Raw genomic sequence first — 115,343 nt, forward strand, 5'->3', positions numbered from 1 at the left:
CTTGGGATCTGGGCGAACGAAGGTCTTGTAGAAATAGGCTGGCGGCTTCTCGCCATCCGCCGCGGGGATCCCCGGGGATTTGGCCAGCCACGGCACATCCACCGGCACCCACTCGCCCTCGCCTGGCTTGGTCTCTTTCCACAAGGAGGGAACACTCGGAGGCGGCCAGCTGCTCTTGTCTCCATCGAGCTTCGAGTCATCCAGCATGGTGGCGACAGGCTGCTCGTCTGGGCTGTCGTTCTCGACCTTGAGTTCCGACTGGCCCCCCTGCTTGTCGAACAGGTTGTAAGTCGTCCGCTTGAGCGTGTCCTTCGCGCCGAAGACCTTGTCCTCGAGCCAAGCGATGGGGCCCGGGCCGACCTCGGCACGCACGGTATCCACCGCCCACAGGATGAAAGGCTTCTCGAAGTGGCGCTGGGTCACGGCCTTGGCGGCGTACGCCTGACCGCCTTCGGCCCCGACCAGCTTGTGCTGGTTCAGATCGTAGGTGAGGTTCCTGCCCCCAACGCCGAGATCGATCGACAAGAGCGAGGAGTCCATGCTCAAGCGCGCGCGCTGTGCGGGGATCTCGAACAAGATGTCGCTGCGCCCGATACCGGCGAAGCTGCCGGTGTCCTGATACGACGTCAGGCTCAGTAGAAAACGGTTGAGGGCTTTGGGCGGCTTATCTTCCGCGCGGATACCCTTCGTATCCAACACGGACACTCCCTGGATCTGCCCGAACGCCACGGTGGCGAACACCGCCTTGTCACCGCGAAGCTCCAACCCGACGTCGTCACCAACTTCGGTGTCGGTGATGTTGCGTACTCGGGTGACGCGAATGGGTTGCCCTTCACGAGTCACTCGAACGAAGGCGCGATACACGTCGTGCGGCGCGCCCGCTTCCTTGGATCCGAGGAAGAGCAGTGGGCGACCAAAAAGCAAATCCCCCAGCATGCCGCGGCTGGGTTCCCAGTGGATATCGCTCGGTTCCACGACGGCCCCCGCGCTCTTCCCGAGCATGTCGGCCACACCTGGAAGCGTCCGCGGCGGAGGCGCGCTACCGCGTGCCGAACTCACGAGCGCCCCAAGCACGATCAGCCCAGCGATGGGGCCGCGGGAAATCGCCCACCGCTTGAGCTTCAGCGCGGGGCCAGCGACCGGCTGCTTGGCGCTAGAAAATGGGACGGCGGGCGAGGAAACCACCGCCGGGGTCTACCCATCCGCAGGCGGGCGGGCAAGTCCGTGAAGCTTGTACACACTGCCCCGCGCTGGTACGTCCGGCGCTCCGGGCCGCGCCGAGGCGCGCCAAGTCGGAGAAACATTGAGTGTTTGCGCCTTTGAGGGCGCGAAGTCCCAGGAGTCAGTGTGGGCGATAGCGCAGCCAACAAGAACCTACTGGTCCGCATTCTGACCTCGGTCGTGGTGGTTCCCCTGCTGCTGGCGGCAATGTTCATCGCTCCAACTTGGGTCTGGTACTGCGTCGTCGGTTTCGCCTGCGCGGTGGGCGGGCAAGAGCTGTTCGGGATGACCCATCCGGGCGACAAGGTCGCTCAGGCGATCGGGATCATCGCCACCGCCGCCGTCAGCGTGACCCTCTACTTCTGGGGTAGCGACGCGCGAGTGCTGGTGACCCTGATGTTCGTCATCGTGCTGCAGGGTGCGTTGGTCCCACTCTGGCGCCTCGGCGAGATCCCCAGCGCGGGCCTGCGCATCATGGCCGGCATGGGAGGACCGCTCTACGTCGGCGGCTTGCTCACCACCATTGCGATGATCCAACGCGACTATCACGCTCAGGGCGGACCGGGTCTGGTCGTCATCATCCTCGCGATCGCTTGGCTGGGTGACACGGGGGGCTACTTCGCGGGACGCTTCCTCGGGAAGACGAAGCTCTACCCAGCCGTCAGCCCAAAGAAGACGCGCGAAGGTTTCGTGGGCTCGCTCTGTGGCTCGGTGCTCGGTGGCGTCGTGTTTCAGCTGCTCTTGGTGCCTGGCCTTCCCACTTGGCAGATCGCGGTCGTCGCCTTGGTTGCTGGGGCGCTGGGTCAGATGGGCGATCTGGTCGAGTCGCTGCTGAAGCGCTCGACAGGGATCAAGGACAGCGGGTGGATCGTTCCAGGTCATGGCGGAATTCTGGATCGCCTGGACGCGGTGCTCGTGGTCAGCCCGCTGATGTACCTCTACCTGCTGTGGGCCCAGCCGTTTCCGTCGCCTTGAGATCCACGCCTTCGACCGAGCGTTCGTTGAGCGACGGAACAGGAAGTCGAGGCAATGCGACGGAAGCTTCACCGCGCCGGTGTGAGGTTTGACCAGCGCGTGCGCGCACGGAAGCGGCACTACCCTGCATGCCGCAGCGCGCTGTTGCTGCTTCACGCAAACACGAGATGAAGTGCGCACGAAACAACGCAGATCCCGTTGAGCGCGGAAAAGCAGCCGTCGCGTTGAACAGCCCAACTACGCAACTCGAGCTAACGCATCGCGTTGCCTAAAAATCGACTTCACACCGAGCGAAACTCATCGAAAAGTCTGGTTACGCGCGCTATTCGCCGCGCGAAACATTGCGGACACATTCACTCCTCACCGGGATGAATGATCACATCAACGCACGCCGCACAAGGCGACCAGCAAACACCGCAATGCGCTCAGGAGTAATCCAACATGACCCAAAGTGCAGTGACGGAAGCCCCTTCTTCCACGCAATCGTCCTCCACCAAACGCGCCTCTCGCCGTCCCAGCGCACCGCCCGGTGAAAAGCACCAGTTCTTCCGCGTGATCCAGGGCTACCTGGACGAAGCGGCGAAGCTGATCAACATGCCGGATTACATCCGCACGATCCTGCGCCAGCCGAAGAACGAGATCATCGTCAATTTCCCTGTGCAAATGGACAACGGTGAGTACCGACTCTTCAAGGGGTACCGCATCCAGCACTCGAACATCCTCGGCCCCTATAAGGGCGGTATGCGCTACCACGAGGACGCATCCCTCGACGACTTCAAGGCGCTGGGCGCGATGATGACCTGGAAGTGCGCGCTCATGGATCTACCCCTCGGCGGCGCTAAGGGCGGGATCAAGTTCAACCCCTACCAGGTCAGCCGTGCGGAACTACAGCGCATCACGCGTCGCTTCTTCCACTCACTGGGCGGCAACATCGGCCCCGATTACGACATCCCCGCCCCCGACATGGGCACCAACGGTCAAACCATGGCCTGGGCGATGGACACGTACATGAACACCGTGGGCATGGTCAGCAAGCAGGCCGTGATGGGCGTCGTCACCGGCAAGCCGGTCACCAGCGGTGGCACCCACGGCCGCGTCAAGGCCACCGGCCAAGGCGTGGTGCATTGCATCCGCTTCTGGGCGGATCGCAACCGCTTCGACCTGCACGGCAAGAAGCTCCTGGTCCAAGGCTTCGGCAACGTCGGTTCTCACACCGCGGTGCTGCTGAGCCACATGGGCGTGTCCACCGTCGGCGTCGGCGATCACACGGGTTATCTCTACAACCCCGAAGGCTTCAACGTTTACCGCCTGCAAGAGTACGTCGCGGAGCACGGGTCCATCGCCGGCTACCCCAACGGACACGCCGTGACTCGTGAAGAGTTCTTCAATATCCAGGCGGATATTTTCGTACCTGCCGCGTTGGAGAACCAGGTCGACGTCGCGGAGGCCAACGCGCTGAACGGCGTGCGCCTGGTAGCGGAAGGCGCCAACGGCCCGTGCACCGTGGCTGGCGAGCAAGTGCTGCGCGAGCGCGGCATCGAGGTGCTGCCCGACGTGCTGGCGAACGCCGGCGGCGTCACGGTGAGCTACTACGAGTGGGTACAGAACCGGCGCAGCGAACAGTGGACGCTCGAAGAAGTGGACACCCGTCTCGAGGGCGCCATGCGTGACGCCTACCGCCGAGTGGAGGAGTTCGAGCGAGTCCACAACTGCGGCATGCGACTGGCGTGCTACGGCGTGGCCCTTCAGCGACTGCAGAAGGTCTATGAGGAGCGCGAAATCTTCCCGTAGCCAGTCGGCTCCCAAGGAGCACCGTGACGAGGCAGGGCGAACAGCCCTGCCTCGCGGCGTTTTGTGGTGCGGAGCCGCGCTTTGCTAATCAGCTTGTCACCGCCGCCCCGCTCTGTTCCCCTCCCCCCCATGATCCCCCTAGTGATCGTTGGTGGTCTCGAAGTTCCCGAAAGTAACCAGGCAGCGTGGCTCGCGGAGTCTCTCGATCCGGCGCAGTATCAGGACTGGCCGGAGGACACGCCTTTGATCCGCGGGGAAAGCGAAGGAGCCTTCGAGAACGTCGGCGAGTTGTTCTCCGCGCTGGAGAGCGAGCTCGAGGCGCCCTCGTTCTTCGAGCTTACGCAGGACGGTCTTCAGGCCTTCTTCACCCCGGACATGGCCGAAGACTTGAGCCAGGACCTCGCGACGGCTTTGCGGCTCGCGGAGCGCCACGGCGGCAAGGGACTCGTGGCGTTCATCGCCATCTCGGAGGAGGTCGCTTGCGCTTTGCCCATCGGAGAAGGCACGGGGCTCGCCTCACCAACGTGGATGCCCGCTGGTGAGGCGCTAGGCCCGGAGGTGATCGCGTTGCCGTTCATCTCGGTAATGGACTACGTGAAGGCGCTCGACTCGGATCCCGATCTCACCCGTGCGGAGTTCCTCGCGGAACGGCGCGGTCTAGGTTTGTTGCCGCTCGAGGAGCAACCGCTGCACCAGGAGCTATTGAAGCGCCTGGCCGCCTTGGACGCCAAGGCACTGCACGCGGCCATGCATGAGCATGAGGTCAGCGACATCGAAGGTAAGCCGCTCAGCAAGACCCACGACGACGCAGAAGCGTTGCGCCAGGCCATCGCCGCCGCGACGCCTGAGGTGCGAGCTGCCGCCATCGAGCTCTTGAGCCTGGTCGATCCGGAGTCAACGGCGAAGCACGCCCTTGAGCTCCTGAAAGACCCGTCTCGCCAAGTGCGGCGCCACGCGGTGCTGGCGCTCGGCCGCTCGCCTTCGGACAGCGACTTCCAGGTGCTCCTGGATCTCGACCACGGGTCGCTAGACGCTGACCCACTGCTCCAGGGGATCCTCCGGGAAGCGGTGGAGCACAGTGAAGCCCCGAACGCAGATGAACACGTGCTGGAGCGCATGCGCAGTCACGCCAAAGAAGAGGACTGGGGCAAGGCGCTGCGCGGCAGCCCAGAGCGCCAAGCGCTCTTGCGGCGCGCGGCTCTCGCCCTGGAGCACGCAGCCGCTCGCCTGGGTTACAAGGTGGCGCCGGCGCTGGAGAACTGGTTCGACAAGCACCCCCACGAGGATTTCCGCAGGGCCGTTGCTCAGGCGTTGCTCGAGGCCAATCCGGACCTCACACCCAAGAAGGAAGAAGCCATCCAGCTCGCCCTGATGGGCATGGGCAAGGGAGCCAATCAAGACGAGGCCAGGCGCCTCGAGATCCTCGAGCTTCCGCGCGGAGATTACTCGAACGGCCTGATGCGCTTCGAAGAGATCGACGCAGGGCAACTCGCCCAGCTAGTGAACGAGGGCTTTGCGCATCCCGATATCGCCCAGAACGAGGCGCCGCCAATCGGTCTGTTCCTCGACTGGATGCAGCGGCACCCCGAGCTCAAGGCGAGCGGCTACCTGATCCCGCCCACACGGCCCGACTACCGAGTCAGCCTCGACACGCTCACCCTCGGGGACTTGAAGGGCATCCCAAAGGAGCGCCGACAGGAGCTGGAGGAACTCTTCGAAGCGCTGGCAGAGACCGCGACCAATGTCGAGCCCGAAGGCTACGCCCTGCGGCGCTGGTGGACTTGAGGCGACAGACTGACGCTGCAGGGGCGCGCCGTCGTTGACAAGGCGCGTCGCTTTCCGGGATTCTCCCCCGAGGTGGGTGCGTCACATGGGTTCAAGCGTCACCGCTTCGCGAAGCGGCTGCTAGCCGCTGCCGTTGCCGTGGAAGGTTTCGGCTGTGTGGCGCTGTCACCCGGCGTGGCCCAAGCCATGGACGCGGAGGTCACGGCGCGCGTCGACGCTCAGTTCTATACGCTGCAGTCGCCCTATGGGGATCCGCTAGTCCGCCGGAGACGCTACACGCAGACACTGGGGCTCGCGGTCTACAACCTCCAAGGCGACTACGTCCCGGGCGAGCCTCAGCTATTCGCCCGAGCCTTGATGCGCCTTGACGCGGATTTCGGGCAGGAGTCTCCGGAGCGCGATCCCAACCGCGGGGACCGCTACATCCCCGGCCTAGAGCAGGCGCCGATCGACCTGATGTACGCCTACATCGAAGGCCGGAACTACGCGGGCGGAATGCTCGGCTTCAAGCTCGGGAGGCAATACGTCACCGACGCCCTGGGCTGGTGGTCCTTCGATGGGGGCTCCGTAAGGCTGACCACGCCAGCTTATTTCCACGTGGATGTCTACGGCGGCTTCGAGCAACGGGGAGGGCTGCCCATGCTTAGCACTAGCCGCTTCGAGAGCCAGGGCGTCTATCGCGGAACCCGAAACGACCTCCAGCAGACCGACTACCCGAGTTTCCTTGAGGAGACGAAGCCAGCGCCTGCGTATGGCATCGCGATCGAGAGCGAAGGCGTTCACTGGTTGCACGGCAGGTTGAGCTATCGCAAGGTGATCAACCGAGACGAGGTCCTGCTTACTCCGTTTGGGGACCAGACTGGCGGCTACCACTTCGTCAAAGGCGATCGCGTCTCCAGCGAACGCGTCGGCTACGCCCTGCGCGTAAACCCCGGTGAGCTCGGGAGCGTGCAGGGTGAAGTCGTCTACGACTTGTACAACCAGGTCTTCAGCGAATACGGCGGCGGAGTGGACGCCTACGTCACTCCCCAGTTCACCGTCGGCGCAGACTACGACTACTACCTGCCTACCTTCGATGGCGACTCGATCTGGAACTGGTTCACCCACAACGGGCAGACCACGCTCACCGGGCGCACGGAGCTCGAGCTCAGCCGCGATATCGACGTCGCGCTGAGCGGTGGCGCTCGCCTGTACAAGACGGACGGGGACCCGGTCACCTACGGCGCCTATCAAGAGTCCACGCTGGAACCGGACCGCGACAGCATCAAGACGTTGGTCGATCACTTCGGTGATCTCTCCGGGACCTACCGCTGGCCCGCTGGCTCCGTCAACCTGCGCTCCATGCTGGAGACCGGAGAGCGCGGCCATCGCTACGGCGGCGACGTCACCACGCGGCAAGCCTTCGACAACCAGCGCTACGACGCGATGCTGAACTTGAGCCTCTACGACTGGAGTGACGCGCTTCGTCCCCAGCGCGACGCGACCAGCTTTGGCTACGTACTCGGCCTAGGTCACCAACTCGTGGAAGACGCCCGCGTCGGCGTCGAGTGGGAACACTTCACCAATCGCCTCGTTGGGCAGCGTTACCGTGTGGTAGCGACTCTGGACTTCAGTCTCCTGCGATGACTCCCCGAAGCCAAGCTCCGTCCCCTTCGGCCACGCAGCGCGTGTCCTGGTTACTCATGCTAGCGCTGTGCGTGCTCGCGTGCGTCGCCGGCTGGGCGAACGCCAAGCCGGGCCCCACCGCGAAGGCCAAGCCGGCAAACGCGAAATCTGCAGAGGCGAAGACGGATCGCCTACAAGCGGAGCACGTTCACGGCTTGGCTCCTTTGCCCGGCGACGCCGAGGTGCCGCTGAAGGATCGCCCGCCCGGTGCCACCAAGGACGACGGCGGCCCCAGCCCCGTGATTTTCCCTGCGCAAAAGCTCACAGTGCGCTTCAACCACAAGAAGCACGTGGATGAGCTAGGCATGACCTGCACCACGTGTCACGACGCAGCCAAGCGCAGCATCCAGAGCAGCGACTCCCTCTTGCCCTCCCCCGTGCGCTGCGACGGCTGCCACAGCACAGACCATCGCGACTTGAACGCGGTGAAGGGCGACCCCGACGACATGATGAGCCAGTGCGGCTTCTGCCACGTCGGCTACAAGGTGGGCGACGGCAACAAGGTCGCGCGCATGGACATCCCCACGCCGAACCTGCGCTTCAACCATAAGGCGCATCTCGATCGCAACATCGACTGCGCTCAGTGTCACGGCATGGTGAAGAACATCGAGCTTGCCACGCGCGATCAGCTACCACGCATGAAGGGTTGCTTCCGCTGCCACCAGAACCCCGGCACGGCGCACGGCGAAGCGAAAGGCGAGTGCACCACCTGCCACCTCACGAAGGGCGGCGACCAGGTGATGCGCACCGAATTCGCGAGCGGCACGTTGAAGCCACCGCGTTGGCTCCACAACGCCGGGCACGGGCCGGACTGGATCGAGCGTCACAAGCGCATCGCCGGCGCGGACTCGCAGATGTGCTCGAGCTGCCATACCGAGCAGTACTGCACGGACTGTCATGACGGCCGCGTACGTCCCCGCAAGGTGCACCCAAACGACTTCATCAGTATGCACCCCATTGCCGCACGGCAAAACTCACCGCGTTGCACCAGCTGCCATCAGCAGCAGACGTTCTGCATCGGTTGCCATCAGCGCTCCGGGGTCACCCTGAGCGGCCCCTACGCCAACTTCGCGGGTCGAGGTCGCTTCCATCCGCCCAAGGCCGAGTGGACAGACCCGCCACGCTCAGCGAACCACCACGCCTGGGAGGCCCAGCGGAACATCAACGCCTGCGTGAGCTGTCACCAGGAGCGCGACTGCCTGATCTGTCACTCCAGCGCCAGCGTTGGCGGGCGAGGAGTCGATGGCAGCGGCACCGCCGGGCAAGGCGTGAACCCGCATCCAAGTAACTTCAAGAGCCGCTGCGGACGCGCCCTGCGCAAGAACGCGCGCTCCTGCCTCACGTGTCACGATCCAGCGGATCCCCAGCTCCGGGAGTGTCGCTAGTCATGCTGAAGCGCTTCGGTCAGCTGTCCGGGATGTCCCGCTCACGCGCGGGTTCGGGGGTGAGGAGCGCTGCTCAACCGGTTGGAACCAATTGGGAATCGGAGAAAGGTCCGCAGCTCTCTGCGGTGCTTGGGAAGCGTTCGACAGCGCACCCTCTCCCCCCGAAAATCCGCGGAAAGCTTCAAGTTCCGTCGATTCCTCCGGCAAACCCCTTGCCGGGCTCATTGGCGCACGGCTATAGCCAAGGGCCCGCGAATTGGCGGTTTTCCGTCAATCACCCGTGGGAAGAGGAGGCCGTCCGTGAAGGAGCTCGTCCGCTACTTGCTCGACAACTTGCAATTGGATTTTCAGGGAGACATCACCATCGAGAAGATCCGGGAGTTTCTGCGGGAGGACGACAGCCGCGAAGCGCGCAAGCTGCTGAGTCGCCTGATCGAGGAAAAGGGCGCGGACGATCTGCTGCTCGCGCTGGCGGACGTCCTGCGCGAGAGCATCGAGAGCGGTGTGACCGAGGACAAGGTCCGCGAGCAGCTGAACCTCTTCGCAGAGGCCTGAGCCCCTCGACTTCCGCTGCGAGCGCGCGATTGCCTCTCCTCTGGGTGGCAATCAGCCTGACCGCGCTGGGCCTCGGAGGCTGTGACCAGGGCGAACCTGCTCTGGACACCAGCCGCGGCCCGGCGCTCCACGTCGTAGCGACATTCCCGGCTCCAGGAACCGGAACGGACTGCCAGAGCGCACCGAATTGCGAGGGCGTTCCACTGAACACCGATATCGAGCTGCGCTTCGATCGCTACCTCGATCCGGCGTCAGCGATCCGTCAGAGCGTTCTGCTCTACAGCACCACGCCCGACGGCGCGATCTTCTTGCAGCCGGAGTACGACGTCATCGAACGCGTGGTGCGCTTCCGCTTGTTTGAGAACGACCGCCTCCAACCGAGCACGCTGTACACCTTTGAGTTCGTCACGCCCACGGACGACTCGTCGGGCGGATTCCGTGCGTTCGACGGTGCACCCATCGAGGCAGGAGACGTCCCACTGAAGTTCAACTTCTTCACGGGGACCGCCGACGAGACCAAACCTGCGGAACCGGCAGTTCCGGACTGCAGGCAGATCTTGAATCTGTTCCGTGGGGATCGCGCTGGCTGCAGCGGCTGCCACGTGAGCACTCCCGAAGGCCGTGGTGGTTGCGACCCAGGCCAGGCTCCGGATCCCAGCACGGGGGAGTGCATCGCGGTCCCACGCCAGGGGTTGGACTTGAGTACCCTAACCGGCGTGGAGCGCACGGCCCTGAACCAGGTCGCACACCAAACGCAGATCGGGCCCAACGCGGACACGCCGCTGGAGAACCCGGGGCGAGTCGGCGTGCAGATGCCGATCATCGACCAGCAGCGCCCGGAGAATAGCTACATGATGTACAAGTTGCTCCGCAACGAGAGCAACTTCATCGACGGAGCAGCCCCCGGCACCAGCAACTACCGGGTAGCATTGCCTGGCGGAAACTTAGCACCCGACGCCGCTGAGCGTGACCGACTGCGCGAGTGGTTCGTGCGCCTCGACCCAATGCCGGCCCAGGGCTTCTCCTTGGAGCTGAGCGAGCTGCGAGCTCTACAAGCCTGGATCCGCGCAGGGGCCGATCTGGACGCTTGCAAGCCTTGATGCCTGCGCCTAGTTCGTTTTGCTGGGCACCGCCGCAGCGAGCAGGCGACCGCTCGGGAGCGGCAACAGATCAGTGATCGCAGTCTCGGAGGGCAACCCGTCGCGCAGCGGAAGCCACTCTTGCGTTCCCTCCTCCAGGGCGTATACCCCGTCCCACTGGGCGGCTAGCGCCCCGTGAGGCGTTCCAAGGATCTGAAAAGTGTAGAGTGCGGGGAGACCATGACTCACGTCGCTCCACGTCTCACCGCGGTCGCTCGAGCGCTTCACTCCGCCGGCGTACAACAGCGCGTAAACGTCGCCCCCGATGCCGGCGAGGTTGTGGGGCGTCTCTGTCAGCACTTGCTTCCAGTGCGCGCCGCCATCGCTCGAGCGTTGCACTCCGTGAACGTCTCCCATGTAGAGTTCCTTTCCCAGCGCCACGATGCCCTTCACTTGAGCGTCGCCGGTGAGGTGGCTCCAGCGCTGGCCAGCGTCCTCGTAGCGGTAGAGCCCTGAGTTGGTTCCAAGCAACACGCTCTCAGCGGTCGCCAGTAGTCTTCGCGTCTTGAGGTTCTTGAGGCCCTGGTTGGCGCTCACCCATGTTTCCCCGCGGTCTTGGGAGAGCACGACACCCTGGCTCAAGGTCCCTACCAGGACCATCCCATCCCGAGCGGCAACGGCGTTGAGCTGTGTCACCTTGCAGCTCTCCGCGCGGCGCCAAGTCTGACCAGCGTCGTCAGATTGCCAGAGTCCATGGGAACCGGTCGCAGCAAAAACGCGGCCGCCTTGTTCCGCGAACTCGGTTACGACCACCGCCTCGGGCAAGCCACCTGATGATCGCCGCCACGACCGAGTGTCCCGGTCGAGGGTGAACACCCCGCTGCGCGCGGCCGATGGAGCGGAAGGGCGCGCCGCGGAGGAGGCGGAGACCAACTGATGACCTTGGGGCTCGGCGCGTTCATCGCACGCGGACACCAGCAGTACCAAGACGCAAGTAACTCCGAGGCGCACGCCCCCCAGCTTGGCCTGATTCTCCTGGCCTTTGCCAGATGCACATCCGTAGCACGCGCCCAGGCGTCGAAAGCGGCAACGACGCAGGACACCGGCAAACGCCAATGCCGTACGCGAGCGCCAACTTGATTGACATCTCACGTTGCTCCCATAGACCATGAAACATGGGCCGTTCGCGACTACCGCCAACTTCGTTGGCGCCCGCTGACAGCGTCGATAGTCCGGCGGCGGGGCAGCTTGGGCAGCTCATCGGGGAAGGCGGCAGCGCCTGGGTGTATCGAACCAGCGACGGTATCGCCGTGGTCAAACTCGCAAAGCCTGACCACGCGGAAACACTCGTCAGTGAGGCACAGCGTGCGCTGTTCCTACGCAGTGCCGCCCTGCCTGAACTCCTCGAGGTGGGCGAGCTCACTCGTTCAGCTCTGCCGAAGGAGGCGCAGTCATCGCCTGGGCTCTATTCCGTGTGGCACTACCTGCCAGGCGCGGACGCTGATGGGCTGGCGCTTGATGAACACAGCCTGCTGTACCTGTTGCGCGACGTCGCACGCGGCCTGACGGAGTTGCACCGTTTGGGCCTCGCACACGGCGACATCAAGCCCGCCAACGTACGCTACGACTCAGCACAGCGTCGTGGGTGGTTGCTCGATCTCGGCATGGTCGCGCCCCTGAGCACGCACGTCCCGATTGGTGCGACCCCGCGCTACCTCGATCCGAGCTTGAGCGAGGGGCGCCCGAGCGATGCCCGAGCGCGTGATCTCTACGCGCTCGGCCTGACTTTGCTCGAGCTCTTGGTACCCGATGCGCGCGGCTGGACGACGCCATCCGACCACCTGGAGCAGCTCCCCGACACGCCCCTCGGGGTGCTGATTGAGAACCTTCTGGCACCGGAGAGCCAACGTCGCCCGCCAGCCTGCTGGTTGTGGAGTGAAGCGAGCCGCTTGCTCGGGGAAAGCGATCCTGCACTTGCCCCGTATCCAATCCTCGCGGAATCGAGTTACATCTGGGTGAGGCGAAAAGAGCTCCTGTGGGCCGCGCAGGGCACACCACGCTTGGAACTCGAGGGCCCACCGCGGCGCTGGGTGGAGCGCAGCCTCTCACTGCTGGGGCCCCTCGCCAGGTTGGGCTCCCACGAAAAGGCCAAGTCGGAACGTTGTATCAAGCCGCTCTCACCCACTGAGTTGCGCGCGTGGATGGTCCAGCTAATCGGCGCGGAGGCTGCCAGCTTCGCTCCGCTCCGCCTGAGCGAAGCGGAGCTCGCTCAACGGGTAGCCACCCACTGCGAGCGTTTTCCGGCCACGCTGCTCACGGAACGCGAGCTCGCCGACTCCCTCTCCCCGACGCCGCTACCGCGTTCCCTGCAGGTGCTGGCGCTCGGCCTCGGCCAGGAACCGAGTCTCGGCTATTTGCTAGCAGGAGTCGACCTGGTGCGCCGTGGCGACGCGGATGTGGAGCTGCGCTGCGCCCTCGCCAGAGCGCTGCGTCGCCGATCCGAGTTCGCGAGCGCGCTGGACCTGTTGAATCAACGCAGCGAATTAAGTTGCCGCGCGGAATATAGCGAAACGCTGCGACGGATGGGTGCGAGGCAGGCAGCCATCACCTCAGCGCAAGCGGCTCTGGAGAGCCTCTCCTCGCTCGAAGCCCTCCCCAACGAAGAAGCCTGGGTTGGGGACCGGCTTCGCGGCACCCTGGCCCGCGCGCTCATGGAGACGGGAGATCTGAAAACCGCCGCCGAAGCTCTCCGCGGAGACTCGCCAGCGATCTCCACCTTGGAAGCGAGGGTGTTGCTCGGCATGGCACAGGACTCACCGGTAAGCGCCATCGAAACGGATCTCGAGCTTGTCGAGAGTCACGCAAGAGGAGACGAAGAGCGAGCGCGCGCTCTGGGTTTGAGAGGCTACTTCGAACATCGACGGGGGCGAGTCGGCGAAGCCCGAGTCGCCTTCGAAGGCGCCGTTCAGCATGCGAGCCGCGCCGGGGCACGAGCCGAAGAAGCGACCTACCTCACCGGCCTAGCCGCAACGGCGAGCGACGCCGGACACTTGGGCCAAGCGATCTCCGCGGCGGAGCGGGCGAGTCTGATCTTCGGTCATCTACAGGAGCTGAGCCGTGCAGCGCGAGCCCAGCTGAATCTCGGCTCGGCGTTGCTCGCGGCCGGAGCATACGCGCCCGCTGGCGCCGCATTCGCCAAGGCGGCGGACCTGGCTGGTCGCAGCGCGGACGAGCCTTGTCAACACGCGGCAGCGCTCAGCGAGCTAGAGCTCGCGGTTTACCGCGCGGATTTTTCTGAGGCAAACTTGGCGCTACTTGGCGTCACACTCGAGCAAACTGTCGAGCTCTTCAAAGCGCCCTCCCCCGCGGAGCGCTTATCCCTGGGCGCGCTTCGGCTGCGCGCAGAGCGCGTCCGACGGGAACACGCCGCGGCGCCATTTTCCGGAGAGCTTTCCCCTGCCGAGCTACCTGAACTCGAACAGCTCGGCTTGGATTCCACGCTGCCCTCAACTTGTCGCTTCGAGTGGTGGAGAGCCCGCGGACTGGCCTTGCTCAGCCCCAAAGCGGCGCCGTCGGCACCGGGCCGTCCCGACTCCGTACTGCGCCAGCTCGTCGCGCTGGCAGCGGAGCAAGCTCCACTTGTCAGCAAGGGTCCCGCGCTGGCAGTGGGCGCTGCCCTCGCCGCCACGCTACGGGACGGCGACACCGCGAGGCGCTTGGGTCGTGCAGCCGAGCTCGCGGGGAGCCAGATCCTAGAAGGTATCCCCGCGGAATATCGATCCACTGGGGAGCGCCTGCCATGGCTCAAGCTCCTAGACGGTTTCTTCGATCTGGAGTCAGGTGGCCACGAGCTGCTCGCTGGCGCGCAGCTGCTGAAGCTAGAGCAGCTAGTAAGAGGGTTGGGGGTGAGGGGCAATTTGGGCGCGCTGTTGAACCAAGTTCTCGACGCCCTGGTGCTGTGGACCGGAGTGGAGCGTGGCTTGCTGCTCTTGAAGGCTCCCGGAGACCGCTTGCACGTGCGCGCGGCGCGCAACCTATCGCGCGAGGATCTATCACAAGATCAGCGGCAACTGTCCATGACGCTTGCGCGACGCGCTCTATCCGCGCGGCAACCGGTGGTCGCCGTGGACGCACTAGGAGAGCTGCCCGAGTTGACCGAGAGTGTGCATGCACTGAACCTGCGCAGTGTCCTCGCGGTGCCCCTGCTTGCGCGTGGTGAGGCGCTCGGCGTCGTTTACCTCGACGACCGAGATCGCCGCGGCGCCTTCGGCGAGGCTGAGCTCGCGTGGGTGCGCCTCCTTGGCAGCATCGCCTCGATCGCGATCGCAGAAGCGCGGGACCAACTCATGTTGCGGCGCGCGGCTCGCCAAGCTGAGCGCGCCAAACGCCGGCTCGAGCTAGCGCTACAGGCGGAACATCAAGAGTTGGTGTTGGCCAAACGACAACTCGGATCGCGTTCGCATCCGGAGATCGTCGGGGATAGCCCGGTCATGCTCGAGCTGCTTCGGCTCGTGGATCGCGTTGCTGAAACGGCGCTCCCAGTGCTGATTCTTGGAGAGAGCGGTACGGGCAAGGAGTTGATCGCGCGCGCGGTGCACCAGGGAAGCGATCGCCGCAAGCGCACGTTCGTGGCGGAGAACTGCGCTGCGGTGCCGGAGAGCTTGCTCGAGTCCACGCTCTTTGGCCACGTGAAGGGCGCTTTTACTGGCGCCGACAAGAGCCGCGTTGGGCTCTTCGAGTTGGCCGACGGCGGCAGTTTGTTCCTCGACGAGATCGGCGAGATGAGCCTCTCGATGCAGGCCAAGCTCCTGCGAGTGCTCGAACGCGGAGAGATCCGCCCAGTGGGTGCCGCTTCAACGCGGCGCGTGGATGTGCGCATCATCGCAGCCACACATCGCGACCTGAATGACCTCGTGAAGCGACAGATTTTCCGTGAGGATTTATACTACCGACTTGACGGTTTCTCCCTTCACCTGCCTCCCCTGCGCGAGCGACCAGGTGACATTCGTCTGCTCTGCCAGCACTTCCTTGGGCAACTCACGTCCCCCGCACCCAAGCTCAGCGCTTCAGCACTGCGTCTCCTCGAGGAATACGCTTGGCCCGGCAACGTGCGACAGCTCCAGAACGAGCTGATGCGCGCTGCGGTGTTGTGTGACGGCGTGCTCCGCCCGGAACACCTGAGCCCTGCAGTCCATGGAGAAGCTCGAGAAGCCGAAGTCGGCCTCGACTTGAAGCGCGCCCTCGAACTCTTGGAGCGGAAGCTAGTGGGCGCTGCGCTGACTCGCACCAGCGGAAATCAGACGCGCGCGGCGAAGCTCCTGGGAGTCTCGCGCTTCGGTCTGCAAAAGATGCTCAAGCGTCTCGAGATCGACGCCGCAGGCAACTAGAGCAGCCTAGCCCGCCTCGGTGCCGCGCGCTTCACGCAAGAAGTCGCTCACGACCTGCGCAAGGTTCGGGTCAATGGTTGGCCAGGCCAGCGCCGCGTGAAGCTCCAAATACAGCTCCCGCGCGGCGTCCAAAGCCGCGAAGCAGCGCTCGGGATCTGGTGCCCCGACGGTCTTTGCTAGCGCCTCACGATAGCGAGGCGCGCGCAGCTCGAACCGGCGCAGGCCTTGGGCGGCGAGGCCGGTCTGGCCGCTAGCCAACTGCGCCATCGGCCCGAGTACCCGCGCGCGCAAGAAACCCAGGAGGTCGAGACACTCGAACACCTCGCCCCGTGCGGCCTTCGTGCCTGCATAGTGCAACCAGGTCCAAACTCGAGGCATCACCCAGGCGGGCTCCACGCAAGGCAGCTCGATTAGTTCGCTCTCGATCGAGGGGCGAAGTTCGGGGTCCTTGCAGAACAACAGACCTCGTTCCTCGACGCGTTCCCCCGCCTCGCTGGGGGTCACGAGCTTCAAGTCGACATGCAGGAGCGGCGGGTTGAACAAACAAATCAGCAGCCGCGGTTCACGCAAGTGGTCACCGCGAAACGCGCTGAGGCAACCGAGCTCATGGGCGAGCCGCTCGCCCTCGAGCAGCGAGTCGCGCTCGGCGTCCCTGCAGACGAGGGTCAAGTCGAGGTCCGAGTAGGCATCGCTCTTCCCGTTGTGCAGCGAGCCCCCAAGCAAACAGGCCCTTACCTCGCTTCGACGCTCAAGGGCGGACACCAACCGCTCGAGAAGTGCTGCGTGGGGCGCCGGCCAACACGCATCCAGCCAACTCCGGTTTGCGCGGGCCGCGTCCAGAGCGCCGTTGCCGTCTTCCGACCGCTCAACCATCCGGAAGACTCTGCCAGAATCTTTACGCACGATCGATAGCCCGCTAATCGAGGTCAATGCTGAGTTTTTGGGGCTTTGGAACCATCAGGCGAAACGGGGCGCGTTGCTCGTCCTGCGCAGTCCGCACCGCTCTCTGCGACGAGTCGTGATGGTCCGAGAGACTCCCAAGCGGCAGAAGCGCACGGCGCCTGTAGTCGAAGAAGAAGAATGGACCGGTGGCTTGCCTCCCCCCAAACCCGTCTTGAAATGGGCGGGCGGCAAGAGCCGATTGATCCCAGACGTACTCGCGCGCCTGCCGCAGCGCATCGCGACCTACTACGAGCCGTTCCTCGGCGGCGCGGCCATCTTCTTTGCGCTCGCGCGGGAGAAGCGCTTCGAGCACGCGATCCTGACCGACAAGAACCCTGAGCTGGTCGACGTCTACCGCGCAGTTCAACAGGACGTGGAGAGCGTAATCGAGGAGCTCTCGCGCATGCCCCATAGCGAGCAGGCCTACTATCATATCCGTGCGCAAAAACCGCGAGGGCTAAGCAAACGGGCCGCCCGCACCATCTACTTGAACCGCACGGGTTACAACGGCCTCTACCGCGTGAACCGCTCAGGCGAGTTCAACGTGCCGTATGGGCGCTACAAGAACCCGAAGTACTGCGACCCACCGCGCCTGCGCGCCGCGTCCCTCGCGCTACAAGGCGCCGAGATCTTCGTGTCCGACTTCGAGCAAGCGACCCGTGACGCGAACAAGGGGGATGCGATCTACTTCGACCCCCCCTACGTTCCGCTCTCCCCGACGTCCAACTTCACGGCCTACCACCGCGAGCCCTTCGGCTTAGGGGAGCAGGAGCGTCTGGCGATCCATTTCGACGAGCTCGGGCGGCGACACGTACAGATCGTACTGTCCAACTCCGACACGCCAATCACTCGCGAACTCTACAAACCTTTCCACGTGGATAATGTCTCAATGCCACGTGCGATCAACTCGCGCGGTTCAGGCCGCGGAAAAGTTGGCGAACTGCTGGTCGTCCACCGACGCCAGAAGCTCAAGTAGCGCGTCGTTGCGCCGACTCAGGCCGCGTCGGCTTCCAGCTCTTGGAAAAGCGGGCGCAGCTCGGGGTTAGCCCGCAGCGGGGCACAGAAGGCGGAGGCGAGCTCCAAGAGTTCGCTCTCCAAGTCGTCTGCACGCTTTCCCGCGGTACTGATCGCCGACTCGCACTGGGCACGCTCTTGTTCGATGGTCTCCTCGTGACGAGCCATGCTCTCACGCAGGCTCTTCACCTGGAACTCCAGATCGTCGACCTCGGTACGCTTATCCGCGAGGAACCTCTCGGCTTGGCGCACCTGCTCGCGGATCGCCACCCACTGATCCATGAGGTCCGCCACGTCGCGGTACGCCTTGGAGAGCTCGGCGTACGGCTCCTGGAAGCCACTCCGCCCCTCCCAAAGGATCACCTGACGATGGGTCGCGACCACCTGTTCGCGTTGTGCGTCGAAGTGCCGCCTGAGCTCGGTGACGCGCTGATCGGCTTCCTTGGCCTTGTCTCGGCCACGACTCGCGTCGATGCCCAGGGCATCCATCGCGTTACCGAAGCGCTGCCGGCCTTCTTTCCCGCGCTTTTCGATCGCCTCGAGTTTGCGCTGGTCCTGCATCCCTCGGTTGCGCAGCTCACTCACTTCCTGCACCAAGCGTTTCACCCCGGAAAGCTTGTCCAGCAGATCGCGTGGCGGGTTTGCTGGGTAGACCTTGGTGAGCATCTGCTCGAACACGATGGTGCGACGCACCCAGCGGTCGAGCGCCACGGGGGGTAGCGTTGGAGCGGGACCGGCATCGCTGAAGCGCTCGTGAGGCTCCTCGGGGACGCGAATGCCGATGGCGCCCGCGATGGCGACTAGATCATTGTGCAAACGATGTGCGTCGACGGGACGATCCTTTGGATCTTTCGCCATCAGCTGCACGACGAGTTGATCAATCGCCTCGGGGATCGAGTCGTCTACCGCACGTGGATGCGGCGGCGCTTCCTTCATGTGTTTGAGGAAGAACGTCGCAACGTCCGGTGCATCGAAAGGCAAGAGGCCCGTGAGCATCTCGTACATGATCACGCCCACGGCATACAGATCCGCTGCCGGGCCCGCCTCCGTCGAGGTGATGCGCTCGGGGGCCATGTACTGCGGCGTTCCGAAGACCTCACCAGCACCCGTAAGCCGGGTGTCCTGCATCGACCGCGCGATACCGAAGTCGAGCAGCTTGATCACTTCGCTGCCGTCATCGGCGCGAGCGACGAAGATGTTCTCCGGCTTCAGGTCCCGATGGATCACCTCGAAGTCGTGGGCGCGCGCGAGGGCGCGGGCGATCTGGATCCACTGAGGGAGCGCGCGCTCCAGCGGAACCTTTCCGCGCGAAACCAGCTCGGCGAGCGACTCACCGACCAGTAGCTCCATCACCAAATAGAGCGTGCCGTCCTCCAGCTCACCCTGGTCGAAGATCTCGATGATGTTGGGATGAGCGAGCTTCTGGGCGCTCTTCGCTTCCCGACGGAAGCGCTCCCGCACAACCTTGTTGCCGGCGAGCGCCGCACTCATGATCTTCACGGCGCAGGGTCGGTCCACAAGGCGATGACGGGCGCGGTAGACCGTGGCCATGCCACCTTCGCCGAGCACGTCCTCGATCAAGTAGCGACCGCCGATCGTGCTGCCGATCAACGGATCCTGGATTTCGATCAGCTGGTTCCCGTCGACAAAGCAGGTCGTGCTCTCACTGGGATACTTCAGATTGCAGACGGGGCACTGCTTCATGACTGAGAGCCAACGGGCGTTCCGGGGACGCGTTCAGACGAGAGGGAGAGTACACCAGGCAGCTCTGGAAGCGGACGCGTCCGAGCCAACAAACCGCTCCGGTTCACAGCCGAGAAGCGCCCTCAGCATCAAAAGGTGCTCTGGTCGGCCGCGACTCGAAACCCGCTCAGTTCCACTCTGTTCGGCGTAAACTTCATTCATTTCAACAACTTAGAGACAAACTCAGGGTTCGAAGGGCTGCTGTGTGGCGATCACGACCCCAGACTGCTCCGCCTCGGCTGCCTCGCTGGCAGCTTGATCGCGAGCCTCTACCGAACCCTCAGCGGGCGGTGGCAACAAGTCGCTCAGCTCCGCGCCCGGGGGGACAATGAAGTGCTCGTCGGTTGGCGGATACACGTCGACGGTTTCCTCCACACGCGACGTGCCATCAGCCAACGCGAACTCGCGCACGCGGCGCAGTCGATAGCCACGGATCCCCTTCTGCTTCTTGATCACGGTGCCTTCGCTGAGCCAGCTGCTCTCGGTGACTTTCCGCTTGAAGGGCAGAATCGCGAGCGTTTCCGTGTGCCAACGCACGCTTGCAGGCTGCTCCGCACCTAGGAGCTGCACGATCAGCTCGTTGCCCTTGACCACGGTGTGGACGACCAGCGGCTCTGACCAGGGATTCTTCACCTTCAAATCGACGCTCGGCCAAGCCACGGTGGAGTCCAACCCGAGGGGCATATAGGCGGAGGGGCGCGAATGTGGCGCGCGCTCAACGATGTCCAGACCGCCGTAGACGGCTGCGGCGTGCAGCGTGCTCGACACTTGACACGTGCCACCGCCAATCCCTCGCACCATTTCTCCTCGGAAAATCTCCCAACCGGGACGGAAGCCATTATCCAGGGTGCGCGCACCAACGAGCGCGTTGAAGCTCACGAGCTCTCCCGGGGGCAAGACGACGCCGTCCAGCCGCTTCGCAGCCGTCTCGATGTTGGTGGCGCGATTGTCAGCATCGCCGCCGCGAGAGAAGCGTGAGCTGTACTGCGCGACGACGCGCTGCATGCCGATCTTTGACAGCGCTTGAACGCTCAGCTGCGGCGAAATCTGAACGTCGACCAGCGCGACCTTCCGCTCGCCTCGGCGTAGAGCAACCAGCAACGCGTCGACGCTAACGTCGACATCCAAGTACACGCCGGGCCTATCGGGGACGACTTCTGGAGACTCAGGCAGTGGATGCTTGGGGTCCAACACACCAAGCCCCGTCAGCTCGAAGCGCGCATCCACACCGGGCCGGTCCTGCGCCTCCTTCAGCCCATCGAGCACACTGGCGAACACCACGCGGTCGAAGTGGTACGGCAACGGCAGATCGATCAGCCCAAAGCGAGCCGCTCGCATTTCCTCCCAGCGCTCGAGCCAGCTCCCATGGCGCCCCACGCGCTCGGCGCGCCGCACAAGCTCCGGGATGTCCACTTGGAGGCCGAGCTCCTCCAGGCTCGCCTCGACTGCGCTCTCTCCCTGACCGAGCAACGTCACGCGCGTAGCCTTCAACGCAGCAACTCGACGCTCGATTTGTGGAGCGATCGGCTGGCCAGGAGCCAGTGAAGCGCCACCGAGCTTCACCCCCGGAGCCACTCCAAGCTTCGGTGCGCGGGGAAACTGCCAGGCCCCTCCCGCGCACGCCGCGAGAGCAACCAGTAGTGTCAACCAGCCGAACGCTCGTCGGATTCGACTCACGCGCTTGCTCCGAGTTGGTGCGCCTCGCCCATACGTCCCCGTGGCCGAAGCAGTGTGCCAGAAGGCGGAGTTTGTGCAACTAGCGGCGCTGGAGGTCGCGGCGTGCCTCTCGAGTCGCGTTACCTCGCGGCAACATCTTGTCTCCCGCTCTCGCGCAGGAAGGCCCACCCGGTCGGTCGCCACGCACCGCGAAAAACCCCACGCTTTACTGCGCAAAACACTTCGCACCCTGGCCATGGGTGCAGCTCCAAGTCAGCAACCCATCACGATTCAGTCTGTACGTCGACCCGCCGCTGATCCATGCACGTGCCCGAGGGGGCCTCTCCCCCAAACCTTCACACGCCGACCCTTTCAATCGACCGTTATTCGTGCTCGGGTGCGGCCTCCACAGCCAAGGTTCAAGGTGCAGAGAATGAGCAGTCTGACTGACTACATCGTATTCAACGACAAGAAGCTTGCCGCGCGTTACGCGACCAAGCGCATCCCGATGGCGACGCTTTACGAGGCGTACTTCGACGGTGACATCGACATCCCCGGCGATATCTACGCCTTCTTGCGCAATCGCAACCTCTTCGTGAACTACTCGCTCACGTCGCAGCACCTGAAGTGGGCTGTCACGAACTTCGTTCCTGAGGTCGTGATCCACTCGAAGCTCCAGGACCAGCGCATCGTTCGCGAGCACTACGATCGCGGAAACGACTTCTTCGAGTGGTTCCTGGGTGACCGCATGGTCTACACCAGCGCCTTCTTCGAGGATCCCGCAGAGGAGAGCTTGGAGCAGGGCCAGGACAACAAGATGAACCTGGTGGCGAAGAAGCTGCAGCTGAAGCCCGGCGAGCGCCTGCTCGACATCGGCTGCGGTTGGGGCACCCTCGCTCGCCACACCGCCAAGTACTTCGGCACGGACTCCACCGGCGTGACCATCGCCGAGCGTCAGACCGAGTTTGGCAACAAGCGCATCAAGGACTGGGGTCTGGAGAAGCAGGCGCGCATCCTGTGCAAGGACTACCGCGACATCCCGAACCAGAAGTTCGACAAGATCGTCAGCCTGGAAATGGTCGAGCACGTCGGCGTGAAGAACCTCGTGTCCTTCTACGAGCAGGTGCGTGACCTCCTCACCGACGAAGGTCTGTTCCTTCTGCAGTGGACCGGCCTACGCCGCGGCCTGCGTCCCGAGGATCTGATCTGGGGCTTGTTCATGAACAAGTACATCTTCCCCGGTGCCGACGCGAGCCTGCCCCCGGCGGCGATGCTCAAGGCGATGGAGAAGGCTGGTTGGGAGACCCACAGCGTCGAGAACGTCTCCATCCACTACTCGTGGACGATCAAGAAGTGGCACGACAACTGGCTGAGCAACAAGGACAAGGTCCTGGCTGCCTACGGCGAGCGCTGGTTCCGCATCTGGCACATGTTCCTGGCTTGGTCGGTGATCATCGCCGAGCAGGGCAACGCTTCCTGCTTCCAGGTCGTGTTGAACAAGAACCTCGACCACTACGATCGTACCCGCTGGGTGCGCGAGAAGGCCGCCATCCTGGGCGACCGTCTGCGCATGAACGGAACCGCGCAGAACGAGATCCGCGCGGCGGAGTAATCACTCGCTAGGTCACGAATCAAAGCGCGTTCGGGCGATGCCCGAACGCGCTTTTTTCATGTGGGAATAATCGGGTTAGGGCTTCTCGTCGCCGTTCTCCCAGTACTGCCGCTTGCGCTGCAGTCGCAAGAACGGCCGCGGGTCGAGCAGCGCCCCTTGATCACGGATCTCGAACCGGAAGCGAGGTTCGCTGGTGCCGACGTCAGCCGCGGACCCGACGACATCGCCCTGTCCGAGTGCATCGCCAACCTTGACCGCGATGGATCCCAGGAGGCTGTACTCGGTCGTGAGGCCCGAGCGATGCTTGAGCTTGACGCTCTTGCTGGAACCGTCAGTGGCGTCGTCCACCTCGATCACGATGCCGGCCAGCACCGCCTTCACGACGGATCCGTGCGGCAAGCTCAACTCCAAGGCGGTGCGCCTTTCCCGTCCCTCTCCTATCCTAGACCGCTCTTCGATGGCCGGCGCGGGCGCCTCGGACTCCTTGAGTCGCTGCGTGACCACGCGCTTGCGCCAAGCGTCGTAGTGCGGAGACGTCTCCAGGTCCTTATCCCCGTAGAGATCGCCGAGGAAGGCGACGTAGCGCTCGGTCTCGTCTGGCAACCCGACACCAACTCGCGCCAAGTGTCTCTCCACCGCTTCCGAGCCCGCGTTGTAAGCGGACCACACGAGCTGGCGGCGTTCTGCCGGCGCTTTGTCGGCGAAGTGTGCAGACAACTCCTTCACCAGCTCTGCGCCGAGCCTAAGGTTCAACGCGGGCTCATAGAGCTCATCGTCGTTTCCGAACGGAATTCCTGCGCGTGCACTCACCGCCCTCGCTGTTGCGGGCATGAGCTGCATCAGGCCACGTGCACCCGCGGGGCTCTTGGCTTTCGGGTCCCCGCCTGACTCCGCCAACACCATCAGCGCCAGCAGATCTGCGTCTACCCCTGTGCGCTTCGCTTCAACGTTGAACAGGCCCTGATAGCGGTTCACGTCTGGGGGCAACCACTCGATGCTCAGCACTGAGGCTTGCGCCGCTTCAACTCCATCGTCGCTCCCCTGCGAATCAAGCGCCCCAGTGCACGCCGCGATCCCCGTTGCGCAGAGCCCGGCGACGAGCAAACTCGCCGCCCAGCCAAGCGCGGCTCGGCGCCTCGCTCGCGCGGCACCTCGGGGAAGCGCCTTGTCTTCTTCTGGTTGTCTCTTCATACTCACAATCCTCTCGATACGCGGCCTCAGGCCGCTCCCTAGCGCGCCCAACCCCGGCACGGGTTGGGCGTGCTGCTTTGACAGGCCAGCGATCGACCTGCGCAGCTCCTCAAGGCTCAGCAACGCCCTGGCGTAGCCAACCGGGCTCTCACCCCCGGCCAGCGCGTCCAGATCGCAGCAGAGCTCACGCTCCTCGCGCACGGCTCTTCCTAGCCACCAAACGGCAGGGTGGAAGAAAAAGATAATTTCCGTGCAGCTTTGCAATAGGTTGAGCAGAAAGTGGCGACGTACCACGTGGCCAATCTCGTGGCGCAAGATGGCCTCGACGCACTCGGGACTCAGATTGGTGAGCATGGAGAGCGGAAGCACCACCACCGGGCGCAGCACCCCCAAGGTATAGGGCACCACGCTCTCGCCAGCTATGCTGACGAAACGTAGGCGCGCTGGCGCGCCAACCTCCCGCGCCAGCGCCTCACAGATGCTCTGCCAGTGCGCCTCGAGGGGTTGAGCGCTCCGCAAGATGCGCCTGTCCCGCATGAGCAACCACAAGCCGCGCGCGCACAGGAAGGCGACAACCACGCTCCAAACACCCGCAACCAAGAGCTCACCGTGAAGGGCAAAGCCGTCAGCACTGGCTGGAGCGGCCTCGCCAACCAGTGGAGCGGTGGCAAGCGCGGGAGGCCGCGCGCCAGCTGCAACGAATGGGATCGGCGAAGAGTCGGGTGACGCGGCGTACTTCAAGATGGTGAGCAACAACGCAACTGGAAGCAGCAAGAGGCCGAGTGTCCCCAAGCGATGGCGCCCCACGGGGCCCAGATCGAACGCCCTCGAGCTGAACCAGTAGGCCAACGCCACCACCGTTGCCTGCCAGAGACTATGGGCCAGGCCGTAGCAGAGCAGCCCGGCAAAGCGCTCGAGCTCGGGAGCGCTCATTCGCCCTGCTCCTCGATGCGATCGAGTAGCTCTCGGATCTCGGCGATCTCCTCTGCGGATGTCTGCTTCATAGACAGCGCTCGCATGACCATGCCGCTCGTAGAACCCCCGAACGCCTTGCCAAGCAAATCTTTCAACAAGGTCCGCTGAACCTGGTCTCGCTTGATTGCCGCGCGGTAAATATGGCTACGGGCGCTGTCGTCCCGCAGCACCAGACCCTTTTCGAACATGATCTGCAGCTGCTTCAGGGTCGTGGTGTACGCCCCTGGCTGCCCCAGCGACTCGTGAATGGCGCGCACGGTTCCGGGCCCGTGGTCCCACAGCACCTGGAGGATGGTCAGCTCAGCGTCCGTCGGTTTGCTCATGACTACGATACGTTTAATACGACAGGCTTCGTAGTTTGGTCAAGCTTCGTACGAAACCTTTCGTACATAGCCAAAAACGAAGCGTTTTGTTGCTCTTGGGCGTTGGACCCGTCAGCGCCTACGAGCTTGGGACGCTCAAGCGGGGCACCCCTTGCCTCACCAGCGCCGTCGGCCTGGGCTGCCCAAACGAGTGACCGCGCGGATGCGTACGGCGATTGCCTGGTAGAAAGGGGGTTCAACCCGCCGTGCGGTCGAACTCGATGATCGGCCGAGGGTTGCCGTTGGGCCAGCTGACGGTCAGCTTCCGGGAGCCCCACTCGGACCAGTTGAAGGTCCACACCGCGTAACCGTTCTTGCGCACCTGCATGACGATGCTCGCGACGCCCTTCTTCACGAAGGCGGGGATCCCCCCGGCGTTTCTACCTTCCGTCAGCGCAGCGCTCAGCACTTGGTTCGAGCCGTTGCCCAAGGTGCGACAGCTAACCCGCAACCACTCGCGGATCAGCTTGGTCTCGCAGCCGAGGGGCGTGGAGTGGCGCACGGTGATTTCCCCAACGGCGTTCCACTCAGCGATCGTGGGGGGCTTGCTCGTTCCTTCCGTGGGGATACCGGTACGCGACTGCGGCTGCGCCGCGGCCGGCGCTGCGACCGGAGCTTCTTCTGGTGCAGCGGCGGCCGGAGTGGGTTCCGCGGGATTGGCGGGCAGCTCTGGCTGAGCAGCGGCGGGCGTGGGGGCCTGTTCGTCGTTCTGCTTGCAGGCAAGTAGAGCGACTAGCACCAGGGCCAGTGCACCTAACCCCCAAAACCCACCCTGCTTGCTTGAAGGGCCAACTTGCGATGATTGACTGCAGAACGTCATGAGACCTCCCCGGATTGATCAACTCAGGGTCGCTCCAGCTCGCCGGCAGCTCAAGCACGAACAACGCGGATTTCACGCACTTCGGTTGGGGGGGGAGGAGCGTACTGAGTGGACTACTGGAAGCTCTGCGGGTGAGTCACTGCGGACAGGTGTTGTCGCGTCGGTGCGGTTTCTCGGATGCGATGGCCTCACACAAAGAGTGACAGCTCGCCGACGGATTGGGACCGCACTCACGATAGTCCGCGCCGACCACGACTCCGGAACAGCTGCTTGGGATGACCCAGCAAGTACCGCCAGCGTCAGTGATATTGCAGCTGTCGCCTAGCTGAGCGCACTTGGCGCCGTTCGGACACTGAAGGCCCGCGATGCCCAAGCAAGTCTTGGTGCCGCTACCAGAGCACTCCCCCTTGCCGGCCACGTTCACGCCGTTGCGCGCAGCCAAGCAGGCGTTCCAATAGGTCACGCCATCGCAGCCGCACACGATGTCCTGGGTTTGACCGCAGCCTTCCCCACGCTTCACACACTGACCCGTTTGGTCCGAACAGTGCTGCTTCTGGCAGTACTGACCGGTGTCGCCGCAGTCGGCGTTGGTCTTGCAACCACCCGTGCCGCCCGTGCCACCTGTGGCGCCGCCGGTCCCGGTGCCTGCCGTTCCAGTTCCGGCTGCACCGGCGTTTCCGGTACCACCGCTGCTCATCCCCGCGGCGCCTGCGTTCCCCGCGGATCCAGCATTCCCCGCGGATCCACCGGTTGCGCCCGCGCTTCCTCCGACTGCGCCGCTGCCAGCGGCCGCACCGCTGCCGCCAGCTGCACTGCCCCCATTTGCGCTGCCGCCGCTCGCTTGGCCTCCGCTCGAGCTACCCCCTGAAGCCGAGCCACCGCTCGTCGATCCGCCCTGAGCCGCGGCGCCCGTGCCTGCGTCGCCGCCGCTGCCGCCAGTTTGGCCGTTGAAGAGCGAGCTATCATCGCTGCTCCCACAGCCGGCCACTGCCACCCCGAACACGACGCCAGTCACGGCGAACGGTCGAATCCAAGCCATAAGCCACCTCCCTGGTGCGCAAGCTTAGCACACGGGGGTTTTTCCCCACTTCGGCCTGGGAAGGGCCCAAGAATGCCGGGCGTTTTCCCACTCGAGCCGAGTCGTGCTAAGGCCCCGGGCAAGGAGTGACGATGGCGAAGAGCCGGGAAAAACTGCAGATCGACGTACCCGACGCCAAGCGAGATCGCCCGCATTTCGGGCGGATCGGTGGGATAGCCGCGGCTGGTTTCGCGGTGGGTCTGTTGCTTCCCGCCCTGACCGGTAAGCGCTTCGTGCCCGAGCCGCCCCCGGAAGACCGCATGCCTACCGCGGCCGAGGCCGAGAGCGCGGAAGAGGAAGAAGCGCCGCCCCCCGCCGCCAACGCCGCTCCCGCCGAGGCGCCCAAGCCGGAAGAACCCGAGGAGCAGGTGCAGACTGCCCGTGTCCAGCCCGGCAAGCCGCTGGTGCTCAGCTGCAAGGACAAGGCGGGCAACAAGGTGGCGAAGTGCGACGAGCTCGACTTGAGCGCGACGGTGGAAGCACGGCTGCTGAACCTCGCCAACTGTGAGGGCACTGAGGACGCATCAGGCACGCTGTCCATCGGCTTCGAGATCGACTTCGGCAAGAAGAAGATCGAGCGCATCCTGCGAGGCAAGAGCACGACCATCGCCGAGGCTCCCGCGCTGAAGCTCTACGCCTGCGCCGACAAGGAGTTCGAGACGGCCTCCGTCGATGGCGTCGATCACGAGCACACCGGCTACACCGTGTTCTACAAGGCGCAGCTTTTTCCGCCCGGCAACAAACCCGCGGCAGAGAAGCCTGAGGACACCGCGAACGAAGCCAGCGGCCTGGCCACGGTCGTGTGGAACTCCGCTGTCATCCGCTCCAAGCCGGACAAGGACAGCGATCGCCTGGCCAGCATCCTGCGCGGCACCCGCGTGACGGTGACGGGCAAGAGCGACAACTGGTACAAGATCAAATACGATGCCTCGGGTAGCGAAGGCTGGGTCTACAAAGACGCGATTGGCATGTAGACCGATGGTACGCGGACTCGCTTGCTCTGCAGTCCTATTCGGGTCGCTCGCGTGGTCACCTCAGGTCTTTGCTCAGGGGGGTGAGGAAGCCCCCGCAGCCGCTGGCGCCGAAGACGCTGCAACCGAGGACGCTGCAGCCAAACCAGCAGCCGCTGGCGCTGCCTCCGCAGCGGACCAGGCGGCGGCGCCTCTCGTCGTGGCGGAACCGGGAGCAGAAGCCCCGTCGCCCGAAGGCGGCAAAGGACAGGCCGGTCAGCAACTCCACGACGCACATTACCGCGTGAAAAAGGAGACGACGGTAGTCACCGTCAAGCGGACGCGGAAATCCCGTCTCAAGCCGCCGGAGGACGTGCGCGCTGGCCTGTCCCTCGCCGCCGGCAGCATCGCGACTCCAGGCATCGATCAGGGCTGGTATGGTCGCCTGGAGATGTCCGCTCTCGCGGGCAAGCGCGAAGGGCTCTTCGGAGGTGTGGTAGGCGCGGACGCTGGGTTCGAGTACTGGACTTCGAGCGATGGCTCCGGCGGAGGGATCCCGATGGCGGTCACGCTGGGTGCTCTCGGCCCGCTGACGCACTTTGGTCTCGATCTCGGGTTCGAGTTCTTGGTCGACGACCGGAACGACGACACCGGCTTCGGGATCTACTCACCGTTCGCGCGCGGCAAGCTTGGCTTCGACTTTGGACCGGTGATGATCTTGGCCGAGTCACAGATCCAGTACCGCTGGCAGTGGGGCGCGGAGGACTACACGGACTACCGCTTGGGAGTGAGCATCAAGCTCCTGGGTGAGCCCGAGCTACCAGCGCGTGTAGTGGAAGAGGGCCCCGAGCGCCCCTTCTACTAGCGCATGGCGCTCACTCGAAACGCCGCGGTGTGCTAGGGAATACCGAATATGACTGCTCGTCGCAGTGGCCGCATCCCTCGGGCCCAATCGCCGGCTCGTACCCAGAGCGCTAAGACCGCCAAGCCCCAGGAGGCCGATGCGGTGAGCGTCTCGCGTGTCGAGGCGGCAGCAAAGCCCAAGGCGAAAGAGCAAGACGTCGTCCTCGTGACTGGCCCAACCGACGATGGGAAGGGCATGAACGTGCTCCGCGCGAAGAACGACACCCTGCAGGTTGGCGCCGTGCGGCCGCTCGAAGAGGGAAAGCCGATCCTCGGGGAACTGGTCAAGCTGAAGCCGCGCGCGGATTCACCGGCTCTGTTCGACGTGGAGAGTCAGCTCCCAAGCCCTGCCCCCGCAAAGGACACGGCGGCAAAGCGCCAGCACCCCGGAGCTCGCGCGACCAGCGCTGGCCCCGCGCAAGTTGCGACGGACACCTACCGTTCAGGTTGGGATCGCATCTACAAGCGCAACGCAAAAAAGAGCCTGCCAAACTAGGCGCTCCCTCCGGTGTGCTTGCCCAGGGCGCGTGCTCCCCTGGGGCGCTTACCTTCTCCGGGGACTCAGAGCGAATCGAGGATGGGCTGCACACGGCCACGAGCGATCGCGAAGGTGCAGTCGAAGCCCTTGCGGCGCGCGTAGAAGACGCTCGTCCCTCGCCACGCGTCTCCAGCACCGAACTCCAAGTGAATTGGGGTGGAGCGATCGCCCCGCGCGGGTAGCCGCTCGGCATCGACGATCAAGCTCGGTTCGCGGAAGCCTTCCTGGGGGCGCGGCGCGCCGAGGTGCAGCGCGGCCTCTGCGCGCGCCACCGAGAGCAACTCGATGATTTGCGCGATCTTCTCTGCAGAGAGTTCTCCGGATTCGAGCACGAAGCGCTCGCCGTCCTTCTTGAGTACCCAGGTCTGTCCGCCGCGCTTCAGAGTGACCCGAACCAGCTCGTTTGGTTCGAGCATCAAGAGTGAGCGGTCAATCAGCCAGGTGGCGATCGCCTCCTGAGTGCTCCGAGGCAAAATGAACACCGCCGGATCGCCTCCCACACTCGCGTAGGCGCCCCCGGCTGTCTCCGCGCCGACGACTAGCTCGAAGCTGAATGCTTTCTTGTCTCCATGGGGATACGTCTCGAGCTTGAGCTTCGCGCTGGGCTTGTCCAGGCCGAAGCTGCCGTCGTCCTCATCGGCGACCCAACGCTCGGCGTTCAGGGTCAAGAGCCCGTCGACCAGGTCGCTGGTCAGCCCCGCGTCGTGGCCCAACTTCGCGGGCTTCACCAGTTCGTAGGTGCCATCCTCCGCACGATTGAGCGTCTGAGAGATGTGCCCGAAGGCGCTCTCGGCCTCGATGTGAACGCTCTTGAGCTGCTGGCGGTCGAGGTTCAGGACTTCCCGTTTGCGGACCAGCGTGGAGTCCGCCTTGAACAGCCGCGCTACCTCTGCCCCCAGCTTGAGCACGCCGCCATCCGCCTCGCGCAGCGCGTACACAGCACCGTCTGCATCCGGCTTGCTCAGGGAGATGCGGTGCTCCACCAGTCCCGTCGCATCCTTGCCAACGACCCGTAGCACGACCTTGCCTGCGGGCGGCTTGAGCCCAAGCTTCTCCAGGTCTGGCTCGGGCACGATCTCTCCCAAGGCGTCGGTGATTTGCTTCAGGCGCTCGTTACCCAGCGCTCCGTCGATGTCACCACTCTGGGGAGAGCGCATGACGAAACCGTTGTCCTTGCGCAGGATCTCGAGCTTTTGCTTGCCGTGTTCAACGACGAAGCTCTCGACTTCGTCGGCTCGCACGGCGAACGCATGGCGATCGACGAGGTCTTTTGCTGGCGTCTCCAGGCCCTCCATCAAGCTCTGAGGTACGCAACCTGCGAGTGGATCGGGGTCGCGCCGCAACGCCACCACACCCTTTCCGTTGGGACACACGCCGCCGACCTCCAAGGTAGCGATGGCGCTGCCGTCCTTCTTTGGGACCATGCGGATACGCACGCTCTCCGCATCCTTCAGCGCTGCCTCGGCCTGCTTCACTTCCAGGAAGCTGTCCGCGTTGAGATCCGCGAACTGGCTGAGCACGTGGTCGAGGTTTGCTTTGTCCACACGCAGGTTGCCCTGCATGCCGTCGAACCGCCAGCCGTCCCAGGCGTGCTCCCCCGTGGGACGCACCAGGCGCCGCTCTCCTCCGGCGCCTTGGAGCTCGAGCGTCTTGAGCGCGACGCTCAGGTACGGCACCAGATCGCGGGTGCGAAAGTGAGCGGCGTCTTGATCTAGCTGTGCGATGAGCCCTTTGCCGATGATCACGACGCCGGGGTCCGGAGCACCTTTGCCTCGAACCTCGAGGTAGGCGCTGTCAGCTGGGCTAACGGCGTTTTTCCCGAGCAGCAGCTCGTAGTCGATCTCGCCCATTTGGAGCCGGATGGTTAGGCGCGGCGCGTCCAAGCCGAAGGCAGCGCGATCCACCTCCTCCGGCTTGATGCGGCGGGAGAACTCAGCGAACTGCAGCGTGCTCACGTAGTCGTCGACTTCACCGTCGTCCGCGCGCTCCTGAAATGGCTGCTCGAAGTCCCAGTGGTCGACCCCCGAGTCCTTGGGTTGGCTGCGCTTGAGCACCACCGTTTCTTTTCCACGCAGCAATTCCAGTCGACTGACTTCAGGCTCCCGAAATGCCTTCAGCACGTTGCGCTCGCGCGCGGTCTTCTCATTCGTGGTCACGCTGCCCTGGGTGACGATCAGCGTCACCACGAGGCCAATCGCGATCACCGCGAGCACGATGTTCGACAGATGGCGCCGCACGAAGCTCACGCGTCATCCTCCTCACGGCGACGCGATTTACGTTCGGTGCTGCGGCGCCGGTACATGACGAAGCCGCCGATGAGCAGGCTGGCGAGGGGCATGTACAGGAGGACGTATTGCGCGACGTCACTCTGAGACTCTTCCGTGAGGTTCAAGCCGACGTCGTGGCTCTGCTTTTCCGGGACATCGACGATCGGCGGCCGTGCTGCGAGCCAAGACAGCGAGCTCGTGACGAACGCGGCGTTGGGAGCCAACGCGGGGGTGCGCCAGTTGTCGTTGAGCGCGATGCTCGAGGTGCCCACAACGACCATACGTGGACCGTGCCCCGCATCGCTTCCGTTCGGCTTGGGTAGCTCCGCAGCCAGCGCCACCGGGAACGGACCGCTCTTCGAGCTGTCATCCTTGGTCGGTGGCTGGCGCGCCTGAAGGAAGCTCTTCACGTCCTTGATCGTGAACGCGGTGCCGCTCGATGTAGCGAGCACGTCGGCAGTGCTCGACGCGGTCTTGCCGAGCGACTGCGCGATCTTGAAGATCAGCGGCGTCGTGGTGTCGTCTTTGCTGGAGAACAGGCCACGGGTGATGTCGTGGCGGGATGCTTCCACCAGGAACACCTCACCGGTGCTGGTGAGCTTCAGCTTTGGAGAGTCCTCGATCACGAGATCGTTGCCGAGACTGACGCCAGCGCGCTCGGTCAAAGACTCCAAGCCGCTCGGAAGGATCCGAGGTTCGTCATCCGAGAGGATTGGATTGAGTAGCAAGAGCAGATTGCCGCCAGCGACAAACCAACGCTCGAGGTGATCCACCTTGTCGCGCTCGATAGCCACCTGCGGCGCCGCGACCACCACTTGGCAGTCAACCAGCTGCTTGTTCCAGTCAGCGTGGGTGAGGTCCAGGGTCTCGACCTCGTAGTTATCGTGCTGGATGCGGAACTTCAGCTCCGCCATGCCATCGCCCGCGCCGGAGTCGATGCTCGGTTCCCCGTTGCCGCTGGTAAAACACACACGCGTCGTCTGGCTACCAATGACATTCCGCAGGGCAACGGTCAGGGCCTGCTCGAGCTTGGGCTTGACCGCGCCAGATTCGTCGTACGCGATGATGTCGTCGGAGGTGACGTACCAGTGCTTCTTGCCACGCGCGACGACGATGGCCGTCTCGGACACCAAGCGACCCTCGTCAGTGGTCATCTCGTTGATGTCGTACTCTCTTTGCAGCGCCAGGAACTCCGCGGGGTTCTGGTCGGGATCGACGTAGCGAATGCGAAGCTCGCGGGTCTCGGCGCCGTAGGCGGTCAGCATGTGTTCGACGCTGACTCGCATGTTGTCGCTTCGAGACAGGAACACGATGACGTCGATGGGCTGATCGAGGCCGTGCAGCGTGTCGAGGGTTGGCTGGCTCAACGTGTAGAGCCCTGAGCTCGTCCAGTCCCAGCGCTTGTAGAAGCGGCTGACGAGCAAGTTGAGGCTCACCGCGATCAAGGCTGCGCTAAGCACACCCACCGCTGTAAACACCCGCGCACCGCGCCGTGGAGATGCGATGCGTGGCTGAGCCGACTTCTCCGACTTCGGCTCTTTGGAGTCCTCGCTGGCTTCGTCTGAGGCCAGCTTCGTAGCGCTCGATTTCTTGTTTGGCGTCCCCTTGCTCGATTTCGACTTGCTCGATTTCGCTTCGGCGTTCTCGGACTTGTCGCTCTTCGGCGGGTTCTTCGCCGACGCTTGCTCCGCGGCCTTGGCGGGCTGGGCTGACTTCTTCTTTTTGGTGGCCATCAGTCCCACCTCCACGAGTCCACGACCCGCGCCGTGAGGAAGAGCGGCAATCCCATCAACGTCAGATCGAACACCACGCGACGTAGGTCGACGATGCCCTTCGAGAAGTCGACGAGCTGGCTAAACACGGAGACGTGACCGCAGAAGTCTCTGAAGGGACCGGGCGCGAACACGTATTCGCCAATGCCCAGGATGAAGAGCCCAAAGATGAAGAGCAGCGAGAGGATGAGCGAAATCAACTGGCTCTTCGAGAGCGCGCTCATCAGCATGCCCAACGACAGATAGGCCGCGCCGATCCCAAACACACCAAGATAGCTTGCGCCAACGACAGGCCAGTCGATGGTGCCGGTCTTGCGCAGGATGATCACGTAGAGCAGCGTCGGCGCCCAAATCAGCACGTACGTCGTGAGCGTCGCCAGGTACTTACCAAGGACCACTCCCCAAGCTGACACCGGCGCCGTAAGCAGCGTCTCGATGGTGCCGGAGCGGCGCTCCTCCGCGAATAGGCGCATGGTCAACGCCGGGCAGAGGATGATCAGCGAAATCGGGATGAAGATTGACTGGCCAAAGTACGCAGCGACCGGGCCGTAGTCGATGGTGGCTCCGCTGAAGTTCGCGAAGTGCTCCACCATGAGGTAGAAGCTCACGCCCTGAATCATCAGGAACACGAACAGCAGGATCCACGCCAGGGGTGACACCCACAGGCTCAACATTTCCCTGCGGTATATTGCGAGGAAGCCGCTCATTCGTCCTCCACTCCGGTGAGCTGAGCAAAGACGTCTTCCAAGCTCGCCTTGCGGGGCGCGGCCTCCCTCACCCCCACTCCCAAACCGACCAGCTCGGCCACGATGGACTCGAGCACCTCACCACCGCGCTCCGGCTGCTTGAAGTCGAAGGTGATGCGCAGCATGCCCGCGTCGCGTCCGGCGTCTGCCTGCTGCTTCACGCGCTCGATGTCGCCACGCTGCTTGAGCAATGGGAGCGCTTGCTTGTCAGCGTCCCTCACCACCAAGACAGCGGCGTCGGCTGCCCGCAGCGCCCGTAGCTCCTCGATCGTGCCCTGGGCAACCAGCTTGCCGCGGTCGATCACCAGCGCGCGATCGCATGTCGACTCCACTTCCGGGAGGATATGCGTGGAGAGCAGGATCGTGTGTTCTTCGCCCAGGCCCTTGATCACCCGCCTCACTTCACGGATCTGGTTTGGGTCCAGACCGGCAGTGGGTTCGTCCAGAATCAAGAGCGGGGGATTGCTGACCAGCGCGTCGGCTAGCCCGACACGCTGACGGTAGCCTTTGGACAGATGCTGAATCAGCGTGTCCCGCATCTCGGTGACCACTGCCAGCTCCATCGCGCGCTCGACTGCGGCCTTGCGCTCCTTGCGCGCCACACGCTTCAAGTGCGCGCGGAAAGCCAGGTACTCACCGACGCGCATCTCCGGGTAGAGCGGTGATGACTCCGGCATGTAGCCAATCTGTGCGCGCGCTTGCTCAGATGCGGACTGGATATCGAAGCCCCCGATTTCGACGCGGCCCTCGGTCGGTCCCAGAAAGCCCGCCAGCATGCGCAACGTCGTGCTCTTGCCGGCTCCGTTGGGCCCAAGGAACCCTACGACTTCGCCCTTGCCGACGTCGAACGACAGGCGCTTTACAGCAACCACCGTGCCGTAGTCTTTCGTCAGGTTTTCGGCGTGGATCATCCGACGCGGCCATAGCACGAAGAGCGCAATCCGGGGACCTTCCGGCTAGGGTTTGGGGGAGAGCAACGCCGATCGGGCGCTGACTTGTCCCCGAGCGCCCCGCAATGCGAGAACAGCGCCATGCGAGGTCTCTCGACTGATGCCGGCATGCTGGGCGAAACCGCCAACCCTGGGCGTTTCGTCCCTGCCTTGGTCCTGCTGCTAGGCTTAGGTTGCTCGTGCTCTCACGACCGACCAGAGCCCGTTGCAGCGCCCCCCGGGACCGCACCCACGACCGCGGCCAACGGAACGCCCCACACAGCAGACACAGTAGAGCCTGCTCCGTCAGCGTCCACCACGAGCGACGCAAGCGAGGCGACCGCGGCCGCTGCCGAGCCACCCCCGCCGCCGGAACCGCCGCCAGATATGGCGCGCATTCCCGCGGGGCCGTTCACCATGGGTGCGGACAGCGGCGGTGAGCAAGACGAACATCCCGCACATGTGGTGACGCTCGCAGCCTACTGGCTCGACAAGACCGAGGTCACCAATGCGGCCTATCGGGCCTGCATGGACGAGAAGGTGTGTCGCCCCTACAAGGCCGGCCCATGGGCGACCTATGGCGCCGACCGTCAGTTCCGCGGGGACCAACAACCAGTGGTCGGCGTCAGCTGGGACGACGCGAAGAGCTTCTGCGAATGGAAGGGCAAGCGCCTGCCCAGCGAGGCCGAATGGGAAAAGGCAGCCCGCGGGCCAGGGCCCGGTGGTGGCGCCGAGGACCGCACGTTTCCCTGGGGGAATGATGCGCCCGACGGAAAGCAGCACGGCGTGTGGGGTCGACAGGTGACCGAAGCCGTGGGCTCCTACCCCCAAGGCGCTGGGCCATACGGCAACCTCGACATGGCCGGGAACGTCTGGGAGTGGATGGAGGACTACTACGACCCTTACGCTTACCGCAGGGATACAGCTGACAAGGGCGTCCCTGGCAGCTGCGAGCAGATCAAGGCGACTCAGGACATGCTGCGACGCGAGGGGATGCAAGGCTTCACAGGGACGAACCCAATCCCCGAGGGCTGTGATCGCGTGCTGCGCGGCGGCGCGTTCAACTACCACACGCGGGGCTTGAGGGTGACGAACCGGGTACACCATCCCGGCAGCTGGCGCCTGGTGATGGCGGGATTCCGCTGCGCAAAGACCGAGCCTGCTAGTGTGCGTCAAGCGGAAAAGCCTGCGCAAAAAACCAGCCCTGAGTAGCTCAAGTTTGGGCAGTGGTGGCCGTCCATCTGATTCGTTCCGGGATGTCTTCTGCCGCCGCCAACTCCGCACCGCCCGCGCCACCCGAGCCGGCAGCCGATCAGTCGGCTGGGTACCTCGAGATGGAGCCTCACAGCCGCATCGTGAGTCTACCAGCGGCAACGCCGCGCATGACCTACGGCGAGTCTGCGATGGGCTTCGTGCAGATCTTCCTCGCGTCGCCCATGCCCATGAGCATCGTGCGGCTCGCCGACGGTCGCTTCGTCGACGCAAACGACGCCTTCCTCGATCTCTTTGGGTTTCGCCGAGCCGACCTCATCGGGCACCGCCCGAGTGACGTGGGAGTGTGCGGCAAACAGTGTTTCAGTCCGGAACATGAAGCGCAGCTCAGGAGCCGAGGGTTTCTACGCAACGTCCAGGTCGCGTGGTTCACCAAGCAGCGCCACCTACGCCAATTGAGCACCACCTGCCAGATCATCGAGGTGGGCGGCGACCCCTGCGTCCTGATCGTGCAAGACGACGTCACGGAACAGCGCGCCGCCCAGAGCGCGCTCGCCGCCTCAGAAGCTCGTTTCCGTGCGGTATTCAACGAGGCACGCCTAGGCATCGTCGTCATCGATTCTGCCGGCAGCATACTCCGCTACAACCTGGCCCTCGCGCGCGTCCTCGACGTGAGCCAAACCGAGCTCAACGGGGAGCCCTTCAACGAGCAAATCCACCCGGACCATCAGGCGGAACTCGAGGCGCTGCTTCGCGCGGTGTTTGACGATCGCAGCCAGGGCAGCGTGCCCATTTGCGTACGCGCGAGTACGAACGGCGAGCGCAAGGTGTGGCTCGAGCTGCAAGGGTCTCGCGTCGAAGAGCAAGGCAGGCCGCGCGGCGTGTTGCTGATCGAGGACGTCACTGAGCGCAAGCAGATGCAGATGCAGCTCGAGGTCGCCGACCGCCTGGCGTCCCTCGGCACGCTCGCCGCCGGTGTGGCGCATGAGATCAACAACCCCCTCGCGTACATCACGGCGAACCTCGACTACGTACTGGAGGAGCTCGCGCGCATCTCCTCTGGCGTTGACCCCGAAGTACTCCACGAGCTGATCGAGGCGACAGAAGAAGCGAAGGCTGGCGCAGAACGCGTGCGCGGCATCGTCCAAGACCTGAAGACATTCTCCAGGGAGAAGCAAGACCACACCGGCTCGGTGGCCTTGGCGAGCGTGCTCAAGAGCGCCCTCAATATGACCCACAACGAGGTCAAACACCGTGCAACGCTCGTAGTCGACGTGCCCCAAGGTCTGTTCGTCGAAGGCAATGAGTCGCGGCTGGCGCAGGTGTTCATCAACCTGCTGGTCAACGCAGCCCAGGCGCTCCCGGCGCGCCCCCTCGCGGAGAACCGCATCTTGATCACCGCAGAGGAACGCGGGAGCGAAGTGGAGCTCCTGATCGAAGACAACGGCTGTGGCATCCCTGCGGAAGCGATAGGTCGCGTCTTCGATCCGTTCTTCACCACGAAGCCTGTAGGCGTTGGCACTGGGCTCGGCCTGTCCATCTGCCACAACATCATCAAAGGCGCGGGTGGGGATATCTCCGTGGAGAGCGAGCCCGAGCAGTACACGCGCTTTCGCTTGCGGCTGCGGAAGGCTTGAAGCTCAAGCAGCCTGAAACCTGGACGACAAACGCGCGAAGGCGGCCAGTGCCTCTCGGCAACAGACCGCCCTCGTGGTTCGAGTTGTGAGTCAGCTCAGGGCTTGATCACCTTGGTGCCCGCCGGGGGCTTGAACTCGAACTCGCCCTTCGGGGTCTCCTTGTTCACCGTGGGAGACAGGAAGTCGAAGGTGTTGCGGTTACCTTCCGCATCGATCAGCATCACGCGACGCACCTGGCTGGTCTTGCCGTCGATGTAGAACAGCACCTTGGTGTACGCGGGCGTGGGCTTGCGCGGCTTGCCCAGCAGCACATAACCGCCTTCGAACTTCATGCGCTTGGCGTCTAGCTTGCGCAGACGAAACGCCTTGCGCAGGCTGCCGCTGCCGGTGAGGAACGCGAGGGCTGCGGGATACTGACTCTTGTCGATATCCTGCTCGTACATTTGCTTCTCCTCGGCTTCGTAGACCTTGATCTTCTTGCCGTCGGAGACCACTCGGTTGCCGTTGTTCTTGTAGCGCCAGCTCATCTTGCCGGGCTTCTCGAACACCACCTGACCGTTGCTGTTCTTGTACTTGTTGTACTTCTTGATCCAGTAGCGCTGCTTGAAGCCCGCTTGGAAGGTCTTCGTCTTGTCGTAGAAATCCTGAACGCGCTTGGCGATCTCCTTGGAGCGCGGGCCCTTCTTCGCCTTGGAATCCGCCGGCTTGGCAGCGGTTTGGGCCTCAGCAACGTTGGGGGCGCCGGAGACAGTCAACCCGCCGAGGGCGACGCACAGCGCGTAGGCGATCCAGTGCTTCTTCGTCTGCATGCTCTCTTCGATTCCTTCTCGGCCCCGTACTTGGGAGCCAGCAACCTGGCAAGCCAGGTCGCGCTTTCAGGGGGACAGACGGGCTGTCCCCGCCTCGCATTCGCCTAAAAACACCACTGTCGTCGAATACTTACACCTCGAGGAGTTGGCTTAACACGTTTCCCAGGGGCGGCATTCCAAGGCTCAGCAAGCGCTCCGAGATCCACGCGCCTAGACGCTCGCGCGGGGCAAGCTGGCTCACCGCGCGGCACAGCCCACGCAGCATCGCCTCACGGCTCGACTCGGCAGGCTTGTCAGCGAGCAGCGCGTTGCTTCAGGGCGAGCTTGGCCAACGCAGCGCGACTCTGGCGGCTCCGCCCACGTGCGCTACCGAGGGCAGCCAAAACCTTCGCGGCGTTCGAGTCATCGCGTGCGAGCGGCCCGAGCCTCAGGTGCGTGATGGCAATGGCCAACGCATCTGCGGCATCCGCCGGGGGCAAATCGCCGAGCGCCAACATGGCTTTCACCATCTGCGCCACCTGGCGCTTCTCGGCTTGGCCATTGCCAGTGACCGTGCGCTTCACGCGGGCGGGCGGGTACTCGAAGACATCGAGCCCAGCGCGCGCCAACCCGAGCAGAATCACTCCGCGCGCGTGTCCTAGCTTGGCTGCAGCCTGCGCGTCTTTGTTGAAGAAGATGCTCTCCACGGAGCCGACATCCGGTCCATGGGTCGACAACAGCTGCGCGATGCCTTGGTCAATCACACACAAGCGGTTCGCCAGCGATGCCTGCGGATCGAGGCGCAACACGCCATGGGCGACGTGACTGATGCGATTGCCCTCACGCCGGACGAGCCCCCAGCCGAGGTTCCGCGTGCCTGGGTCGAAGCCAATCGCGAGCACCTCCAACCGATACCAGTCCGCGCCCCAAAGCGAAAGTTTGAAGCCCCCGTTTTGCGCCTTTCCCCTTTCGACGGACGAGCCTTGCCTCATACAGTCCCCCGAGAGGCGAACTGAGTGAGCACGCGAGATCCTGAAGCAATCGTGATCGGGTCGGGACCAAACGGTCTGGTCGCTGCCTGCATCCTCGCAGAAAACGGCTATCGCGTACTGCTCCTGGAGGCGAACCCGAAGCGCCCCGGCGGCGCGCTCGGTTCGGAGATCGCCACCCGACCGGGCTACATCCACGACGTCGGCGCCGCGTTTTTTCCCTTCGGCAAGACTAGCCCCGCCTTCAAGCACCTCGACCTCGTGGGCAATGGCCTGACGTGGTGCCATGCGGAATTGGAGAGCTGCCATCCAGCCCCCGACGGAACCGTCGCTGCGATCTCGCGCAACGATGACATCACGGCGGAACACTTCGGTAGCCCGGAGGACGGAGCTGCGTGGCGCAAGCTCGCTCGCTGGCATCGCGGCGCTGAGCGCCACATCTTGGGGTTTCTGCTCGGGCCTTTCCCGACGCTCGGTCCGTTGTTCAAACTTGGCCTGTTCAACCTGCTCAAGTTGACGCGCATCCTGGCGTCGAGCGGTCGCGGGTTGTCTTCCCGGCTCTTCAAGAGCGAGGCCGCCCGCCGCGTGTTGCCCGGACTCGCCCTACACGTGGACGTGGGCCCAGACGACGTCTTCGGCGCGGGCCTTGGCTACATGCTCGGCCTCACGGCAGTGACCGGTGGTTATCCGGTTCCGCGCGGAGGAGCTCAAGCCATAACGGACACACTGGTGCGCATCCTCGAGTCTCACGGTGGCAAGCTACGCCTGGGCGCACAGGTAGAAGAGGTCATCGTCAGAGGCGGCCGTGCTGCAGCAGTTCGCCTGGTTGGGGGTGAGGAGATCCGGGCTTCCCACATGATCCTGGCCAACACCGCGGCGCCGTCGCTCTACCTGGACCTCCTGAAAGACGACCAGGTATCGGCCCGAGTCATCAAGCGCATGAAGTCGTTTCCCCACGGATGGGGAACGTTCAAGCTGGACTGGGCACTGGACGCGCCGGTGCCTTGGACAGAGCCCCTGGCCCACAAGAGCGCGGTGGTGCACGCCGGGGACAGCCTGACCGACTTGAGCCGCTTCACGAAGGTAGTCCGGGACGGGAACATTCCTGAAAACCCCTACCTGGTGATCGGCCAACAGAGCCTCGCCGATCCAAGCCGCGCGCCCGACGGCAAGCAAACGCTTTGGGCGTACTCCCGAGTCCCGCCGAGTGTCGAAGGCGGCTGGGAGAGCCAAAAGGAGCGCTTCGCCGACCAAGTCGAGGAACGCATCGAAGGTCTAGCTCCCGGGTTCAAGAAGCAGGTGCTCGGGCGGCGCGCCGTGGCGCCACCCGACTTGCAGGCGATGGACGCGAACCTCGTCGGCGGGGATCTGGGCGGCGGTTCAAACGCCTGGCATCGCCAGTTCATCTGGCGGCCGGTGTTTCCGTATTTCCGTTACCGTACGCCAGTCAAGGGGCTCTACCTGTGTTCGAGCTATGCGCACCCCGGCGCAGGTGTGCACGGAATGTGCGGCTTCAACGCTGCACACATGGCGATGAAAGACATCGCCTGAGAGGCGAAGACATCACTCGTCGTAGGCGCCCATGGACGCGGAGTCCAAGCGCACGGGGCGGCTCTCTCCGCGGGCGCGTCGCTCAATTAGCTCGTCCACGAGGCGAAACAGCATGTTGTTGTTTTGGCGCGGATAGCTCTCCAGCGCCTTGGCGTAGGTTGCGCTGTTCTCTATGAAGTGACGGATCTTGTCGACCTCGAGCGTTGGACTCCAGGTGCCGTAGCCAAGGTGCGCCAACCAGCGGGCGTTGAGCTCCTGCTCGAACTGTTGCTCCACGGGAACGGAGTGCACCGGAACCCCCAAGTGAACTGCCTCACTCATCAAGGTGTAGCCGCCGCCGGTGATCACCGCGCGCGCCGTGCGCAAGTCCTCGACGAAGCCGCTCTCCGAGAAGCTTCGCAAGCTCACGTTCCCCTCCGTAGCCTCACGTCCCATCCCGTAGAGTCGGAACTCGTAGGGTAGCTGCTGCAGCGCCGGGACCAACTTCTCGTTAGCGCTCGCCGTTTGGTAGACGAGGACGTGGGAGCCGGGCTCGCGCTTCGCTTCGAGGATCTCGTTTCTCAAGATCGGCGGCACCAGCGTCGTGCGCTTCTTGCGAACCTTGGGGAAGAAGAAGCTCGACACCAGATAGTGATAGGCGCCGGGGATCTTCGTCTTCACCGCGAACTTGGTGATGCGATAGTTCTGAGACTTCTTGCCGATCACCTCGGCCGGGTGCTTGCAGCGGTTGATCACCTGCATGTTGTCGATGCTGATTACCGGGAGGAAATGGTTCAGAGCATAGAACGCCGCCCACGACTCGAAGTCGCTGATCACCAGCTCTGGCTCGAAGCCGGCTTCGGCGACCTTGCGGTAGACGTCGAGGTTCTTTCGGATGCCCTTCGCAGCGGCCTTGATGTTCTTCTTGACGCTCTCGCTCTTGTCCACGCGGTTGCCCACGTAGGTGAGACTCAATCCGTGGATTTCCTCGATGCTCACCGACTCGTGATGCGCCAGGCGCTCCGTCAGGAAACGATGCGCGCGACCGCTTACCACGACCTTGATCTGGTGCCCCCGCCGAACCAGGTGCTCGAGGATCACGCGACTGCGCGTCGCGTGTCCCATCCCCTCACCCACAACCCCGTAAAGGATCCGCATGGGCAGATGCTACAAGAACTTCTGCGCCACGCGCAGCCGCCGCGCGATCGCTAGCGCGGAAGCTTGATTGTCGGCTCTTTGGCGCGGGGACGGTAGAGCACGAGGATGCGCCCGATACGCTGCGCAACGTTGGCTGTGAGCTGCTTCTCCAGCGGCTCCCCTGCCTCCGCCGGCTCGAGCGGGGCTTCCTTGGCGAGCTTCACCTTGATCAACTCGTGGGTCTCGAGCGCTTCGTCGATCTGACGCACGACGCCTTCGGTCAGCCCCGCATGCCCGATTTGCACCACAGGCTTCAGCTCGTGGGAGAGCCCGCGCAGGTAGCTCTTCTGCGCGCCGGTGAGTTCGATCTTGCGGCGCGGAGCAGGCTTGCCCCCAGCCTTCTTGGTCGGCTTGGAGGGGGCCTTGGTCTTGGACGCTGCTGCGCGGGTCGGCTTCTTGGCGATGGCCATGGGGCGCGCACGCTAGCGCCTGGCACCTGTAGGCGCCAGGTAGATCCTCTATGCTCCACCCATGAGACGTCTGAAAGCTCGGCGCGCAGGTGGAGTCGGTCCGTCGGTCACCGCTGCGCTTGGACTCGCAAGCGCATTGCTCTGGTGCAGCAGCGCTCGCGCTGCGGAACTGCGTGGCGTCATCATGACCCCGAGCTACGAGACCTTCGGATTGCTGATCACGCTGGACGGGGCGAACGGCAACGAGAGCTTCAGCGTCGAATACCAGGACGCCTCGGGCAGCCGAACGCTGCACCCGCCGGTGCGCTATGACGGCCGAAATTGGGCGACCAGCGCCTTTGGGTTGAACCCTGGCAGCAGCGGAGAGGTCACGGTGACGCTGCAGGACCCCGACGGCGTCACGGGTATGCCGAGCATGGCGATCACCGCCACGACTCGCGCATGGCCTAGTGCCCTCACCCCCAACCGAACCTTCTATGTTGCCGTTGGAGGCAGTGACCAAGCCAGCGGGAGCCAGTCCGAACCCTTCGCGACCATCCAACACGCCATCGACCTCGCTGCGCCGGGGGACGAGATCCGCGTTGGCGCCGGGACCTACGCGCCGATTCAGATCCAGGGCGTTACTGGCAGCGAGGGCTCACCCTTTATTATCCGCGCGGATAATCCAGACGAGAGACCCATCCTTGAAGGCGCGGGCAGTGGCTCAGGTTCAGTCGTGGACATCAGCGCTTCCAGCCACGTCTGGCTGTCGGGGCTCGAAGTGCGGAACGGCGGCGACGACACCGACGGCAAGGGCGTGCGCATCCACTCTTCAGCCCACGTGATCGTCGAGGACTGCGACATCCACGACAACGGCCACTACAACGTGCTCGTCACCAAGAGCGCGGAGTACCCTGGCGGCGCAGCGCTTGGTGGACGACACCTGATCCGCAACAATGACATCTACGACTCCGACGACGGCAGTTGCGCCGGGGCGAGCAACCAGGCTTGCCCCGGCCAGACCTACTACGGGGTGCAGTTCGACAACAATCCTGGTGCGGCGTCAGTGGTCGTCGGCAATCGTATCCACGGCAACGTCGACAACGTGGTTCTTTGCGGCAATGAGGCTGAGGGGCGGGCGCTCGCTGCGCTGGGAGACGATGTGTTGCTTGCCACCGGTGGCACGAACCTCGGCTTCACGAATCACGATGCCGAGCTGGTGAACAACGAGCTGTATGACGCTCGCGACGATGATGTCGAGCTGGACGGGATCTGCGTGAACGCGCGCGTCTATGGCAACGTGTTCCGCGATGCGGAAAACCCCATCTCGATGGCTCCGGCTCTGCCAGGACCCTATTTCGTGATGCGGAACGTGATCCGCGGAGCTTGGGGGCAAGGCGCTGTCAAAATGAACACCAACGGGGACCCCGAGAGCCTCACGCGGAACGTGTACTTCTACCACAACACCATTTTCCGCGAGGCAACTGGTCCGCTACTCAACCTTTGGTACGACTTCCCCGGTGAGCACTCGGTGCCCATCGACAACATCGTATTCAGGAACAACCTGTTGGTGGCGAACGCTGGCGGGCGCCTGCTCGACTCTTACAACCAGGGCAGCCAGCACCCGAGCTTCGACTACGACCTCTGGTACACCACGGATACGCAATCACTCTTCACCTGGTACAACGGGGCGGCGAACGACCGCTACGACGACCTGATGAGCTTCAGCCAGGGCACGGGACAAGAAGCGAACGGGCTCCTTGCGCCCCCGGACGTGGATAGCGATCTCCGCCCGAATCCCAGCAGCCCCGCTGTCGACTCCGCGTTGGTGATCCCGGGGATCAACGACGGCTACGTCGGCGACGCGCCGGATCGGGGCGCGTATGAACTCGGTTCGATGGGCGGTTCCCCAGCAGGTGGCAGCGGCGGCAATGGCGCTGTCGGCGGCAGCGCAACCGGCGGCTCGACGAATGCGGGCAGCGGTGGCAGCACGGCGGGCAACGCCAGCGGCGGCGGAAACAATTCCGGTGGAAACGCTGCCGCGCCGACGAGCGGCAGTGACGACGGGGGCTGTGGCTGTCGAGCGAGCCGTGGACACTCGGGCAGCGACTGGCTGTTCGCTCTGGGAGTGGCCTGGCTCGCAACCCGGCGGCGGAGAACTTCGGCTTAACCGCACGGCAACGGATGTCCGTATCTGCCACGCGCCACAGTTCCCATATCGAAACCCAGGAGCGTTTCCCTGACGCTGTTGTCTTGTGTTTCTCGAGAACGACGGCTACTGGGGAGGGCAAGTGGCAGCGTTTATCGCACGGGAACGCAGACGTGAGCCGGGCTCGCTTCCTGTCGCTTCCCATACGCAAACCATGAGACCGTGTTGAATTCGGCAGGTGCAATGACTATTGCGGGAGCATGCTTCGTTTCGTGCTCCGTTCGGTAACGCTGGTCAGCTGCTTGAGCTTGGCGTGCGGGTTGGCCGTAGGTTGTGACTCCAAGTCCGAGGCTCCCGCCAGCTGTGAAGCGGGGACGCCCTGCGAGTGTCCGGATAACTCCTCGGGGATTCGAGTTTGCGCGGACGCCGGCAGCCAGTGCGAGTGCGCGCAGAGCGCAGGTGGGGCGGCGGGAACTGCTGGAACGACGAGCAACGGCGGAGCGGGCACCGCGGGTGGAGGGAGCGGGGGGACGGCGGGCGCTGCGGGGACGAGCGGAAGCGCTGGAACGAGCACAGGCGGCGTGAGCGCCGGCGGCGCCAGTGGCGCAGCAGGGGCTGGTGGCGCGGACCCGTGTGGACCCTATCTCGAAACCGTCGACTGCACCGGAGAGGACGCGTGCGGATACGTGAGCGACGGTTGTTCGATCACCTGCGCCGAAGACCGCGGTGAGATCCTGCTCCACCAGCTCCCGGCCAGGGTCCACCTGGGCGCAACCCCCCACGACCCCTCTTGCTGTGATGACGTCCAGCGCATGTACTGGATCACGCTCGACGTCACGGCTGACGTGATCTTTCCGAAGGCATACTACAGCGTCAACGCACCCTGGCGGTTCGCTCATAAGGCTGAGCGGGTCGACGAGAAGCTCTGTGTGGTCACGTCGAGCGACTGCGGGGTCTCATCATACGGCTCGTGGGTCGCAGTCTACACGGATGATCCCAACGCTCCACCAGCGGATGTGATCGTCGAAGACCATCCGTCCCCAGGATGCTTCTGAGGCGGGGTAATCAACACCCCGAGCGGTAGAACCGCGGCGCGATCAGGCGTGCTTCCACGAGCGCTGTCGGCGGGGTCAGCAGTTTGTTAAGTTCGGGTGATGCGCACTCAGAGCCCGGAGAACCTGGTTTGGATCGATCTCGAGATGACGGGGTTGGACCCGCAGAGCGACGTGATCATCCAGGCGGCGCTGATCATCACCGACAGCCAGCTCAATCCTCTGGAAGAGTACGTGTGCGACATCTGGCAGCCTGAGTCGGCGCTCGCCCAGATGACGCCGTTCGTGCGTGACATGCACGCCAAGACCGGACTCACGGAGCGAGTACGTCAGTCGAGCGTGGACCTGGGGCGCGCCGAGCGAGAGCTCTTCGAGCGCGTCGCCGGCTGGTGCCCGCTGCGCGCCGGGGTACTGGCCGGCAACAGCGTTGGCCAGGATAAGAAGTTCATCGAGCGCTACATGCCGATGCTCGCGGGGTACTTGAGCTACCGCATCATCGATGTTTCGAGCCTCAAGCTACTAGCCAAGCTGTGGTACGGCGATGCCGCGCAATTCATCAAGCCAGAGGCAGGCGCCCACGACGCCTTGGTGGACATCAAGAACTCCTTGGCGGAGCTGAGTCACTATCGCGAACATTTATTCCGCAAGGAATAGCTCTAGCAAGCTCCGTGACCGTGAGTCGGGAAGATCTTCCCGGGGTTGAGTAGCCCTGCAGGGTCGAAGACGCGCTTCAGATCTTGCTGGAGCTGGATCAGCTCCGAGCTCTGTTCCAGGGGCAGGTAGGGCGCCTTGAGCACCCCAATGCCGTGTTCCCCGCTCAGTGTCCCTCGGAGCTCGATCACGTCTCGAAATAGCTGCTCGATGGCTCGGTCCACCAGCGGTAGCTCATCGGGCTCGTCCCACAGGAAGTTGACGTGGAGGTTGCCATCCCCGGCGTGCCCGTACGTTACCGTACGGATACTTGTTTCTTCAGACGTACGCGCCACGCGCCGCAAGAGCTCACCCATCTGCTGGCGGGGCACCACGACGTCCTCGCTGAGTTTGTTCTTTGCCATGCGACGCACCGCCGGGCTCATCTCTCGCCGAGCGTTCCAGAGACGGTCGCGCTGAGAGGCGTCCTGCGCCACCAGGAGCTCGAGCGCCTGGAGATCATCGGATAGCCCAGCGAGGCGCTCAGCTTGAGCCTCGCACTCCCCTTCGTCCCCATCCACGTCGATCAGCAACATGGCGTTGGCCGCGGCGTTGATCGGATTGCCCGCGCTACGCATGGCCTGGAGGGTTCCGCTGTCGAGCAGCTCGATGCAGCGCGGAACCAAACCCATCGCGGTTGCTCGCGCCACGAGCTGTGCGGCGACGTCGAGCTCCGACAGCAACACCATCAGGGTCATCACGTGCGATGGCTTTGGCACGAGGCGCAGCGTGATGTCACCCAGCACGGCCAAGGTCCCCTCGCTCCCCACCAAGAGGCCGGTGACGTCGTACCCGGTGACGCCCTTCTTCGTGCGGCGTCCGCACTGGATGTGCTGACCGCCGATCAAGAAAGCTTCGGCCCCCAACACGTAGTCTCGGGTCACCCCATACTTGAACGCCCGAGGGCCACCGGCATTCTCGGCGACGTTCCCACCCAGGCAGCAGCTGAGGAGCGAGTTCGGGTCGGGGGGGTAGAACATCCCTTCAGCCTCGACCGCGGCGTGAAAGTCCCCCAGCACCACCCCTGGTTCGACCACCGCGAGGCCCTCAGCGGGATCGATTTCCAAGATTCGGTTCATGCCGCTCAGCGCGAGCACGATGCCACCCGCCACGGGCACGGCGCCGCCGGTGCGACCGCTGCCTCCGGCGCGCGGTGTCACCGGCACCTCAGTCTCCCGAGCCACCGCCAAGGTGGAGAGGATGTCCTCTTTTGTTTCCGCAAGGATTACGACATCGGGCACTTCGCCTTCCGCCTCCGACTCATCGTTGGCGAAGCGCTCACAGCTCTCTCTAGCGTCAAGCACCTTGGAAGCGCCAAGCCGCCGGTGGAGCTCGAGCTTGGCGCGCTCGACGCGGCCCGGGCTGGGCTTTGGCAGATCAGGCTTCAGAGACAGCATGAACGGAGCCTAGCGCAACCCACGCCTCAGTGCGGCCACTCTCGACGGGGTGCGCTGGCGTGAACTTCACCGCTCAGCTGCCCGACCAGTTGTGCTGCCGCGGATCCACGGCAGGCCGAACGTCGACGTTGAAGCCCGTGAGGTGAGCCATCCCGCTCACCGTTTCCAGTCGCTGTGGACCGTCGTGGGCGAGCAAGTTCACGTTCACGCCGCGGGTCTGGCGAGCAACGCTCAGCCCTGAGTCTTGGTGCCCCCAACCATGAGGGAGTGCGACCGTGCCGGGCATCAGGTCACTCGTGATTCGGACCGGCACTCGCACGCTCGCGACCTCGGTTCTCACGTCGGCAAGGTCGCCCTCGGCGAGGCCGATCGCGCTGGCGTCTTCGGGGTGCAGATAGAGGTAGTTCGTACCTCGATCTCCAGCGACGAAGTCATCCAGGTTGTGGGTCCAAGAGTTGTGGGTGGTCACCGCGCGTTTGGTGATCAGCTTCAGTCGTCGTGCGTCGCGCTTCTCCGCTTCGAAGAAGCCTTCGAGGTTCTCTGCCTGCCTCATCAGCTGCGGTGGCGCGAGCTGAACACGGCCATCGTCGGTCACGACACGCTTGCCAAGAAACGTGTTTCCCTGGTGATCCGGGCGGAGATGGCCGTGCCGCGAACTGAGCAGCTGATCGAAGCTTCCCTGTCCCGTGACACGTAGCAAGAGCGAGAGCAACAGCTCCTGAGGCAGCGCAGGTTGCCCCTCACGCTGCTTCCGTGAGTGCCAAGCCTGGAGCAGCTCGAGCGCGACTTGAGCCACTCTCGACCCGAAGAGGTTCCGCCCCGCCGCACGCGCCAGCGCGAGGTAGATGCTCGCCTCGTCGCGTTGCTCACCCGTTGGCTGCAACACCGCGCGTGTGGCCTGAAGATAGGGGCGCGATTGCATGCCGAGCAGCAAAGGGAACACGAACGGAAGATCCGGGCGCTGCAACGGGCTCGTACACGGCAGCACGTAGTGGGCGAGGCGGGCCGTCTCGCTCGGCTGAATGTCGAGGGCAACCAACAACTCCAACTGCTCGAACGCCTGACGCAAGCGACCGGCGTTCGCCATCGTGATCAGCGGATTGCCTCCAGTGACGAACAACGCCTTTACCTGACCGTCCCCAGGTGTGAGAATTTCGTCCGCCAGCGTTCCCCCGGGGAAGCCATCATTGACGGCCATGAAGCCCCCGACCCGCGAGCGGTCGCTGCGGAGCAGAACTCCAGTGCGCTTGCCAAACCGTGCGAAGTCCACCACCCCGCGGCCCACCAGGGTGCCGCCCCGCCGGTCCAAGTTGCCACTCACGAGGTTGATCACCTCCTGCAGCCAAAACGCCAGGCTCCCGTGGCTACCCATGTTGACGCCCGTCGAGAGGTACAGCGCCGCGCCGTCGGCCTCTGCGTACGCCCTGACCATGCTGCGCAGCACATCCGCAGGGATACGAGTAACCTCCGCACAGCGCTCAGGCGTCCACGGGGCGCACAAGCTCCGCACCGCCTCGAAGCCACGCGTATGCTCGGCGATTCGCGTCTTGGAGATAGCACCCAGGCGCAGCAGCTCGTTCAGAAACCCGAGGTAGAAGAAGACGTCGGTATTCGGTCGAATGAAGACGTGTGTCCCCGCAACCTTCGTGCTCTCCGTGCGGCGAGGATCCACGAAGTACACGGAACCGCCGCGGGCCTCGATGGCCCGCAGGCGCTGAATTGGGTTCGAGACCTGGAGGAAACTCCACTTGCTCACCGCGGGGTTTGCCCCAACGACGATCAGGCAACGCACACGGTCCACGTCCGGGAACGGCTGGGTGAAAGGGAACCCGTACATCAAGCGCGCGACCGCGAACTTGTTGGCGCAGTCTTGCGTCGCCGAGGAGTACATATTGCGTGAGCCGATGGCGTTCATGAACCCTTGAGCGAAGATCGGATGCAGCACCCCGAACCCTGCAGCGGTTCCCACATACATGGCGATCGAGTCCGGCCCAGAAACACCTCGCAGCGACCCCACCTTCTCGCCGATCTCGCTCAGCGCTTGCTCCCAGGAGATACGCACGTGCCCCTCGCCGACACGCTTGAGCGGGTACTGCAGGCGATCTGGGCTGGCATAGAGACGCTGCTGCTTCAGGCCTTTTACACACGCAAAACCCTGCGTCGCCACGTGCTGGGTGTCAGGACGAATCTCGCTGACGCGATCGCCATCCAGGGTCACTTCGAGGCCGCATAACGCCTCGCAGATGCGGCAAAACGTGTGTTCTGTGCGCGACATGAGGACCAGCGTAGCGCGTGCAGCAGGAGATACCGTCAGGATACCGAGCACCGACGACGAAGCCCATTGGCTCGCGGCAGCAGCGCAGAATCGAGACGCCTGGATCGGTTTGTCGGAGCTGAATATGCTGCAGCGATGAAGAGCCGTTCTCGACCCGTTGCGTTGGTCACGGGCGCTTCGAGCGGGATCGGCACGGAGACCGCGTATGGTCTAGCTCGACGAGGACACCATGTGGTGGTCGTCGGTCGTAACCCAGACCGCACCAGGGAGGTCGCACAACGCATCCTCACGGATGGCGGTAGCGCGGAACACTGCTCGGCAGACTTTTCGAGCCTCGCGCAGGTGGCAAGGGTAGCCCTCGAGTTCGAAGCGAAGCACTCGCGCCTGGATGTGCTGGTGAACAACGCCGGGCTTTGGCACCCGGAGCGGCAGCTCAGCGGGGACGGCTACGAGGACACCTTCGCCGTCAACCACTTGGCGGCGTTTCTGCTGACACGGCTCCTCGAACGCGTCCTGACCGACACCAGAGATTCACGCGTCGTCACCGTTTCCTCACGGTTACACATCAAACCATCGGGCTTCGACTTCGGGGACGTCATGAGCGAGCACGCCTACGAAGGGCGCTACGTGTACGCGAAGAGCAAGCTCGCCAACGTGCTGTTCAGCAACCAGCTGGCGCGACGACTGAAGGCACGCGGTGTGACGAGCAACAGCGTGCATCCCGGCAGTGTCGTAACCAATGTCGTACGCGACTCCCGGCTGCTTTCGTGGGGAGCGAAGCTCCCGCTGCCAGGGCTGATCAGCGCGCGCGAAGGCGCGCTGCCTTCCTTGTTCGTGGCCACCTCGCCCAGCCTCTCGGGGGTCACCGGCTGCTACTTCGCCGCTGGTCCAGGAGACACGGCACAAGCGCATGTGCCCTCCAAGGCAGCTCTGGATGTGCGCGCGGCTACGCACTTGTGGGAACTGTCCGACAGCCTCGTCGCGCGCTTTCTTTGAGCGTTTCGCCCGGGCCCCTTTGGAACGCATCAATAACCGTATCGAAAAACGGGAGGCCGGCAGCAAACCCATGTCGAAGCGTGACACCGCAGTGTGGTGGGCAGACCAAAGGTTACAGGCAGGTTTCAGCGCTGGTTTGTGCTGCGGATGCAGGGGCGTAGGGATTCGCCACAGCGAGGGTTTGGGTGTTACCCTAGACAGGATTCATGGCGACCCTCTACCCGGGCAGTGTGTTCGCGCAGCGCTACCGCGTAGCGCGCGAGCTCGCCGCGGGCTCCATGGGCATGCTCTACGAGGTCGAGCATCTGGAGACTGGCCGTGCGTGCGCCCTGAAGGTGATGCTGCCGGGGACGAGCCGTTCGCCAGATCTGAGGCAGCGGTTCGAGACCGAGGCTCGCGCCACGGCCTCGGTGCGCAGTGACTACGTAGTCCAGGTCTTCGACGCAGGCGTGGAACCTTCGAGCGATACGCCCTACTTCGTCATGGAGCTGCTCGAGGGGGAAGATCTCGAGCGGAGGCTTGCAAAAGGCCCGCTGCCGACGGGCGTCGCGGTTCGACTGCTCAGACAAGTCGCCAGCGCGCTCGACAAGCTGCACGCCCGTGGGGTGCTTCACCGCGACCTGAAGCCAGAGAACATTTTCCTCACGCAAAATGACATAGGTGAACTCAAGGTAAAGATCGTGGACTTCGGCGTCGCACGCCTATTCGAGGATGCGGGTGCGGTGACATCGACGAAAGCAGTCGGCACGCCGCTGTACATGCCGCCGGAGCAATTCAAGGCATCTCGCCGCATCACTCCAGCGGTGGACATCTACGCCCTTGGCCTCATCGCCTTTGCGATGCTCACGGGGCACCACTACTTCGCGATGGAGCGAGACCACTCCACATCGTTCTTGAGTTTCCTCAAGGGCACCTGCCAGGGTCCCAAGGAAGCAGCGTCCAAGCGCGCAGCCAAGTTCGGAGCGCACCTGCCACAGACTTTCGACGCGTGGCTCTTCAAGGCCTCTCACGCGGAGCCAGAGCAACGCTACGCCACAGCTGGCGAGGCTGTGCTTGCCTTGGCAGAGGCACTGGGAGTCGCCTCGTTGGCACAGCCTTCGTCGCCATTCCACGCGCCCCCGCAGCTCTCCGAGCCTGACCTCGGTGCACCTCGTCACTCATACGGTAGTCTGCCTGACGCGAGTCTCCCTGGCGCAACAGCTCGCCCCGCCGTCCCTGACTATCCAGACATCCGCCCTACGGCTCCCAGCCAAGCGGATACCACTGGGCCACGCCGGGCGATTCGCAACCCCGTCGAGCTGCGTGCGGCATCGACGACGGGCTCTGTGAGCGTGTCTCGTCCACAGCCACCGCAAAACGAGCCGAGTCGCGCCGTAGCGCTGATGGTTGGCATCAGCATCGCGTCGCTGATCGTATGCGTGGGCGCTGGCATTGCTTTGTTCGCCCTCGACAAGGGCGATCCCCAAGCCGTGGCCCCCCAATCAGCCATCACGGCACCTACCACGCCAGCGGCGCAGCTATCGGCAATGGAAATCCCCACAGAAATTCCGGCCCAGCCGGCTGCACCCGCAGGCACCGCAGATCTGGACCTGCAGGCGCTGCCGCCTAGCGCCACCACTGAAGTCAAGCCAGCCACTCGGCCCTCAACGCCAACGAAGCGCGCGAACGAAAAGCCGAAGGCCGAGGACAAGTCCAAGCCCCAGGTCGAGGCGCCACCGAACCCTTACGGAGAGTGAAGCGTCACCGTTTCAGCTTCCCAGCTTGAAAACGCGCGTGGCATTCCCGCCCAAGAACAGCTCCAAGGCTTCCCGCTCGAGCCCCAGGCGGTCCAAATGCTCGAGCGCCGCAGCAGGCTGAATCATCGGGAAGTTGCTCCCGAACAGCACCTTCTCTCGCCCCCGCCCCCGCATGAAGCGGATTAATTCCTCGGGGTAACGACTGATCTTATACGCTGAGGTGTCGATGAAGACATTCGGGTACTTGGTCGCCAGCGCCACCATCTCTTCGGTCCAGGGGTACCCGATGTGTCCGCCGACGATCGTGAGCTCCGGGAAGTCACACGCAACCCGGTCCAAGTAAGGAAACGGCCGTCCCGGCTCCGAGGGCCTCAGCGGTCCCGCGTGTCCGACCTGTAGACAGAACGGAACTCCAAGCTCGATGCACTCCGCATACAACGGGTAGTAGCGACGATCGTCTGGCGGCAGCTCCCAGAGCCACGGCAACAGCCGCAACGCTTTGAACCCCAGCTCGCGCACAGCCCGCCTCAACTCACGCACCGCTTCCATCGGCTTGCGCAGGTCGACGCCCGCTACTCCGATGAGCCGCTCGGGCGCTCTGCTGATTAGCCCTGCCACCTCGTCATTGGAGATCAGCGCACCACGAGCCTGAGGTGCCGTCTCTGGGCCGTACCATGCGGAAATGAGCGCCCTGTCTATGCCGCCGGCGTCGAGCGCGCCGAGGGTGAACTCCAGGGGGATCTCGTCGGGCACCGTCTCTAGGCGCATCCAGCGTCGCAAGCTGGCGAACATGTCATGGCGCAAGAACTCCGGTGTCGGATGCTGGATCCAGGCGTCGACTCGCATGTTGCGAGCATCGCGCAGCGGACGACCGATAGCACGCTGCGCCTCTGCAGGTTTGGGCTGCGGTCCAAACTCAAAGAGCCTGTCAGCGACTGCCGAACAGGCTCTTCTTCGGTTCGATGCCTCACACGACCTCTATCGTGGGGCTTTCAGCGGAGAGGGAGGGATTCGAACCCTCGGTAGGTTTCCCTACGCCCGCTTAGCAAGCGGGTACCATCGGCCACTCGGTCACCTCTCCGAGCGGAACTTCGAGCGTGCCCGAAGCCCCGCCTCGCCCGCTTTTCTGCGGACTTGGGAGGCCGCAACCTACCCGCGTTTTTGCCGTCGTCAAGCCAAAGCGTGTGCGGGCATCGGGAGCCGGGCAAAAACGGCCACAAGCGTAGCTCGCTGTGTCGCTCGAAGTTCGGTCGGGAACCCAGAAGCGCTAGAAACGCCCCTGTTGGCGAGCAAATCGACGCCGCGTGCCTCCACCCCCTACACTCCACGGTTCGGCTTCGCGCGGCTGTGTTCTTCAGCCTCGCTGAGCAAGTGGAAGCAGGGGTCGACCAATGAGCGAAGACGTAGCGAGCACAGGCACGGACAGCGCAGGCAAGCCGGGAAAGCTCAAATGGGTGGGGATTGGGTTAGGCGCACTGGTCGCTGCCGTGGCTCTCTTCGTCGCGACGAAATCCCCGGCGGCACGCCCGGCGCCTGATGTGAAGGCAGAAGCAACGCCCGCCGCGATCGAGCGCGGCAAGTACCTCTTCGAACACCAGCTTGGCTGTGGGGAGTGCCACACCGAGCGTGACTGGACGAAGTACGGAGGCCCGCCGAAAGGCGCGAGCGGTGGAGGCACGCCTGACTGCTGGGGCGAAGACTACGGCCTACCCGGAGAAGTGTGCTTTCCAAACCTAACCGCGGGCAGCGGCGGCCTGAAGGACTGGACTGACGGGGAGATCGCACGGGCGATCCGCGAGGGCGTCGATAAGGACGGCGACGTGCTGTTTCCGATGATGCCGTACGACAACTACAAGGAGCTCTCGGACGCAGACACCTTAGCGGTGATCGCATATCTGCGTAGCCTGCCTGCAGTCGACGCGGCGCGACCCAAGACCCGCATCGACTTCCCCGTCAGCTTCTTCATCAAGTTTGCACCGAAGCCCCTTGGCGGCCCCATCGAGGAACCGAATCGCTCCGACCCCATTGCCCTAGGGAAATATCTAACCACCGTAGCTGGCTGCCGTTCGTGTCACTCTCAGGTCGACAAAGAGCACCAGCCGATCCCTGGCTACGAGTTTGCCGGCGGGCAGCTGTTTGCGGGGCCCTGGGGCAAGGTGCGAAGCCCGAACTTAACACCGGATCCGGAAACAGGACTCCAGCTCAACGAGCAAGAGTTCGTACAGAAGTTCACCTCACACCGGGAACCGTCCGTCCAGCAAGCAATGGACTCGACGCAGAACACGGCAATGCCCTGGCTCGCCTACTCCGCCATGACCGAAACCGATCTGAAGGCCATCTATGCGTTCTTGAAGACGGTAAAGCCGGTCAAGAACAAGGTCGAGACGCGGCCCCAATGAGGCGACCCCGGTGAGACCAGGCGAATTCAACGCAGGATGAGTGCGTAGGGAAGCGTTGCCAGGGTGTGCTCGCCACTGAGCACCGGCGCGAAGGCCTGAGCGTGAGGCAGCATCGGCTCGGTTACCTTGCCGAGCCAGCTCTCGCGTTCCGCAATCGCCCGCTCCGCGGCAGTCAGGAGCTGCTCCGACGTGGCGTTGTCATTTCCACCTAGAATATCGAACAGACCGTCGGCTCCACCCTCCACAGTGAGCGGAACGTCTCCCTCGAGCTTCGCCAGCTCCTTGGCGCGCTCAATCGCGTCCCGTAGACCGCCAAGCGTATCCACCAGGCGCTTGTCTTTGCCCTGGGCGCCGCTCCAGATCCTGCCCTGCGCGTTGGGCTCGACGTCGCTGACCTTCAGCCCACGCCCGTCCGCGACGCGCTTGAGGAACAGCTGATAAGTGCCCTCCATCAGCTGTCGCATCCGTTCGCGGGTCGCATCGTCCCAGGGCTCGAGAGGCGACATGAATGCTGCGCGAGCCTTGGCGGAGGGCTCGGGGCTCGCCGGGATGGTGACGGCGTTGATGCCCTGACTCGCGAGGGCGTCGTTGAACGTGAACTTGCCCCCGACGACACCGATGGATCCCACGATGCTGGTGCGCTCGGCGAAGATCTCGTTCGCCGCGCAAGCCATGTAGTAGCCACCACTTGCCGCCATCGAACCGACGGAGGCGATCAGCGGCTTCTTTGCGCGCACTTCCATCAGCTCATGCCAGAGCAAGTCGCTCGCGAGCGCGGAGCCACCAGGCGAGTCGATGCGCAGCACCACAGCCTTCACCGAATCATCCTTGGCAACGCGGCGCAGTGTCTTGGTGAGCGAGCTAGCGGCGATCCCACCACCAAAGCCACCCGAGGTCATGGCAATGCCCCCAACGGCCGGCACCACCGCAATGCGGTCTGCACCCGAGGCGCGACGGTTCGCTCCGGAGATTGAACGGATCAGCGCAGCCAGGCCGTTGCCTCCTCCACCGCCACCGCTCTTGGGGCCAAACACGACGCGCACCTTGTCAGCGGTGCCCCGTTGCTTGGCGTCCTTGAGGGCATCCGACTCGTAGCCGATCTCGTCAATCAGCTTCTTCTGCTTGGCTTGATCAGCGCTCCAGGGCCCATCTTCGAGCGCCCCTTCAGCGCCCGGCCGCTGTTTCTTTACGGAATCGATCCAGGTAGCGCGAATCGAACCTAGCACCACCGTGAGGCTCTCCCGCGCTTCAGGGCTCGGCTCTTCACGGGTGAACTGCTCGGCGAAGCTCTTGTATTTGCCCATGTGCAGGAAGTCCGCTTGGACTCCGAGCTTGTCGAGGACACCCTTCAAAAACACGACTTGCCCGGCGAGCCCAACGGTCTCCACATCGCCGGCCGGGCTTAGCCACACTCGGTCACACGCCCTCGCAACGAACAGGGAGAGCGAGTTGCCAAACGCGTGGGCATGGCAAACGACCGGCTTCCCACCCTCTCTGAGCTCCTCGAATAGCCTGCCTAGCTCTTCGGCTCGGGCCCAGTCGAGACTCCCACCGCCCAGGTTCACGTAGACGGAGCCAACGTCTTCGGTGTCCAGCGCATCTTTCAACGCGGAAATGAGGCCGACATAGGTGCGGCTAGGAGGAATGCCAAACAGGCCGCCAGCATCCGTCGACTCCGGCGCACCGCTGCTCAGGTCGAACGAGAGCACGGTCTTGTCGCCATAGCTCACACTAGCCGACGGCACTGGCGCCTCGCTCGCGCTGGATTCTTCCTGACGCGGCCTCGAACAGCTCGCGATGAGCACCCCACACAACAGCGCACAAGTCAGCGCACGCGGGACGTTGGAACTATTCAGGGAGATCAGTGGTGTCGATGTGGGGCGTTTGTGGCTCATCGGGCTTCTCTGCGGTTGCAGTCGCCGTGGCGGTGGGCTTGGCCGTAGGCTCACTGGTCGGTGCGGGCTCCGCGGTGCCCGCGGCCTTGGCCTTGTTGTACTCAGCAATGCGCGCCGCAGCCTTCTGCCCGTAGGGCGTGCCCGGGCCTGCATTTTCGAGCACCCGTTGGTACAGCCCCACGGCGCCGGCCTTGTCTCCGGACGACCATTTCTGATCGGCCTTGCCAAGCAACGCGGGGATGTAGTTCGGGTTCTTCTTCAGCACTTCATCGTAGGCTTCACTCGCCGCGCTGGTGTCCTTTTTCCGCGCGGCTACATCGCCCAAGCCAGCTAGCGCCTCGGTGTTACCCGGTTGCTTGGCGAGCACTGCACGAAAAAGCTGCTCCGCCCTATCAAGCTTGCCGGCCTTGAGGGCGGTGTTGGCCTGGGTGAGCATCACGCGAAAGTCCCCGGACGGCAGCGTGTCGCCTGCGGCAACGGGACCCGGCGACTCCGTAATCGCGGGGAGCTTGCTGGGATCCACGGTGGGCACCTCTTCGTCGACGCCTGCATCCTTCGCGTTTTCGTAGCGCTTTACGAACTCGCGCAGCTCGTTCACGAGGGGGTGAGGGCGAATGGCGCTCGAGATCTTCTCGAGTTCGCTCTTCGCAGCCGGCAGATCTCCGCTCTTCGTCAGAGCGTAGACAAGCGCCGCGCTGGCGCGGCCAGGCCCCGTCTCCGCGGACTTTGCCGTGCGGAGACGATCAACAATAGAGCTCCAGTTTGGCTCCTTCTCGGCCATGTCCAGCGCGGCGAGGACATATGCGGTCTCAGGCTGCGAAGCGGTGGACGAGATCGAGGCGACGTGAGCTCGAGCTTTCTGCAGCTCGCCCTGCAGACGCAGCGCGTCGACCCGGGCACGAATCACGCTCGCATCTTCCGGGGCCGCAGCCTCAGCCGCAGCTGCGGCGCTCAGGGATTTGCGCACGCGCACCGCGAGCTCGCGGTGAGTGATCTGAACCAGCTCGTCATCGCTGGGATCGAGCAAGCGAAGCTTGAGCCACACGATGTCCGCACGCGCTGCTTCCAGGCGGGCCTGGGCAACCAACACTCCAGCGTCGTGCTCGCCGAGGGCGCTCGCCTTGTCGTACTGCTCTTTGGCGCCTTCGAAGTCCCCGTCAGCCAGCGCCTTGTTACCGCGCTCGACCAAGGTCGCCACGCGCGCATCCGAAGCGGCATTGGCGGGCTCTTCAGTGGCAGCGCTCTTCAAGTAGTCGCGGCCGACGGTCAGCCCAACGAGCACCAGTGCGCCGAGGAGCACCACACCGACGATCCAACGCGAGCGCTGCCGACGTGAGGGAGGCGCGGCGGTCATGAAGCGCGCGTCACCGGTCTCCTCGTAGCTGCGGTAGGCGTCGCTGACGTCAGTTGGCGTCGGCGTGTGCTGAAGCGGTTCCTCCTGGATACGCACGTTGGAGGGTGGCGTCAGGCGCGCCTCGGGGTGCGAAGGCTTGCTTGAGTGAAGCGAACTGCTCGGCGGGCTGAGATCGGAATCCGGCATTGGATTCCTGGGGATGGTCGGCGGATCCGGCTCGATGTCCACGTCGACCGCCGCAAACGCGGGCGGAGGCGGTGTGCTCGGGATCTTTCGACCCGGGATGGGCGGCTTGTTGCGAGCTGGCTTCGGCGGCGGCACCGAGGACCGTCGCGTGGTGGCGGCGAACGCAGGCTCTGCGGGAGGAGGATTGGAGGGCGTGCGCGGCGGGTGCGGCGTCGGGGGGAGCGGACCGCGGTTGCCGAGGCCACTCGAAGTGGAGCGTTTCCCCGCGGGAGGAGGCGCGCTGCTGTTGCGACGAAAGAACGGTTCGAGTTCAGCGATGGAGCTGAGCGCACGCGGCGGGCCACCACCCCGAGAGAGCAGATCCTCGGGGCCAATCTGGCGCTGGCTGATCCCCTTCTGCAGATCGCGAAGCGATGTGTAAACCAGCTCCCGACCGCTGGTCGTGCGCACTACCCAGCGTTCGGGACCGCTGGGTCCGTCGGCGGGATGAACCTTGAACTGGTGCCCGCAGTTGGTGCACTTCACCGTGGTGCCACGGTCGCTGACCAGGGCATCGTCGAACTCGTACTCGGTTCCACAGCGTGAACAGCTAACGTCCATCGAAGTCTTGGGTGGGGTGTTGTGTTCTGTTCACGCGCATCGCGCGTCGAGCGGCCGCAAGTCGTGAACCGCAGGTCAAGTCGCCCTGAGTGGCGCTGCACCAACGGCGGTGCACCGACAAACGCGAGCAGTTGGCATGGGTGTCAAGCAACGCTAGCACCTTCTTCCCCAGGCAAGCGCCTGAACAACGCGAACTTTTGCGCTCGGCAGGCGCGTGAACGCGACTTCACCCTCCCCCCCAAACCCGCGCCCAGGTCACCCAGCAGATCCGCACGCTGGGACGCCCGGGGCATTCTGGGAGCGTGCCAAATCTGCCCGTTTCTGGGGGTTGTCTGGCGCGGTCCGCAGGTGGGGACTCGCGGACCCGAGGAGCTCACGGGCGCGGCTTGTCTGAGGCACGCCGCTTGCTAACCTCTCGATGGCGGCGGCAACGCGCCGCTGGGCAAAGGTACTGGCGCCCGCGCGGTTCGGGCCTTTGAGTTGATTCTTTCGCGCCCGCGAGCGCGAGGTTGTTCGCACCGGTTGGGTGCGAAGCTGCAGGAGACCGAAACATGAAGCGAGTTTGGCTGCTAGGCGCGACGTTACTGTCTTCAATGGCCCTCGGAGGATGCCCCCTCTACCCCGACGACCCCGCATACTGCGACTACAACTCCGACTGCGGCTCCGGCTTCGTTTGCAATGGCTACGGAGAGTGTGTTCCCGACGGCCGCAACGACGTCCAGTGCACCTCGCCGGCCCAGTGCGGAGTGAACGAAACCTGCGGCGCCGACCAGCAGTGTCACTCCGGAGACTGCAGCTTCGTGGGCTGCCCAGCGGGCTACAGCTGCGTACGCAACGATAGCGCTCGCTTCTCCTGTCAGGACACCCTCGGGTCCGGTGGTAGCGGCGCTACTTCGAGCGGTGGCAGCGGCGGCGCAACCACTGGCGGCAGCGCTGGTGCAGCCACTGGCGGCGCAGCGACCGGCGGCACTGGCGGCGCGGCGACTGGCGGAGCAGCAACGGGTGGCGCGGGCGGCGCGACCGGCGGCAACGCTGGAGCGGCGACGGGTGGTGCAAGCACTGGCGGCGCAGCGACTGGCGGAGCAGCGACTGGCGGTGCGAGCACGGGCGGTGCGGCAACGGGCGGCGCCAGCACCGGCGGCGCAGCAACGGCTGGCACAGGTGGCGTCGGAACCGGTGGCGCTAGCACCGGCGGTGCAGCTGGTAGCGCCTGATCACTTCACGACGCGCAAATACGGGGGAAGCTTTCGCTTCCCATCCGGCTTCTCTTCGGCGGCTGGCTCCTCACTGGGGCCGGCCGTTTCCGTGTGGTCTGATGCTTCGGCGTCCGTCTCGTTTCCGTCGCTAGCAGTCGCCTCGTCCTCGCTGGGCAGGGCGGCCAGAGCAGGGCGTGCAGACTTGCGTTCTTCGGCGGGAGCCTCCGCTTCGGCAACTGCCGCGTCCTCGGCTCCCTCCTCGGAAGTGGCCGTCGACTCAGGTGACTCGCCCTCTGCGCGGGGCGTCTCAGGCTCATCAGCTTCGTCCGCCTCGGTGTCCTCAGGCTCACCCACGGCGCGAAGATGCGGCTTCTTGCGTGGGGTTTGCTGCTGGGCGCCCTTGGCATTCGCTTGGGCTGCAACCTCGGCAGGGACATCGTCGGGCCAAACCATGCCGCGACCGTCTTCACCCACCAGCGCGTAGATCGCAGACCACGGCATCAAGCAGAAATGAGGCGTGCGATTGAAGCTCAGGGTGCAGCTGATGGCCTCATCGTCGACCTCTAGGTCGCGGATCGGCACGGCCATGTTGAGACCAATCTGCAGCACCAGCTGCGGCTGCTTCTTGAACCACGGAGGCACGCGCACTTCCTCGCGACGCGGGTCGAGGTGAATGAACACGGTGGACCGCTGGAGCAACGCGAGTGCGACCTCTTTCTTTGGTGGCAGGGCTTGCATCGGCGCCTGCACCCATACCGCCCCAGCGTGCGGAGCGCCAGATGTAAGGCGCTCTGCGCGAGTCGCGCACTTCACTGAACTCGTTGATTCCATTCAACATGCGGCCGCTTCGACGCTTGGCGGCAGCGCGCCGCGAGAATGTTGCGAGGCCCTGTGTCTACCCCACGCTAAGATGCGCGGATGCGCTTTGGCTCCCTCTCGACATCGCGAACGATTTCAATTCTCGGCCTTTGCGGCTTGAGCTTGCTGGCCGCTTGCGCGTCCGACAAGACAACGGACGAAGGGGGTGAGGGTGGCAGCGCGGGCACCGCTGGTTCCGCAGGGAATGGCGGCACCGGTGGAGACATAGTTGCAGGCAGCGGCGGTGACGCAGGCACTGCTGGCACCGGCGCCATGGGCGGCACCGCGGGCACTGGGGCTGTGGGTGGTACCGCAGGCACTGGCGCCGGCGGGACCGGAGGCAGCTCTGGTTCCGCGGGGAGCTCCGGCAACGGCGGGATCGGCGGCGTAGGCCCCGACGCCACGATTACGGACGGCGCCGAAGATCGCATCCTGCTGACAGGCCTCGTGGTCACGCCGGATCAAGCCTTCGACGGCCAAGTCTTGGTCGAGGGCGAAGACATCACCTGCGTCGAGATGGGCACCGGCTGCGAGAGCCAGAGCGGCGCGACAGGAGCAACCCGCATCGACACCAACGGCATCATCCTGCCGGGCCTGATCGACACGCATAACCACATCTTGTTTGATATTTTCAACAACGATGACTGGGTGCCCAACTTGCCAGCGAGCTGTACGGATCGCACGGACTGCGTGAACGGGAGCCCCTACTGCAAGAGAGCGAACGGCACTGACAACAACTACTGCGATTGCGTGGATAGCGTCTGCCGCTACACAAATCACAACCAGTGGGGTGATGAGGCCGAGTACAACCAGATGCTCGACTACAAGCAGTGCCTGAGCGACGCCAGCCAAGGCAAGAAGGCGTGGTGCCCGATTACTTACGACGGGACGACGGGGCGCCTAACGTGTGAGATGGACAAGTGGGGTGAGCTCAAGGGGTTGATCGCGGGAACAACGTCGATCGTCGGCCTGCCCGGCAACGGGCTGGCATGTTTCGGAAGCCTGTCCCGCTCCATCGACTCCAGCCAGAACGATCTGCCCGGTGACAAGATCCAAGTGAGTTCGCTGTTTCCCCCGAGCGACCCTTCCGGCGTGTGCGACAACTTCAGTGACGGGAGCACGGACGCGTTTCTCGTGCATTGCGGTGAAGGCGTAGACGCCGCAGCCCTAGAGGAGTGGACTGACTTAAGCACTGCCGGAACTCCCAATGGTTGCCTGCTTAGCTACCAAACGACCGTGACTCATGGGGTGGCTTTCACGAATACGGAATTCGCTGCGATGGCCGCGGCGAAGATGAAGCTCACTTGGTCGCCAGCCTCAAACATCGCCCTTTATGGGAGAACGACCAATATCCCCGCGGCACTAAGTGCTGGAATCACTGTCGCGCTCGGCCCCGACTGGTCGATGGGCGGAAGTCAGAACCTCCTTGACGAGCTCCGGTTCGCTGACAACTGGGACAACACGCACTGGGGCGACAACATCAGCGCGGAAGAACTCGTACACATGGTTACCAAGAACGCAGCCGCGGTTCTTGGGTTGGAATCCGTGCTCGGAAAGCTCGAGGTTGGGTTGAAGGCCGACATCCTCGTCATCGGTGGAGACACTAGTCGCCCCTTCGACTCAGTCGTCGCCGCACGACCTCGGGACGTCCGCCTGGTAATGGTGGGTGGGAAGGTGCTGTTTGGAGATGACCAGCTGGAAGCAGCTGGCCCAGTGAATCCAGGCTGCGAGACTTTCGACGCGTGCGGACGCAACAAGTTTCTGTGCGTCGCGGAGGCATCGACCAGCAACTTGTTCAGCCAAACCAAGGACCAAATCGAGAAGAACTTGAACGACGCTTTGCAGGACTTGGATGGGATCGCAGCCTTGCCCAACACTGACTGTGGGAGCTGCCCCACCGGAGAAAGCTGCTATGTGCGCACCAGCGTGCCGATGGCCAACGCATCGCAGTGCGCTTCAGCATGTGCGAGTGGCCAAGCTTGCTTCCAGACGAGTGCGAGCGGGTACGGCTGCCTGAGCATCAACGCGTGTGAACCAACGAAAACCGAAGCATTCTACCCCGTCGCACCGCTTCTCAAGTGCAACTGAAGTCCGCGTGGTACCATTCGCCATGCTTCGACGCTTGGCGATGCTCGTTCCGTTTGTTGCTCTCGGCTGTAGCCAGCTAATCGGGCTGGATGGATTCAAAGAGTCACCCGAAGCGACCGGGGGCACGAGTGCGACCGGCGGCGCCGCGGGCAACGGCGGGAGTTCCGCGAGCGGCGGCAGCGCGGGTGATGGTGGAAGCTCGGGAAGCGCGGGGAGCGGCGCGACTTCCGGTTCAGGCGGAACCGGAGGTGTGGCCCCTGACTGCAGTCAGCCTGAGGACTGCGTAGACGCCCTCGGCGAGTGCGACGACAAGTGGACCTGCCCCGCCGGCAAATGCGTGAAGGAATTCAAGGCGGGCGGCGATACCTGCAGCCTGGGGATCTGTAGCGGCAAGGGCGGATGTGGTGAGTGCGTCGCCGACTCCCGTCGCTGCAGCACCACCGAGCTCGGCCGGCCAGAAGTCTGCGACGACACGGGACACTGGGTGGGTGCACTCACCTGCTCGGGGGACAAGCCGATTTGCGACGAGGGGAGTTGCCTCGGGGTAACACAACTGAGCCTTGGAACCACCCACAACTGCGCGTTGCTCACCGATGGGCAAGTGCGCTGTTGGGGACAGAACTCAGCTGGACAGCTCGGAATTGGCTCTAAGTCGAGTGAGGAGTTCAGGCCGGTGAAGGTTGCGGGAATCGCAAACGCGGTCGAGGTGGCGGCGGGAAGTGAACTCAGCTGTGCTCGGCTGGCGAACAGCGAAGTCTGGTGCTGGGGCTTGCTGTCTGTAAGCTCCACGAACCCCGGTGAGAACTTCAGCGAGGAATGGCTCGCCCCGCACAAGATTGGCGACAACGCAGAACAGCTCGCGGTGTCTGCTGGCCCATGCTACTTGAGCGACGGACGAGCGTTCTGCATGGGCGAAGGAACCGACGGGAACGGGGACTTTGGCCAGGAATCCGGAGAAGGTGGCTCACCCGTTCTCGAGGTTATTACTGGCCTCTCGGGACTTAGGCAAATCACTCGATCGTACTGGGCAATTTGCGGATTACAGGATAGCGCGATCACATGCGCTGGTGTGGCGGCGGGCTCACCCCCCACCAATGGAGTAGGCCCTGACACAACAATCAGCTCGGGCTTCTACGGATCCTGCGAAGCGGGAAAGACGCAGGCTGGGACGATCCTGTGCTGGGGCGGTCAAGTCTCCACTCCTCGCTTCGGAGTTGATAGCCCGTTCGACGCCGTCAAACCCTCCCTCGGGTTCGACCATGCTTGTGCCATCTCGAGCGGCACCGCCTACTGCTGGGGCGCGAGCAACAAAGGGCAATGCGGAGAAGATCGCACCGTCACGAGCGACGTCCCGAACGCTGTCGTTTCAGGGGTCGAAGACGTCTACGCGGGCAACAAGATCAGCTGTGCAAAGAAGACGGACGGCAGCGTGGTCTGCTGGGGTGCGATCACGTCGACGGACGTTGGCTATCAGCCCCGACCGATTCAGTGGAACTAGGGCTTGAGCCCTCCATCACTTCGCAAAGCACCCCAGCTCTTTTCCTCCCGGAACTAAAATCGGACCACGCAGCGCGGAGCCTTCGAAGGCGCCCATACGGTTCAGCTCAGGAAGCGAGAACTGAACCACGCCGGTGTCCGTCGCGAGCCAGGCTGCGTGGGATTGCAGGGCTAGCGGGCGGTACCTGTCTGTGACCGGTGCCTCGACTCGCGTGCCGTAGGCAGCGCCCTGCCCCGCGCTCCACAGGCTTAGAGCATCGTGAGGCGCTTCCAGTAGCGCGACGGCGCGGTGAGGCGCCGCTGCGAGCGCCAGCGCCCGTGCTTGGCCGAGGTACGCTTGCTCGAACGTGGGCGCGCCGAGGGGAGCGAGCGCCGCAAAGCGCGCGAGGCGTGGCCCCGTATCGGCGCCCGCCTCCAGCCACACCCAGAGATCGGCGCCGCGCGTCGCCAAGGCGCTTGCTCGGGGCAGCGCATAGGTGTCGATGTGCTCCGCAGAGCCTTCGAGGGAAGCGAAGGCGACCGACGTTGCCTCAGCCTTCCCGACGATGGCCACCACGTTGCCCTGGGGTAATGCCGCCCAACGCACGGGTTCGGGCCATGTTTCGGCCTGGCTCAGGAGTTCGAGCCGAAAGCCGAGACGTTGCCACACAGGGACCGGGTCGCCTTGAGTGAGCCACAACGTCTCCGGGCGGCGCTGACCGGTGCGCGACGCGTAGCTCCTCACCCCCAAAATTTGAGGATTGCCCCAGTACTCCTCCGTCGCGGACTCGAGCGCCAGCACGAGCTGACCGGACTCCCAACGCGGCTCGTAGGCGAACAGCCTCTGCGCACGCCCGTTGCTCGAGACCCGCGCTACCAGGCGACACGCGGCTGGCAGCCAGGCGAGATCGTAGACGCTATTCCCGAGTGGGTGTTCGGCCACGACATCACCTGTCCGGAGCTCGAAGACCACGAGGGAGCCTCGGTCGTTCGTCGCGAAACCAAGCCCTGGAGCGACCTCCGGCTTGTGTACCTCGGAGGGTATCGGTTGATTCCATGGGGATTCAGCGATTGGGGGAGGCGCCTCGGAGTCGCTGCCTCCGTCTTCAACTTGGAGGCGCGTGCGTGAGTCGGGGGGCGACTCGCAAGCCCAGGCACAAATAACGACGACGGCGAGGAGAACGAACTGGAGGCGCATGGCGCACCTTTCGTCCGCTGTTCGTTTCGGTTGTGGGGTGAGGCGCGTTTGGCCTTAGCCGCCACCCGCCACTCACCGCCAGGGCTCCTGCTTCGCTCAGGTCGCTTCGTCGAGCTCGCGAGGCCGGTACACCTCCACCAGCTCGCAACCCACACCGTCGAAGTCGCCCCAGCTTTCCACAGGGCAATTCAAGACTGCCAGCGCGGCGGTAGGCATGCGCTCCTGGGCGCCGCTGCACTCGGTGATCAACTCTTCCAGGTCCGGATTGTGCCCGACCACGAGCAACGTCTGCGCCTCGTGCAGGCGGATCTTCGTGCTCGTGGGCTCTGCCTCGTCGCTCAGACTTTCGTCCAGGCGCGAGACCATTAGCTGACTGCCAATGCGACGGATCACCGACACATAGGCCTCGGCGCCGCTCAGGTAGATGCGCGGAGTCAGCAACACTTCGCCAAGGTATCCCGCGGCGGGGAGGAAGTGATCGAGGGTCTGCTTCACGCGCTGCGCGGTTGAGCCAATCACCAAATCCGGCAGCCAACCTTGCCGGCGCATCAGCGCGCCCATGCGCGGCGCGGCGCGGTGACCACGCTTGTTGAGCGGACGGTCGTGGTCCGCAAGCGGCGCGCCGGAGCTATCGGTGGCTTCCCAACTGCTCTTGGCGTGCCGCAGGAGCAGGAGCGTCTTCATGGCCGCTTCGGGGGGAGCCAGCTCTTCTGGGAAATCAGCGCGCTGGCGACCTCAACCCGCTCCTTCTTTTCCTTGTCGCAGATCACCTTGACCTTCGGCATACCGCCGACGGTCGTGACGACCTTGTCGATCTTCGCATTTTCCGGCTGGATTTGGTCGATGCAGAAGGCCATGACCTTGAGCCCGTTCTTCAGCGTGCCCACGCGCACGTCGCTGAGCGCGATGGTCACGTCCTCGTCGTCGCTCAGGCGCTTCACGATCACGTTCTTGCCGCCGACTACTTCTTTGATGATGCCGAGGTGGTAGTCCTTCTTCGGCGGACGCAGCGGACCCCAGATGCGCGTGCCGGGGAGCTGATCCATGGGTGGCAACCAGAGCTCGGTGTCTTGGCTCTTCAGCTGCTTCTCGTCGGCCCAGCCGACCGCGGATTGCCAGAACTCCGCACCCTTCACGCTGCCCGGGTCCTTCGTCGTAACCAGGGAGAAGTCCTTGCCGTCCGCCAGCACCCAGACCTTCTGAGCGTGCTTGGTGGAAGACACCGTCGCGCCCTTGGCGTCCGCCGGCGGCTTCAGATCGATCTTGCCCCAGGAGTACTGGACCTTCGGCTTGCCGCGCTTGCAGCCGAGGTTCTCACACTCGATGGCCATGGACAGGTAGGTGTAGAGGTCCGAGAGCTCGTCTGGCGTCACCTTCCAGCGCGCCAGCTTCTCCGTCGCCTCGATTTCCGTCCAGATTTCTCCGGGGTTCTTGGCGTCTAGCGCGGCGGTCGCACGCTCGATCAAGAACGCCAAGATCGCGTCCTGGACGATGCTGAACGCTGCCTCGTATTCCTTGGCGTCGAGGGTCTTGTTGGCCTGGAGCTTGTCAATCTCATCGATCGCAGGCTGCCAATCGTGCTTCTCCAGCAGCGGCTGAATGCTCGTCAAGCTACGCTTCACGATGCTCTTCGCGAGCGCCTTTTCGGCCGCGGTCTGCCCCTGCTTGTCGAGGGCGACCTTCACCTCACTCTGGTCGAGCAACGAGCGCGCGCCGTCGATGTTTGCGGCCTTGACCTCATCCTCAATCTTTTCCGCGAGGCATTTAACGATGGCATCGCGAGACTGCGACTGCACCTTCTTCTTGTAGCGCTCGCGGGCCTTCTTACCGAGGGTGCCGGCAACGCGCTTCAAGGCGCTCGCGCACTTCCCGCTCTCGGCGATGCTGTTCGCGTCCTTGCTGACGAGATCTGCTCGCTGATCATCGACTTGGTCGAGCACCTCTTGAGCTTTGCGGGTCGTGGCGAGATCGCCGTAGACCTTGGCTTCGGTGCCCTTCTCCTCAGCCTTGTCGAGGTCCCCGGACTTGAGCGCCTCATCGGCTTGCCCCGCCAGGATCACTCCAAGGTCGCCCTTGGCTGACTCCGCGGCTTGGGTCTGACCGAAGCGAGCGATGATCATGCGCAGGCGCTCCTCGGAGTGTTCCTCGCGCGCCTTCTCCAGGAGCCGACTGGCCTTGGCCTCGTCTTGCTCCGATGCGCCGGAGGTCTCTGCAGGCTTTTCCTCTCCCCCGCCCCCGCCGCAAGAAACCGCGCCGAGCGCCAACCCGGCGGCCACGCACGCAGCGAACCAGCGCGCTGACAGGCGTCGCGCGCCGCCCCGTGCCGCGGCTTGAAGTGTTTCTACCTTAGAGCCCCGATTCCGTCCGCCTAGCTGCACCACGCCCGGCTTCGTGCCTTGAGCGTCGCCACGCGTCAAGCTCCGCTCCCGTAGCGAGCGCTCCAGGGATACAGTTGGGCCATGAACGCACCGCGGCTGCCTGAAGGATCCGAGCGCATCGCCCACTGGGCACGCATGCGTGGACTCGCCTACCAGGGGCATCCGAACGAAGAATGGTTCCGCGCCTGGGAGCCTTTCGACACCATGAACAGCGGCACCGTCTACTTCAACTCGGTGTCTTTTGCCCAAGGGAACACTCACATCACCCTGGCGGAGCCTTGGATGGCCCCCGAAGACACCGAGCCCCTCGACCGCACGGTGCTCGCGTTCGTCTCCGACCCGCGCTTTCGCTTACGCGCGGCGGCACGCGGCGGGGAGCACTTCAACACGCGGGTGTCGTTCCTCGAGAATGCCAAGGCCCCGACGGTGAACATCGGTGACCCGCAGTGGGACAAGCACATGGCCACCTTCGCGGCCTCCGCCAGTGAAGCCGACAAAGCATTTCCACTTGGAATGCGCCAAGCGCTCGCGCACATGGGCTTCTCCGGGCACATCGAAGTCCGCCCGGGCGGGATGGTACTGCACTTCGCCGGCACCAAACCCACGCCGGAGCACTACGAGAACCTGGCGGCGCTGATCCCGAAGATCACGCGCGCGCTCGGCTAGTTACAACGGTAAGCACCTTTGCCCGCGGCCCCGTCACAGCCAACTTGGCTACCGAGCTTGCAAGCGCGCTCGAGATAGCGCTTCGCGCGTTCTGGGCTGTAGTCAGCACTCCCAGGCGCCCGGAGCTGACATGCGTGATCGGCCGCGTCGAGACAACTCTCACTGCAGTTCGCCTCGCAACCTCGAACCGCCATCCTGAACAGCACGGAGTCGTCGACCTCGAAGCCAACGTTGTGCAACGCCAGCACCGCCCAGCACGCAGCGACGTCGCCCTCTGGGCAACGCTCCAGCGCCTTCTCCAAGGTCTCTTGCCCCAGCTCGGTGTCACTGGTCATCGACGCCTGGCCGTAGCAAGCGACCAGATCGCCCGCGTTGCAACCTTCGGCGCAGGTTCCTGTTTCGATGCACCAGGTTTCCCAGTTGCAGGTGTCCACCGCGAGCGCCACCGGCTCCGCGCCGGAGCTGGCGGTTGGTGCTGCCTCCGGCTCAGTGGACGCGGGGACACGAACCTCGGGGCTTGCAGCGGGCTGCTGAGATTGACAAGCGGTCAGGCCCACCAACAACACCCCAAGCGTCAGCCGCCGCAGTGCCGCGTTGCTTTGTTCCCCAAGGATCCCCATCGGTCAGGATCCCTAGGCCTGTTCCTCGCCGAAATCTAGACTGCTGGTGCGTTTGGCGGATTGACCAAGAAACATGCTCGGCGCACGCTGACCAGGATGCACATGAAGCGCTGGCGCGGTGGTCTCGGGTCATTGGGTGTGCTGTTGATTGCTCTGCTGGCTTGCAAGAGCAAGCAGGAGCCTAGCCGCGCGGAACCGGTTGAGGTGCCCGTCCCAGTCGCGACTCCGCTTCCAACCCCCACACCCACGCCGCCAGCGCCGACTCCAGAGCCCACTCCCGTTGCAGCGCCTGCTCCCACGCCCACGCCAACTCCCGCGCCCACGCCAACGCCAGCACCCGCGCCAACTCCCACGGTGGCGGCCAAACCCAAGGTGGCGAGCCAACCCGCTTGCACCGGGGTGGAGGTGCCTTGCCGCCTTCGCGACGGGCGCACGGGTTGGTGCAAGGGCGGCACCTGCAAGGACATCTGCCCCGCGGGCAAGAGCTACTCCCCCCTCGATACGGACTGCCACAAGCCGTGCACCAAGAGTTGCGGAAACTGCATGCAAGGGTTGTGCTTCGACTAGACCCGTGGTTTCCACGCGGCAACATCGACATCCCAGCGCAGCAACACCCGACACGGCGTGCCTTTTGGCATTCTGAACGTTCGGAGTGCCAAATGGCGTGTCGCATTGCCTCACGGGACGCAAAACGGCCGTCTGCCTGGTAAGCCAGTTCCAGCGTTTTATCCACGGGAATTGCGACCCCGGAAACATGGACGTCACCTCGGGCTGCGAGTCGAGCGCTGCGATTACCCATAAGGAAATCGTTGACGGCATACCCAGGGTTTTGTCAGGATACCCTCACACCACGACGATTAGTTCCGCCCGGATACGCACGCTAACCGAGCCAAGGCTCGCGCAACGTCACGCTTCCGTGCGTCCCCGGCGCGAGGTTCGATTCGCGCCCCTCACCCTGGAGCTCAGATGAAGTCCATCCTGACGTTTGCGGCGGGCGTTGCTGCGCTTTCGATTTTGGCGAGTTGTAGCTCAGATGACTCGAGCGGAAGTGGCAAGGGGGGTACCGCCGGTCAGGCGGGGAGCGCAGGTCTCGGCGGCGCGATGATCGGCGACTCCGGGGGCGCAGGCGGAAGCTCCGCAGGCGGAAGCTCCGCGGGCGGTTCATCAGGAAGCGCTCCTGGAGGCAGCGGCGGTTCCACATCGAGCGGTGGCGCGGCTGGCTCGAGTACGGGCGGCTCGGCGGGTTCGGCAACGGGAGGTTCGGCGGGCGCCGGCGGTAGCAACGAGCACGGCTCACTCGTGTTCAGCGATGAGTTCGAGGGCAGCGATCTCGACCGCAGCGTTTGGTGCACCCGCTACATCTACGGCGGCGGCGCCACACCACAGGTCGCCGATCCGGAGTGTCAGAAGAACGGCGCTGGCACCCTCGACTTCTTGAACGACGAGCAGCAACGCTACGTGGACACCAACCGCGACGGCGAAAAGGCGCACCAGGTCAGCGGCGGCGTGCTCTCTCTACGCGCGACCAAGACCCGCAGCGACAGCTACGCCTCCTACGAGTCCGGCATGATTCGCTCGAAGTGGCTCTTCAAGCCGAGCACCGGCAAGAGCTACTACATCGTCTCCCGGGTTCGCCTGCCGGATGTCGTCGGCTCTTGGCCAGCCTTTTGGCTCAACTCCGACTGGAGGCCCGACGGCACGACCACCTGGCCACCAGAGATCGACATCATCGACGCGGCCTACAACGGAGTCGAAGACCGCGCGGAAATGCTGCATCAAGCGGGCGTCGTCCAGGGTCAGCAAACGGCGAGCGGCAGCCGTGAGATCACCTTCTCTGCACCCGAATTCGACCGGCAGTGGAGCAACTACATTGCCACGACCTCGCAACGCGGCGTGTGGCTCGAGCTCGCGCTGGAGTGGACCCCAGAGGACATCTGCTACTTCGTGGATGGCTACAAGACGCTCTGCGAGAACTACCGCTGGCGAGAGAACGGCGGCGCCGAAGCGGCTCCCGCGCACATCTTGTTGAACCTCGCGATCGGTGGACAGTGGGCAGGGCGCCATGGCGTGGACGACACCAAGTTGCCGACCACTTTTGACATCGACTACGTCCGCGTCTACGAACATCCTTGAGCCAAAGCATGTGAGTTCGGGGGTGAGGGGGCAACGCGGGCACTCACCTCCGACTTCGCACCGGCGTTTCCTCAAGGTACCATTCCGGGCGTTGACCGCCGTTCATCCGTGGCGCAGCTGGAGGAAGAAGCTCCCGTATCTCGCGTAAACGGATCGAATGAGACGGGGTAGCGGGGTGACACGGGTGGGTGCTCTCCTCACACTGTTCGCTACGGCGTGCGGCAGCGATGGAGGTGGGAGCGGCGGCGCGGCAACCGGCGGAAGCGGAGGTAGCCACCACCTTCGACACCGGCGCGGGCAACTTCATCAGCCGCGGAGAGTGCCCTGCAGCATTAACCAGGAGCGCGAGCAGCTGACCGAAACTTTGCGCAACGACAGCGCAGCTCCCCACCACCCCATGGACCTCCCAGTAGCTGTCGTAGCAACGTCCAAGTCGTTCGCGAGAGCAGTCAATGGTCAGCACCTGATCGCCAGCACCTCGACACAGCAGGTACCAACTGTCCGAGATGTCGTCGGGAACGTCTTCCCCGACAATCTCCAAGTTCGCGGAGACGAACTCCGCCGGCGTCACGACGCGCATGGCGTAGCTCGAGTCTCGAGCTAGCTCTAGCCCTCCGCACGAGGAGTAGAACGCGCGCAGCTCATCCGGTAAGAAGTGCCCTCGCCGCAGCTGAGGGAGCCCGGTCACCGGGAGGAGCACGACCGAAGGGTCAGCTCGCAGTTCCTCGAGGATAGAAGCCATGGTTACCATCACATCTGACCCAGCTGTCGAACTGCCGCGTCGCCGAACAGCACGATCACTTGCTCGCGCGACTCGACGAACGCGAGCAAGCAGCACTCACCGACCACGCAAAGCAAGCCAGAGGACGGGCTGCGTCGGCGACCGAACGCCAGCTGACGCCCCTTGCGCACCTGTTGCATGAGCTTTCCGAAATCTCGGGGCGGCACCCAAATCCCGTGCTGCGTGTCGAGTTCGCTCAGGTCATCCCAGCCGAGGTGACAGACGCGACACTCGGAGCGATCTGAGATGAGCGCGCTCACTTTCGTTTGAATCAAGATGTGTTCGTCGTCGAAGTTCTCGAGGTGCAGCGTGAGCAGTGAGCCGTCAAAGGTCACCGATCGGAGCTTCGAGTCCCCACTGATGGCAATTGCTGCATCTAGGTTCATCGGGCACCGCGGGATCGGAACTTGGCACGCGCATGGATGCGAAGCGTGCAGTGGCGGGGCGTTGAATGCCACAAAAGCGAACGGCCGACGCGAACGCCGGCCGTTGCTCTCCGAGTAGAGCGCGCGGATCAGGGGGTCTTCGGGATCGGCTTGCCGAAGCTGCCAGAACCACCGTTGCCGCAGTTTGCGCAGGCTGGATCGCTGGGGTTCGTGTTGCAGGATAGCGGGCAGTAGTCCACGGTGTTGAAGACCTTGTTGACCATCTCGCACTCGTCGCTCTGCCCATCGACGCTCATCTCGGCGTAGCCCCCGTTGTCCATGAACGCGGTGACACACGCTGCCTGAGAGGAGTCGGTGATCCAGCTGTCGAGGGGCGGGAACTCCTGGCGGGCGTCGGAGGTACCGTAGTACGCCTCGGTGCAAACCTCCTGCATGATGCAGTCAGACGCCGAGTTCTTCATCGCGCCCGGCGCCGACAGCGCCTTCAAGGTGAAGCAGAGGCGGAAGCGACCGGTGCAGTCTACGGTAACCCAGTTGGTGCTCCAGGGCTCGCTGGGCTTCGCCGCACTGCCCGGACACGCCGCGCCACCCATGGTGTCGGTCATGATGGTGGAGATCGCAACCGTCGTCGAACCGGTGGTGAAGAAGCACGGGCTCAAGTTCGTGATCTCCCACCTGCCGGCGCTGAAGCAACCGCACGCCGCTTTCCCCGTGGTACCGAGGGGCTCGCGGGTGTTGGGGTCGATGCCGGTGTACCCCTTGCACTCGCCCCAGACGAGGTTCGTCTCGCCCTCGAAGTCGCAGGTGGTCATCCCGTCCTGGCAGTTGCCGTGGTTGCGGTTGCGGCGGTAGCCGGGCCAGCACGGCTTGGTCTCGCCCTTCGTGGTACACGGACAGCCAGGCAGGTTCTTGTCGTCGGGGCATTCAGGGGTTCCGCCGGGAGACACCGGTTGACCTCCGCCGTCGCAGCTCATGGGGGGCGGGTCGTCGAGGAAGAAGTCCTCCGCGGAGTAGTCTTTCACCGAGGAGTCAATGTCGATGATGCCCGCGGTGCCGCCGTTCGCAGAGGCATCGCCGCCGCCCGAGCCGCCGTTGGCGGAGCCTCCACTATTCGAGCCACCGTTGCTCGAGCCGCCATTGCCGACCTGGCTCGCCGATCCACTATCGGCGGAGCACTGGATCGCGCTCACCGCCAAACCCACAGCGAACACGCCACTCAGCGCAATACGCACACCAGCAAACGAACGGGTGACCTCAGTCTTTGCCTTCATCATGAACCCCAACTTCGAAACTAGAGACAGCTGCAAGCTCGCGGCGGCGCGACGAGTGCGGATGCAACCTCGCGTCGCCAAGCGCGGAACGTCGGCATGTAAGCTCGACGCCGGGCGTTCCGATGTCCGGGAGCGTGCGCCCTGGAGCACGTCAATTCAAGGCGTGCCACCGCCACTGCAAAGATACGAGTCATACTCCTTGGGCTCGGCGCGGTGGCCGGGCTAGATGTCTGGAGTCGGCTTCGAGCGCTGACATCACCGAGCGGAAAAGTCTGAAGATGGCCCAGCGGATCCTCGTAGTTGAAGACGAACCAGCGATCAGTGAGTCGGTTGCCTACGCGCTCAAGCGTGACGGCTTCAGCGTCGTGACCGCCGGCACCATTGCAGAGGCTGAGACACAGTTGGACACGGATCTGGTCGTGTTGGACCTGATGTTGCCCGACGGCAGCGGCTTTGACCTGATTGGAAAGCTACGGCGCGACGGCGACTTGACGCCGATCATCGTGCTCTCCAGCCGGGACGGCGAGGCTGACCGGGTGGCCGCTCTGGAGACCGGCGCCGACGACTACGTGCCCAAGCCTTTTTCCCCAAGGGAAGTCGTCGCGCGGGTTCGCGCCGTCCTGCGGCGCGCGCGTCCGGAGCCGGCGGCGAAGCGAGAGGGGCCGCCGCTCTCCGTTGACGAAGAGTCGCGGCGGGTGGAGGTGAACGGTCAGAGCGTCGACCTCACGCGCGTCGAGTTCGATCTGCTCGTCGCTCTGCTCGAAAGCCCCGGCCGCGTCTATACCCGCGCCCAGCTGATTGACCGCGTCTGGGGTGACGGCTTTGCCATCACCGACCGCACGGTGGATTCCCATGTGAAATCTCTGCGGCGCAAGCTGAGTGACGCAGGCGGGGACACCAGCCTGATCGAGACGGTACGTGGCGTCGGCTACCGGGTGGGAGACGGGTCGCGTTGAGCGGCGCTCAGGGTTCTGAAATCTTGAGGTTGGTGATCGTCGCGGGCACGGCGATCGCCATCATTCTATTCGTTGCCTTCATCGCCAGCCGCCTGCTCAAGAGCCTGAGCCGCGGCATGTCGGTTCGCATGCAGGTCTTCTTGGCGCTCTCGGCGATCGTGGGGACATTCGCGTTTGGCCTGGGTCTGATGGTGATCGACCGCATCGAGGCCCGCGCCGTGCGCTTCGCCAAGCAAGCAGCAGAGGACGAAGCGAAGCTGGTGGCCAGCCTGCTCGAGGGAGACATGCTGCGCACCGGCACCGGGCTGAACGGCGCAATCGCGCGCCTGGAAACCGAGCGCAACCGCGGCGCAGCGCTGCGCTTGGAGGTACTGGACACCCGGGGGCACCTGGTGTTTCCGCGCGATACCGTGAGCCAGGCGGACCAGCCCGGCACCGTGCATGTCGACGTCCCCATTCACGCCAAAGGTCAGGTGGTCGGTGCAGTGCGCGTCGTCAAGCCGACGGTCGTGATGCAGCGCATGCTGGCCGACTTCGCGCCAACAGTACTGGTCATCAGCCTCGTGCTTGGCGCCGCGGCCGCCGCAGCGGCCGTCTGGATCGGGCACACCATCGCGCGGCCCATCGTCGCCCTCACCGAGTTCAGCGAGCGCGTGAGCGCGGGCGAGCGCACCGCCGCGCCGCCGCCCGCCTTCGGCCGGGAGGTCACCAAGCTGACCCAGAGCATTGATTCCATGCGGAGACAGCTCGAGGGGCGCCCCTTCGTCGAGACCTTCGCCGCAGATCTGAGCCACGAGCTGAAGAATCCCGTCGCTGCCATCCGCGCAAGCGCGGAGATCTTGGACGAAGAAGGTGCCCTCGAGGAACCCGAAGAGGCGCGGCGCTTCGTCAAGCGCATCCGCGAAGCGACAGCCCGCATCGAGCGCCTGCTGAGCGATCTCTTGAACCTGGCGCAGATCGAGGCGCGCGGCATCGACGAGTTCGACGTGCTTGATATGGGCGACCTGCTCCTCGCTTCGACCAAAGGTCTCGAGGGCCGCGAGCGCCTCAACGTGAGCGTCAAGCAAGACGCAAAGGTCCGCGGCGACGCCACGTGGCTGGGGCGCGCGATGGCGAACTTGCTCGAGAACGCCTTGGTGCACTCGCCAAAGGGTTCGCCCATCGAGGTACTCCTGGAGCGAAAGAAGGACAACGTCGTCCTGCGGGTGATCAACCATGGCGAGGTACCAGCGCGCATGGTCAAGCGCGTCTTCGCGCGCTTCGTTACCACACGGCAAGATAAGGGCGGTACCGGGCTCGGCCTTGGCATCGCGCGCGCTGTCGCTGAGGCACACAGCGGGCAAGTGGAGCTCGTACAACCGGGGCCGCCCAACGTGGAGTTTCAGCTCACGTTGCCTCACGCTAGCCTGCGCGACGTCGCGCTGAAGGTGGGCGGGAGCTTCACCAAGCAGTAGCGGGAAGGCAGCACGGCTTCGTATCGGGTTTCGCGGCGGGGTGCGGCGAGCCGTCGCATGAAACGGGAAAAGCGGTGGGCGATGGCACCCACCGGCGCAGCACGGTCGGCTCGAAACGCTCCTCACCCCCTGGATAAGCTGCGGGAAACACTCATGTTTCCGGAAACCGCAGGTACAAGGGATGGGAGCCGAGGGTTCTCCTCGAAACCTCCACACTCCCTGCCGACGATCCGCGCAAAGCTCCTCTAGCTTACTGGTGAGCCACGGTTGGTGGCTTCCGGCGACGCAGTCGTCACGCGGCTACAGGCGCGTGACACGGTCAGACATCCTTCGAGGTTATTCGTGAAAGAAGCCAATCCGCTGTTCGACAAAGCCGTTCGTCCTCGCCACGTCGCCATCATCATGGATGGCAACGGCCGCTGGGCTCAGGCACGAGGTCTAGAGCGCGCCGAGGGCCACGCTGAGGGCGCCAATGCGGTGCGCGAAGCCGTGAGCACCTGCCGCGAGCAAGAGATCGAGTTCTTGACACTATACGCCTTCAGCAACGCCAACTGGCAGCGCCCAAGCATCGAGGTTGAAGCCCTGATGCGGCTGCTGGTGGAGTTCGCTGATAAGGAGAAGGCCGAGCTCCGCGAGAACGGCATCCGCGTGAACGTGGTCGGCGAAATCGAAGACTTGCCGAGCCACACGCGGCGCGCGGTGGAGCACGTGATCGACTACTGCTCCGACGGCGATCGCATGACGCTCAGCCTCGCGCTCTCTTACGGTGGACGCCAAGACATCGTGAACGCGGCGCGCGCGCTGGCGGTGCGGGCCCGCGCTGGCCTGGTGCTGCCCGAGGAGATCGACGAAAACTTCTTCCACAGGGAAATGACGACGCACTCGCTGCCCGACGTGGACCTCTTGATCCGCACCGGCGGCGAGGCGCGCCTCAGCGACTTCTTGCTGTTCGAGGCAGCCTACGCGGAGCTCGCATTCCTCGACATCATGTGGCCCGACTTCAAGGAAGACACCTTCATCGAGTGCGTGCGTCGCTACGCCACGAAGGAGCGCCGCTTTGGTCGTACCTCGGCGCAGGTGGCTCAGGAAGGCAGCAAGACCTTCCAGCCGCTGCGCCCGAACGGCCAGGGCTGAGTTTCCGCAAGCTCGGTTCCGCACAGGAAAAGCTACGGACCAGTGACACGCGAGGCTTGAGCGCCTCGCGTGTTTGCGTTTGTGCCCCGCTTGCATCTTGGGGCGACGCGGCAACGCCACCGATGGAAGCGCACTCGGTCTGGCGTTCTCTCATTTTGGGGGAGCCACACCGCACCCCAGCAAACTCGCGTTTCCTAGCGGCCCCGGCATAAACGTAGAGTTTTCGCGTATAACAGCCAGATGCAGCGTACCGCCGCCACACTCGTTGTTTCTACGCTGTTGTTAGTTGCTTGTGGGGAGACCACGCAGGACTCGGCAGGCAGCGGGACGGATGCCGGCGCGGGTGGCAGCAGCCAAGCCGGAGCCGGCGGGTCAGCCACCGGGGGAAGCGGCTCAACAGACGGCGGCAGTGCCGGCTCGAGCGGCAGTGCTGGCTCGAGCGGCAGTGGCGGTAGCGGTGGCTCCGCAGGGAGTGGCGGCGCGCCTGACTTCCCGGGCGCGTGCATCGAGCGCCAGCCGCGCGCCTGCGACCACCGGAGCGTGAAAGCCGCTAATCAGGGGATCTGCGAGGAGAACGGATGGTGTCTCGAGAATCCTGTGCCTTACGGAAAGAACTTGAGAGCCATCTATCCCGTGTCGGCCAACGATGTATGGGCAGTCGGCCCTGGAGATATCCTCCACTTCGACGGCTCGAAATGGAGCCGTGAATTCAGCCCTGGCGGCGATTCGATTTGGTCCGACGGCACGCAGGTCATCGCCACTGATCAGTCCACGATGACGGTCTTCGACGGAAACCAGTGGCTCCCCTTCGGCTCCACCTCACACTGGTTTGGCAAGCTGAGTGCGCTCTCCAAGTCGAACCTCTGGGCTGCCTATAGAAACGAGGTGAACCACTACGACGGGAGCGACTGGACGGTGCACACCTCGCCAATCAGTGGCAAGGTCACGGCGGTGGCCGCGGTATCGGCGACGGAGGTCTGGCTCGGCAGCGACGACGGCGAGGTGTACCGTTTCCGCGACGGTGTCTTCACGTCGTTCGGCTCCACCACGGGTAGCTCGGTGAGCATCCAAGCTTTCTCGGCCAACGATGTCTGGATCAGCAGCCCGGGAGATGCCAGCGGCAACGTTCGCCACTTCACCGGTGGAACGACCCTCGAGGCGACCTCAATTCCCGACGGTAACGAGGTTTCGCTGTTGTGGGGCAATTCTGGCAGCGACCTGTTCCTGGTGTCGAACACCCGCGGCATCTTGCACTGGAACGGAACGTCTCTGGTCGAGTTGCCTCAGGGCAAGCCCGGCACTGTGACCGACATCCGCGGCACATCACACTCGGACGTATGGGCGGTGGGGGACAGCGGTCTGGCGGTGCACTTCGACGGACAAAAGTGGTCGAAGCCTCAAGCACTGGTACCTGCGACGGAGTCTGCGGATCTACGCAAACTCGACGGCACGGCGACGGATGATGTGTGGGCCGTCGGAGGCAATCTGGCGGCGCACTTTGACGGCACCATGTGGACCAATCGCTCCCCTACGTTGATCCAGAATCCGGCGTTTTACGGCGTGTGGGTCGAGTCACCGAGCAGCGTTTACCTCACGGATGCGGGAGGCACGCTGCTGCATTTCGATGGCACTCAGTGGTCGGCAGTGGCGCACTCCGGGCTCACCCTCGGAGACATCGTCGGGGTCGGCCCCGGGGAGTTCTGGATTTCAGCAAGAAGGTCCAAAGAGGTGATCGCTGTCCACTACCTCAACGGCGTGCTCACTGAGTTCTCCGTAGGAAAGACGGTCAACGCCGATCCTCCCACTGCGATTTGGGCTTCATCCAACTGCAACGTTTGGATCGCCGCTCAAGGCGGCGCCTTCAGGTTCGACGGCACGGAGTGGAAGCCGTTTGCGCTCGAACAGGACTACCCAGCGCAGCGCCTGTGGGGCACCCAAGGGGATGACGTCTGGGCAAGCAACGCCGATAAGCTCTATCGCTTCGATGGCTCGACGTTCCAACTCGTGGAAGGTTCTCACGGTGGAGATCTCTGGGGCTGTGGAACTCACCTGTGGAGCTTCAGCTCGCCTGGAGAGATCGATCACTTCGACGGCACCAGCTGGGAGACCGTCGCAGGCGCCGAGTTGCTAACTCCCTACAACGTCTGGTCCATTGGCAGCGGCACCTTCCTATCGGCGGCGGGGAACACCATCCAGCGCGTAAACCCTTAGTCGCCTTGAGCCGCGAAGCGGGCGGCGTCACGCCAGGAAGCGGCTCAGCGACTCGATCACGCAGGCAGGCTTCTCCTGACCTTCAACCTCCAGCGTGATGACGATGGTCACCTGGATGCCGCCTTTGACGTCCTCCACTTTGGCGATCTGCCCACGGGCCCTGAGGCGTTTCCCCACGCGCACGGGCGCGGGGAAACGCACCTTGTTTACCCCGTAGTTCAAGCCCATCGAGATATTTTCCACGCGGATCAGCCGTGGCATGAAGTAGCTCGAGAGCGACAACGTGAGGTAGCCGTGGGCAATCGTTCCGCCGAAGGGCCCTGACTTCGCGCGCTCCACATCGACGTGGATCCACTGGTGATCGCCAGTAGCGTCGGCGAACTGGTTGACCCGCTGCTGGTCGACCTCGATGTACTCCGTCGGGCCGAGTTCCGCGCCAACCGCTGCCTTCACTTCGGCGAGACTGGAAAACACCCTGGGGGAGTCACTCATGGCGTGACTCTAGGCCGCAAAACTCACGAGCCCAGAGTTTTCGCGCCCTTCGGGGAGCAACACTCAGAAAAAGCTAGATATGGACTCCATAGGCCGCGGGGCTGGCCGTTCTACAGACACGTCGAGGCAATGAAAGCCTCTGAAACTGCGCTGAGCCGCAAGAACTTGAGAAGTCCCGTGAGCAACCTGTCCCTCCCCCCCGAACAACCAACCGCAGACGCGGTTGAGAAGCCCATCTTGCGGCTTCTGTCGGGTCCCGGAGTGGTGCGGTTCAGCGAGCCTCCGCCGCAGCTGGGCGGCCCCATCTTGCTCGTGATGCCGGACGTCGAGCGCGCCTTCGTGGTGCGTCGCGCCATCCGGACGATCTGGGGGCGTGATGTGAAGGTGCATCACCTGGCGACTCTGGACGCCGCAGTCGAGCGCGCCCAGCGCTCGGAGCACGCGATCAACTTGGTCGACCTCGAACCATCGGATCAACGCTGGGTGGATGCCGTGACGCGGCTCACCCAAGCAGCGCCAGGGTGCCCAACGGTCATGCTCGAAGAGGGGTCGACCGACGCCTCCAATCAATCAGCGCGTCGCCTGGCGCGGAGCGTGAAGCACGCCCTGGAACGCGCGAGCTTCCGCATGAAGTCGTCAGGGCGCATCCCTGGGCCGGGACTGGTCAATCGTCACCGCATGCTCGCCACGGTCACAGAGGCGCTCGAGCGCGCGCTCCCATCCCAGGCCCAAGTGCCGCTCGTGCGCGTGTGCGTTGGCCACGAAGATGAGAACGAGCGCTTCGTTGGAGAATCCGCACGGATCCTCTCTGAGGCATTGATGGCACGCTTCGTGGACTGCCTGGGCCCGTCGGATTTGGGTACGCTGATGGACGACGGGACCCTGGTCGCCTGGGCCCGCGGTGTGCATCCGCTGGAACAGCTGCGGCTGTTGGTAGAGCGCCTGCGTGAGTCCCTCAGCCAACCGTTTCACATCCAGGGTCAGTCGGTCTTCGTTTCGGTAACCCTAGGGACTGCGGTCGGTCCACGGGACGCGGACTCCGCCTTGGAGCTCGTCGACCGCGCCTACACCCGAGTTTGATCTCGGCGTTGTTCAAGCTGGGCCCTGTTTAGCCTCGACGCGTGCGGCGCGCGGCCCGCCGCAGACGCCGTGCCAGCGAGCCAGCCTCGAAGGGCTGCGCGACCACTTCCAGAGCACCTGCTGCAATCAGCGTGTTGATGCCCGCTGTGTCGACCTGCGGCAGGCAAACCACCACTTGTTGCCCTGGAGCAGTGCCAAGCCAGCTCACGGCGCTCGGGGCGTCCGGCGCGTCCAATAGGTGCAGCACCCCATCGTGCACCAGGCGAATGCCCTGGGCGCTCAGGCCGATCCGCAAGGTCTCGTCAATCGCGTTACCTCCCGGTAACACCATCAAGGCAACCCCAAGCTCGCCCAACTCCAGTGCGCTCGGCTTGGTCTCGGGAGGCTGTTCACCCAGGAAGCCGCTTCGCTCGTCCCGGTCGCCGCTTGGCACCTCACCTTTGCGATTCGGCACACGCTCCGCGTTGATCTCTGGGCTCAACGCCTCAGCGAGCCGTTGACGCACTTCGTTCGCATCCGCTGGACGCTTGTGCGCCTTCTTCGCCAGCAGCTGCATCCTCAGCTGCTCGAGCAACGGGGGAATTGGCTCAGCGTTTTCGGGTCGCGCAAGGGCGGGAGGCTCCGCGAACATCTGCTTGGAGATCACGTCGATGGGAGTCGCGCCATCGAACGGGGGATCGCCCTGCAGCAAGCACGTGAGCAAGCAACCGAAGGCGTACAGATCCGTGGAAGGCCCAACCGCCAGCGACCGGCACTGCTCTGGACTCATGAAGGTCGGCGTGCCGGCGACTGCGTCGCGCTGAGTCAGCGTGGGACCGCTGTCCCGAGGGTCGTCGACGTGGGCGAGGCCAAAGTCGCTCACCTTGGCGATCCAGTCTCCATCTGCGCCCAGGCGGCACAGCATCACGTTCTCGGGCTTGAGATCGCGATGCACCACGCCGCGCTCATGCGCTAGCGCGAGGGCACTGAGGATTTGATCGCAGATCCGTCCGACCTGCTCCAAGCCCGGCAGCGCCGGCAGCGAGGTCAACCAGCTGTCCAGGTCTTGCCCCTCGACGAACTCCATCACGATGAACGGCGTCTCACCGTCCTCGCCGTAGTCGAGCACTCGCACGACATTGGGGTGAGCGAGCAACGACGCCGCACGAGCCTCCCTCGCGAAGCGCCGACGGTAGACGCTGTCCCCAGCAACACTACGACGCATCACCTTCACAGCGATCGGGATACCGAGCGCCTCGTGCACGCCGCGATACACCTGCCCCATGGCGCCTTGCCCCAGGAGCCCGGTCAGTGTGTACTTTTCCGCCAGGCAACGCCCAAGCATCGGATCCGAGCGGTCGGCTCCGCGAATCGACTCCGGCGCTTGATCGGGTGAACGCTGGGTCGGTACGCGCGAGATTCGTGGGCGCAGCTGTTCAGGCGGAGCGCTGGAAAACGCACCAAACAGCCCAGAGTCCGCTTCGCTGGGAGGTACGGAAGGTGCCGCGCTTGGAACCGCGGGCACCGGCTGAGAGTAGACCGTCTCGTCGTGCGCGAGCTTGGAGTCGTCCCGCTTGGGAGGGGCCGACATATCAACCGTAGTTCCGGGAGGATCCGACTTAGAAGCCACGGAAGCCAGCTCCGACCTGGGCCAACAGCGGGTTGTCCAGCTCATCCCAAGCGGAAGCGCGCAGGCCCAGCGTGCCGAAGAGCCGTCCTCCGTCGATTGGCCGCTCGCCGAACTCCACACCAGCGCCAATACCTCCACGGGGAGCAAGGCCATCTGGCACGACGCTATCGTCGCCAACGATCACGTGCGCGTCGAGCAGGGCGTAGGCGCGCAGCCACGCCGCGAGCGCATAGTCGGCCCCAAACATCACGAAACCGGAGCCGTCACCGTGGGGCGCTCCCTCGGCGAGCGCGCCTCGTCCCCCCAGGTTCACGAGCCAGGACCACTTGTCGAGGTCGCGACCGAGCGCGATCCCGAGCTCGACGACGCTCGCGTCGCCGTCGCGAGTTGGCAAGCCATACCGCGCGGCAACGCCCATGGAGCCGCGTCCCTCGAACGCCTGCCAAAGTTCCACGCTCGCGCCAAGCCACGCCAGCGTGTCTACTGGGTTACCTTCGCCGAGCCCATTGCTCGGCACCTGTGCGTCGAAGCCGAGCTGCGGTAGCGAGCCCCGCCCGGTGCTGCCCTCGACCCGCGCCCCGAGCTGGGCGGTCTCGTCACTAGCAGCCCCCGCGTAGACTGACGCGCTACTGGTGCGCTGAGCAGACCACATGCGAGCGCTCACCGCGGGGTGAAGCCCCGTTGCGCTGAAGCTCGGCCCGATCATCGGCGCCTTCAAGCGCAGGCGCGGCGCGTCCGTGGAAACTGGAGCGTCCCAAGTGGCGTCCCCGAGAGGACGACCGTCTACGTCCACCACGGAGACGATCACCTGATCCGCGTCGATCAGCGGGAGCTTCGCGGAGTAGCCGGAGCCGCCAGGGGGTTTGGGGGGGAGGTCTGCCTGCAAGGCAACGGAAGCGACATCCACCGTCACCGGCTCACCCTCGAGGTAAGCCTTGCGAACACGCACCAGAGGCTTCATCCGCGCACTGACTGACTGATCGTCGATGCCAGGAAAGCTCGCTTCGACCCGTAGTGCGCCGTCAGAATCTTGCGTCACTTTCAGCGCGGCCTTGGGGTCCACGTAGTGGACCTTGAACGTCTGCTCGCGACTCTCCCCTCTCCCCCTGAAGCTCAAGCTCTTGGGGCTGACGAGCCCAAAGTCGATGAGTTTTGGAGCGGGTCCGAAAGGTCCTTCGTCGACGCGCACCTCGAGGCCCTTGGGCACGTTGAAGGCGACCTGCTGATAGCGATGCACGTTCAGCGTCTTCCCCACTTCGAGGCGCGCCGAGCCAGAGGCGTCGACCTCGACGATGCTCACCTCACGTTTGACACTGGCGATACCGAGGAAGTCGTCACCGTCGATGGCTCGCACCCGCAGGTAATAGCGACCGATCGGCATTTTTTCCGCGCGAAAATTCAAGATCTCGGGGCCGACCTCCTCGCGCACGACGAGCTCTTCGAATCGCGGATCCGTCGCGAGCTCTACGCGATACTTCACTGCACCGGGGATCGCGCTCCACGCGCCTTTGATCAGGCCGCCTTGCGCGGCGCCGCGCTCGACCATGACGATCATCGGGGACGTACCAGCGTCCCACGCCGGTGGGGGCGGCAACGGCTGCGGGGTGCTTGGCGCTTGCTGATCGACGAAGGCCGACCCGTAGTTCTTCGGGACCTCGACCTGCTTGCCCGCTGAGCGCACCTTCGCCTTACCGTCAAAGACACTGACCGTGGTGCGCTTCTTCTCGGCGTTCTTTCTGAGTACGGTGTCGCGGCTCTCTGCGGAGACCTTTGCTCCACCGCTCACGCCTATTTCCGCGCGCTTGCCGGCTATCGCGGCGAGCCCCGCTTGGAGCTCCCCGGAGTCCAGCTCAGCGATCACTTCTTTTTGACGGGCCACCTGGCTCTGGCGCGCGGTGCCGTAGATCACCACCAGGGTCTTTTCCGAGAGGAAGATGCGAGTGCGATCGACGAAGCGAATATCCGCACGGGCTTCTTCTCGCGTGTTGACGCTGTAGCGCTCATGAAGCGGCATGCCGGGCTCCGCAGACTGCCAGCCGCCGCCGGGCGGCTTCGCGCGCACCTCGGGCCTCATCGAACGCACTTCGGCCGTGGCGAGGCTCGTCACCTCAGCGGGCACCACCAGTGTCAGGCCAGGTTTGAGGACCAGGCTGCCACCACGGCAGTCCACCGACGAGTAACGCTCGACTAGATACGCGTAGCGAGAGGCGCCGTACAGCGCGACGGCGATGTCCCCGCAGGTCTCCTCTTCGCCCACCGTCCACTGGATCACCTGTTCGGGGTAGCCCGGTGTTTTTGGTTTGGCATGCGCAGTGCCTATCAGTCCGACCAAGCACCCCAACGCGCTGAGCGGCGTCAGCCACTTCTTAATCGCCGCCCGTCGCACTAAGGTGCGAGCTGGAGGGCACCGCCAGCGCCGAGACGCCGCAGACTCTTGCTTCAAGCGAAGGTTCATGACCACCCGTAGTCTTAGCCAAATAGTGTACGCCAAAGGAAGCCGTGTCGGCTGGATGCCGACGTTCGCGCTCGCAGCGCTAGCGCTCTGCTGCTGGAGCCCGAATGCGCAGGCTCAAAACATCGCACTCGATCGTTTCGAACCGGCCCCGGTAGGGCAAACCGGTTTTGCAAGCGTCGAGCCACAGGTGATCGGTACGCTGCGTCCAAGCTTCGGCCTGACGTTGTCCTACGCTCGTCGCCCGCTGGAACTAGTGAGTCGCGATGAGACAGTTGGACTGGTCGTAGACCATCAGCTGCAGCTGCACTTGGGCGCGGCGCTTTCCCTCTTCGATCGCGTGGAAGTCGACGTGGATGCTCCTGCGACCTTGAGTCAGGGCGGTGAAGATCCGAGCCTCGGCGCGCAGAACCTGACTTCGCCCGACGGAACGAGCTTCAACGACGTGCGCCTCGGCGCGAAGGTCGCGCTGTTCTCCGACCCCAAGAGCCCTTTTTCTGCAGCGCTTGGGCTGCGGACTTGGCTTCCGTCGGGCAATCAGGACGCGTTCACCGGCAGCGGCGAGGTGCGCTACGAACCTTATGTCAGCGTCGGAGCGCGCTACGAGCACGTGCGCTGGGCGTTGAATGTCGGCCGCAGACGACAGCCTGAAGGTTCGGGCCTACAGCAATCGACCGGCAGCGAGTTCACCGCGCGCGCGGGTGTGTGGTGGGTGACTGACCTTTGGTCCGCGGGTCCGGAGGTCTTGTTCGCGACCGCAGCCAACGGACAGACCGACGCGTTCTCCCAAACTGGGACGGCTGGGGAGGCTCTGCTCGGCGGCCATGTGTTTCCCCTTCCAGATCTCGACGTGGGCGCCGCGATCGGCCCAGGTCTCACGCGAGGGATCGGGACTCCGCGCTACCGCGCGTTGCTCAGCGTGAGTTGGTCCCCGGGGCGAGCCGCCGCAGAGGAGGCGCGGAAGCGCCGAGGTCAAGAACCAACGCAAGACAGCCCAGCGGAACCTCATATCCCCACGGCAATTGTCGAGGATGAGGCGAAGCGTGACCGTGACTTGGACGGGCTCCCCGACGCGGAGGACGCCTGCCCCGACGTTCCTGGCGAGCGCGAACCGAAGGGCGCCAAGCCCGGTTGCCCGCCAGACCGCGACCTGGACACCATCATCGACCGCGACGACGCCTGCCCTGACGCGGCCGGCGTGAGCAGCCTCGACCCCGAGAAGCACGGCTGCCCGTCAAACAAGGACGGCGATGCCTTCATCGACTCCGAAGACGCCTGCCCAGAAGAGGCAGGTCCAGACAACAGCGATCCCAAGTTGCGTGGCTGCCCGCCGGCTGTGCGCCTCGAGGGCAAACAGATCGTCATCCTCGAACAGGTCCAGTTCAAGACTGGCAGCGACGTGATCCTCCCGGAGAGCGATAGCTTGCTGAGTCAGGTGGCTGGGGTGCTCAACGGCCACCCAGAAATCACGCGCATCGCGATCGACGGCCACACGGACAACGTGGGACAGCTGAAGAAGAACCTGGCCCTGTCTCGACGACGCGCCGCAAGCGTGCTGCGCTGGCTGGTGGCTCATGGTGTGGATGAGCGACGCTTGGAGGCGCGCGGCTTCGGTCCCCGGCGCCCCATCGCCCCCAACGCCACGGTCGAAGGGCGCGCCAAGAACCGCCGCGTCGAGTTCCAGATCCTCAAGCGCAGCGCGAGCGGCGAGAGCGACTGGAAGGACGGCAACGTCGAGACGGAAACGAAAGGCGCTCCAGCCGAGCCGAAGGCGAAGAAGTGAGCACCCAGCCTCGAGAGGCCGCACCCGTCGTCGACATTCAGCAACCGAGCGGGCTGTCGCTGCGCATCAAGCTCGCGCTGTTACTCGCCTTGGTAGCGCTCGTGCCGACGACGCTGGCGAGTCAGCTCCTGCTCAGCGTCAACCGGGACGCAGTCCAGAACAGCGAACGTCAGCTCCAGAGCTCAGTCGTCGCGGAGGTGACCGGCCTCACCACGCGCAGCCTGGAGCGCGGCGAACGGGATCTGCTCACCGTCGCAGGCGTCGTGTCCAAGACCGCCGCAGACCCCAAGCTACTGGAGAGCAGCCTGCGTCCGGTGCTGGAAAACAGCCGAGATCTCAGCGGTGTGCGCCTCGAGGTGCCCAGCGCGAAGGTGAGTCACGTGCTCTCGCGCATCAAGGGCTCCGGGGTGGAACCCCCAAAGTCCACGGCCGAGCTGCGCAAGCAGGCGGATGAGCACGGCACTGCTTTCCGCGTAGAAAATGGTCAAGCGGTGATGGTCGCGAAAGTGCCAAAGGTCGCAGACGACGGGGCCGACGCCTACGTCTGTGCGCGCGTGGACCTCTCGCCACTCCGAGAGCAGCTCACGACCCTGGCGGAGATGCGCTTCGAGGGCCAAGGCACACACATCATGCTGGTCGATCAAGATCGCCACTTGATCGCAGGTCACGGCATCGAGCTCGCAGAGGGCGCGGATGTGTCGGCGCTCCCCGTGTGGGCCCCCCTCAGTCAACACCGCTCTGGCTTGGCGCGGGTCGGTATCGTGGAGGAGTTCGACGCCCAGGGTGAGAGCTGGGTCGGCGGCCTCGAGACCGTACCCGACCTCGGCTGGACCGTCGCGCTCTGGCGCCCCCAAGCCGAAGCCTATTTGAGCCTGAGCCTGATGCGCGAACGCGGCCTGATGGTCGCGGGGATCAGCGCGGCGTTGGCGCTACTCCTTGGGTTCTTGGGCGGCAGCGCGCTGGCGCGCCCGATACGTTCCTTGGTCGACGTCACACGGCGCATCGCGCGGCGCGCGTGGGGGGAGCTCGAGAAACCGAATCCGCGCGGAGATGAGCTCGGGCAGCTCCAGGGCTCGATCTACCACATGGCCGGCGAGCTCAAGGCGAGCGAAGAGCAGATCGCCAAGGACGCGCGCTTGCGTGGTGACCTCGGTCGCTTTCTATCTGGAGAGCTCGTAGACGCAATCGTCAAAGGCGAGCACTCGCTCGCACTGGGTGGTGAGCGTCGCGAGGTGAGCATCGTGTTCGCCGACGTCGTCGCCTTCACACCCCTCGCGGAGAGCCGCCCGGCGGAGGAAGTGGTGGCGCTGCTCAATGAGCTCTTCAGCGTGTTGACGGAGATCGTCTTCCGGCACCACGGCACCGTCGACAAGTTCATCGGCGACTGCATCATGGCGGTGTGGGGCGCTCCCGTGGCTCAAGCAGATCACGCGGATCGCGCGCTCGCCGCAGCGGAGGACATGCTGCACTTTCTCGAGACGGCCAATCAGGGTTGGCGTGAGAAGTACGGCGTTGAGGTGCGCTTGGGTATCGGCGTGAACTCCGGGGAGGCCATCGTGGGCAACATCGGCAGCGACAAGCGCATGGAGTACACGGTGGTCGGCGACGTCGTGAACGTTGCCGCGCGGTTAGAGTCCATTGCGAAGCCGAACCAGATACTGGTCGCTCAGTCCTGTGCGGATCAAAGCAGCGCGCCCGAGTTGCTGCGCGACCTGGGGGAGCATGACCTGATGGGGCGCCATCAGGCAGTGCGCGTCTTCGAACTCACCTGGGACTGACTCAGAAGAAGGCGCGCCCGTCGAGAATGGCCGAGATGCGCCAATGTCCTTCTCGGAGCCCCAGGGCGACCACACTCCCGGGAGCTAATCCGCGCGGCAACGTCGCTTCACTGGGGATGCGCCGTCGTCCTGGAGTACCAGCGCACAAGCCGCAAGCCATCAGCTCAATTTCTAGGGCACACGTCACGACCAGCTTCGCTTTGTCCGACCGCGCAAGCTCTTGGGCCGAACGCATCAAGTCGGCAGGTCCGTCGTCTCCAAGCGCCAGGCGCTCGTCCACGCGGATTGGTAGCGGCGGGTCACGCAGAGCGTGGCTCACGATTAGCGCCGTTTGACGTGCTCTGGGTAGCGGGCTCACGAGGATCGCGTCCAGGTCGACCAACAAGCGGTTGCGCAAGCTCGCGCTCACCCGGGCAACTTGAACCCGCCCGTCGGTCGTGAGGTTTCGCGAGCCATGGTTTTCGGCCAGTCCATGGGCCATGAAGACCAGCCTTGGGGCTTCGATCTGCCGCAAGTCACGCAGTGTCTCAGGTTGAGCAATCCGCACCATCGCTGCGCTCTCAGCAAAGCTCATGCCGCTGGCTTGTTTGGGGGTGAGGCACCGCTTCAGGTTGGCCAACCAGCGTTTTCGCAGCCAGAACCGCTGCGACTTCGCCCTCCACCGAGCGGCTGAGACAGTCAAATGGCAAAGCGCCGTCGCGAGCCAGCTACAAGCGTCGCCTCCAGCCAACACCTGGCCGGCAGCGTGATATATGCGGTGGGTGACCATCCACGCCACGTCGCCACTGGAGCGGGCCGATCGCGTCGAAATCGAAACCCTCGCCGTCGAGGTCATCGACGGCGCAGATGTGGGGCTCAAGGTGGAAGCCGACTCTGAGGAGTTGACCATCGGCACCGCCGCCAACAACGACCTGGAGCTGAGCGACCCAACCGTGTCTGGCTACCACCTCGAGCTGACCCAGCGCGAGGATGGCATCCACCTGACGGATCTTGGCTCGACCAACGGAACGTTCGTTGGCAACATCCGGATCCGCAACGGCATCATTCCGCCCGGAACCACGATTCAGCTCGGGCGCACCAGCATTCGCGTCTTCGACGGCACGAGTACGCTGGTCGAGGTTCACGGTCAGAATCACCTCGGCGACCTGTTCGGGCAAAACGCCGCCATGCGCCGCGTAATGGCGAAAGTCCAACGCGTGGCGCGCGCCAACGTCCCTGTACTGGTGATCGGCGAGTCAGGTACTGGCAAGGAGTTGGTGGCCCGCGCGTTGCACGACGAGAGCGAGCGCGACTCCGGCCCCTTCGTGACCGTCGACTGTGGTGCGCTGGCCCCGAACCTAGTTGCAAGCGAGCTGTTCGGCCATGAGCGCGGCGCTTTCACCGGCGCCGACCGCCAACACATTGGTGCGTTCGAGCGCGCCAACGGCGGCACGCTGTTCCTGGACGAGATTGGCGAGCTGCCGCTGGATCTCCAGCCTCAGCTCCTGGGCGCCCTGGAGCGCAGGCGTTTTCACCGCGTCGGCGGGCGACAAGAGGTCAGCGTTGACGTGCGTGTCGTTTGCGCGACGAACCGCGACCTGCGTGAAGAGGTCAACGCGGGCAGTTTCCGCATGGATCTCTACTATCGCGTCGGCGTGGTCGTGCTCCGCCTGCCACCCCTCCGGGAACGCTTGGACGACCTGGGACTCTTGATTCAGCACTTCTTGACCGAGGCAGGTCACCAAGGGGCCCTGGACGACGTCGCTCCGGAGAACATCCTCATGGAGCTTCAGCGTCACACCTGGCCAGGTAATGTGCGCGAGCTCCGCAACTGGGTCGAAGCGACCCTCGCGATGGGCGAAGCGCCGGAGCTGTTTCGTGGGGACGACTCGAAAGCCGCCCCGGCGAGCTTCGATCACGTGCTGACACTCCCCTATAAGGACGCGCGGGGAGTGGTGCTGCAGGACTTCGAAGCGCAGTACGTGAAGGCGCTCTTCGAAAGGTCAGGGGGAAACGTCACCCACGCGGCGCGAGACGCCCGAATGGACCGCTCGTACCTGATCAAGCTCTTGCAGCGTCACGGCATCAAGTAGCCTTCAGAGAGCGTTCAGGGTCCGCTCAAGCTAGCTGAGGGCCCCTCGGGTAGTGATCTCCAGGTCACCCCGAGGAGGTCCTTATGATGCAACCCCCGAACATCGATTACGGCACGTTTCCCTGTCCGAGCTGCGGCGCGGCCCAGCCCGGTAGCATACCAGCCGGTACCCCGTTCCCCTGCTGGCAGTGCAAACACCAGCTGGTCGCCCCAGCGGGGAGCGGTCCAACCGCTGCGCAAGCGGCGGAATACATGAACTGGGCGCTGCAGCACGGGAACACCGCGGCAGCACAGGCCGCTGCGCAAGCTCCAGCTCAGGACCCAGCGCGGGCGAACTTCAGCAACACGTCGGAGCAGGTCTTGATCCGCACGGCACAAGGACGCTACCTCATCATGGGTTCGCACGTCGATGCGTCCGGTCAGTGGTGCATCCGCGCTCAAGACGCGGCCAGCGGGGCGATCGCCTGGGAGACGCCTCGGGAATACTACTTCCAGAGCTGCCCGGGTCTGAATCAACTCGGCGAACGTGGAGGCGTACTCTTCTTGGCTCAGAGCGGCACGCTCACCGCCTGGGATGCGGAGACTGGCCGCATGTACTGGAAGTCTCAGCTTGGGCAGGAGGTCGAGACTCGAAGCGACATCGAGCACGGGGACTACCTGGATCTGATGCTGCTGAGCGGCGGCACCGTCGTGCTGCGCACGACGCAGGAAGAGGCCATGGGGGTGAGTCTGCAGAATGGACAGGTGCTGTGGCGCCGTCCTTGCGATTCGAGGTTGCAGACGACGGGGTCCCTCGCAGTGCTTCGCTCCGAGGATGGCGTGGAGCTGATCGACGCCCAGGGACAGGTCGCAGCGCGTTTCGAAAGGTCATCGGGCGCTCGCGGTGCCGTCGTCGCAGGAGGCTACGTGGCTGTCAATGTCGACAGCTACAACGGAGTAGACGGCGACGAGGGCCTGCTGATCCTCAACGGCGAAAACGGACAAGTCCTCAACTACTTTTCCACACCGAAACTCAATCCGGATATCTGGGGCGACCACACCGCGCTAGTTGCTGGCCAACTTGCCTACCTCGCCTCGACAAACTTCGGCGTGTCCATGCTTTACCTCTTCGATCCACGGAGTCAGGCGCCGAGCACCGAGCCGGGATTCTTCGCGAAGTTCTTCGGTGGCCAGCGCAAGTGTTGGGCGCGTGAGTTCACCGGCCCGAAGTTGAACCTAAACCACATGAAAGCGACCCAGGACACACTGGTCGTCAGCGGCAACGATCCCAACGGCGGTCCCTGGCAGCTCATCGCCTACGAACCGAGCGGGCTAAGCATCCGGCATCAGTCGGGTCCGCTGCCCTTCGACGAGAGCGATGCCTACGAAGCGGTCGGTCAGCAGTACTTCGCGTACCGCGTTGCTGCGAACTCTGAGCTCAACCGTTACGAACTCAGAGTCGTCCACAGCGCGTCAGGTCAGCAGTGGACGAAGGAGATCGAGTACTGGCGCGCACACTACTTCGTGCAAGCGGCGAACGGAGCAGAGCACCTCGTCGTGTACCACGACACGAGCATCAGCGTGTTCAACGCCCAGGATGGCTCCCTGGTAGGCGGCTACCCGAAGGCTTAGCGCAGCTCCTCTCCCCCAAAAATCGGGATAGGAGCCCCCGAGACTCGTCTCGGGGGGCCCCTCCCACACCACCCGGCATGCGGGTCCGCACCGGGCGGTTCGAGAGATTGAGGTTACGTCGCGAGCCGGGGGACTCCCAGCTTGTCGAAGAGCGAGTTTGGAAGGGCGAGGTTGAGCAGCATTCCCGAGTTGTGCCACCACCGGGTCGCGTTTCGGGCGACGCGGCGGGCCTGCTCTGGCGAGAGTCCCCGCCTGATCAGCTCCGGGTAGATTGTCTTGCCTCGCTTCCATTGCTTGAGTTGCACGGCCCGTAGGCGATGCCGGATCCATTCGTCCAGATCGCTAAACCGTCGAGGCGTGCCGGCGAGGCGGAAGTAGGCCTTCCAGCCTTGGAGGTAGCTCCGTAGGTCTGTCGCGATCTGTTGCAGGCTCCGTCCGCGGGTGCGTTTCGTGAGCTGCCGGACTCGATCCTTCATCGCCTTGATGGCTTTGTCTGCAACGCGACAGCGCACCTCGCCACCCTTGGAATACCATGGGGAAAACCCAAGAAATTGCCTTCGGCTGGCTGGCGCGATGGCGCTCTTCTCCTCGTTGATTTGGAGGCGGAGCCCACCGTAGAGACGGCGGAGCAGCTGCATCACCCGTTCGCCGGCTCGCTTGGACCGCACGTAGACGTTGCAGTCATCGGCGTAGCGGGCAAACGCATGGCCGCGGCGCGCCAGCTCCTGATCCACTTCATCGAGCAGAAGATTCGCAAGCAACGGCGACAGAGGACCCCCTTGCGGTGTGCCTTCGTGTCGCGCCATCACCACCCCACCGTCGAGGATCCCCGCGTTGAGGTAGTGACGGATGAGTCCAAGCAAGCGCCGATCCGCAACTCGCTTCGCTAGACGCCCCATCAGCACGTCGTGATTCACTCGGTCGAAAAACTTCGACAGATCGACGTCCACGACGATCCGGCGACCTTCCTGCACGAAGCGGCACGCGGCTTTCACCGCTTGATGCGCACTCCGTCCAGGTCGGAAGCCGTAGCTGTGAGGCGAGAAGCTCGGATCGAGTAGCGGTTGCAGCACTTGCAGCAACGCCTGCTGGATGAAGCGGTCGAGTACGGTCGGGATACCGAGCTCCCGTGTCCCACCGTTGCTCTTGGGAATGAGCTGCTTCTTCACCGGCTGCGGCCGGTAACTACCCTCAAGCAGCTCCGTACGGATATGCATCCACTCCGCTTGCAGGTAATTCGGAAGCTCATCCACCGTCATCCCATCGACGCCTGGACTCCCTTTGTTCTTCCTGACTCTCGCTAGTGCGGCTTGCAGGTTGGGACGCCGAAGCGCCTCTTCCAGCAAGTCGCGCGTACCTGGGCGCGCGGTGCGTTTCGCCGCCGGTCGCACTTCCTCGCTCCGCAAGGCCGTGGGAGGGCGCTTCCGATGAACTCAGCACCCTTGCCTCCAAGCGCGAGCTCCAGTTGCCTGGACATCTGAGGCGATGTGCTTCCGAGACTCATCGTCGTCTCACCCTCTCTCTCGTTCGGCCCTTCGCCCTTGCCTCGCGGCAACAACTACAATGGCCTCTGCTGACTTCTCGCTCCGCTTGCGCGTCGCCCTTTCAGGCGTGAGGCGAGATCTCCCCGAATAAGAGCATTCACCTTCGCTGCACGATCACCGGATTTACGTGCCTGCCCCTTGGCTGAGAGAACTTCGCGGTTCGTTGCCCGCTCGTCCTGGGCAGACCCGCCTCGGATCCGGTTTCTGTACGTCGACCCGCAGCTCCGCTCCGCGCTTCCTTCCCACGGTCGGTCGCCCTTCCGCAGTTGCGCTTCACTGAGGTTGTTTCAGCCAACTCCCTGGAGGACTCGCACCTCCTGATGAATGCCCATGTCGGGCGTACAACACGAACGGCCACCCGGTTACCCGAGTGGCCGTTGCGTTTTGTCTAGCGCCTTCGGCTTACTTGCGCGCCTTGCGTCGACGACGCCAGGTCACGAGACCCAGGGCGCCGAGGGCGAGTGCACCGTAGGGAGCCTTGTTGCTGTTTCCTCCGGGTACCGTACAGCCACAGCCGCCGCCCTCGAGGGAGAATCCAGCGTCAAGGCCGTTGGTGCCACCACTCGACGCGCCACCAGCAGACGTGCCACCAGCAGAGACGCCGCCGCTCGAGCTGCCGCCGGCGGATGTGCCACCGCTCGACGTCCCGCCCGCCGAAGTGCCACCGGAGGAAGAGCCTCCAGAGGAGCTGCCAGCGGCACCGGCGCTACCGCCCGCTCCAGCCATGCCGCCCGTACCACCGGTGCCAGGGTTCGTGCTGTCATCGGTTCCGTCGTTGGGGTCACGCTCGCCCGTGTCGACGACACCATTCTTGTTGGTGTCTTCGTCACCGTCGCTCACGCCGCCGCGGTCCGTGTCCCGCTGCAGCACGCCCGTGGTGGTCGCTCCCGCGTCACCGTCGGGGTTGCAGTTGCCTTGGGTGTTGTCGGTCGCAGCGTTGTTGCAGTCGCGGCCCGCCTCCAAACCATCGGTGAGCCCATCGCCGTCGCTGTCGGGGTCGCGAGCGTTGATGCTCCCGTCGCCGTCGTGATCGTCGGAGGGGTTCGGCTCCTCACCGTCGAGCAAACCGTCGTCGTCGGTGTCCGCGTCGTTCGGATTGGTGCCGATGTTGGTTTCAAGGCCGTCGCTGAGGCCGTCACCGTCGGTGTCCATCACGCTGGCATCGTCGGAAGCGTGACCAGTCGTCGGGTCGGTCTCGCCAGTGTCCACGGCGCCGTTGCGGTTGAAGTCCTCGGAACCGTCGGACACGGTGCCCCCGTCCGTATCCCAGAGGAGCGGCGAGGTGGTCGAGGTGTTGTCGGCGTCCGCGATGCAGTGGCCCAGGGACTTGTCAGTCCCCATGGCCTCGCAGTCGAAGCCGCGCTCCGTGCCGTCGTAGAGCGCGTCGTTGTCGCTGTCCACGTCGAGCACGTTGATCAGGCCGTCGCCATCGGTGTCATCGGAGGGGTTGTTCTCCATGCCATCGATGACGCCGTCGTCGTCGGTATCCGCGTCGTTCGGGTCGCTGCCGAGGAATGTCTCGACTCCATCGCTCAGGCCGTCACCGTCGGTGTCCGTGACTCCGCTGTCGTCGCTGCCGTGGCCCGCGGTGGGATCCGTCTCACCGGGGTCGATGGCGCCGTCGAGGTTGAAGTCTTCGGAGCCGTCGCTGGCGCCGCCGTCGTCGGTGTCCGCGTCGAGCGGATCCGTCGTCGTGGCTCCGGCGTCCGCGTCCGCACGGCAATGCCCAGCGCTGACGACGGTGTCCGCATTGGAGCAGTCACGCCCCATCTCGGTACCGTCGAACAGTCCATCGTCGTCACTGTCGGGGTCGAGCGCGTTGATCAGCCCGTCACCGTCCGTGTCGTCGCCCGGGTTGATTTCTGCACCGTCGGGTACGCCGTCATCGTCGCTGTCGGCGTCGTTCGGGTCGGTGCCGATCGTGGTCTCCACGCCGTCGGGCAATCCGTCGCCATCGGTATCCGTACACAGGCCCGGACCCGCCAAGCACACGCAGGTGTTGCTCGCGGTGTCGCAGTTTGGCGTCGAGCCGCTGCAGTAGCTGTCATCCGTACACTGCACGCAGATGTTCGGCGAAGCGGTCGTGTCGCACGCCGGGGTTGCCGCAGGGCAATCGGCGTCCGTCTCGCAATCGTCGATCGGAATATCCGTCGGCTGTGAACCCGGATCCGTCGAACCGTCCGTCGGCTGCGTCGTCTGCGGCGCCCCCTGCTGACCTTCGAAGGTGATCGTGGCTTGGTTGGAGAGCGTGCCGGTCGCGCTGGCATCCACAGTGACACGGAACTTCACGGTGGTGCTCGCATTCACCGCGAGGGTTCCACCTTGAGTGCCGTTTGCGCCGTTACCGAGTCGTACGGTCATCGTGCGAGTTCCGTTGTTGAACTCGCCCTGGTCCGTGTCGACCGCGTCGGTCTTGGAACCTTGGTTCGCGCCCGAGGTGATCGAAATCGAGCCAGGCACCCAGGTCGTTCCCGTGGGGATCACGTCATTCAGCACCGTGCGCACCGAAGCATCGTTACCGGTGTTCGTGACGACGATCGTGTACTCGAGCTCGTCACCTGGACGGAGAGCGCCACCGTTCACGTCCACGACGCTCTTGGTCGAGCTGGTGAAGTCCGGCTTGAACGTCGAGATCGAGGTGATGAACGCGCCAAGGTAGTACTGGTCCCCGGTGCTCGTCGCCTGGATGTCGGCAGAAGTCTGTCCCGCGGAGACCCGGCTCGTGATGTTCACGATATCCATGTCCACGCCGCTCAAGGCACCATTGCCGCCCGTGGTTTGCGGCAGATCACCCGCCACGCTCACCGCGGTGCCCAGGCGGGATCGCGACGAGTTGAAGAAGTTATCGACCGGGTTCACGCCGTCAGAGAGGCGATCACTGTTCGCCAGAGGCGCCAAACCAAAGAGCAGGCTGTCTCCGGTGATACTCCCGTCACCCTCGTAGGCAATGACGCCGAGCTTCGCGTCGAAGCCCGCGTTGGGCACCAGGAAGCCGGAGAGCGTTGCCGAGCTCGGGTTGTTGTTGGCAACCAGGTCCATGCCGTCGAAGAGCGCCAGGTTGCGCGGCGGTTCAGTGTTCAGTCGGTAGAAGACAACCAAGGTCCAGGATGCGAAGTTGACGTCGCGGTCCAGGTCGTTGAAGTCTTCCGACGCAACGCCGCTGACTCGATAGAGGCCAGAGCCGTTCGTCACCACGAGGGAGGTGACGTCGGACACCGACTGGTAGTACGAGCCGTTGGTGAAGCTCTGGGTAGCTGTCACGTTGGAGGTGAACCCACCTGGGCGGTCCAGCGTCGCCGTGTTGTCAGCCGCGGCGCGCCCCGCCCAGTAGAGAAACGCGTGGGTGACGGTCGCGCCGCTCGGGATCGCAAGCACCGCGGTGCTCCGAGCCTGAGCTACGGTGACGGTGTTGTTGGCCACGGCGGAAGTGGCGTTGGGATCTTGAGACCGCCAAAAAACGTCGGGCGCCGAGTCGCCGGTCCGGCGAAAACCGCAGTTCCCCACGGTACCAACCACCGGTGCAGGCGTCCCGTTCGCGCAGTCGTGCCCGAGGGTATTGCCCACCATCAGGAAGTCGCCCCGCTGGTCGACCTGCACGCGCAGGGTGGGCGCCGCGGCGACCTGAGAGGTCGCCGCGAGGAGGACGCCACCCGCCGCTGCGCTCTGCAGCAAACGGGCGACGTTGATTACACTGCCTTTGAATACGTTGGGCTTGCGCATCAGCGTTCCTCCACTTTCAGCTTGGAGCCGGCCTTCACCTTGACGATGTGGAACTCCACGCGGCGGTTGTTCTGACGACCTTCGTCGGTGTCGTTGGTGTCGATGGGCTTGTCAGGGCCAAAGCCCTTCGAGGTGAGTCGTGATTTATCGATGCCATTCTTGGTCAACCACTTCACAACGGAAGCAGCACGACGCTTGCTCAGGGCGCGGTTGTAGGCCGCGCTGCCGCGAGAGTCGGTGTGACCCTCCACGCTGATGGATTCGATGTCCGGATTCTCGTCGAGGATCTTCTTGACAGCCTGAAGGATCTCATCGCTTTCCGGGAGGATCACATCGCTGGCAGTCTTGAACTTGACCTGTTCCAGAATCTTGATCTGCCCCTTCTCGATCTTCGCCTTGGGGCAGCCGTTCTTCTTGGGATCCTCGCTCTTCACGCCGGGTTGGTCCGGGCAGGCGTCTTCAGGATCCAGGATCCCGTCGCCGTCGGTGTCCTTCGGCGGCGGACAGCCGTTCTTCGCCGGGTCGTCGTTCGCCACGCCGGGCTCATCGGGGCAGGCATCGACCTCATCGAGGATGGTGTCGTTGTCCCGATCCTTCGGCAGCGGACAGCCGTTCTTCGCGGGATCGTCGCTCTTGACGCCAGGCTCGTCAGGGCAGGCATCCTCGTCGTCGATGATGCCGTCGTTGTCGCGGTCGTTGGGAAGCGGACACCCGTGCTTCTTCGGGTCGTCGCTGGCAACACCGGGCACCGTCGGGCACGCATCGACGTCATCGTAGATGCCGTCGCCGTCAGTATCCTTCGGCGGGGGCGGGGGAGCCTGCTCCTCGACCTTCGGGCGGTACTCGATGCTGGCAAGAACACGCAGCTTCGGACTGCCGAACCCGCGAGTCAGACCAGGGCCGACGCCAGCACCGAGGGTCCAGTCCTTGGCTACCTGGTAGTGCCCACCGATGATCACCTCGAATGGCGTCGTGCGCTTGGCGAAGAATGCGTCGCCATCACTCACGCCGGTGGTGCCGTAGATCTCAGGGCCAAGCAGCAGCTTCTCGTCGACGAGCTTCACGCCAACTGAAGCCGCAAACCCGACCTCGGTACCCACGGTGTCGCCGTCGAGCTTCTGATCCTCGGTACGGATGTTCGTGCTCAGACGCGCGGCGTATGCCATCTGGCCAGCATCACCCGCGATACCCAGCCGGGGCTGAATCTTCACGGAACCGTCACCCGTGAAGCGCTCCTGAGAACCGGTGGGCAGGAACACCCCGACGCCCAAGCCGAGGCGCAAGAGGTCACCAGGCGAACCAAGCAAGCGATAGTCGCCGCCAACGCGGACGTCGCCGATCGTGGCGCCGTCTTTGGAAGAGAAGGAGCTATTCGTGGTCGTTCCGGACTCGCCGGAGTTGACCACCGCCAAGGGAATGTTCACGCCGAGCTTGAGGTCATCCCACAGGGTCAAGCTGCCACCGACGTGAGCGAACACCTGGTGCTCGACCACCGCTTGAACCTCGTCGCCGTCGCCGTTGTAGAGCACCAGCGGCTTGTACGCCCAGTCACCCACCACGCCGAGCGCGGCTGAGAGGTGCCCGTCGAAGTCCAACGACTCCAACGCGAACCAGTTGGACCCGCGGTCCGATGGGTCGAAACGATTGAGCGCAAACCCAGCGTCCTGCGCTGACGCCGCGCTGGCCACAAACAGCGACGCGGCAAGTACAGGTACTCCACTCCAATATCTCAGCTTCATGAGGTCTCCATGATTCGTGTGCTGGTGCACACGCCGTACGTTCGGCTGCGCTTGGCGCGCAACTCCCCCTATCCGTGTGGAACTAGATCTCGTGTGCGTTCGCGCCGCGCGGCGCGAGTCCGTTGGGTCCTGCCCGCCTGCGTGACCATCACACTGGCGGAGGCGACCCGTACTGTGAGCGCTCGACCGCGCCCTCCTCGAGTAGCAATGCTTGTTTGCGCCTCGCGCTAGTTGCGGCGCTGGTGTCACCGCTTCACCCAACCAACCGGTTGCGCCATGCGCTTGGGGCCCCGTGTACCGGAAAACGGGTCGGGTCAGACGGCAGGCTCTCTGTCGTCATCCCCATCGAACAATTCCGTATGTAAACACCCTCCAGCGTTTCAAAGCAAGTGTGTATCCGCGTGGCTTCGTGCGTCGAGATGTCGCGACAGCGGCGTCGCTCCACCTCCGCCTTCGTACTTCGCTCGCCTCAGCGTGAGACGCTGCACCGGGCACCTCGCCTCAGTGAGGCAAAGTCGCCGCTAACCCAATCCACCGTGCAACCCAAACCGCTGCTCAACCCGGAGCAGTCTTCCTCCAACCGCTGTCGTCCAACGCAAACTCCGTGCCCCCTTTCGACAAGCGGCGGCGAATCAGCCTCCGCTGAACCGAAGAGCGTATTCGAAACGCGCCCACGCTTCAGCAAAAACCCGACCGCTGCTTCTTTGACGGGAACGAGACGGTACTGAGCGCGGTTGATCCACGCCGTTGGTACTTCAATGCGCGCCCGAGCGGAGGCGGCATCAGGCGCAGCAGTCTGCTTTTCACAGGCCTCGCGGAAGGCTGTGGTTCCAGACGAGTTGCAGGCTGTCGACGACGGTGTGCAGGCAAGAAACGACAGCGAGCGACGACTACAGGTAGCGGATGTGGACACACCTGCGCAGCACCGCCTACGCTGCCCAGCGACCGGAGGTAATGAATGAAGACCCGCGCAGCGATTGCACTCAAGCCAGCCCCCCTCGAAGATCCGAATCCACTGACCTTGGTCGACCTCGACCTCGAAGGCCCCAAGGAGGGCGAGGTGCTGGTCGAGATACGCGCCACTGGCGTGTGCCACACCGACGCATTCACCCTCTCCGGAGCCGATCCGGAAGGCTTGTTCCCGGCCATCCTGGGGCACGAGGGAGCGGGCGTGGTGGTCGACGTGGGCTCTGGGGTGAAGTCGCTCAAGAAGGGCGACCACGTCATCCCGCTCTACACTCCGGAGTGCCGGAACTGTAAGTTTTGCCTCTCGGAAAAGACGAACCTCTGCCAAGCCATTCGCGAGACTCAGGGCAAAGGCTTGATGCCTGACGGCACGAGCCGCTTCAGTCTCGATGGGAAGCCCGTGTACCACTACATGGGTACCTCCACGTTCTCGAACTACACCGTGCTGCCAGAGATCGCCCTGGCAAAAATCCGTGAGGACGCGCCTTTCGACAAGGTTTGCTACATCGGTTGCGGCGTGACCACGGGCATCGGCGCAGTGATCAACACCGCCCAGGTGGAGCCCGGTGCCAACGTGGTGATCTTCGGTCTTGGCGGCATCGGACTGAACGTCGCTCAAGGCGCTCGGCTTGCGGGGGCCGACATGATCATCGCCGTCGACATCAACAACGAACGCAAGGCCATCGCCGAGCAGTTCGGCTGCACCCACTTCGTGAACCCGAAGGAAGTCGAAGGTGACCTGGTGCCGTACCTGGTGAACCTCACGGGCGGCGGCGCCGACTACTCCTTCGAATGTGTCGGTAATGTCACTCTGATGCGCCAGGCCCTCGAGTGCTGCCACAAGGGTTGGGGTCAGAGCATCATCATCGGCGTCGCAGGTGCGGGACAGGAGATCGCGACGCGCCCGTTCCAGCTCGTCACCGGGCGTGTGTGGAAGGGGAGCGCCTTCGGCGGTGCCAAGGGTCGGCGAGACGTCCCGAAGATCGTGGACTGGTACATGGACGGAAAGATCCAGATCGACCCGCTCATCACCCACACGCTGCCTCTCGACAAGATCAACGACTCCTTGCACTTGATGCACGAGGGCAAGTCGATTCGCAGCGTGGTGACCTTCTAGCGTCGTGCTGCGCGCTGCCTCTCGGAGCCGTGGAGTTTCCTCCCGGCAACAACCCACCACACCCCTCACCCCCAACCCCAAGTCAAAAGGCCGCAGCTCAGCTTCGGTCGGGGCTTGGATTGGGGGGGGAGGCGCGACGCGGCGCGCGTTCATCCGCTCGTGGTCGCTCTTGGTCTGGATCGCGTTGGTGGCGCTCTGCACCAACGGGTGCAAGTCGCCTCCGAAATGGGAGAAGGGCAAGCGCTACTTCCACTTCTCGGCACGCGCGAAGGTCGGCACCTTCGATCCCGTCCGCAACTCGAGCACCTACGACAACCTCGCTCAAGCGCAGGTGTATGAGACGCTCTTCGAGTACGAATACCTCGTCCGCCCGTTCGAGCTGAGGCCACTCCTACTGGCCAAGATGCCAGACGTCTCCGACGAATCGCTGCACTACCACTTCGAGCTCAAGCGCGGCGTCATCTTCCAGGACGACGAATGCTTCCCCGCGGATTCAGACAAGCCCGCTGGCAAGGGGCGCGAGGTGGTGGCGCAGGACGTCGTTTGGTCGATGATGCGCATGGCGGATCGCGCGAACTCACCCACCGGGTGGTGGCTCTACCGCGATCGCATCAAGGGTTTCGATGCCTTCAAAGAGCGCATGGACAAACGGCCGCCAAACGCGCCGTTCGAGTGGAGCGCCTCAATCGAGGGCCTCAAGGTCAGCGGTCGCTACACCTTCGAAATCCAGCTGACCCGCCCCTACCCACAGCTACTCAACGTGTTGGCCATGGGAACCACTGCCGTGGTCCCGCGGGAGTGCGCGGAACACTATGGCGATCAGTTCACGGCTCACCCGGTAGGCACGGGCGCCTTCAAACTGGATGAGTGGGTACGAGGGAGCTTCCTCAAGTACAGCAAGAACCCCAACTACCGCGAGGCATACTACCCCACCAAGGCAAGCCCGGAGCTCGAAAAGCGCGGGCTCCTAGCTGCCGCGGGGAAACGGATTCCGTTCCTGGACGGGGTCGTAATCCACGTCTTCGAGCAGGACCAGCCAATGTGGCTCAAGTTTCGCGTGGGCGACCTAGACGCCACGCAGACCCCGGCGGAGTACAACGAGCTGGTGTTCGCCCCTGACAAGTCGATGCGCCCGACGTTCGTCAAAGAAGGCGTCGGCTACTTTCACCTTCCGCTGCTCGACTTCATCTATCGCGGCTTCAACATGGAAGACCCGGTGTTTGGTGGGATGCAAGCCGGCGCGACCAAGGAGCAAGCGGATCGGGCGCGAAAGGTGCGGCAAGCCATCAGCCTTGCCCTAGATACTCGCGAGCTCAACCACGCCTTCTACAACGACAACAACGTGCTCTACGACGGCCCAATCCCTCCCGGCCTAGCTGGGCACAAGCGTGACGGCAGCCCCTATCGCGGGCCCAATCTGCAACGGGCGAAGCAGCTATTGTCCGAAGCCGGTTATCCCGAAGGAAAAGGCTTGCCGGTGCTGACCTTGGACACCAACCGCGGTGGCAATAGTGACGAGCAAGGCGAAATGGTCACGCGTCAGCTGGCGAAGATCGGGGTGAAGATGGAGGTGCGTCAGTCTTCGTTCCCCGAGCTGCAAGACAAGATGCGTCGCAAGAAGTCGCAGTTCTTCGGCCTGGCGTGGGGCGCCGACTATCCGGACGCGGAGAACTTCCTCCAGCTGTTCTACGGCCCCAACAAGACACCCGGCTCGAACAAGTTCAACTACGACAACCCCAAGTACAACGAGCTGTTCGAGAAGGCGCGCGTGCTTCCTCCGTCCGCTGAGCGAGACGCGCTCTACGCTCAGCTGCGCGACATGGTGATCGAGGACTGCGTCGCGATTGGCAGCATGGCGCGTACTCGCGACTACGTCTGGAACGAGCGTGTAAAGAACTTCAACCCCAGCGAGGTCTGGGACAACTGGTTCAAATACCTGGACGTGGACCCACTATGAAGCGCTCTGGCTCGAACCTGGCGCGTGCGAGGAACTCCAGCTGATGTGGGCCTTCGTTCTGCGGCGCCTGCTCGGAGGCATCCCCATCATCTTGGGGGTAACGCTGATTACGTTCTTGCTGCTGAACGTCGTGGGTGGCGACCCCGCGCTGCAAATGGCGGGAAAGAACGCGACGGAGCAGGATCTGCAAACGATCCGCGCGGAATACGGACTCGATAAGCCGCTGATAGGGCAATACCTCGACTACCTGAAGCAGACGGTCACGTTTGACTTTGGAAAGAGCTTCAAGACCAAACAGCCCGTCTCGGAGATCATCAAGGAGCGAGCCGGACCGTCGCTCAGCCTCACCCTGCCAGCTCTGCTCGCAACGACGCTGCTCGCCATTGCTATCGGCCTCATCGCTGCGGCCTTTCGCCAGCGTGCGCTGGACCGGGGCCTGATGGCGCTGGCCGTCACCGGCATGAGCATCAGCTTCTTGGTCTACATCGTGGTGGGTCAGTACCTGCTCGCCTTCCAAATGCGCGCCTTCCAAATCCATGGCTACGACGCTGGCTGGAGCGAGCGCTGGCAATACCTCACGCTGCCGATCATCGTGTTGATCGTCGTCGGGCTTGGTTACGACACGCGCTTCTACCGCTCCGTGTTGGTGGAAGAGATCGGCCGCGACCACGTGACTACAGCGCTCGCCAAAGGCGCGGGACCAACCCGGGTGCTGACGCGCCATGTGCTCAGGAACGCGCTGATCCCCATCGTGACTCGGGTGATGATCTCATTGCCATTCTTGGTCACTGGGTCGCTTTTGCTGGAGAGCTTCTTCGGCATTCCTGGGCTTGGAGCCCAGCTCCTGGAGGCGATCGAGTCAGCAGACTTCCCGGTCATTCGCGCGCTCACCCTACTCATCTCCGTGCTGTTCGTGTTGACCACCATCTTGAACGACGTGCTCTACGCCGTCGTCGATCCACGGGTGAGGCTCGAGTGACGACCGCAGCAGTTACCACCGACTCCACGAACCCTGTGGTGCGTCGAATTCAGGACATCTGGCGGTCGCGGCCAAGCCTAAAGCTTCGCCGGGATCGTTTTGCGATGGTGTGCCTGGTCGTCATCAGCCTCTATATGCTGATCGCAGCGCTGGTCGCCCTCGGCGTGATTGGTGGCGACTTCGCGGATCGCGTCGGCACCAATTATCAGTCGCCAAACGGCGAAACCTGGAAGCATTGGCTCGGCACCGATCGTCAAGGCCGGAGCATCATCGTGCGCATGCTCTACTCCACCAAGGTGGCTTTCAACGTCGGCTTCGTTTCCGCGCTGATTGGCTCCGTGGTGGGGTCGCTGACCGGAGCTATCGCCGGCTACTTTGGCAAGACGACGGACACCGTCGTCGTATGGCTGTACTCAACGATTCAGTCGATACCCAACCTGCTGCTACTGATTGCGCTGAGCTACGCCGTCAGCCGGACCGATCTGGGTCGCGGCTTGATCGTCGTCTACATCGCGTTCGGAGCAACTTTCTGGGTCGGTCCTTGCCGCGTTGTGCGCGGTGAGGTGCTCAAGCTGCGCGAGAGCGACTACGTCCAGGCGGCGCGCGCCATGGGCTACTCCCACGCACGCATCCTGTTGCTCCACGTCCTCCCGAACACGTTGCACCTGGTGCTCGTGTACTTCGCGCTGCTGTTCGTTGCAGCGATCAAGAGCGAGGTCATCCTGAGCTACCTCGGGCTAGGCGTACAGGGTGAGCCAAGCTGGGGCGTGATGATCAATCAGAGCCGCGCCGAGCTGATCAATGGCTACTACTGGCAAATCGGCGCCGCCACGCTGGCGATGCTCGGTTTGGTGCTCTGCTTCAACGTATTCGCGGATGCGCTGCAAGACGCGCTGGACCCGAAGAGCCTATGAGCACCCTCTCGAAGGGCGGTGGCGAGAAGTTGCTCGAGGTCTCGCACCTCGAGACTTCGTTCTCCACGGAAACGGGCAAGCTCATCGCCGTCGACGACGTGAGCTTCGACATCCGCTCGGGTGAAGTCGTCGGGCTGGTGGGCGAGTCGGGTTGCGGAAAGACCGTCACCAGCAAGAGCATCTTGCGCCTGATCCCGAGCCCACCGGGAAAGATCAGCGGTGGACAGATCCTGTTCGGCGGCCGCGATCTCGTGAAGCTCTCTGAGCGCGAGATGCGCAAGGTGCGGGGCAACGACATCGCGATGATCTTCCAAGAGCCCATGACGGCGCTGAACCCGGTGATTCGTGTCGGCGACCAGGTTGCGGAAGCGCTGATCTTGCATCAGCCCCAGCTCAGCAAGCAGGAGCGTCGCGCGCGCGTGCTCGAGCTACTCAAGCAAGTCGGTATCCCCTCGCCGGATACCCGCATCGACGAGTACCCCCATCAGCTCTCCGGGGGCATGCGCCAGCGCGTGATGATCGCGATGGCCCTGGCGTGTAACCCGAAGCTCTTGATCGCTGACGAACCCACCACCGCCCTCGACGTGACGATTCAGGCCCAGGTGCTGCGCCTGATGCTCGACCTCCGAGAGCGCTTGGGCACAGCCATCTTGCTCATCACCCATGACCTCGGTGTGATCGCAGAGGTCTGCGATCGCGTCGTGGTGATGTACGCCGGGCGGGTCGTCGAACAAGCCAGCGTGGACGACCTCTTCCACAAGCCACGGCATCCCTACACCGCCGCGCTCTTGCGCTCGATTCCGAAGCGCGGCGCACGCACCACGCGCCGACTGGAGACCATCCCAGGCCTCGTCCCAGATCTGCGCAAGCTCCCCGGGGGCTGCCGCTTTCGTGATCGCTGCGCGCATCACTTGAGCCTGAGCGAAACGGAACAGGCGCGTTGCCGGGACGCAGAACCCGATCTGGAGGAAGCGGCTGGCACCAGTGTCCGCTGCTTCTTTCCGATACCCGCTCCCGACGCAGGCTCGCAGCCTCCCGTTTCCCCACGGCAGGAGGAAGCATGACGTTGCTCCGTGCGCGCCAAGTGGTGAAGCACTTCCCGAAGCGCGGTGGCTTTCTCGGCCGTGAAATCGCCCGCGTGCACGCCGTCAACGGCGTGGACCTGGAGGTCGAAAAGGGCGAGAGCTTCGGCTTGGTGGGTGAGTCAGGTTGCGGCAAGTCAACCCTGGGCAAGGTGCTGGTGCGCTTGCTCGAGCCCACGTCGGGTCAGATCGAATTCGATGGCAAGGACATCTCACGCCTCGACTATGCGGCGCTGCGCCCGTTCAAGCGGCGCATGCAGATCGTGTTTCAGGACCCTTACGCTTCGCTGAACCCGCGCATGACGGTGGAAGGCATGCTCGGCGAGGCGCTGAAGTTCCACCAAATCGTGCCCCCTGCGCAGGTCAGCGCTCGTATCGACGAACTGCTCGAGCGTTGCGGGCTACGTCGGGACATCCGCCGCAAGTACCCGCACGAGTTCTCCGGCGGGCAGCGTCAACGCCTGGGCATCGCTCGCGCGCTATCGGTCGAACCTGAGTTCGTACTGGCGGACGAACCCGTCTCCGCGCTGGACGTATCAGTGCAGGCCCAGCTCTTGAACTTGATGAGCGACCTCAAGGAATCCTTGGGGCTGACGTTCTTGTTCATCTCCCACGACTTGAAGGTGGTGCAGCACTTCTGTGATCGCGTCGCGGTCATGTACCTTGGCTTCATCGTCGAAGAACTCCCCGCGGAAAATCTCGATCGCGATGTACGCCATCCCTACTCCAAGGCGCTGCAGGGCGCGATCCCCATCGATGACCCGCGGGATCGCGGCAACGCTGAGGTCCTGCAAGGCGACGTGCCATCTCCCCTCGACATCCCCAAGGGCTGTGCCTTCGCGGGTCGCTGCCCGCTGGTGAACGATCGCTGCAAAGCGGAGCGTCCCGAGCTGATCCAAGTCGGCACCAGCGCGCGGCACCTGGTGGCTTGTCATGCGGTAGAAGAGGGCCGCGACTGACCTCACCCCCAAACCCATGTTCAGGTTCTTTTCTTGGGGGGGAGAGAATCGCTGAAGTGCACCCAAGCATCACTCGAGCGCAGTGTCGAAGCCTGCCATGGCCCGACTAGCGCTCTCCGTTCTCTGCCTGACGCTCCTACCCGCCAGCATTGGCTGCGGCCCCTCGAGCGCCGCCCCACAAGAGGAAGAACCCGACCAGCCTTATCCCGTCGCGCTCAAGTTGATGTGCGACGTGGATCAGCACGCCAAGCTCGACCCGGAGGAAGATCCCATCGGCATCGAAGGCGCGCGCCTCGACTGGATGCGGGATCACATCACGAACCCCGACGCCATCGAGCTGATCACCCTGATGCGCGTACGCTCGAACAGCGAAAAGTCGAAGATGCTGACGGAGCAAACGAACGCCGAGAAGGTCGCAGCCTGCCCGCTAGCAAAGAGCTGGGCGGCCGACCCCTCCTAGCAAGGCGACCGTACCTCCTTCAGCGAGCTCGGTTGACCGCCAAGGACGCCAAGGACGCCAAGATTTCGGGGAGTACAACGCAGCCCATCAATGTTCGGCGTCTAGGATCCGCACGAAAGTGGAAACCCTTGATCCTTGGCGCTCTTGGCGTCCTTGGCGGTTAAAACTCGACCACCAAAAGTGATCGGCGGGCAGCCTGAAGCGGGACGTTGCCGCCGGAGCTATAAATCCACACGGAAAGCGTAACCGTCGTGTTCGAAGCCTAGCTGTTCGTAGAAGGCGTGGGCGCGGGTGCGCTTGACGTTTGAGGAGAGGATGGCCTTGTAGCAGCCCTTCTCGCGGCACACGTCGAGGGCGAAGTGCATCATCGCCTGACCGATGCCTTCGCCGTGGCGCTCCGGGTCCACAGCAACGTCTTCGATCACCGCGGAGGGCGCAGCCATGTAGGCCAAGTTGTCCATGATCAGCAGAGCGAAGGTACCAACGACGACTTCGTTTGCGCAGGCGATGTAGACCGAGTAGTCGGGATAGCTCAACATCTTGGCAAAGACCCGCTCCGCCTCTGCAAGGGGCAGCGTCTTTCCGTCGTCAAGCTCTGGCTGAGCGTACAAGCGCAAGACCTCGGGCAAGTCGGATTTCGTTGCCTTGCGGCAATAAACTTCGACCTTGCCCGAGTGTGTCATGGCACCAGTAGCGCGCCTCAGTTCGCGTTCAGCTCGCGGCGCAGCAGCTCATTCACGAGCTTCGGGTTGGCTTTGCCCCCCGTCGCGCGCATCACCTGACCAACGAATGCGCCGATCAGGTTCTGGTTGCCTTCGCGGTAGCGCTTCACGTGATCCGGGTTGTCGGCGAGCACCTTCTTGATGACCGCCGTCAGCTCAGCCTCGTCGTCGATCTGGCCGCCACCGAGGCGCTCCACGATCGCCTTGGGTGAGTCGCCGGTTTTGACCAGCTCGGCGAATACGTCCTTCGCCAGGCGGCTGGAGAGCGTCCCCGCAGCCTGCAGCTCGACCAGCTCGATCAGCTCTGCAGGGCCGAACGGAGGCTCGCCGTCGTGCCCCTTGAGGTAGGAGGCGACGTCGTTCACCAGCCAGCGGGTGACAGCCTTCACGTCGCCGTCCAGGCCGTCCACACCGACCAGCAGCTTGCCGAGGCGTTCGTCGCCGCTGACCACGTTGGCCTCGTGAGGCGTGATGCCGTGCACCATCACGAGCATCTGTGCCGCAGCGTCGAGCTCGATCGGCTTCGGCGCCTGCGCAGCTTGGGCCGCCTTGGGCTGCGCACGACGACGCTCAGGAGCGGCCTGCTTGGGCTGCGTCTGCCTCGCCCAGCTGTCCTTGAGAGACACCGTGCGGTTGAAGATCAGCGCGTCCGACTTCGAGTCCAAATCCGCATAGAAAAAGCCTTGGCGCTCGAACTGAACGCGAGTGAGCCCTTCCTGCGCGGCTGCGGGCTCGAGCTTGCAGCCCTCGAGCACTTCTAGGCTCTTGGGATTCAGCGTGGTGATGAAGTCGACGCCCTCTTCCAGCGCGTCAGGCTCTGGCACACTGAACAGGCGATCGTAGAGGCGCACCTCGCAGTCGACGGCGTCTTCCGCACTCACCCAGTGGATGGTGCCCTTCACCTTCATCTGCTCGGCTTCTTCTGGTGTGTGAAGCTTCGCGATGACTTCAACCAGCTTCCCGCTCTCGTCGACGACGGGATACTCGCAGGTGATCACGTAGCCGTAGCGCAGCCGCACGGAAGCACCCGGCGCCAGGCGATGCCATTTCGGCGGGGGCTCTTCGGCGAAGTCATCCTGCTCGATCCAGATTTCCTTCGTGAGCGGGACCTTGCGTGAGCCGGGACGACCGACGTCCGGCGGGTAGTATGGCGCCTCGAGCTCCTCGCGCTTGCCCACCACCTCGTCGAAGTTCTTGAGGATCAGCTTGAGCGGCCGCAGCACGCACATCACGCGCGGCGAACGCTGGTTCAAGTCCTCGCGCAGCGTGTGCTCGAGCAGCTCGATCTCGACCAAGCTGTTGTTCTTGGCGACGCCCACGCGCTCGGCGAACGCGCGAATCGCCTCGGGGGTGTAGCCACGGCGCCGCAAGCCAGCGACGGTCGGCATGCGCGGGTCGTCCCAGCCGGCGACATGTTTCTCGTTCACCAGGCGCAGGAACTTGCGCTTGCTCATCACCATGTACGTGATGTTGAGGCGCGCAAACTCGGTTTGCTGAGGGTTCGCACCGGCGCCCTCAGGCAGCGCGTCCACGGCTTCGACGAACCAGTCGTACAGCGGACGGTTGTTCTCGAACTCCAAGGTGCAGATCGAGTGGGTCACGCCCTCGATGGCATCGGACAGACCGTGCGTGAAGTCGTACAGCGGGTAGATGCACCACTTGTCGCCCGTGCGGTAGTGATGCGCGTGCCGGATGCGGTAGATCGGCGGATCCCGGAGCTTCATGTTCGGGTGCGCCATGTCGATCTTCGCGCGCAGGGTGTACTTGCCGTCTTCGAACTCGCCCGCCCGCATGCGCCGGAACAAGTCGAGGTTCTCTTCCACGGTGGCGTCCCGGTTTGGGCTCGGGCGACCAGGCTCGCTGATGGTGCCCCGGTACTCGCGCACCTCATCTCCGTTCAGGCTGCACACATACGCTTTATCCGCACGGATTAGCTCTTCGGCAAAGTGGTACAACTTCTCGAAGTAGTCGGAGGCGAAGTAGAGGTGCTCCCCCCAGTCGAAGCCGAGCCAACGGATGTCCGCCTGGATGGACTCCACGAACTCCGGATCTTCAGTCGTGGGGTTCGTGTCGTCGAAGCGCAGGTGACAGCGACCACCATACTGCTTCGCCAAGCCGAAGTTCAGGCAGATGCTCTTGCTGTGCCCGATGTGCAGGTAGCCGTTGGGCTCTGGCGGGAAGCGGGTGACGACGCGGCCGTTGTACTTGCCGGTCTGGATGTCCCGCTCGATCTTCTCGCGGATGAAGTCCTTGCTCTCGACGTGGGTGAGGGTATGGGAGTCGTCGCTCATGGCCGAGCCGGCGTTATAGCTCGCCCCACCATAAAGAAAACCGCTCGCCGAGCTTCAGTGGCGGAGGTCGAACTCCCGGACGTGCTGGCGGTACTCCGGGTCGAAACCTTGACGACGCACTTCCTGGATTAATTCGCGAAAATCCCCGCGCTTCTTGTCGGCGGTGGTCGGCGTCTTGGGGGTCGGGATATCCATCACGAGCTTCGCCCCGTTGGTCTCTTTCCCCGTGTCCTCTGAGTAGAAGCTCGAGAGGACCAAGAGGCGCGTCCCGACGAAGAGGGCCTCTTCGAGGTCGTGGGTGACGAAGAAGATGGTCGTCTTCTGCTCCTCGAAGGTCTCGATGATGGTCAGCTGGAGGTCCTCCCGAGTGCCGGGGTCCAGGGCGCCGAACGGCTCATCCATCAACAGGATGGTGGGCTTCATGATCATCGCTTGAGCGATGGCCACGCGCTGCTGCATGCCGCCGGAAAGCTGATGCGGGTACTTGGCGGCGTGTTGATCGAGCTTCACCGTCTTCAGGTAGTGCATTGCCTGCTCTTGGTGCTGCTTGTGCTTCTGCTTGTACCAAGGCCAAGTGAGCCACTTCTGCAAGAGCCAGCTACCATCCAGCTCGAGCCCGAACATCACGTTCTGCAGCACCGTGAGGTGAGGAAACAGCGAGTAGCGCTGAAACACGATGCCGCGGTTGCGATCCGGGTGAATCACCTCTTGCCCCGCGGCGTGCACGGTGCCTTTCCACGGGGATTCACTACCAAGGATCAGCCGCAACAGCGTGGACTTGCCGCAGCCGCTGGGGCCCACCACCGTCAAGAACTGCGGCTCGGGCACCTTGAGCGAGATGTCGTTGAGCACCACTTGGTGCCCACCTTTGCTCGGGTAGCGCTGGTAGACCCGGGAGACATCCAACGTAAGCGCCGAAGCGTCGGTCTTCGTCTCAGCCATCAGTGGCCCCCTCGGTCGTGCGCCCAGGGGAAGCCCCAGCGGGAGATGCCTGCGATGATGTAGTCCATGACGACGCCGAGCAGCGCGATCCAGAGCACGTAAGGCAAGATCACGTTCATCGCGAGCTGTCGCTGCACAACGTAGATGCGATAGCCGAGGCCGCTATCCGCGCTGATCGCCTCAGAAGCGATGAGAAAAATCCACGCAGGGCCAATGGTGAGTCGGATCGAGTCGAGGATGCGCGGGAGGATCTGTGGGAAGATCACCTTGAACGCGACCTCGGTGGTGCTCGCTCCCAGGGTGTACGCCTTCACCACTGCGCTCTGAGGTACGCCTCTGCCAGCCAACGCGATGTCGTTCGTGAGTGTGGGGGCGATGCCGAGCGCGATGAGCACGATCTTCGAGCTCTCATCGACGCCCAGGAAGATGAAGATGATCGGCAACAGGGCCAGCGGTGGGACCTTGGCGAGCGCCGTCATCAGGGGTGCGAAGATCGCGCGCACATGGGAGAAGATCCCCATCAAGAGCCCGAGGCTGATCGCGATGCCGAGCCCGGCGCCCATGCCCTTGAACAAGCGCAACAGTGAGGCCTTGGTATCGACCCACAGCCAAACCTCGTCGGTGCGCTTGTTGGGTGTCGTGATCTCCTTCAGACCCTCCGTCAATTGATCGAGGCCCGGCATCAAGCGGTCCATGGGATTTTCCACATGGCGTTGATGGCTGTAGTACGCGTACAGCAGGCACAAGATCAGGATCGGAATGACCCCCAAGATCACCTGACGCACGCGGGGGAGAGGAGAACCAATCAGCTGCACCGCCCGCTTGCGCACGGGCGGCTCTGCAGGATCCTCGGCCTTCTCTGGCGGGGCCTCGTTAGTCATGAGCGTCAGACTTTGATGTAGCTCTTGTCGAACTTGAGCTGGCTCTTGGCGTCATGCCCGAAACCAATCTGGAAGCCCTCGTTCTTGATCAAGTCGTGATCGAAGGAGAACTTCTTCACCTTCTCCATCGTGCCCTTGATCTTCTCGCCCTCGAGGAAATCCGCCGTTTTGCTCTTGTCGGTGAAGAGGTCGGTGTCCTTGAGCATCTTCTCGAAATCTTCTACCGAGGAGCCGGCCCCCTTGGCCATGATGTCGATGGCGTCCTTGCGGGTCGCCTCCGCCGCGAAGTACGCCATCGCGTCGAACCACGCCTCGGTGAGCGCCGGTCCGAGGCCGGGGTTCGCCTTGAGCGCGTCTTCGTTCATCACGAGGAAGTCCATGATCTCGTCAGGGATGTCCTTGCTCGAAAACACCACCTTGCCCTTGCCCTGCTCCACAGCCTGGAACAGGTGCGGGTTCCACGTCGCCACGGCCTCGACGCTCTTATCCGTGAGGAAAGCCTTGCCCGCATCGTCGCCTGGGATGTTCTTGATCTTGACGTCCTTCTCCTTGAGTCCGACGGACTCGAGAGCGCGGTTCAGGAGGTAGTGGCTGACGCTGAACTCCTCGAGCAGCACGGTCTTGCCCTTGAGGCCCTTCAGATCCGTGCCTTCACGCACCAGGACGCCGTCACCACCGTTGCTGCGGTCGTTGATCAGAATCGCAACGCTGGGCACGCCGTTCGACGCGGGCTGCAGTGACTCCATGGAAGTCATGGCGCAGCCGTCGAGCTTCTTGGCTGCAAACGCCTGGACCGAGTCCATGTAGCCCTTGAACTCGACGAGCTTGATCTTGACCTTGTGCTCCTCCGCACGCTTCTGCAGGAAGCCTTTCTCCTGCATCAGCTTGAACGGCATCCAACCAGTCCACACCGACCAACCGATCTGGAACTCCTTGTTGGTGTCCCCACCTCCGGCAGCGGTTGGCGCGGAGCTCGGGCTGCCACTCGCAGCGCCGGTCGGCGCCTTCTTGTCGTCGCAGGCAGGCAGCAGGCCGAGGCTCGCACCTCCGAGCAGTAGTAGTCTCAAGAAGTCACGGCGTGCGGTGTGATTCATGCGTCTCCCCTATGCGTTGCGCGCCCGAGGGCGCGAGCGGTTCGGGACGAGCACTCATGCCGGCCGGCCGAAACGCGGGGGAAACACTCTCCCAACCGCGCGACGCTGTCAACGCGACGCACTGCGACGAGAGGGCAAACTGCGAGGAAACGCGACCCGCCCGCTCTTTCCACGCAAACAATGCCGGAGCGAGTCGGGCCGTCAGTTCGAGCCGCCCGCGACTGACCGCGGACGGCTCGACTCCACTATCGAAGCTCGCTCGATTTCTTGTTCAAGAGCCGGCGCGCGACGACCAGCATCTGGATTTGCTGAGTGCCCTCGAAGATATCGAGGATCTTCGAGTCACGCGCCCACTTCTCCAGGAGCTCCGTCTCGCTGTAGCCCGCGCCACCGCACAGCTCCACGCAGCGCAGCGTCACGTCAGTCGCCATGCGCCCTGCTTTGGCCTTGGCCATGGAAGCTTGCATGCTGTTGGGGATGCC

87 protein-coding genes and 1 tRNA gene (2 of these 88 only partly in view) are annotated in these 115,343 nt (G+C 64.0%); 44 read left to right on the forward strand and 44 right to left on the reverse strand.

Going from position 1 to position 115,343, the window contains the following annotated elements; all coding sequences use genetic code 11:
* Positions 1-1,185: the 5' portion of a hypothetical protein gene (locus tag H6718_30495; GenBank protein MCB9589784.1), read on the reverse strand. Its footprint begins 1,509 nt before the window's first position; only the first 1,185 of its 2,694 coding nucleotides appear in the window; it begins with the start codon at positions 1,183-1,185; the stop codon falls past the left edge of the window.
* Positions 1,186-1,347: 162 nt separating this feature from the next.
* Between H6718_30495 and H6718_30500 the strand changes: the two genes are divergently transcribed.
* The 7 genes from H6718_30500 to H6718_30530 all read left to right on the forward strand — a co-directional run bounded on the left by H6718_30500 (position 1,348) and on the right by H6718_30530 (position 10,477).
* Complete coding sequence (locus H6718_30500) at positions 1,348-2,196, forward strand: phosphatidate cytidylyltransferase (GenBank protein ID MCB9589785.1); 849 nt, start codon at positions 1,348-1,350, stop codon at positions 2,194-2,196.
* A gap of 441 nt (positions 2,197-2,637) precedes the next feature.
* Entirely contained in the window at positions 2,638-3,987 is a 1,350-nt protein-coding gene (locus H6718_30505; protein ID MCB9589786.1) for a Glu/Leu/Phe/Val dehydrogenase, read from the forward strand.
* Positions 3,988-4,116: 129 nt separating this feature from the next.
* Positions 4,117-5,772: a HEAT repeat domain-containing protein gene (locus H6718_30510; GenBank protein MCB9589787.1), complete on the forward strand. Its 1,656-nt coding sequence runs from the start codon at positions 4,117-4,119 to the stop codon at positions 5,770-5,772.
* A gap of 186 nt (positions 5,773-5,958) precedes the next feature.
* Positions 5,959-7,398 carry a hypothetical protein gene (locus H6718_30515; GenBank protein MCB9589788.1) on the forward strand — a complete coding sequence of 480 codons (1,440 nt, stop codon included), beginning with the start codon at positions 5,959-5,961 and terminating at the stop codon, positions 7,396-7,398.
* On the forward strand, positions 7,395-8,822 hold the full coding sequence (locus H6718_30520; protein ID MCB9589789.1) for a cytochrome c family protein: 1,428 nt from the start codon (positions 7,395-7,397) through the stop codon (positions 8,820-8,822). The genes H6718_30515 and H6718_30520 overlap by 4 nt, the downstream gene beginning before the upstream one ends.
* A gap of 300 nt (positions 8,823-9,122) precedes the next feature.
* Positions 9,123-9,377, forward strand: coding sequence for a hypothetical protein (locus tag H6718_30525; GenBank protein ID MCB9589790.1), 255 nt, complete (start codon positions 9,123-9,125; stop codon positions 9,375-9,377).
* Positions 9,378-9,421: 44 nt separating this feature from the next.
* Positions 9,422-10,477, forward strand: a complete 1,056-nt coding sequence (locus tag H6718_30530) for an Ig-like domain-containing protein (GenBank protein ID MCB9589791.1) — start codon at positions 9,422-9,424, stop codon at positions 10,475-10,477.
* A 9-nt stretch (positions 10,478-10,486) separates the two neighbouring features.
* On the opposite strand, the gene H6718_30535 is transcribed toward H6718_30530, so the two are convergent.
* Positions 10,487-11,467 (reverse strand): hypothetical protein, encoded by a 981-nt coding sequence (locus tag H6718_30535; protein MCB9589792.1) that lies wholly within the window; start codon positions 11,465-11,467, stop codon positions 10,487-10,489.
* Between the two features lie 164 nt (positions 11,468-11,631).
* Between H6718_30535 and H6718_30540 the strand changes: the two genes are divergently transcribed.
* Positions 11,632-15,843: a sigma 54-interacting transcriptional regulator gene (locus H6718_30540; GenBank protein MCB9589793.1), complete on the forward strand. Its 4,212-nt coding sequence runs from the start codon at positions 11,632-11,634 to the stop codon at positions 15,841-15,843.
* Between the two features lie 6 nt (positions 15,844-15,849).
* Here H6718_30540 and H6718_30545 read toward each other — a convergent pair whose 3' ends face one another.
* On the reverse strand, positions 15,850-16,716 hold the full coding sequence (locus H6718_30545; protein MCB9589794.1) for a nucleotidyltransferase domain-containing protein: 867 nt from the start codon (positions 16,714-16,716) through the stop codon (positions 15,850-15,852).
* Between the two features lie 148 nt (positions 16,717-16,864).
* Here H6718_30545 and H6718_30550 point away from each other — a divergent pair, with 148 nt between their 5' ends.
* Positions 16,865-17,761: a DNA adenine methylase gene (locus tag H6718_30550; GenBank protein ID MCB9589795.1), complete on the forward strand. Its 897-nt coding sequence runs from the start codon at positions 16,865-16,867 to the stop codon at positions 17,759-17,761.
* A gap of 17 nt (positions 17,762-17,778) precedes the next feature.
* On the opposite strand, the gene H6718_30555 is transcribed toward H6718_30550, so the two are convergent.
* Both H6718_30555 and H6718_30560 read right to left on the reverse strand, forming a co-directional pair.
* Complete coding sequence (locus tag H6718_30555) at positions 17,779-19,503, reverse strand: protein kinase (protein MCB9589796.1); 1,725 nt, start codon at positions 19,501-19,503, stop codon at positions 17,779-17,781.
* Positions 19,504-19,725: 222 nt separating this feature from the next.
* Entirely contained in the window at positions 19,726-21,219 is a 1,494-nt protein-coding gene (locus H6718_30560) for a VanW family protein (protein ID MCB9589797.1), read from the reverse strand.
* Positions 21,220-21,631: 412 nt separating this feature from the next.
* Between H6718_30560 and H6718_30565 the strand changes: the two genes are divergently transcribed.
* Positions 21,632-22,810, forward strand: coding sequence for a class I SAM-dependent methyltransferase (locus H6718_30565; protein ID MCB9589798.1), 1,179 nt, complete (start codon positions 21,632-21,634; stop codon positions 22,808-22,810).
* A 75-nt stretch (positions 22,811-22,885) separates the two neighbouring features.
* Here the strand turns inward: H6718_30565 and H6718_30570 are convergent, their stop codons facing one another.
* The 4 genes from H6718_30570 to H6718_30585 all read right to left on the reverse strand — a co-directional run bounded on the left by H6718_30570 (position 22,886) and on the right by H6718_30585 (position 27,197).
* Positions 22,886-24,934: a transglycosylase SLT domain-containing protein gene (locus H6718_30570; protein MCB9589799.1), complete on the reverse strand. Its 2,049-nt coding sequence runs from the start codon at positions 24,932-24,934 to the stop codon at positions 22,886-22,888.
* Positions 24,931-25,299: a BlaI/MecI/CopY family transcriptional regulator gene (locus tag H6718_30575; GenBank protein ID MCB9589800.1), complete on the reverse strand. Its 369-nt coding sequence runs from the start codon at positions 25,297-25,299 to the stop codon at positions 24,931-24,933. The genes H6718_30570 and H6718_30575 overlap by 4 nt, the downstream gene beginning before the upstream one ends.
* 235 nt (positions 25,300-25,534) lie before the next feature.
* On the reverse strand, positions 25,535-26,158 hold the full coding sequence (locus H6718_30580) for a hypothetical protein (GenBank protein MCB9589801.1): 624 nt from the start codon (positions 26,156-26,158) through the stop codon (positions 25,535-25,537).
* A gap of 136 nt (positions 26,159-26,294) precedes the next feature.
* Positions 26,295-27,197: a hypothetical protein gene (locus H6718_30585; GenBank protein MCB9589802.1), complete on the reverse strand. Its 903-nt coding sequence runs from the start codon at positions 27,195-27,197 to the stop codon at positions 26,295-26,297.
* Between the two features lie 131 nt (positions 27,198-27,328).
* Here H6718_30585 and H6718_30590 point away from each other — a divergent pair, with 131 nt between their 5' ends.
* Genes H6718_30590 through H6718_30600 form a run of 3 tightly spaced genes read left to right on the forward strand, consistent with a single transcriptional unit; the run spans position 27,329 to position 29,585 of the window.
* On the forward strand, positions 27,329-28,210 hold the full coding sequence (locus H6718_30590) for an SH3 domain-containing protein (protein MCB9589803.1): 882 nt from the start codon (positions 27,329-27,331) through the stop codon (positions 28,208-28,210).
* A 4-nt stretch (positions 28,211-28,214) separates the two neighbouring features.
* On the forward strand, positions 28,215-29,051 hold the full coding sequence (locus H6718_30595) for a hypothetical protein (protein MCB9589804.1): 837 nt from the start codon (positions 28,215-28,217) through the stop codon (positions 29,049-29,051).
* Between the two features lie 48 nt (positions 29,052-29,099).
* A complete protein-coding gene (locus H6718_30600; GenBank protein ID MCB9589805.1) occupies positions 29,100-29,585 on the forward strand; it encodes a hypothetical protein in 486 nt (161 codons plus the stop codon).
* Positions 29,586-29,650: 65 nt separating this feature from the next.
* On the opposite strand, the gene H6718_30605 is transcribed toward H6718_30600, so the two are convergent.
* From H6718_30605 to H6718_30620, 4 genes are read right to left on the reverse strand one after another with little or no spacing between them, the layout of a single operon-like run.
* The gene (locus tag H6718_30605; protein MCB9589806.1) at positions 29,651-31,873 is read right to left on the reverse strand and encodes a DUF4340 domain-containing protein; all 2,223 of its coding nucleotides are present in this window, start codon (positions 31,871-31,873) and stop codon (positions 29,651-29,653) included.
* A complete protein-coding gene (locus H6718_30610; protein ID MCB9589807.1) occupies positions 31,870-33,627 on the reverse strand; it encodes a GldG family protein in 1,758 nt (585 codons plus the stop codon). The genes H6718_30605 and H6718_30610 overlap by 4 nt, the downstream gene beginning before the upstream one ends.
* Positions 33,627-34,373: an ABC transporter permease gene (locus tag H6718_30615; protein MCB9589808.1), complete on the reverse strand. Its 747-nt coding sequence runs from the start codon at positions 34,371-34,373 to the stop codon at positions 33,627-33,629. Before H6718_30615 ends, H6718_30610 begins: the two co-directional genes overlap by 1 nt.
* Positions 34,370-35,323: an ABC transporter ATP-binding protein gene (locus tag H6718_30620; protein ID MCB9589809.1), complete on the reverse strand. Its 954-nt coding sequence runs from the start codon at positions 35,321-35,323 to the stop codon at positions 34,370-34,372. Before H6718_30620 ends, H6718_30615 begins: the two co-directional genes overlap by 4 nt.
* 405 nt (positions 35,324-35,728) lie before the next feature.
* On the opposite strand from H6718_30620, the gene H6718_30625 reads away from it, so the two are divergent.
* Together H6718_30625 and H6718_30630 are read left to right on the forward strand one after the other, a co-directional pair.
* Positions 35,729-36,553 (forward strand): formylglycine-generating enzyme family protein, encoded by an 825-nt coding sequence (locus H6718_30625; GenBank protein MCB9589810.1) that lies wholly within the window; start codon positions 35,729-35,731, stop codon positions 36,551-36,553.
* 44 nt (positions 36,554-36,597) lie between these two features.
* On the forward strand, positions 36,598-38,190 hold the full coding sequence (locus H6718_30630; GenBank protein MCB9589811.1) for a PAS domain S-box protein: 1,593 nt from the start codon (positions 36,598-36,600) through the stop codon (positions 38,188-38,190).
* A 95-nt stretch (positions 38,191-38,285) separates the two neighbouring features.
* Here the strand turns inward: H6718_30630 and H6718_30635 are convergent, their stop codons facing one another.
* On the reverse strand, positions 38,286-38,999 hold the full coding sequence (locus tag H6718_30635; protein ID MCB9589812.1) for an outer membrane lipoprotein carrier protein LolA: 714 nt from the start codon (positions 38,997-38,999) through the stop codon (positions 38,286-38,288).
* Positions 39,000-39,292: 293 nt separating this feature from the next.
* Complete coding sequence (ruvC, locus tag H6718_30640) at positions 39,293-39,880, reverse strand: crossover junction endodeoxyribonuclease RuvC (GenBank protein ID MCB9589813.1); 588 nt, start codon at positions 39,878-39,880, stop codon at positions 39,293-39,295.
* 114 nt (positions 39,881-39,994) lie between these two features.
* On the opposite strand from ruvC, the gene H6718_30645 reads away from it, so the two are divergent.
* Positions 39,995-41,518 (forward strand): NAD(P)/FAD-dependent oxidoreductase, encoded by a 1,524-nt coding sequence (locus H6718_30645; protein ID MCB9589814.1) that lies wholly within the window; start codon positions 39,995-39,997, stop codon positions 41,516-41,518.
* 12 nt (positions 41,519-41,530) lie between these two features.
* On the opposite strand, the gene H6718_30650 is transcribed toward H6718_30645, so the two are convergent.
* Entirely contained in the window at positions 41,531-42,655 is a 1,125-nt protein-coding gene (locus tag H6718_30650) for a teichoic acid biosynthesis protein (protein ID MCB9589815.1), read from the reverse strand.
* Positions 42,656-42,705: 50 nt separating this feature from the next.
* Positions 42,706-43,002 (reverse strand): ribosome assembly RNA-binding protein YhbY, encoded by a 297-nt coding sequence (gene yhbY / locus H6718_30655; GenBank protein ID MCB9589816.1) that lies wholly within the window; start codon positions 43,000-43,002, stop codon positions 42,706-42,708.
* A 163-nt stretch (positions 43,003-43,165) separates the two neighbouring features.
* Between yhbY and H6718_30660 the strand changes: the two genes are divergently transcribed.
* From H6718_30660 to orn, 3 genes are all read left to right on the forward strand, one after another.
* Positions 43,166-45,253, forward strand: a complete 2,088-nt coding sequence (locus H6718_30660; GenBank protein ID MCB9589817.1) for a DUF1565 domain-containing protein — start codon at positions 43,166-43,168, stop codon at positions 45,251-45,253.
* A gap of 239 nt (positions 45,254-45,492) precedes the next feature.
* Positions 45,493-46,287 carry a hypothetical protein gene (locus H6718_30665; GenBank protein MCB9589818.1) on the forward strand — a complete coding sequence of 265 codons (795 nt, stop codon included), beginning with the start codon at positions 45,493-45,495 and terminating at the stop codon, positions 46,285-46,287.
* A gap of 99 nt (positions 46,288-46,386) precedes the next feature.
* Positions 46,387-46,938 (forward strand): oligoribonuclease, encoded by a 552-nt coding sequence (gene orn, locus H6718_30670; protein MCB9589819.1) that lies wholly within the window; start codon positions 46,387-46,389, stop codon positions 46,936-46,938.
* Between the two features lie 2 nt (positions 46,939-46,940).
* On the opposite strand, the gene H6718_30675 is transcribed toward orn, so the two are convergent.
* Positions 46,941-48,371 (reverse strand): FAD-binding protein, encoded by a 1,431-nt coding sequence (locus H6718_30675; protein MCB9589820.1) that lies wholly within the window; start codon positions 48,369-48,371, stop codon positions 46,941-46,943.
* A 73-nt stretch (positions 48,372-48,444) separates the two neighbouring features.
* Positions 48,445-50,646, reverse strand: a complete 2,202-nt coding sequence (locus H6718_30680) for a molybdopterin-dependent oxidoreductase (protein ID MCB9589821.1) — start codon at positions 50,644-50,646, stop codon at positions 48,445-48,447.
* A gap of 135 nt (positions 50,647-50,781) precedes the next feature.
* Between H6718_30680 and H6718_30685 the strand changes: the two genes are divergently transcribed.
* Complete coding sequence (locus H6718_30685) at positions 50,782-51,642, forward strand: SDR family oxidoreductase (protein MCB9589822.1); 861 nt, start codon at positions 50,782-50,784, stop codon at positions 51,640-51,642.
* 206 nt (positions 51,643-51,848) lie between these two features.
* On the forward strand, positions 51,849-53,378 hold the full coding sequence (locus tag H6718_30690; protein ID MCB9589823.1) for a protein kinase: 1,530 nt from the start codon (positions 51,849-51,851) through the stop codon (positions 53,376-53,378).
* 12 nt (positions 53,379-53,390) lie between these two features.
* On the opposite strand, the gene H6718_30695 is transcribed toward H6718_30690, so the two are convergent.
* Both H6718_30695 and H6718_30700 read right to left on the reverse strand, forming a co-directional pair.
* Positions 53,391-54,224 (reverse strand): amidohydrolase, encoded by an 834-nt coding sequence (locus H6718_30695; GenBank protein MCB9589824.1) that lies wholly within the window; start codon positions 54,222-54,224, stop codon positions 53,391-53,393.
* A 150-nt stretch (positions 54,225-54,374) separates the two neighbouring features.
* Positions 54,375-54,459 (reverse strand) — tRNA-Ser (locus H6718_30700).
* Between the two features lie 310 nt (positions 54,460-54,769).
* Here H6718_30700 and H6718_30705 point away from each other — a divergent pair.
* Positions 54,770-55,777 (forward strand): cytochrome c, encoded by a 1,008-nt coding sequence (locus H6718_30705; GenBank protein MCB9589825.1) that lies wholly within the window; start codon positions 54,770-54,772, stop codon positions 55,775-55,777.
* 26 nt (positions 55,778-55,803) lie between these two features.
* Here the strand turns inward: H6718_30705 and sppA are convergent, their stop codons facing one another.
* On the reverse strand, positions 55,804-57,672 hold the full coding sequence (sppA, locus tag H6718_30710; GenBank protein MCB9589826.1) for a signal peptide peptidase SppA: 1,869 nt from the start codon (positions 57,670-57,672) through the stop codon (positions 55,804-55,806).
* Positions 57,626-59,812 (reverse strand): zinc-ribbon domain-containing protein, encoded by a 2,187-nt coding sequence (locus H6718_30715; GenBank protein MCB9589827.1) that lies wholly within the window; start codon positions 59,810-59,812, stop codon positions 57,626-57,628. The genes sppA and H6718_30715 overlap by 47 nt, the downstream gene beginning before the upstream one ends.
* A gap of 551 nt (positions 59,813-60,363) precedes the next feature.
* Here H6718_30715 and H6718_30720 point away from each other — a divergent pair.
* The gene (locus H6718_30720) at positions 60,364-61,026 is read left to right on the forward strand and encodes a hypothetical protein (GenBank protein MCB9589828.1); all 663 of its coding nucleotides are present in this window, start codon (positions 60,364-60,366) and stop codon (positions 61,024-61,026) included.
* Here the strand turns inward: H6718_30720 and H6718_30725 are convergent, their stop codons facing one another.
* A complete protein-coding gene (locus tag H6718_30725; protein MCB9589829.1) occupies positions 61,027-61,746 on the reverse strand; it encodes a hypothetical protein in 720 nt (239 codons plus the stop codon).
* Between the two features lie 180 nt (positions 61,747-61,926).
* Here H6718_30725 and H6718_30730 point away from each other — a divergent pair, with 180 nt between their 5' ends.
* Both H6718_30730 and H6718_30735 read left to right on the forward strand, forming a co-directional pair.
* Entirely contained in the window at positions 61,927-63,954 is a 2,028-nt protein-coding gene (locus tag H6718_30730; protein ID MCB9589830.1) for an amidohydrolase family protein, read from the forward strand.
* A 22-nt stretch (positions 63,955-63,976) separates the two neighbouring features.
* The gene (locus H6718_30735; protein MCB9589831.1) at positions 63,977-65,452 is read left to right on the forward strand and encodes a hypothetical protein; all 1,476 of its coding nucleotides are present in this window, start codon (positions 63,977-63,979) and stop codon (positions 65,450-65,452) included.
* 15 nt (positions 65,453-65,467) lie between these two features.
* On the opposite strand, the gene H6718_30740 is transcribed toward H6718_30735, so the two are convergent.
* From H6718_30740 to H6718_30750, 3 genes are all read right to left on the reverse strand, one after another.
* The gene (locus H6718_30740; protein ID MCB9589832.1) at positions 65,468-66,628 is read right to left on the reverse strand and encodes a hypothetical protein; all 1,161 of its coding nucleotides are present in this window, start codon (positions 66,626-66,628) and stop codon (positions 65,468-65,470) included.
* A gap of 96 nt (positions 66,629-66,724) precedes the next feature.
* Positions 66,725-67,312 carry a histidine phosphatase family protein gene (locus tag H6718_30745; protein ID MCB9589833.1) on the reverse strand — a complete coding sequence of 196 codons (588 nt, stop codon included), beginning with the start codon at positions 67,310-67,312 and terminating at the stop codon, positions 66,725-66,727.
* The gene (locus tag H6718_30750) at positions 67,309-69,045 is read right to left on the reverse strand and encodes a hypothetical protein (GenBank protein ID MCB9589834.1); all 1,737 of its coding nucleotides are present in this window, start codon (positions 69,043-69,045) and stop codon (positions 67,309-67,311) included. The genes H6718_30745 and H6718_30750 overlap by 4 nt, the downstream gene beginning before the upstream one ends.
* A gap of 42 nt (positions 69,046-69,087) precedes the next feature.
* Here H6718_30750 and H6718_30755 point away from each other — a divergent pair, with 42 nt between their 5' ends.
* A complete protein-coding gene (locus tag H6718_30755) occupies positions 69,088-69,672 on the forward strand; it encodes a hypothetical protein (GenBank protein MCB9589835.1) in 585 nt (194 codons plus the stop codon).
* On the opposite strand, the gene H6718_30760 is transcribed toward H6718_30755, so the two are convergent.
* On the reverse strand, positions 69,669-70,292 hold the full coding sequence (locus H6718_30760) for a hypothetical protein (GenBank protein MCB9589836.1): 624 nt from the start codon (positions 70,290-70,292) through the stop codon (positions 69,669-69,671). The two genes, H6718_30755 and H6718_30760, sit on opposite strands and share 4 nt — an antisense overlap.
* Positions 70,293-70,394: 102 nt before the next feature.
* On the opposite strand from H6718_30760, the gene H6718_30765 reads away from it, so the two are divergent.
* Positions 70,395-70,859, forward strand: a complete 465-nt coding sequence (locus H6718_30765; protein ID MCB9589837.1) for a hypothetical protein — start codon at positions 70,395-70,397, stop codon at positions 70,857-70,859.
* Between the two features lie 399 nt (positions 70,860-71,258).
* Positions 71,259-72,425: a glycoside hydrolase family 16 protein gene (locus tag H6718_30770; protein MCB9589838.1), complete on the forward strand. Its 1,167-nt coding sequence runs from the start codon at positions 71,259-71,261 to the stop codon at positions 72,423-72,425.
* A gap of 43 nt (positions 72,426-72,468) precedes the next feature.
* On the opposite strand, the gene H6718_30775 is transcribed toward H6718_30770, so the two are convergent.
* From H6718_30775 to H6718_30785, 3 genes are all read right to left on the reverse strand, one after another.
* Entirely contained in the window at positions 72,469-73,167 is a 699-nt protein-coding gene (locus tag H6718_30775) for an SMI1/KNR4 family protein (GenBank protein ID MCB9589839.1), read from the reverse strand.
* An 8-nt stretch (positions 73,168-73,175) separates the two neighbouring features.
* A complete protein-coding gene (locus H6718_30780; protein ID MCB9589840.1) occupies positions 73,176-73,592 on the reverse strand; it encodes a hypothetical protein in 417 nt (138 codons plus the stop codon).
* Positions 73,593-73,720: 128 nt separating this feature from the next.
* Entirely contained in the window at positions 73,721-74,863 is a 1,143-nt protein-coding gene (locus H6718_30785; protein ID MCB9589841.1) for a hypothetical protein, read from the reverse strand.
* 278 nt (positions 74,864-75,141) lie between these two features.
* Between H6718_30785 and H6718_30790 the strand changes: the two genes are divergently transcribed.
* The 4 genes from H6718_30790 to H6718_30805 all read left to right on the forward strand — a co-directional run bounded on the left by H6718_30790 (position 75,142) and on the right by H6718_30805 (position 80,618).
* Positions 75,142-75,819, forward strand: coding sequence for a response regulator transcription factor (locus H6718_30790; GenBank protein MCB9589842.1), 678 nt, complete (start codon positions 75,142-75,144; stop codon positions 75,817-75,819).
* A 20-nt stretch (positions 75,820-75,839) separates the two neighbouring features.
* Entirely contained in the window at positions 75,840-77,273 is a 1,434-nt protein-coding gene (locus tag H6718_30795) for a HAMP domain-containing protein (GenBank protein ID MCB9589843.1), read from the forward strand.
* A gap of 402 nt (positions 77,274-77,675) precedes the next feature.
* Positions 77,676-78,407, forward strand: coding sequence for a di-trans,poly-cis-decaprenylcistransferase (gene uppS / locus H6718_30800; protein MCB9589844.1), 732 nt, complete (start codon positions 77,676-77,678; stop codon positions 78,405-78,407).
* A 240-nt stretch (positions 78,408-78,647) separates the two neighbouring features.
* On the forward strand, positions 78,648-80,618 hold the full coding sequence (locus tag H6718_30805) for a hypothetical protein (protein ID MCB9589845.1): 1,971 nt from the start codon (positions 78,648-78,650) through the stop codon (positions 80,616-80,618).
* Between the two features lie 27 nt (positions 80,619-80,645).
* Here H6718_30805 and H6718_30810 read toward each other — a convergent pair whose 3' ends face one another.
* Positions 80,646-81,110: a MaoC family dehydratase gene (locus H6718_30810; protein ID MCB9589846.1), complete on the reverse strand. Its 465-nt coding sequence runs from the start codon at positions 81,108-81,110 to the stop codon at positions 80,646-80,648.
* A gap of 177 nt (positions 81,111-81,287) precedes the next feature.
* On the opposite strand from H6718_30810, the gene H6718_30815 reads away from it, so the two are divergent.
* Positions 81,288-82,190, forward strand: a complete 903-nt coding sequence (locus H6718_30815; GenBank protein MCB9589847.1) for a hypothetical protein — start codon at positions 81,288-81,290, stop codon at positions 82,188-82,190.
* A gap of 28 nt (positions 82,191-82,218) precedes the next feature.
* On the opposite strand, the gene H6718_30820 is transcribed toward H6718_30815, so the two are convergent.
* Complete coding sequence (locus H6718_30820) at positions 82,219-83,760, reverse strand: serine/threonine protein kinase (GenBank protein ID MCB9589848.1); 1,542 nt, start codon at positions 83,758-83,760, stop codon at positions 82,219-82,221.
* Positions 83,761-83,788: 28 nt separating this feature from the next.
* Positions 83,789-86,071, reverse strand: coding sequence for a FecR domain-containing protein (locus H6718_30825; protein MCB9589849.1), 2,283 nt, complete (start codon positions 86,069-86,071; stop codon positions 83,789-83,791).
* 181 nt (positions 86,072-86,252) lie between these two features.
* On the opposite strand from H6718_30825, the gene H6718_30830 reads away from it, so the two are divergent.
* Both H6718_30830 and H6718_30835 read left to right on the forward strand, forming a co-directional pair.
* Entirely contained in the window at positions 86,253-88,034 is a 1,782-nt protein-coding gene (locus H6718_30830; GenBank protein ID MCB9589850.1) for an OmpA family protein, read from the forward strand.
* Between the two features lie 53 nt (positions 88,035-88,087).
* On the forward strand, positions 88,088-89,812 hold the full coding sequence (locus H6718_30835; protein ID MCB9589851.1) for a HAMP domain-containing protein: 1,725 nt from the start codon (positions 88,088-88,090) through the stop codon (positions 89,810-89,812).
* Position 89,813: 1 nt separating this feature from the next.
* Here H6718_30835 and H6718_30840 read toward each other — a convergent pair whose 3' ends face one another.
* Entirely contained in the window at positions 89,814-90,386 is a 573-nt protein-coding gene (locus H6718_30840; GenBank protein ID MCB9589852.1) for a histidine phosphatase family protein, read from the reverse strand.
* 187 nt (positions 90,387-90,573) lie between these two features.
* Between H6718_30840 and H6718_30845 the strand changes: the two genes are divergently transcribed.
* A complete protein-coding gene (locus H6718_30845; GenBank protein ID MCB9589853.1) occupies positions 90,574-91,884 on the forward strand; it encodes a sigma 54-dependent Fis family transcriptional regulator in 1,311 nt (436 codons plus the stop codon).
* A gap of 83 nt (positions 91,885-91,967) precedes the next feature.
* Positions 91,968-93,494: a PQQ-binding-like beta-propeller repeat protein gene (locus H6718_30850; GenBank protein MCB9589854.1), complete on the forward strand. Its 1,527-nt coding sequence runs from the start codon at positions 91,968-91,970 to the stop codon at positions 93,492-93,494.
* Between the two features lie 113 nt (positions 93,495-93,607).
* On the opposite strand, the gene ltrA is transcribed toward H6718_30850, so the two are convergent.
* The 3 genes from ltrA to H6718_30865 all read right to left on the reverse strand — a co-directional run bounded on the left by ltrA (position 93,608) and on the right by H6718_30865 (position 100,497).
* Positions 93,608-94,900, reverse strand: coding sequence for a group II intron reverse transcriptase/maturase (gene ltrA, locus H6718_30855; GenBank protein ID MCB9589855.1), 1,293 nt, complete (start codon positions 94,898-94,900; stop codon positions 93,608-93,610).
* Between the two features lie 540 nt (positions 94,901-95,440).
* Entirely contained in the window at positions 95,441-98,758 is a 3,318-nt protein-coding gene (locus H6718_30860; GenBank protein ID MCB9589856.1) for a DUF11 domain-containing protein, read from the reverse strand.
* Entirely contained in the window at positions 98,758-100,497 is a 1,740-nt protein-coding gene (locus H6718_30865; protein MCB9589857.1) for an OmpA family protein, read from the reverse strand. The genes H6718_30860 and H6718_30865 overlap by 1 nt, the downstream gene beginning before the upstream one ends.
* Positions 100,498-101,455: 958 nt before the next feature.
* Here H6718_30865 and H6718_30870 point away from each other — a divergent pair.
* From H6718_30870 to H6718_30900, 7 genes are all read left to right on the forward strand, one after another.
* A complete protein-coding gene (locus H6718_30870) occupies positions 101,456-102,580 on the forward strand; it encodes an S-(hydroxymethyl)glutathione dehydrogenase/class III alcohol dehydrogenase (protein MCB9589858.1) in 1,125 nt (374 codons plus the stop codon).
* 169 nt (positions 102,581-102,749) lie between these two features.
* Positions 102,750-104,537 (forward strand): hypothetical protein, encoded by a 1,788-nt coding sequence (locus tag H6718_30875; GenBank protein ID MCB9589859.1) that lies wholly within the window; start codon positions 102,750-102,752, stop codon positions 104,535-104,537.
* Between the two features lie 43 nt (positions 104,538-104,580).
* Positions 104,581-105,516, forward strand: a complete 936-nt coding sequence (locus H6718_30880; protein ID MCB9589860.1) for an ABC transporter permease — start codon at positions 104,581-104,583, stop codon at positions 105,514-105,516.
* On the forward strand, positions 105,513-106,430 hold the full coding sequence (locus tag H6718_30885; protein MCB9589861.1) for an ABC transporter permease: 918 nt from the start codon (positions 105,513-105,515) through the stop codon (positions 106,428-106,430). Before H6718_30880 ends, H6718_30885 begins: the two co-directional genes overlap by 4 nt.
* Complete coding sequence (locus H6718_30890) at positions 106,427-107,494, forward strand: ABC transporter ATP-binding protein (protein ID MCB9589862.1); 1,068 nt, start codon at positions 106,427-106,429, stop codon at positions 107,492-107,494. Before H6718_30885 ends, H6718_30890 begins: the two co-directional genes overlap by 4 nt.
* On the forward strand, positions 107,491-108,471 hold the full coding sequence (locus H6718_30895; protein ID MCB9589863.1) for an ATP-binding cassette domain-containing protein: 981 nt from the start codon (positions 107,491-107,493) through the stop codon (positions 108,469-108,471). Before H6718_30890 ends, H6718_30895 begins: the two co-directional genes overlap by 4 nt.
* A 97-nt stretch (positions 108,472-108,568) precedes the next feature.
* Positions 108,569-108,931, forward strand: a complete 363-nt coding sequence (locus H6718_30900; GenBank protein ID MCB9589864.1) for a hypothetical protein — start codon at positions 108,569-108,571, stop codon at positions 108,929-108,931.
* Between the two features lie 221 nt (positions 108,932-109,152).
* On the opposite strand, the gene H6718_30905 is transcribed toward H6718_30900, so the two are convergent.
* The 6 genes from H6718_30905 to H6718_30930 all read right to left on the reverse strand — a co-directional run.
* The gene (locus tag H6718_30905; GenBank protein MCB9589865.1) at positions 109,153-109,614 is read right to left on the reverse strand and encodes a GNAT family N-acetyltransferase; all 462 of its coding nucleotides are present in this window, start codon (positions 109,612-109,614) and stop codon (positions 109,153-109,155) included.
* Between the two features lie 17 nt (positions 109,615-109,631).
* Entirely contained in the window at positions 109,632-111,944 is a 2,313-nt protein-coding gene (locus tag H6718_30910; GenBank protein ID MCB9589866.1) for a glutamine--tRNA ligase/YqeY domain fusion protein, read from the reverse strand.
* Positions 111,945-111,998: 54 nt separating this feature from the next.
* Positions 111,999-112,886, reverse strand: coding sequence for an ABC transporter ATP-binding protein (locus H6718_30915; GenBank protein ID MCB9589867.1), 888 nt, complete (start codon positions 112,884-112,886; stop codon positions 111,999-112,001).
* Positions 112,886-113,767, reverse strand: coding sequence for an ABC transporter permease (locus tag H6718_30920; GenBank protein MCB9589868.1), 882 nt, complete (start codon positions 113,765-113,767; stop codon positions 112,886-112,888). Before H6718_30920 ends, H6718_30915 begins: the two co-directional genes overlap by 1 nt.
* Positions 113,768-113,772: 5 nt before the next feature.
* Positions 113,773-114,861, reverse strand: a complete 1,089-nt coding sequence (locus tag H6718_30925; protein ID MCB9589869.1) for an ABC transporter substrate-binding protein — start codon at positions 114,859-114,861, stop codon at positions 113,773-113,775.
* Positions 114,862-115,106: 245 nt separating this feature from the next.
* Positions 115,107-115,343 carry the final stretch of an acyl-CoA dehydrogenase family protein gene (locus H6718_30930; protein ID MCB9589870.1) on the reverse strand. It continues 966 nt past the right edge of the window, so the window shows 237 of its 1,203 coding nt (coding positions 967-1,203); its start codon lies beyond the right edge, outside the window — the gene reads right to left on this strand; it ends in the stop codon at positions 115,107-115,109.

The organism is Polyangiaceae bacterium, from assembly GCA_020633205.1.
GTDB lineage: Bacteria > Myxococcota_A > Polyangia > Polyangiales > Polyangiaceae > JAHBVY01.

What these genes read in the sequence shown, in the direction of transcription:
- H6718_30705 (MCB9589825.1), top strand. Translation starts at nt 54,770, where the DNA reads ATGAGCGAAGACGTAGCGAGCACAGGCACGGACAGCGCAGGCAAGCCG.
- sppA (MCB9589826.1), bottom strand. Translation starts at nt 57,672, where the DNA reads ATGAGCCACAAACGCCCCACATCGACACCACTGATCTCCCTGAATAGT.
- uppS (MCB9589844.1), top strand. Translation starts at nt 77,676, where the DNA reads ATGGATGGCAACGGCCGCTGGGCTCAGGCACGAGGTCTAGAGCGCGCC.
- H6718_30660 (MCB9589817.1), top strand. Translation starts at nt 43,166, where the DNA reads ATGAGACGTCTGAAAGCTCGGCGCGCAGGTGGAGTCGGTCCGTCGGTC.
- H6718_30610 (MCB9589807.1), bottom strand. Translation starts at nt 33,627, where the DNA reads ATGGCCACCAAAAAGAAGAAGTCAGCCCAGCCCGCCAAGGCCGCGGAG.
- H6718_30505 (MCB9589786.1), top strand. Translation starts at nt 2,638, where the DNA reads ATGACCCAAAGTGCAGTGACGGAAGCCCCTTCTTCCACGCAATCGTCC.
- H6718_30820 (MCB9589848.1), bottom strand. Translation starts at nt 83,760, where the DNA reads ATGTCGGCCCCTCCCAAGCGGGACGACTCCAAGCTCGCGCACGACGAG.
- H6718_30880 (MCB9589860.1), top strand. Translation starts at nt 104,581, where the DNA reads ATGTGGGCCTTCGTTCTGCGGCGCCTGCTCGGAGGCATCCCCATCATC.
- H6718_30585 (MCB9589802.1), bottom strand. Translation starts at nt 27,197, where the DNA reads ATGGCTTGGATTCGACCGTTCGCCGTGACTGGCGTCGTGTTCGGGGTG.
- H6718_30860 (MCB9589856.1), bottom strand. Translation starts at nt 98,758, where the DNA reads ATGCGCAAGCCCAACGTATTCAAAGGCAGTGTAATCAACGTCGCCCGT.
- H6718_30510 (MCB9589787.1), top strand. Translation starts at nt 4,117, where the DNA reads ATGATCCCCCTAGTGATCGTTGGTGGTCTCGAAGTTCCCGAAAGTAAC.
- H6718_30760 (MCB9589836.1), bottom strand. Translation starts at nt 70,292, where the DNA reads ATGGGGATCCTTGGGGAACAAAGCAACGCGGCACTGCGGCGGCTGACG.
- H6718_30785 (MCB9589841.1), bottom strand. Translation starts at nt 74,863, where the DNA reads ATGAAGGCAAAGACTGAGGTCACCCGTTCGTTTGCTGGTGTGCGTATT.
- H6718_30720 (MCB9589828.1), top strand. Translation starts at nt 60,364, where the DNA reads ATGAAGCGAGTTTGGCTGCTAGGCGCGACGTTACTGTCTTCAATGGCC.
- H6718_30865 (MCB9589857.1), bottom strand. Translation starts at nt 100,497, where the DNA reads ATGAAGCTGAGATATTGGAGTGGAGTACCTGTACTTGCCGCGTCGCTG.
- H6718_30920 (MCB9589868.1), bottom strand. Translation starts at nt 113,767, where the DNA reads ATGACTAACGAGGCCCCGCCAGAGAAGGCCGAGGATCCTGCAGAGCCG.
- H6718_30665 (MCB9589818.1), top strand. Translation starts at nt 45,493, where the DNA reads ATGCTTCGTTTCGTGCTCCGTTCGGTAACGCTGGTCAGCTGCTTGAGC.
- H6718_30850 (MCB9589854.1), top strand. Translation starts at nt 91,968, where the DNA reads ATGATGCAACCCCCGAACATCGATTACGGCACGTTTCCCTGTCCGAGC.
- H6718_30520 (MCB9589789.1), top strand. Translation starts at nt 7,395, where the DNA reads ATGACTCCCCGAAGCCAAGCTCCGTCCCCTTCGGCCACGCAGCGCGTG.
- H6718_30890 (MCB9589862.1), top strand. Translation starts at nt 106,427, where the DNA reads ATGAGCACCCTCTCGAAGGGCGGTGGCGAGAAGTTGCTCGAGGTCTCG.
- H6718_30725 (MCB9589829.1), bottom strand. Translation starts at nt 61,746, where the DNA reads ATGCAAGCCCTGCCACCAAAGAAAGAGGTCGCACTCGCGTTGCTCCAG.
- H6718_30915 (MCB9589867.1), bottom strand. Translation starts at nt 112,886, where the DNA reads ATGGCTGAGACGAAGACCGACGCTTCGGCGCTTACGTTGGATGTCTCC.
- H6718_30805 (MCB9589845.1), top strand. Translation starts at nt 78,648, where the DNA reads ATGCAGCGTACCGCCGCCACACTCGTTGTTTCTACGCTGTTGTTAGTT.
- H6718_30545 (MCB9589794.1), bottom strand. Translation starts at nt 16,716, where the DNA reads ATGGTTGAGCGGTCGGAAGACGGCAACGGCGCTCTGGACGCGGCCCGC.
- H6718_30745 (MCB9589833.1), bottom strand. Translation starts at nt 67,312, where the DNA reads ATGAAGACGCTCCTGCTCCTGCGGCACGCCAAGAGCAGTTGGGAAGCC.
- H6718_30570 (MCB9589799.1), bottom strand. Translation starts at nt 24,934, where the DNA reads ATGAGCGCTCCCGAGCTCGAGCGCTTTGCCGGGCTGCTCTGCTACGGC.
- H6718_30540 (MCB9589793.1), top strand. Translation starts at nt 11,632, where the DNA reads ATGGGCCGTTCGCGACTACCGCCAACTTCGTTGGCGCCCGCTGACAGC.
- H6718_30595 (MCB9589804.1), top strand. Translation starts at nt 28,215, where the DNA reads ATGGTACGCGGACTCGCTTGCTCTGCAGTCCTATTCGGGTCGCTCGCG.
- H6718_30620 (MCB9589809.1), bottom strand. Translation starts at nt 35,323, where the DNA reads ATGATCCACGCCGAAAACCTGACGAAAGACTACGGCACGGTGGTTGCT.
- H6718_30515 (MCB9589788.1), top strand. Translation starts at nt 5,959, where the DNA reads ATGGACGCGGAGGTCACGGCGCGCGTCGACGCTCAGTTCTATACGCTG.
- H6718_30615 (MCB9589808.1), bottom strand. Translation starts at nt 34,373, where the DNA reads ATGAGCGGCTTCCTCGCAATATACCGCAGGGAAATGTTGAGCCTGTGG.
- H6718_30870 (MCB9589858.1), top strand. Translation starts at nt 101,456, where the DNA reads ATGAAGACCCGCGCAGCGATTGCACTCAAGCCAGCCCCCCTCGAAGAT.
- H6718_30625 (MCB9589810.1), top strand. Translation starts at nt 35,729, where the DNA reads ATGGCGCGCATTCCCGCGGGGCCGTTCACCATGGGTGCGGACAGCGGC.
- H6718_30740 (MCB9589832.1), bottom strand. Translation starts at nt 66,628, where the DNA reads ATGCGCCTCCAGTTCGTTCTCCTCGCCGTCGTCGTTATTTGTGCCTGG.
- H6718_30690 (MCB9589823.1), top strand. Translation starts at nt 51,849, where the DNA reads ATGGCGACCCTCTACCCGGGCAGTGTGTTCGCGCAGCGCTACCGCGTA.
- H6718_30695 (MCB9589824.1), bottom strand. Translation starts at nt 54,224, where the DNA reads ATGCGAGTCGACGCCTGGATCCAGCATCCGACACCGGAGTTCTTGCGC.
- H6718_30630 (MCB9589811.1), top strand. Translation starts at nt 36,598, where the DNA reads ATGTCTTCTGCCGCCGCCAACTCCGCACCGCCCGCGCCACCCGAGCCG.
- H6718_30580 (MCB9589801.1), bottom strand. Translation starts at nt 26,158, where the DNA reads ATGACGTTCTGCAGTCAATCATCGCAAGTTGGCCCTTCAAGCAAGCAG.
- H6718_30830 (MCB9589850.1), top strand. Translation starts at nt 86,253, where the DNA reads ATGACCACCCGTAGTCTTAGCCAAATAGTGTACGCCAAAGGAAGCCGT.
- H6718_30565 (MCB9589798.1), top strand. Translation starts at nt 21,632, where the DNA reads ATGAGCAGTCTGACTGACTACATCGTATTCAACGACAAGAAGCTTGCC.
- H6718_30680 (MCB9589821.1), bottom strand. Translation starts at nt 50,646, where the DNA reads ATGTCGCGCACAGAACACACGTTTTGCCGCATCTGCGAGGCGTTATGC.
- H6718_30810 (MCB9589846.1), bottom strand. Translation starts at nt 81,110, where the DNA reads ATGAGTGACTCCCCCAGGGTGTTTTCCAGTCTCGCCGAAGTGAAGGCA.
- H6718_30895 (MCB9589863.1), top strand. Translation starts at nt 107,491, where the DNA reads ATGACGTTGCTCCGTGCGCGCCAAGTGGTGAAGCACTTCCCGAAGCGC.
- H6718_30600 (MCB9589805.1), top strand. Translation starts at nt 29,100, where the DNA reads ATGACTGCTCGTCGCAGTGGCCGCATCCCTCGGGCCCAATCGCCGGCT.
- orn (MCB9589819.1), top strand. Translation starts at nt 46,387, where the DNA reads ATGCGCACTCAGAGCCCGGAGAACCTGGTTTGGATCGATCTCGAGATG.
- H6718_30840 (MCB9589852.1), bottom strand. Translation starts at nt 90,386, where the DNA reads ATGAGCTTTGCTGAGAGCGCAGCGATGGTGCGGATTGCTCAACCTGAG.
- H6718_30575 (MCB9589800.1), bottom strand. Translation starts at nt 25,299, where the DNA reads ATGAGCAAACCGACGGACGCTGAGCTGACCATCCTCCAGGTGCTGTGG.
- H6718_30790 (MCB9589842.1), top strand. Translation starts at nt 75,142, where the DNA reads ATGGCCCAGCGGATCCTCGTAGTTGAAGACGAACCAGCGATCAGTGAG.
- H6718_30775 (MCB9589839.1), bottom strand. Translation starts at nt 73,167, where the DNA reads ATGGCTTCTATCCTCGAGGAACTGCGAGCTGACCCTTCGGTCGTGCTC.
- H6718_30910 (MCB9589866.1), bottom strand. Translation starts at nt 111,944, where the DNA reads ATGAGCGACGACTCCCATACCCTCACCCACGTCGAGAGCAAGGACTTC.
- H6718_30770 (MCB9589838.1), top strand. Translation starts at nt 71,259, where the DNA reads ATGAAGTCCATCCTGACGTTTGCGGCGGGCGTTGCTGCGCTTTCGATT.
- H6718_30780 (MCB9589840.1), bottom strand. Translation starts at nt 73,592, where the DNA reads ATGAACCTAGATGCAGCAATTGCCATCAGTGGGGACTCGAAGCTCCGA.
- H6718_30905 (MCB9589865.1), bottom strand. Translation starts at nt 109,614, where the DNA reads ATGACACACTCGGGCAAGGTCGAAGTTTATTGCCGCAAGGCAACGAAA.
- H6718_30900 (MCB9589864.1), top strand. Translation starts at nt 108,569, where the DNA reads ATGGCCCGACTAGCGCTCTCCGTTCTCTGCCTGACGCTCCTACCCGCC.
- H6718_30555 (MCB9589796.1), bottom strand. Translation starts at nt 19,503, where the DNA reads ATGAAGCAGTGCCCCGTCTGCAATCTGAAGTATCCCAGTGAGAGCACG.
- H6718_30735 (MCB9589831.1), top strand. Translation starts at nt 63,977, where the DNA reads ATGCTTCGACGCTTGGCGATGCTCGTTCCGTTTGTTGCTCTCGGCTGT.
- H6718_30635 (MCB9589812.1), bottom strand. Translation starts at nt 38,999, where the DNA reads ATGCAGACGAAGAAGCACTGGATCGCCTACGCGCTGTGCGTCGCCCTC.
- H6718_30650 (MCB9589815.1), bottom strand. Translation starts at nt 42,655, where the DNA reads ATGCGGATCCTTTACGGGGTTGTGGGTGAGGGGATGGGACACGCGACG.
- H6718_30675 (MCB9589820.1), bottom strand. Translation starts at nt 48,371, where the DNA reads ATGCTGTCTCTGAAGCCTGATCTGCCAAAGCCCAGCCCGGGCCGCGTC.
- H6718_30685 (MCB9589822.1), top strand. Translation starts at nt 50,782, where the DNA reads ATGAAGAGCCGTTCTCGACCCGTTGCGTTGGTCACGGGCGCTTCGAGC.
- H6718_30730 (MCB9589830.1), top strand. Translation starts at nt 61,927, where the DNA reads ATGCGCTTTGGCTCCCTCTCGACATCGCGAACGATTTCAATTCTCGGC.
- H6718_30715 (MCB9589827.1), bottom strand. Translation starts at nt 59,812, where the DNA reads ATGGACGTTAGCTGTTCACGCTGTGGAACCGAGTACGAGTTCGACGAT.
- H6718_30755 (MCB9589835.1), top strand. Translation starts at nt 69,088, where the DNA reads ATGAACGCACCGCGGCTGCCTGAAGGATCCGAGCGCATCGCCCACTGG.
- H6718_30590 (MCB9589803.1), top strand. Translation starts at nt 27,329, where the DNA reads ATGGCGAAGAGCCGGGAAAAACTGCAGATCGACGTACCCGACGCCAAG.
- H6718_30550 (MCB9589795.1), top strand. Translation starts at nt 16,865, where the DNA reads ATGGTCCGAGAGACTCCCAAGCGGCAGAAGCGCACGGCGCCTGTAGTC.
- H6718_30765 (MCB9589837.1), top strand. Translation starts at nt 70,395, where the DNA reads ATGAAGCGCTGGCGCGGTGGTCTCGGGTCATTGGGTGTGCTGTTGATT.
- H6718_30925 (MCB9589869.1), bottom strand. Translation starts at nt 114,861, where the DNA reads ATGAATCACACCGCACGCCGTGACTTCTTGAGACTACTACTGCTCGGA.